At 42.7% G+C, this 115343-nt stretch carries 86 protein-coding genes (2 of these 86 cut by a window edge); 17 read left to right on the top strand and 69 right to left on the bottom strand.

The window, feature by feature from the left end:
• Both BO18_RS00750 and BO18_RS00745 read right to left on the bottom strand, forming a co-directional pair.
• On the bottom strand, positions 1-693 hold the 5' portion of the coding sequence (locus BO18_RS00750; RefSeq protein ID WP_185752304.1) for an endo alpha-1,4 polygalactosaminidase. Its footprint begins 120 nt before the window's first position; the window shows 693 of its 813 coding nt (coding positions 1-693); the start codon lies at positions 691-693; its stop codon lies off the left edge, out of view.
• A gap of 38 nt (positions 694-731) precedes the next feature.
• Positions 732-1871 carry a nucleotidyltransferase domain-containing protein gene (locus tag BO18_RS00745; protein ID WP_081860856.1) on the bottom strand — a complete coding sequence of 380 codons (1140 nt, stop codon included), beginning with the start codon at positions 1869-1871 and terminating at the stop codon, positions 732-734.
• A gap of 124 nt (positions 1872-1995) precedes the next feature.
• Between BO18_RS00745 and BO18_RS00740 the strand changes: the two genes are divergently transcribed.
• A complete protein-coding gene (locus BO18_RS00740) occupies positions 1996-3498 on the top strand; it encodes a nucleotide sugar dehydrogenase (protein WP_034442376.1) in 1503 nt (500 codons plus the stop codon).
• A 72-nt stretch (positions 3499-3570) separates the two neighbouring features.
• Here BO18_RS00740 and BO18_RS00735 read toward each other — a convergent pair whose 3' ends face one another.
• From BO18_RS00735 to loaP, 22 genes are all read right to left on the bottom strand, one after another.
• Positions 3571-4473 (bottom strand): SMODS-associated NUDIX domain-containing protein, encoded by a 903-nt coding sequence (locus BO18_RS00735; protein WP_034442375.1) that lies wholly within the window; start codon positions 4471-4473, stop codon positions 3571-3573.
• Between the two features lie 10 nt (positions 4474-4483).
• Positions 4484-5857 (bottom strand): nucleotide-binding domain-containing protein, encoded by a 1374-nt coding sequence (locus BO18_RS00730; protein WP_034442372.1) that lies wholly within the window; start codon positions 5855-5857, stop codon positions 4484-4486.
• Between the two features lie 263 nt (positions 5858-6120).
• On the bottom strand, positions 6121-6615 hold the full coding sequence (locus BO18_RS00725) for a hypothetical protein (RefSeq protein ID WP_034442369.1): 495 nt from the start codon (positions 6613-6615) through the stop codon (positions 6121-6123).
• 63 nt (positions 6616-6678) lie between these two features.
• On the bottom strand, positions 6679-7875 hold the full coding sequence (locus tag BO18_RS00720; protein ID WP_034442367.1) for a polysaccharide biosynthesis C-terminal domain-containing protein: 1197 nt from the start codon (positions 7873-7875) through the stop codon (positions 6679-6681).
• A gap of 49 nt (positions 7876-7924) precedes the next feature.
• Complete coding sequence (locus tag BO18_RS00715; RefSeq protein ID WP_034442366.1) at positions 7925-8800, bottom strand: hypothetical protein; 876 nt, start codon at positions 8798-8800, stop codon at positions 7925-7927.
• Positions 8797-9960: a non-hydrolyzing UDP-N-acetylglucosamine 2-epimerase gene (wecB, locus tag BO18_RS00710; RefSeq protein WP_034442364.1), complete on the bottom strand. Its 1164-nt coding sequence runs from the start codon at positions 9958-9960 to the stop codon at positions 8797-8799. Before wecB ends, BO18_RS00715 begins: the two co-directional genes overlap by 4 nt.
• Positions 9961-9970: 10 nt before the next feature.
• Positions 9971-11035, bottom strand: coding sequence for a polysaccharide biosynthesis protein (locus tag BO18_RS00705; protein WP_034442361.1), 1065 nt, complete (start codon positions 11033-11035; stop codon positions 9971-9973).
• Positions 11036-11272: 237 nt separating this feature from the next.
• Positions 11273-12703 carry a lipopolysaccharide biosynthesis protein gene (locus BO18_RS00700; RefSeq protein WP_034442358.1) on the bottom strand — a complete coding sequence of 477 codons (1431 nt, stop codon included), beginning with the start codon at positions 12701-12703 and terminating at the stop codon, positions 11273-11275.
• 344 nt (positions 12704-13047) lie between these two features.
• Positions 13048-13512, bottom strand: a complete 465-nt coding sequence (locus tag BO18_RS34645; RefSeq protein ID WP_185752302.1) for a hypothetical protein — start codon at positions 13510-13512, stop codon at positions 13048-13050.
• 323 nt (positions 13513-13835) lie between these two features.
• Positions 13836-14957, bottom strand: a complete 1122-nt coding sequence (locus BO18_RS00690; protein WP_034442353.1) for a hypothetical protein — start codon at positions 14955-14957, stop codon at positions 13836-13838.
• Between the two features lie 309 nt (positions 14958-15266).
• Positions 15267-16142: a glycosyltransferase gene (locus BO18_RS32200; RefSeq protein ID WP_051688386.1), complete on the bottom strand. Its 876-nt coding sequence runs from the start codon at positions 16140-16142 to the stop codon at positions 15267-15269.
• Positions 16143-16520: 378 nt separating this feature from the next.
• On the bottom strand, positions 16521-17798 hold the full coding sequence (locus tag BO18_RS00680) for an O-antigen ligase family protein (RefSeq protein WP_034442350.1): 1278 nt from the start codon (positions 17796-17798) through the stop codon (positions 16521-16523).
• Positions 17799-17845: 47 nt separating this feature from the next.
• Positions 17846-18352 (bottom strand): acyltransferase, encoded by a 507-nt coding sequence (locus tag BO18_RS00675; RefSeq protein WP_066738192.1) that lies wholly within the window; start codon positions 18350-18352, stop codon positions 17846-17848.
• Positions 18353-18400: 48 nt separating this feature from the next.
• Positions 18401-19450 (bottom strand): glycosyltransferase family 4 protein, encoded by a 1050-nt coding sequence (locus BO18_RS00670; protein ID WP_034442347.1) that lies wholly within the window; start codon positions 19448-19450, stop codon positions 18401-18403.
• A 12-nt stretch (positions 19451-19462) separates the two neighbouring features.
• A complete protein-coding gene (locus tag BO18_RS00665) occupies positions 19463-20266 on the bottom strand; it encodes a glycosyltransferase family 2 protein (protein WP_034442345.1) in 804 nt (267 codons plus the stop codon).
• A 13-nt stretch (positions 20267-20279) separates the two neighbouring features.
• A complete protein-coding gene (locus tag BO18_RS00660) occupies positions 20280-21503 on the bottom strand; it encodes a glycosyltransferase family 4 protein (RefSeq protein ID WP_242856496.1) in 1224 nt (407 codons plus the stop codon).
• A complete protein-coding gene (locus BO18_RS00655) occupies positions 21503-22390 on the bottom strand; it encodes an NAD-dependent epimerase/dehydratase family protein (protein WP_034442339.1) in 888 nt (295 codons plus the stop codon). The genes BO18_RS00660 and BO18_RS00655 overlap by 1 nt, the downstream gene beginning before the upstream one ends.
• A complete protein-coding gene (locus BO18_RS00650; protein ID WP_081860854.1) occupies positions 22387-23232 on the bottom strand; it encodes a sugar transferase in 846 nt (281 codons plus the stop codon). The genes BO18_RS00655 and BO18_RS00650 overlap by 4 nt, the downstream gene beginning before the upstream one ends.
• A 26-nt stretch (positions 23233-23258) precedes the next feature.
• Positions 23259-23618: a VOC family protein gene (locus tag BO18_RS00645; RefSeq protein WP_051688385.1), complete on the bottom strand. Its 360-nt coding sequence runs from the start codon at positions 23616-23618 to the stop codon at positions 23259-23261.
• 2 nt (positions 23619-23620) lie between these two features.
• Positions 23621-24961, bottom strand: coding sequence for a DegT/DnrJ/EryC1/StrS family aminotransferase (locus tag BO18_RS36420; RefSeq protein WP_242856501.1), 1341 nt, complete (start codon positions 24959-24961; stop codon positions 23621-23623).
• A 773-nt stretch (positions 24962-25734) separates the two neighbouring features.
• Entirely contained in the window at positions 25735-27666 is a 1932-nt protein-coding gene (locus tag BO18_RS00635; protein WP_185752300.1) for a polysaccharide biosynthesis protein, read from the bottom strand.
• An 18-nt stretch (positions 27667-27684) separates the two neighbouring features.
• Positions 27685-28197, bottom strand: coding sequence for an antiterminator LoaP (gene loaP / locus BO18_RS00630; RefSeq protein ID WP_034442334.1), 513 nt, complete (start codon positions 28195-28197; stop codon positions 27685-27687).
• A 377-nt stretch (positions 28198-28574) separates the two neighbouring features.
• Here loaP and BO18_RS00620 point away from each other — a divergent pair, with 377 nt between their 5' ends.
• The 14 genes from BO18_RS00620 (at position 28575) to BO18_RS00555 (ending at position 46938) form a co-directional block, all read left to right on the top strand.
• Positions 28575-29432 carry a YveK family protein gene (locus BO18_RS00620; protein ID WP_034442328.1) on the top strand — a complete coding sequence of 286 codons (858 nt, stop codon included), beginning with the start codon at positions 28575-28577 and terminating at the stop codon, positions 29430-29432.
• Positions 29425-30198, top strand: coding sequence for a CpsD/CapB family tyrosine-protein kinase (locus BO18_RS00615; protein ID WP_185752299.1), 774 nt, complete (start codon positions 29425-29427; stop codon positions 30196-30198). Before BO18_RS00620 ends, BO18_RS00615 begins: the two co-directional genes overlap by 8 nt.
• A 5-nt stretch (positions 30199-30203) precedes the next feature.
• Positions 30204-30923 (top strand): CpsB/CapC family capsule biosynthesis tyrosine phosphatase, encoded by a 720-nt coding sequence (locus BO18_RS00610; RefSeq protein WP_051688383.1) that lies wholly within the window; start codon positions 30204-30206, stop codon positions 30921-30923.
• Positions 30924-30938: 15 nt separating this feature from the next.
• Positions 30939-31766, top strand: coding sequence for a class B sortase (locus BO18_RS00605; protein ID WP_051688382.1), 828 nt, complete (start codon positions 30939-30941; stop codon positions 31764-31766).
• Between the two features lie 131 nt (positions 31767-31897).
• Positions 31898-32515 (top strand): hypothetical protein, encoded by a 618-nt coding sequence (locus tag BO18_RS00600; protein ID WP_034442325.1) that lies wholly within the window; start codon positions 31898-31900, stop codon positions 32513-32515.
• Positions 32516-32687: 172 nt separating this feature from the next.
• Complete coding sequence (locus BO18_RS00595; protein WP_034442322.1) at positions 32688-34034, top strand: hypothetical protein; 1347 nt, start codon at positions 32688-32690, stop codon at positions 34032-34034.
• A 119-nt stretch (positions 34035-34153) separates the two neighbouring features.
• Positions 34154-36052: a hypothetical protein gene (locus BO18_RS00590; protein ID WP_034442320.1), complete on the top strand. Its 1899-nt coding sequence runs from the start codon at positions 34154-34156 to the stop codon at positions 36050-36052.
• 149 nt (positions 36053-36201) lie between these two features.
• Positions 36202-37743, top strand: a complete 1542-nt coding sequence (locus BO18_RS00585; RefSeq protein WP_034442317.1) for a hypothetical protein — start codon at positions 36202-36204, stop codon at positions 37741-37743.
• A gap of 166 nt (positions 37744-37909) precedes the next feature.
• Entirely contained in the window at positions 37910-39448 is a 1539-nt protein-coding gene (locus BO18_RS00580) for a hypothetical protein (protein WP_034442314.1), read from the top strand.
• Positions 39449-39515: 67 nt separating this feature from the next.
• On the top strand, positions 39516-41078 hold the full coding sequence (locus BO18_RS00575) for a hypothetical protein (protein WP_034442312.1): 1563 nt from the start codon (positions 39516-39518) through the stop codon (positions 41076-41078).
• 74 nt (positions 41079-41152) lie between these two features.
• The gene (locus tag BO18_RS00570) at positions 41153-42697 is read left to right on the top strand and encodes a hypothetical protein (RefSeq protein ID WP_034442309.1); all 1545 of its coding nucleotides are present in this window, start codon (positions 41153-41155) and stop codon (positions 42695-42697) included.
• A gap of 165 nt (positions 42698-42862) precedes the next feature.
• Positions 42863-44572 carry a hypothetical protein gene (locus tag BO18_RS00565; protein ID WP_034442306.1) on the top strand — a complete coding sequence of 570 codons (1710 nt, stop codon included), beginning with the start codon at positions 42863-42865 and terminating at the stop codon, positions 44570-44572.
• Positions 44573-44948: 376 nt separating this feature from the next.
• On the top strand, positions 44949-45428 hold the full coding sequence (locus BO18_RS00560; protein WP_051688381.1) for a hypothetical protein: 480 nt from the start codon (positions 44949-44951) through the stop codon (positions 45426-45428).
• A 172-nt stretch (positions 45429-45600) separates the two neighbouring features.
• Positions 45601-46938, top strand: a complete 1338-nt coding sequence (locus BO18_RS00555; RefSeq protein ID WP_034442303.1) for a hypothetical protein — start codon at positions 45601-45603, stop codon at positions 46936-46938.
• Positions 46939-47147: 209 nt separating this feature from the next.
• On the opposite strand, the gene BO18_RS00550 is transcribed toward BO18_RS00555, so the two are convergent.
• Complete coding sequence (locus tag BO18_RS00550; protein ID WP_034442301.1) at positions 47148-47825, bottom strand: DUF3800 domain-containing protein; 678 nt, start codon at positions 47823-47825, stop codon at positions 47148-47150.
• A gap of 270 nt (positions 47826-48095) precedes the next feature.
• On the opposite strand from BO18_RS00550, the gene BO18_RS00545 reads away from it, so the two are divergent.
• Together BO18_RS00545 and BO18_RS36585 are read left to right on the top strand one after the other, a co-directional pair.
• Entirely contained in the window at positions 48096-49574 is a 1479-nt protein-coding gene (locus BO18_RS00545; RefSeq protein ID WP_034442297.1) for an N-acetylmuramoyl-L-alanine amidase family protein, read from the top strand.
• Positions 49575-49871: 297 nt separating this feature from the next.
• A complete protein-coding gene (locus tag BO18_RS36585) occupies positions 49872-49943 on the top strand; it encodes a putative holin-like toxin (RefSeq protein ID WP_442856551.1) in 72 nt (23 codons plus the stop codon).
• A gap of 120 nt (positions 49944-50063) precedes the next feature.
• Here the strand turns inward: BO18_RS36585 and BO18_RS00540 are convergent, their stop codons facing one another.
• The 44 genes from BO18_RS00540 to BO18_RS00325 form a co-directional block, all read right to left on the bottom strand.
• Complete coding sequence (locus BO18_RS00540; RefSeq protein ID WP_051688380.1) at positions 50064-51125, bottom strand: LCP family protein; 1062 nt, start codon at positions 51123-51125, stop codon at positions 50064-50066.
• Between the two features lie 30 nt (positions 51126-51155).
• Positions 51156-52295 carry a glycosyltransferase gene (locus BO18_RS00535; protein WP_034442295.1) on the bottom strand — a complete coding sequence of 380 codons (1140 nt, stop codon included), beginning with the start codon at positions 52293-52295 and terminating at the stop codon, positions 51156-51158.
• A gap of 21 nt (positions 52296-52316) precedes the next feature.
• Positions 52317-53309, bottom strand: a complete 993-nt coding sequence (locus BO18_RS00530) for a glycosyltransferase family 2 protein (protein WP_034442292.1) — start codon at positions 53307-53309, stop codon at positions 52317-52319.
• Between the two features lie 53 nt (positions 53310-53362).
• The gene (locus BO18_RS00525) at positions 53363-54799 is read right to left on the bottom strand and encodes a lipopolysaccharide biosynthesis protein (protein ID WP_034442288.1); all 1437 of its coding nucleotides are present in this window, start codon (positions 54797-54799) and stop codon (positions 53363-53365) included.
• A complete protein-coding gene (locus BO18_RS00520; RefSeq protein WP_034442286.1) occupies positions 54796-55767 on the bottom strand; it encodes a polysaccharide pyruvyl transferase family protein in 972 nt (323 codons plus the stop codon). Before BO18_RS00520 ends, BO18_RS00525 begins: the two co-directional genes overlap by 4 nt.
• Positions 55768-55807: 40 nt before the next feature.
• Positions 55808-56569, bottom strand: coding sequence for a DUF4422 domain-containing protein (locus tag BO18_RS00515; RefSeq protein WP_034442283.1), 762 nt, complete (start codon positions 56567-56569; stop codon positions 55808-55810).
• A gap of 4 nt (positions 56570-56573) precedes the next feature.
• Positions 56574-57992: an exopolysaccharide biosynthesis polyprenyl glycosylphosphotransferase gene (locus tag BO18_RS00510; RefSeq protein ID WP_034442281.1), complete on the bottom strand. Its 1419-nt coding sequence runs from the start codon at positions 57990-57992 to the stop codon at positions 56574-56576.
• Positions 57993-58027: 35 nt separating this feature from the next.
• Positions 58028-59569 carry a hypothetical protein gene (locus BO18_RS00505; RefSeq protein WP_034442278.1) on the bottom strand — a complete coding sequence of 514 codons (1542 nt, stop codon included), beginning with the start codon at positions 59567-59569 and terminating at the stop codon, positions 58028-58030.
• On the bottom strand, positions 59562-61394 hold the full coding sequence (locus tag BO18_RS00500) for a hypothetical protein (RefSeq protein ID WP_034442275.1): 1833 nt from the start codon (positions 61392-61394) through the stop codon (positions 59562-59564). The genes BO18_RS00505 and BO18_RS00500 overlap by 8 nt, the downstream gene beginning before the upstream one ends.
• A 35-nt stretch (positions 61395-61429) precedes the next feature.
• Positions 61430-63241, bottom strand: coding sequence for an aminotransferase class I/II-fold pyridoxal phosphate-dependent enzyme (locus BO18_RS00495; RefSeq protein WP_034442272.1), 1812 nt, complete (start codon positions 63239-63241; stop codon positions 61430-61432).
• A gap of 863 nt (positions 63242-64104) precedes the next feature.
• A complete protein-coding gene (locus tag BO18_RS32195) occupies positions 64105-65868 on the bottom strand; it encodes a hypothetical protein (protein WP_051688379.1) in 1764 nt (587 codons plus the stop codon).
• 128 nt (positions 65869-65996) lie between these two features.
• Complete coding sequence (locus BO18_RS35960; RefSeq protein WP_051688378.1) at positions 65997-67730, bottom strand: N-acetylmuramoyl-L-alanine amidase family protein; 1734 nt, start codon at positions 67728-67730, stop codon at positions 65997-65999.
• A gap of 70 nt (positions 67731-67800) precedes the next feature.
• Positions 67801-69393: a leucine-rich repeat protein gene (locus BO18_RS32185; protein ID WP_051688377.1), complete on the bottom strand. Its 1593-nt coding sequence runs from the start codon at positions 69391-69393 to the stop codon at positions 67801-67803.
• 77 nt (positions 69394-69470) lie between these two features.
• Positions 69471-74009, bottom strand: coding sequence for a leucine-rich repeat protein (locus tag BO18_RS32180; protein WP_051688376.1), 4539 nt, complete (start codon positions 74007-74009; stop codon positions 69471-69473).
• Between the two features lie 1052 nt (positions 74010-75061).
• A complete protein-coding gene (locus BO18_RS32175) occupies positions 75062-77647 on the bottom strand; it encodes a leucine-rich repeat protein (RefSeq protein WP_051688375.1) in 2586 nt (861 codons plus the stop codon).
• A gap of 106 nt (positions 77648-77753) precedes the next feature.
• Entirely contained in the window at positions 77754-78809 is a 1056-nt protein-coding gene (locus tag BO18_RS32170; RefSeq protein ID WP_051688374.1) for an N-acetylmuramoyl-L-alanine amidase family protein, read from the bottom strand.
• A gap of 309 nt (positions 78810-79118) precedes the next feature.
• Complete coding sequence (locus BO18_RS32165) at positions 79119-80831, bottom strand: leucine-rich repeat protein (protein ID WP_051688373.1); 1713 nt, start codon at positions 80829-80831, stop codon at positions 79119-79121.
• Between the two features lie 58 nt (positions 80832-80889).
• Positions 80890-81879 (bottom strand): N-acetylmuramoyl-L-alanine amidase family protein, encoded by a 990-nt coding sequence (locus BO18_RS32160; RefSeq protein ID WP_051688372.1) that lies wholly within the window; start codon positions 81877-81879, stop codon positions 80890-80892.
• A 46-nt stretch (positions 81880-81925) separates the two neighbouring features.
• Entirely contained in the window at positions 81926-82978 is a 1053-nt protein-coding gene (locus tag BO18_RS32155; protein WP_051688371.1) for an N-acetylmuramoyl-L-alanine amidase family protein, read from the bottom strand.
• On the bottom strand, positions 82971-84851 hold the full coding sequence (locus tag BO18_RS32150; RefSeq protein ID WP_051688370.1) for a leucine-rich repeat protein: 1881 nt from the start codon (positions 84849-84851) through the stop codon (positions 82971-82973). The genes BO18_RS32155 and BO18_RS32150 overlap by 8 nt, the downstream gene beginning before the upstream one ends.
• 142 nt (positions 84852-84993) lie before the next feature.
• The gene (locus BO18_RS00440; RefSeq protein WP_051688369.1) at positions 84994-86583 is read right to left on the bottom strand and encodes a BCCT family transporter; all 1590 of its coding nucleotides are present in this window, start codon (positions 86581-86583) and stop codon (positions 84994-84996) included.
• A gap of 18 nt (positions 86584-86601) precedes the next feature.
• Entirely contained in the window at positions 86602-87327 is a 726-nt protein-coding gene (locus BO18_RS00435) for an NTP transferase domain-containing protein (RefSeq protein ID WP_330379352.1), read from the bottom strand.
• 2 nt (positions 87328-87329) lie between these two features.
• Positions 87330-89093, bottom strand: coding sequence for an NTP transferase domain-containing protein (locus BO18_RS00430; protein WP_034442270.1), 1764 nt, complete (start codon positions 89091-89093; stop codon positions 87330-87332).
• A gap of 485 nt (positions 89094-89578) precedes the next feature.
• The gene (locus tag BO18_RS00425) at positions 89579-91330 is read right to left on the bottom strand and encodes an MBL fold metallo-hydrolase (protein ID WP_185752298.1); all 1752 of its coding nucleotides are present in this window, start codon (positions 91328-91330) and stop codon (positions 89579-89581) included.
• A 172-nt stretch (positions 91331-91502) separates the two neighbouring features.
• Positions 91503-92306 carry a hypothetical protein gene (locus BO18_RS00420; protein WP_034442264.1) on the bottom strand — a complete coding sequence of 268 codons (804 nt, stop codon included), beginning with the start codon at positions 92304-92306 and terminating at the stop codon, positions 91503-91505.
• Positions 92307-92601: 295 nt separating this feature from the next.
• Positions 92602-95085, bottom strand: a complete 2484-nt coding sequence (locus tag BO18_RS00415; RefSeq protein WP_034442261.1) for an MBL fold metallo-hydrolase — start codon at positions 95083-95085, stop codon at positions 92602-92604.
• Positions 95086-95170: 85 nt separating this feature from the next.
• Positions 95171-95974, bottom strand: coding sequence for a hypothetical protein (locus tag BO18_RS00410; protein WP_034442257.1), 804 nt, complete (start codon positions 95972-95974; stop codon positions 95171-95173).
• 466 nt (positions 95975-96440) lie between these two features.
• A complete protein-coding gene (rfbA, locus tag BO18_RS00405; protein WP_034442254.1) occupies positions 96441-97325 on the bottom strand; it encodes a glucose-1-phosphate thymidylyltransferase RfbA in 885 nt (294 codons plus the stop codon).
• 4 nt (positions 97326-97329) lie between these two features.
• A complete protein-coding gene (locus BO18_RS00400) occupies positions 97330-98358 on the bottom strand; it encodes a hypothetical protein (protein WP_034442251.1) in 1029 nt (342 codons plus the stop codon).
• A gap of 23 nt (positions 98359-98381) precedes the next feature.
• On the bottom strand, positions 98382-98948 hold the full coding sequence (rfbC, locus tag BO18_RS00395) for a dTDP-4-dehydrorhamnose 3,5-epimerase (RefSeq protein ID WP_034442248.1): 567 nt from the start codon (positions 98946-98948) through the stop codon (positions 98382-98384).
• The gene (rfbD, locus tag BO18_RS00390) at positions 98948-99862 is read right to left on the bottom strand and encodes a dTDP-4-dehydrorhamnose reductase (RefSeq protein WP_034442245.1); all 915 of its coding nucleotides are present in this window, start codon (positions 99860-99862) and stop codon (positions 98948-98950) included. Before rfbD ends, rfbC begins: the two co-directional genes overlap by 1 nt.
• Before the next feature lie 17 nt (positions 99863-99879).
• Positions 99880-100704, bottom strand: a complete 825-nt coding sequence (locus BO18_RS00385) for a LicD family protein (RefSeq protein WP_034442242.1) — start codon at positions 100702-100704, stop codon at positions 99880-99882.
• Positions 100701-102149 (bottom strand): flippase, encoded by a 1449-nt coding sequence (locus BO18_RS00380; protein ID WP_034442238.1) that lies wholly within the window; start codon positions 102147-102149, stop codon positions 100701-100703. Before BO18_RS00380 ends, BO18_RS00385 begins: the two co-directional genes overlap by 4 nt.
• 4 nt (positions 102150-102153) lie before the next feature.
• The gene (locus tag BO18_RS00375; protein ID WP_034442235.1) at positions 102154-103077 is read right to left on the bottom strand and encodes a GlcNAc-transferase family protein; all 924 of its coding nucleotides are present in this window, start codon (positions 103075-103077) and stop codon (positions 102154-102156) included.
• Complete coding sequence (locus BO18_RS00370; RefSeq protein WP_034442232.1) at positions 103055-104329, bottom strand: O-antigen ligase family protein; 1275 nt, start codon at positions 104327-104329, stop codon at positions 103055-103057. Before BO18_RS00370 ends, BO18_RS00375 begins: the two co-directional genes overlap by 23 nt.
• Positions 104330-104353: 24 nt before the next feature.
• A complete protein-coding gene (locus BO18_RS00365) occupies positions 104354-105337 on the bottom strand; it encodes a glycosyltransferase family 2 protein (protein WP_034442229.1) in 984 nt (327 codons plus the stop codon).
• A 12-nt stretch (positions 105338-105349) separates the two neighbouring features.
• Entirely contained in the window at positions 105350-106345 is a 996-nt protein-coding gene (locus BO18_RS00360) for a Stealth CR1 domain-containing protein (protein ID WP_034442226.1), read from the bottom strand.
• Positions 106346-106348: 3 nt separating this feature from the next.
• Positions 106349-107539 (bottom strand): glycosyltransferase family 4 protein, encoded by a 1191-nt coding sequence (locus BO18_RS00355; RefSeq protein ID WP_034442223.1) that lies wholly within the window; start codon positions 107537-107539, stop codon positions 106349-106351.
• A complete protein-coding gene (cps2T, locus tag BO18_RS00350) occupies positions 107536-108777 on the bottom strand; it encodes a beta 1-4 rhamnosyltransferase Cps2T (RefSeq protein ID WP_034442220.1) in 1242 nt (413 codons plus the stop codon). Before cps2T ends, BO18_RS00355 begins: the two co-directional genes overlap by 4 nt.
• Positions 108777-110219 (bottom strand): sugar transferase, encoded by a 1443-nt coding sequence (locus BO18_RS00345; RefSeq protein ID WP_034442218.1) that lies wholly within the window; start codon positions 110217-110219, stop codon positions 108777-108779. Before BO18_RS00345 ends, cps2T begins: the two co-directional genes overlap by 1 nt.
• Before the next feature lie 444 nt (positions 110220-110663).
• On the bottom strand, positions 110664-110963 hold the full coding sequence (locus tag BO18_RS00340; RefSeq protein ID WP_034442216.1) for a transposase: 300 nt from the start codon (positions 110961-110963) through the stop codon (positions 110664-110666).
• 471 nt (positions 110964-111434) lie between these two features.
• On the bottom strand, positions 111435-113270 hold the full coding sequence (locus BO18_RS00335; RefSeq protein WP_034442214.1) for a GGDEF domain-containing protein: 1836 nt from the start codon (positions 113268-113270) through the stop codon (positions 111435-111437).
• A gap of 92 nt (positions 113271-113362) precedes the next feature.
• Complete coding sequence (locus BO18_RS00330) at positions 113363-114085, bottom strand: sugar transferase (protein ID WP_051688368.1); 723 nt, start codon at positions 114083-114085, stop codon at positions 113363-113365.
• A gap of 17 nt (positions 114086-114102) precedes the next feature.
• Positions 114103-115343, bottom strand: the 3' portion of a protein-coding gene (locus BO18_RS00325) for a polysaccharide biosynthesis protein (protein ID WP_034442211.1). It continues 691 nt past the right edge of the window; only the last 1241 of its 1932 coding nucleotides appear in the window; the start codon falls outside the window, past its right edge; its stop codon occupies positions 114103-114105.

Here is a 115343-nt window from a genome sequence, read left to right as displayed (position 1 = left end):
TCCTTGTTTATGAACTTCAGAAAGATATTTCTGAAAGTATCTGCGTTCTTCGTCATCCTGAACATCAAATGTATCAGTTTCATCCCATATTATCTTAGAAAAAACTGTCTCCTGATTTACCGCATCGATCAGTTCATTTAAGGATCCGTTTCTGTCCATATACTCGGTAACGTATTCATCACCGCCATTAACAGAAACATAGAACTCAATAGATTTGAAAGATTTCAACATATAAGTTAATGAGTCAAACACTTCATCCGTATGATAATGGTAATAAACATCAACATTATCAACAAACAATCCGTCAAAACCTTTATTCTTAAGATCAGCAGCAAGATTATTAACTATGAATTCCTGCCATTCGGGAACGGTTACATCAATCCACTTCTCATCTTCCCAATCCTCATATACATCGAGAGTATATTGTTCAAAATCTGAATAATATGGCCTATACTCTTCTACAGAACCGACATTGATATAACTTATTATTGTGTGACCAGCAGCTTTAAGTTCCGATACTTCACGCTCTGAAAATGCCTGACCTTCAACGACTAATATCTCATAAGCCGCCATGCGTTCAACATCTTCGGGTTCAGCCCCGAGGAAGACACCGTATTTGTATTCAAAACCCTTGCCATTCAAAATACCGACATTATCACATCCAGCAAAAAGACAGGTAACAGCAATAAGCAAAACTGTAACACCAACGAAAATGCGTTTTATAAGAAGAATCAACTGATGTTCAGTTTCTTAAGCAATTCGTATCTTTCTTTACTTCTATCAAGATCTGACTTAAGCTGCTTCTTATTCCTTCCAGACTTAATCCCCTGCTTTGCATAACGGAATATCTGATAGAACCAACAGAATGGTTTAAGCCAATGATGCTTATGATAAGCTTTCCAATTATGTTCGCCGGCATACTGAAGCCATTTGAATAAACCTTCACGTTTAATGCTGGTACTTACTGTTTCAACAGAATTACCCTGTCCGTTCTTACGACCAAAATTGCCAGAAACAAGCAAACACTCCAGAAGTAGCTCACAAGTCTTTTCATCAGCGGACTTACACCAAGTTATAGTATCTGGAAGTCCAAGATAGATTTGACACATACGAGTAGCCGTAATGGCTAATGTATCCATACCCTTATCTTTTGCAATGGTTCTAAAACTACTATTCCAGAATTCATCATCCAGATTATGATAAACATACATCATCCAATCGATAACCTGACGAAGACCGAGACCGCTTTTAAGATGTCTTCTCATGTGATCTAATAGAACCAAGCCATTTGCCAATGGAGATAGCATCGGGAATTCATGTCCTTCAATTGAAGCTATTACCGGAGAAGATAACTCAGAGATAAGATATTCTTCAAAATCGATTTCATGACAATAGTTATGATGAGACTCAAATAAAATACCATCCTTACTAAATGCGGCATGTCTTCCGTTATCATGAGACTCAATATATCCTTTTTCTTTCAATACATTTTTGATTACAGAATATTGCTCCTGTGGAACAAGGAAATCTATATCACCCATTGAACGTTTATAAGGATCTTTATACGCAATAGCAGCAGCATTTCCTTTCAAGATAACAAAAGGGACAAAAGCATCATCCAATACTTTCTTTAATTCATCTTCGGCATGACAATATCGAATATATGAAGCTTTAGAACGGAAAATTACCTCCTGCCATTTATTATCCATATATTGAGGCGGGATTTCCGGCGCAACAAGTCCAAGCACAGATTGGATCGATGCCTCATTATATAAGACTTCCATATCTACATTGCCGAAATCAATATCCGAGAGCAATCCAAACTGGGACTTTTTTATCAGAGCCAACATAGCCATTTCTTCGTGTTTCATATTAATATATTACATTTTTGATTCTAGGATGCAAAATTTTGTTATCAATGTTAATATTAATAACAAAATCAGCAAATTCAAATGTAATTTACCAGCATGTGTTATCATCAACAGCAAGTAGTTTATGAAAGAATTGTCTTTAGAATCATTAGCTTCAATTGTTGCAGAGAAACGCAAAGAAAAGGGATTAACTCAGCTCGATGCAAGTCGTGCTACAGGAATAAATCGTGCTCTTTTATCCAGAATAGAAAATAAGCAATTCACACCATCTGTAAACCAACTTATGGCTCTTGCCACCACATTAGACTTCGATATTAATTCAGTATTTTCTGATCCTGACACGAAAAATGTCAATGTTGAAAAGAAGTATAATATAGTTGTTGCCGGGACCGGATATGTTGGTCTCTCTCTCGCAGTTTTATTAGCACAGCACAATAAGGTTACGGCTGTAGATATCATTCATGAGAAAGTAGATAAACTCAACAATTATGTCTCCCCGATTCAGGACGATTATATTGAAAAGTATCTTAATGAGGCAAAAATCGGAAAACGCAAACTTGATCTGACAGCTACTATTGATGGGTCAAAAACATATAAGGATGCTGATTTCATAATAGTTGCCACACCGACCAACTACGATCCCCAAAAGAACTTCTTTGATTGCTCAGCTGTTGAAAGCGTTCTTAAGTTAATCAAAGATACAACAAAAGGCTCCAAGAACAAGCCAACAATCGTTATAAAATCAACTATCCCCGTAGGTTATACACAATATATTAGAGAAAAACTCGGTATGGATAACATTATATTCTCACCAGAGTTCTTAAGAGAATCCAAAGCACTCTACGATAATCTCTATCCTAGTCGCATTATCGTCAGCTGTGACGATCGGACAAGCGAAAAGGCTCAGATTTTTGCCAATCTTCTCCAGCAAGGTGCGATTAAAGATGACATAGAAACACTCTATATGGGTTATACGGAAGCTGAAGCAACTAAACTCTTCGTTAATACTTATCTTGCACTCAGAATATCATACTTCAATGAACTAGATACTTACGCGGAGATAAAAGGTCTCAATACAGCTGACATAATCAAAGGTGTATGCCTTGATCCAAGAGTTGGCGATTACTACAACAACCCATCATTTGGTTATGGTGGTTACTGTTTGCCTAAAGATACTAAGCAGCTCCTAGCCAACTATCAGGATATACCTGGGAATCTTATAAAAGCAATTGTTGAGAGTAACAGTACACGCAAAGACTTTATCGCAGACAGAGTTCTTGAGATGGCAGGAATGAATAGCAACTATGAATTGTATTCAAAAAACAAAGGCAGTAAACAGAAAGAAGTCATCATCGGAGTTTTTAGATTAACTATGAAAAATAACTCCGATAACTTCCGTCAGAGTTCTATTCAAGGCATTATGAAACGCATCAAAGCAAAAGGTGCAACAGTAATCATATATGAGCCAACACTCGAAGACGGAAGCTCTTTCTTTGGTTCAAAAGTCATCAATGATATTAAGAAGTTCAAGAAAAAGTGTGGTTGTATAATTGCTAATAGATACGACCCTATCCTTGATGATGTTCAGGATAAGGTATACACAAGAGATATCTTTAAAAGAGACTAAGTCCTCAGGCGCAGAAAGGTGAAAGTGGAAAAAAAGTGGGGTAACACACTCCACTCTGTTAGTATAATAGAATCACAAATCCACATTATACAATTTACCAACGCAAGGCATCATAACAAGCTTTGATTCATTTTCTTGGAGAGTTAATATTGTGTGGTCACCAATCCATTCATTTAACTCTCCTTCCTCGGTATTTATACCCAAGCATGTAATTTGATTAGCCGTAGCGAAGCGATATTGCCCTCTTTTTCTTTCATGTTTAATCAACTCGCGTAAAGTCTGTTCTTGTTCAGAAGTTGGAATTAGTTCAACAATATCAAATAACTGAAGTTCGTATATTTGGAAATGCTCTTCAAATCTTAAATCTGTTATATATCGACCACAATAACGATAGGTGATTTTTTCCCAGTCTATTATTCCAGTTTCCAAAAGTTCCTCTTTGAATTCACGTCCTACATTATCAATACGTTCTCTATATGAAATACTTTTATTAAATCTCTGTACAAACTTTCGTAGGTATTTACTTTCAATTCGCAAACGATAATCATCACGAGAGGATTCGTCTAAAGCTATCTTATTGTCATCCTTTACATGAAATAAATTCTTCAGTTCCATCTTTTCTTTTTTTTGGAACTTATAAACGCCTCCAACTGGCTGATATTTACCAGTGTTCCGCTTATTCTTTACAAGGAGATACTTATCACCAACCTTTATTCGATAAAGATATGCAAAGGAAATACGGATAATTGTGCTATCTTTTATAAATCCTCCACGTTTTAGTTTTCTCAAAGAAGATTTCCAATTTGTATTGTCGGCTAAATCCTGAAAAGAGATAAACAAAGCCGGAACTGATATTCCAAGAATAATACCTGCAATGCTACTGCCAACAGGCCAACCCTGGATTTCAAAAACAATTATTATCACAATACATATTAACGAAAGACTTACAATACCAAGTAGTTTCAAAAATTTCATAAAAGCACTCTCACCGCCTATCTATAGGAATGCCAACTCTTGTTCTTGCAACACATACTTTATCTTTTATAATATAGCACTCAATATAGTGATAACCATAGAAACTTGTAGGCTCTTTAATAGACTTACCTCTTTCCTCAATTCTTCCTCGCAAACAATTTTTTCGTTCTGCCTCAACGCCAACGTTTTTTACTTTCCAATAAACACTGTATATACCAGGGCAATCAGTATACGTTAGTGAACACTTCACGGTAAAGTTATGAGGTATAAATCGCCTGAACTTACTAAAATAATCTCTTATCAATGTATCGGTCCATCCATCGCCACTAACTTTACAAGTGACCCTACATGAGTACTTAATGCAAACAGGAAATATATCCTCGATGAATTCTTCTGTATCATTGAAGGTGCGAACATTTGACTTCTTACCAGCAGACATGGATATATTTGAAAACACATCATTAATCTGTTCCCTCCAATAATCATGATTGAAAAATCCATACCATGCCTGAAAAGCATCTTCTTCAGAACAGCAATCTTCAAACAATATATCCAAATCCTCAATTTTACTTTTAAGTCGATTCTTCCAATTTGTAATTTTCTTAATATCAACCAACCTTGGTGTTAAATTTCTTCCATTATCAACAGGCGCAGAAACCGTTGATTCGAGATCTAGCCTTTCTATAACGGCTTTCATCGTATAATAAAAGAGTTCATCAATTCGCGAACAGTCTGCTTGCAAGTTTTCGTCACATAAAACTGTTTGAAGCAACCCACTAGGCATATTAACCCATGAATCTCTTGAATTACAAAACATCTTTGAAAGTCTGACAACCTGCCTCAGTTTTCCATCAGAATAATCATTCTGCATTTTGAACCAATCCGTAAGACCTCTTAATTCCCTCTCAGACCAATCTTTCCCAGCATGTTCATATTTCCAGCAGCAGTTATACTCATCCCATGATCTTCGATAAATAGCGAAGTCAATATGATATCCGGCAGCATATTTTACACGGACACAACTTGTCTTGACTTCTGGATCAGCATCGAACTGTTTTGTTCTTCTTCTAAGAGCATCAGCAACAATATTCCTAGCAGCTTGTGCACCAATTTCGCTAATATCAGAGAAATCAAAAACCACTGCGACATCAATATCGTAGTCATTTTCATCATTCTGTACGACTGTTGACATTGCAACACTACCTTGAACACAGGATTCAACTATGCAAAATGATGTGCCATTTTCATCGTTATATTCTTCTAGACCATCCTTTAATCGCTGTAGGTTAATATCCTTCAGTTCATATAGTTTATTCTGTTTATTTTGAGGAAGCACAACACAGGAAGAATAGAAAGCGATGAATCTACTTGACATATCATACATTCTTATTCCCCCCCTTCAAAATAGATAATCATAAGAATTATTCTCTTCTTATAATACATCATGTAACAATTATATTTTACGCACAACGCCTAAGAACACGCGGATTATTTATTATCATCTGCGGTACCTGACGACAAGGGACAACGGGAGCCTCGTATCCAGCACCATTGACTACTAAACCATGCAGATGCTGAGTAGTTCAATAGGAGCATTGACTCTTCTGGCTTCAAAAAGCCAGATAACAAAGAAAATAAACTGACACTTTATGCATTATTCTTCTCTGCCCTATACTTAGCGCAACGTATTGCATTGCTACTCTTGTGCTCAAGTTTATAGACAACACTCTCATAAGGAAGATTTACTGATACAGTAACAACACTGATTTTTAAATCTGATGCAATCTTATTAATGGCAGCGTCTCTTTGTAATCCAAGACCATGATCAGTTTTTGGTTGGATATAATTGTTAAACAGAGCTTCTATCTCACGGCTACGTTCAGTTGACCAGCACCCACCGGTAATTAGGATCTTACGGATCTTGGATGATGACAACTTAATCCCCTTGTCTTCCAATTCCTTCTGAAACGCAACAAGGCTCTTGTGATATGCTGTCTGACCCGGGACCCAATCTGCACCAGGCTCACGACATTCAATACCCGCCGTCGGCGGCTTACAGTCTTCGATACGATCATCGTAAACATCGCCATACAGACCACATATATACTCAATATATTCAACTGTCGGATCATTCTTATTCATATGAATATACTACAATGTCATTTAACACAAGTCAATTAACACAAGCGAAGACCTTTGAGCCGGTCACACCGGCTCAAAGAATGTATCAGGTCTATTAGGATTAAAAACCTCATTACAAGTCATAACAGTCACCAAATCCTCAGTCTCAGACAAATTAATTATGTTATGTGTCCATCCCGGAATCATATGAACTGCCTCGATCTTCTCCCCTGACACTTCAAACTCAACTGTCTCACCTGTATTGATATTCCTCTCCTGTATCAATCCATGACCATGAACAACAATGAACAATTCCCACTTCGAATTGTGCCAGTGCTGGCCTTTAGTTATTCCAGGACGACTAATATTAATCGATACCTGACCGCAGTCTTCCGTGTGAACAAGTTCAGTAAAGGAACCCCTGTCATCCACATTCATCTTCAATGTATACTTGAACTTCTCAGCAGGAAGATAGGACAAATACAGACTATACAGTTTCTTAGCAAAAGATCCAGCAGGCATCTTAGGCATCATCAAGGAAACAGGCTGAGCCTTAAACAACTCCAACAGATCTACGATCTCGCCCAATGTAACCTTATGAGTTACGGGTACGCAGCAGAAACGACCGTCATCTTTAAGGACAGTCTCAACACCGTCAAATTCGCAGTGCTGCTCTTTTCCTTCGAGAAGGTCATACATTCCTTCTACGAGATCATCGATATAAAGGAGCTCGAGTTCTGTCGAGCGGTCGTTTACAGTGAATTCCTCATCGTTTGCAACAGCCCAGCAGAATGTTGAAACAGCTGAATTGTACTTAGGTCTTGAGTGACCCATGAGATTAGGGAAACGGTATATCGCAACCTTAGCACCTGTCTCCTCAGAATATGAGAAGAAAAGGTCTTCTCCGGCTTTCTTGCTCCTGCCATATTCTGAATCTCCAAACCTGCCGGACAGCGTTGCCTGAATCGAAGAACTGAGCATTAATGTTGCTTTGTTATTGTTAGCCTTAAGGTTATTTAAAAGCTCACTCGCAAAACCGAAATTGCCCTTCATGAATTCTTCAGTGTCTTTGGGGCGGTTTACTCCTGCGAGGTTAAATACGAAATCGCAGTCAGCGCAGAACTTCTTAAGATCAGCAGGATCTGAATCTATATCGTATTCGTATATCTCATCGATCGTGATAGAAGGCCTGGTCTTGTTCTTGCCGTCTTTGATGTTCTTGAGATTATTAACGAGGGCAGTGCCTACCATACCCTTAGAACCTGTGATTAGAATCCTCACTTCAACTGCTCCTTTTTGCACTACATGATAATGACATAAGATTGATTTCTTATTTAATATCTCTGTATAATTCTGATTGACCTTCAAATAGTAATCCATTTGCATTGCAAATAGTCTTTATCAATTCAACATACCACGCTTCTGCTTGTGGATGAACTCTTACACCCAGAACATAATTAGCAATATTATCAATATCAACAAACAATTCTTTTGGAAATGACGATCTATAAAAATTGAATCCGTGCTTTTCCATTAAGTCCATAGCTGAATCAACGATTCCCTGAACATCATCACTTGTTTTAACGCGTTTGGCATTATTGCGTATAATCATTGAAGCAAGCTTATAGTATTCTTTACGTTCATTAGTTAGCTGGAGCATGACACGGTATTCTTTTTCATGTTGAAATTCTTTTCTTTTGTAAAAGAATGGGGCATCCGTCTTAGATCCGCTATATAAGATTTTGCTTAAATCTTTGTAATCATTACCATAATAAACTTTTCCTACTCTTACTGAAACTATATCTTTATGCTTTTCATTAATCATCTTTTTGATATCAAGAGAGGAAGAACGAATCTGTACAGCATGTCTATTATATGAGTAAATCCTCCACAATGCATCACTATCTTTTAATTGTGACCAACATTGTCCATAACAAGTAAACCTTGCACGCTGGAGCTTAACAAGATTTGAAACTGTTAAATCAATGTCATGATCAAAAAAGTCGTTGTAAAGTACTTTTGTTACTTCTTCGATTCCACTTCTGGTATCAAGTTTGTGAAGCATGTATCCTTCGTGAGTATCCTCCCAACAATCAATTGGATTAACAAATCTTTCCTTTTTTTGCATGCACAAATTTACAAATGATTCAAACGAAACAATTCTATATAGATCCACGAACTTGGCTCTAGTTACGAGGAGCTTCATGAATCCTTCCTCCAGACCATCTTATTTACTACGCCGACATAAGACTGGATGATCTTAACTACCTTGTAAGATACATTCTCGTCGACATAGTCAGGTACCGGGATACCGTTGTCACCGTTTTTAACCATCTCAACAGCTGTATCAACAGCCTGGAGAAGCCCTGTTGTATCGATGCCTGAAAGAATGAAGCAGCCTTTATCGAGCGCCTCAGGACGCTCTGTGGAAGTTCTGATGCATACTGCAGGGAAAGGATTTCCGACAGATGTAAAGAAGCTGCTCTCTTCAGGAAGCGTTCCGCTGTCAGATACAACAGCAAATGCATTCATTTGCAAACAGTTGTAATCATGGAATCCCAAAGGCTCATGCTGAATAACTCTCTTATCAAGTTCAAAACCTGATGCTTCAAGTCTCTTCTTTGATCTGGGATGGCAGGAATAAAGGATTGGCATATCGTATTTCTCAGCCATCTTATTTATTGCTGTAAACAAAGATAAGAAGTTCTTCTCTGTATCGATGTTTTCTTCTCTATGAGCAGATAAGAGAATATATCTTCCTTTCTCTAAACCAAGGCGACTATGTACATCAGAAGCCTGAATCTTTTCAAGATTCTTATGAAGAACCTCTGCCATAGGAGATCCTGTTACATAAGTTCTTTCCTTAGGAAGTCCGCAATCTGCAAGATAACGGCGTGCATGCTCTGAATAAGCAAGGTTAACGTCTGAGATGATATCAACAATACGACGGTTGGTCTCTTCCGGAAGGCACTCGTCCTTGCATCTATTGCCTGCTTCCATATGGAATATCGGGATGTGAAGTCTCTTAGCACCGATAACGGATAGGCAGGAATTCGTATCGCCAAGAACAAGCACAGCATCTGGCTTAAGGTCGACCATTGCCTTGTAGCTTTCAGCAATGATATTGCCCATCGTTTCACCGAGATCTGCACCTACCGCATTAAGATAGAGTTCAGGATCTTCAAGTTCCAAATCTTTGAAGAACACACCGTTCAAGTTATAGTCATAATTCTGACCAGTATGTACAAGAAGCGTGTCAAAATACTTTCTGCACTTCTTAATTACTGCAGCAAGTCTGATAATCTCAGGCCTTGTACCTACGATGATCATCAACTTGATCTTTCCGTTATTCTTCCATTCAGCCATATTTTCCACCTTAAGCCTCAACAATATGAGGTCTTCCCTCTAATTCTTCCTTCACATAATCAGTTGTCATAATCTTCTTAACAACTCCGTCAACATCTAAAAGATTGGTGTTATGTGATGTATAAGCCTCATCACACTCAGTTAAGACATTTCCTTCAACGTAGAACTTATCATAATTAAGGCTACGTCCATCAGGAGCAATACGGAAATAATTACCCATATCAGTAACTCTAAGCTTCTCTTCACGAGTCATAAGAGTCTCATATAACTTTTCGCCATGACGAGTACCAATAATCTTGGTTTCAGTCTCGCCAAAGATTTTCATTACACCCTTAGCAAGATCACCAATAGTTGAAGCATCAGCCTTCTGAATAAATAAATCGCCAGGTTCAGCATGTTCAAATGCAAATGCAACAAGATCAACTGCTTCATCAAGGTTCATAAGAAACCGAGTCATATTAGGATCTGTAATGGTGATAGGCGCTCCACGTTTAATTTGATCTATAAACAAAGGTATAACAGATCCGCGAGAACACATAACGTTACCATATCTTGTACAGGAAAGAACTGTTCCACCACGTTCATAGGCTTTCTGAGCACGTGCCTGTACAACCTTCTCAGCAACAGCTTTTGTCATACCCATAGTATTAATGGGGTATGCAGCCTTATCCGTAGACAAAAAAACGACACGTTCAACATTATTCTCAACTGCTGCTGTTATAACATTGTCAGTACCATTAATGTTTGTTCTGACAGCTTCCATAGGGAAAAATTCGCAAGAAGGTACTTCTTTTAATGCTGCCGCATGAAATACATAGTTTGCTCCATACATAACATCTCTAACCGAATCAATATTTCTTACATCTCCAACATAAAACTGAACTTTAGAACAATGCTCAGGATATTGAGCCTGTAATGCATGACGCATCCAGTCCTGCTTTTTCTCATCACGGCTAAAAATACGAATCTCACCAATGTCCGAAGTGAGGAAGTGCTTTAATACGGTACTTCCAAATGAACCAGTACCACCAGTAATTACTAATATTTTGTCTTGAAATGCTTCATTGATAATCATTGTTATTATCTCCTTATTTATTACATATTGTCCTAACAATTTTATATGCAATATTATAAAATAAAGTCAAATTTGTTCTTACATCATTAATTCAACAATCGAAAATTAATTCGCTGGATAACCCCATATTTATATACAATTTCATAATCATTATATAGTAAAATCGTCTTTTATTTCTAAGACTATCCTCTCATAATATTCTTCCTTATAAAAACGATTTATATGTTACTATAATTATTATTTTCTCTTTTTGACAAATCGAATCATGATAGCCCATATTCCATATATAGATTTTAGGTTATATATAATAATAAAAGTAGCAAAACAAACATCAACAAATATTGAATTAAAGATGATAGCACATGCTGACATAGCAGTAATCAATAAAATGTTAATAAGATATCTAATAATGCTAAACTTATACCAAATTGTCCTTGAAATAAACATTTTAATCAACATATATGCCATGCAACTCATTCCGGTAGAAATTGATGCTCCAACTCCTCCCATTCTTGGAACCAATATATAATTACCAATTAGATTAATTACACAAGCGGAGGCTGTTGCAACAAGATTAAAAATGGTCTTCTTCTTTAGATTTATGCCACATCCAACTACATAACTAATAGTCTCCATAGAAATAACAAATAATAAAAATGGTAAAATATTAGCAGCATGTGAATACTCTGGTTTATATATTTTGAATATGACATTTCTAAGCAATATAATCAGCGATGAAAGAACAATCAAAATAACTGTTATATAATCACCAACTTTTTCAAAATAACTAACATCTTCTCCCTCGTCATACCACTTATATGCCAATGGAGTCCAAAAAGAATTAAAAGCATTCCTTACAATAGCAAGTACTGAAACTATCGTAAATGCACTCGTATAAAACCCTATTTCATCATAAGTGCTCCAAATACGTAAGGCATACTTATCCATAGAGTTCAAAACCCATGAACAAATCAAAGCCGGCATATAGGGGACACCATATCTTAAAGCAGAAGTTATGATACTTTTATTTAACTTCCCAAAGAAACAATAATGCTCTCTTTCAAGAAATACAGCTACAATGCTTTTTGTTGCCATAGACAATGCTCTTGCAAAAATAATCGTTCTATATCCTCTTATACCCAAACAATAAAAGCCTACAATATATATAAGATATGACAGTTGTTGTATTATAGAAGCGATAGTATATTTTTTTACATTGCCATATAATCTACAAGTATAGATACTATATTCACCAATAATATCAATTGGTAATATAACGGCTAGTATCGCAATTGATAAATAGTCACTATTATCAAACAGAAGGCCGGCAATAGGCTGACGTAATAATATGATTAGTATGGATGCAACAATAGAAGTACATAATGAAACGCACAAACAATTGTACAATAATTCCTCTTTATTCTTCGAGGATGCAAATTCCCTCATGTAAGCTCTATCAAGGCCAAGATTTGAGACCAACGTAGTAAGTGTTATGGCCGTAGTGAATAATGAAACTCTTCCAAGTTCACCAGGGTCGATTAGCCATGCAGCTGTTATCGATGCAAGAAATGCAAAAAAAGCACCTCCAATCGGACCAAATGAGAAATAAATCATTTGTGATAAAAATTGAACACCGCCATATTTACGATTTGTTTCTTCCTGTTGCATAACAAAAAAAACTCCGCTTATTAATATCCTTAATTATAAAAATGAACGATTATATAACATTGATTCCATAAAAAACTGTACTTCAGAGGTCTATTACGTTTTGTCCTAGAAATCGAGCTTTAAAGCACAAACCTCACTTTAAATACGGTTACAACGAAAATACGAGATCTCCCAACTAATCAAATGCTTGCTATAAAGCATTGAACAAAACAATTATTTGATCTAACAGAACAATATTCCCAATTAATATCAATCTTATAACATATTAATTGCGCCATTCGAAAAATAACCGATGATATTATAAATCGTTCCATTTTCAACACTTCAGCTAAATAAAAATTTTGTCATAAATCTCCTATTCTCTGGTTTACTGATTCCCAAATAGATTTCTGATTAGACAATAAACTCGGATTAATATGTTTCATAACGTAGAACATAGAGAATGCATCATTATGCTTATCATACGATATTCTATTATATTCGTTTAATTGCTTTTTTTCTTCATTAGAAAGTGTACTAAGCATACTTACAATTTCATTCTTTTTGCAAGCATATCCAAAATCGAATAAAACGGGCCGGCCCTCTCTAAGCATAAAATTTTGTAATCGAATATCATTATGGGAATAATCAATCTCAATTAACCCATCTAATATTGAATTTAAAGCCTCACAAATACTCAATCTATCTTCTAATAATATATTATTTAAATCAATGTTATCGAAGCCTATTCCATCAATATATTCAAGAACAATGTAAACATAACCATCAATTTCCTTCGATACGATATACCTCGGAACATATAAACTCATTTTTGAATTTAAACTCTGTAAATAACTATAAAACTCAACTTCTCTATTCGCTAATTGTTTATTCGACAGCATTTTAATAAATAGTTTCTTATCTTTCGTTGAAGCACAAAAAAACTTGGTGCCAAAATGCCAATTTGATAGATGAATTGGGGTCAATGAGACAATATCAATAATTTGGCTTACTCGTTTAATATCACTCTTCCTTGAAAACAAAAACCATGAGATATACTTTTTACTCTTAATCAAACTAATATAGCAATTAACAAGTAGTTTACGAATATATCGAACAATCCTTTTAAGAAAATAACTCATTAATGAACACCTCACACCACAATTTTACTTATAAATCTATATATCATTTTTCTCACTCTGTAGCTTTTCGATAATTGCAAATTGGTGTTTTGAATGTTAAACCCCACAGATAAATCTTTCGGCTCAACAATTCTATAATTATTCTTAATTAAATACTCTCGAAGGAAACGGATCAAATGTTCTCTATCTTCATAATCGATAGAAAGATGAAGAAATTCTTTTCCATAAATCTCGAATTTATCAATATAATCCTCAGAGATTTTAATTTTATGAATAAGAGAATGATATAATAACGAATAAAAAAGATTAATTGAATCTGGAACATAAAAATTCCGATTATTGTATACCCGTTTACTCAATATCTCTTTTTCCCATTCTTTACAGTAATAATCATCTCCACAATTACGAATGTCACAGTAAATATTTCCTTCTACCGTCTTGATTATTTCTCGCACCCTAAATTTATAAACAGATACTGGTGTCGAATTTGCTATCAATTCAAATTGCTTTCGATCAACAGTAAGGAAATCAACATCTCCATGTTCACCAATTGTAATATTTTCTGGTAAGCCTTCAAAATTTCTTAAAACAACATATTCTATACAATTATTCAGTGTATAAAGCAATTCACCAAAAGAATTCCATGCCTTGGCTCCAATTAAATCTCTCTGCTCGACAATTCTCTTATTCTCAGAATTCACACATCTTAACTCGAAATCGCATGTATTATATCCAACCAATAATGTTAAATCATGGTTCGTCTCTAATTCTGAATTAGTAGCATGTACTTTATTTCCTCCACCAGTCCAATACCTATACATTTCTTTTCGATCAAATATATTGACATTTACGACTTTTACACCTTTTGTAGTCTTTCTTGGTCGATAAAGCGGTGAATTATCACGTACAACAATTAGTACAAATTCGCCTTTTCCGCATTCTTTGACCTTATCTGAAGAAGACGGTAAGTTTTGTCCATAAAAGCGAGTTAAGTTTTCAGAAAAAAAATCTTCACTCCAAGTAATATATCTAATAGATAATATTTCTAAATTCTTACCAATATCATCGATTATCTCTTTTTCCTGTGATCTTCCTTTTTCCCAAATAATAAAAAGATGAATTTCGCTTTTCATTTTAGCTTCACCTCACAATGCTAAATTATAATTATATGTATTTAATCCCAATTATCTATGTAGTTATCTACATTAAACTGATGTAGTGTAATCCAATATAGTAATTCACCAACAAATGATTTTTTAGCGACCAAGATAATACAAAACAATAGTTTAATTCAACAACAAGATGTCATTCGATACCGGCACAATGCGTGGAATAGACTAAACATTCACAAAACTTTACAAACATATAATAACTGTTTTTTCTATAATTCTATTGTAAATTCGATGTGCAAAATTAAACAGCTGTTAGTAACTATTATATTTTTAAAGTCTATTTAAAATAACTTTGATCTTATATTTTTTCTTAATATATTTGCTATTTAATAAATACTTTTTTGATTTTTTATCCTCTTTGTAATAAGCACACGCGGTTACAAGTCTCCTGTTTTCAGGTGTAAGAACATCAGAATAGAATTTTAAAATATACTTAGAATACTGTACTACTATACCTCTATCAACAAATAAAGCTTCTATTCTTTTTAACAAGAGAAGAATTGGTCTATATCTTGAAACGCTATTAGGCAATCTTCGATACTTAGCGACAACCATATTATTATCGTATGAAATGCTACCGAATAAGCTCGCAAGTGTAACAAGCCAAAAATCATGTGGTATATTGAATAAATCAACCGATAATCTAATTGCTAAATCTCTAAGTCTTTTATCAAAACAGAATAAAAAACCATGTGTATTAGAGGCTGTAAGTGATTCAGGAAAAGAAGGCACTCTAATCTCTGAATATAGTAAAGAATCACCTTCAAGTTTTTCATCAGTTACTATAGCATTTCCGAATGCCAAAGATGCCTGACTTTTCCTCAATAGACTTAAAGTATCAAATAATTTATTAGGATACCAATAATCATCTTGATCACAGAAACCATAATAATCACAATCTGGGGCATCCTTAAGTGCTTTCAAAAAGCTCTTTCGAAAACCTATATTATTTTCAATGCTTATCACTATATTATCATGTGATTCTGAATATTCTTTTAATATGCAAGGAGTGTTATCCGATGAACCATCATCCCTAATATATAAGAGCAAATTTACACCTTCTTGTTGAAGCAAAGAGTCAATTTGAGTAGCAAGATATTTTTCCCCATTATATGTAGACATAACGACACACACATTATATTGCATATATACCATCCCAATTTATAGTTTTGTCAATTCTCATATTTCATTTGATTATCCATGACATAATTGAGTCAACTGTCTGAAACATTGAGGATAACCATACTGGAAAAAGAAACTAATTCACCAGCAAGTTTATTTCTCGTTTATTAAGATATAAGATTCTATCAAACATAATTGCTTGTAATACGTCACATTAGATTTTACAGTTATATTACCGACGCAGAAAGACTCCACAATGCTACTCTTGTAAAACTTTTAAGATTTATAAGTCAATGAATCCTTAGCACTTGAATCACAGTTCTGACCATCCAGGATAAAAACTACGAAATTCAGAAAACGTTTCAATTAATACTAACTTAAGTCTGAACATAATAAAATTAATTACTGTTCTTTACTTTCAAGATACGAATTGCTAAACGAATTCACAACAGCAATCAGCACATAACAAGAATCAAGTGAATACAACGTATCATAACCCAAGGTTAACGCTAAAATAGACATTAATCCTACAAATGGTCCTAAAAACAATGAATAAAACATCTTCTCATTTTGTTTCTTTAAAACTCTAAAAATCGAAATGGGATATATAATGAGTATTATTATATTAAGAACAAATACGAATATTCCCTGTTGACCTAGTACTGTAAGAAGACTGGAGTGCGCAGATGAAAAGCCTCCATTTAATCTGAGAGAACCAAAGCCACCTCCGAAAAAAGGATTATCCAACCATACATTTAATGCATTCATTACATGCTCAGATCTACCATACATATTTGTCATAGTTTCACTACTAGTAGACATTTTAAATTTCAGTATGTAAATTAATTCTGAACCACTATTCATAAAATATATCACAAATCCTAGGGATAATAAGAGAACAACAGAAAATATTTTTGCAAATTTCTTGAATTCTTTCACATAAAAAAGAAAGAATAGCACTGTGCTTACCGCTAAACCCACAATCCCACTAACGCTAATCGACATAACCGTCTCGAGTATTACAAGTATAATAATACTAATATATATAACTTTATAAACTTTATCCTTAAATGTAATTAACGGTTCGGTTATTACTCGCTGTAAGGCAATAGAGAAAACACCAACAAAAAAAGTCGTCATATATGCAGGATCACCAAAACAAGAAGTAATTCTGGCATATATATTATATTTAAGTCCCAGTTTTCCTTCTGCTGAAACTAAAAATCCAAATGGTAATCCAGGAATTGAACCAGTTGATTTATATATTACCCATTGATACAGCCCTAAAAACAGTGGGAAAATAGACGATAAAATGATAGATTTAATTACACCGTCATAATCCTTTGTTTTCATAATAATCTGGCTTGCAAATAGCATCCAAATAAATCCATAGATTTGCGAAAGACAACTACTATATCCTCCTGAGATATATGGTGAATAAGAAATCTGTAACACAGAAATTAATAGAATAATGCCAATGTATTTCGTAATTGAGTAAATTTTAATTCTTCTATTAAACGCAAGCCAAGATATAATCATAAATAAGCCAGCTATTCTAAAAAGAGAAAAATTGAACCCTCCTAAAATCATGCCATAACAACGTAACGGTGAAAGGATAATTGATAGTTTTAGAAGTCTTAAAGCAGGTTCTTGCTTTATAATTCTCTTATTTGAATTCATATCTAATCACATATTTTCAAAAAATCCATTAACTGAATATGCCATATTCAATTAAATCTATTTTTAATTTTCCTAGCCGGGTTACCACCAACTATCGAATATTCTTCAACATCTCTTGTTACAACAGACCCAGCTGCAATAACGGACCCTTTTCCAATTTCGACTCCCTTTAGAATAATAGAATTTGCTCCAATCCATACATCTTCATTGATAACAATTGGACTATCATCTTCTGGCTTTTTTTCATTCTCTGAAATTGTAGACATTGGTTTTCCTTTAATATCTATTCTGTGATTTCCAGTAATAAAAACGACATTCGGTCCAGACATAAAATGATCATTTATTATAATAGGAGCTCTTGTGCATAAAAACTGATTTCCTGCACCAATATGGACATCATTTCCCATCTTTATATTATTTATACCAGCAAAAGTACAACCAACTCCAACAGATACATTTTTTCCATGGCTCTGAAAGGATGCTTTATATATAGGACTAACTATAATCATTTTAATTCTATTAAATGATTTTGAGATCAAATCGTAAATTGTCATTTTCCCCTCCATCATGTAATGAGCAAAAATACAAATACTCAGTATTACTCACAAGTTATCGTATATTCTAAACAACAAATCTAAAACAACTTTTTTTGAATACATTTCAATAACTCGATTATGATTCCACGATGACATGTTTTCCCTAGTCTTTGAATCACAGATTGTTGACAAGGCAGAAGAAACACATTTAGAATCATTATTATCTAATATAATTCCACCTTTTTCAGATATCATATCTTTATTAGCGCCAACATCTGATGCAATAATTGGTAAACCATAAAACATAGCTTCCAATAAAGAAATAGAAAAACCTTCAGAAAAACTTGGGAATAAAAAGACATCTGAATCTACCATATATTTTACAACCTCATCATGTTTTTTAGCGCCAAGCATTCTAATATTATTAGGAATCGATAAAGAAGAATAGTACTTATCTATAGGACCCACCAAAATAAAATCAATATTTGGATATTGTCGTGCGACTTCAATAATAATATCTATTCCCTTTTGCCTTATTACATGTCCAACATATAGTATCTTTTTAATTTCATGCCTTATTAATCTTTTATTACAATGTTGTCCTATATCAATAAAATTGGGCATTAGAAATAATTGCTTAGGAGCAAATCGCGCGACAAACTCTTTGGATTTATTATTTAAAACTATAACTGCATCAGAATCCCTACATATTTTTTTAAAAAAATATGATTGAAATCTATCATGAACTTGGTTTGGAACATGGCAATGACAGTGAAAAGCAACTTTAGAATTCCTCTTTTTAGCAACTCGTATAGAAATATAATCTCTAATAATTCCAAATCTCGAGCAAGATGAATTTATATGACATATTTTATAGTTGTTATTTTTATAATAATATTTTAGTTCCCTAAATATGTTTCTTGTTCGAAATAACTCATCTATATAATTCCTATTGTTATTAACCCCACTATCCCTTCTAGATCCTGTCATTGCTATATTGACCATATCAACTGAATAATTATGCGTTGAACAATAATCCAAGTATTCTAATGTCCATGTAGCTATGCCTCCCTCAGGTGGTGGACAAGCAGACAACAAAAGTAACTCTTTCTCCATATATAGTCCTTTTTACTTATTCTGCAAATTATACTCAAAAATTTTTGCATCTACTAAATAACGATACCAGTATGCCTGCATAAAACAAAAAATCTTTCCTTCTCTTCCATCTAAAAAACCCATTTGAATATAATATCTAAAAAAAAAGTAGAGGCGGGCTCTGAAAAAAGGAGGAAGTTTATAGTATATACTTCTTTTTCTTTTTTGTTTAACATTCCCCCCTGTCATATTCATCTGACTGTTATACATAGATAATTCAAGATTGCTATACCATATATGTTTTGAAAGCCATGCATCAATCCCTTTATAATCGTAATGAATTAGGTCACCTTCAAGTTTTTCAACTTTGCCATCAACAATAATATGCTCATCCATAAGCTTTTCTTCAACTTTTCCTCTTCCAAAACGAAAGAGTCTAAGAAAATAAGGTTTATGAGTTCCTCCATGTTTAATCCACTTATTCATAAAGTAAACTCTCCAGCGCATTTCAAAACCAACAACTTCAGTATTTTTAACCTTTATATTTATCTCTTGTGCCAATTCTTTTGATATTCTTTCATCTGCATCTAATCTAAATACCCAAGTTGTATTAATATCACAATTATCCAAAGCCCAATTAAACTGCTTTGCATGCCCCAACCATTCATGGAAGAACACCTCAGCACCATTTTTTTCAGCCAAAAAAGTTGTATTGTCTTCACTTCCACTATCAATAACTATAATGCGGTTAGAAATCTGTTTCGCAGAACTAATCGCAGCCTCAATATTCTTTTCTTCATTCTTAGTTAGTATAATAACCGTAATATCAGGAGTCATTCAAAACCACCCCTTAAAAAAAATATTTATCAATTTCATCCATCAATATCTTCTTATTAAAATGTTCTTCAAAGTAAATTCTAGCATTTTTCCCCATATCCGCTTTATTATAGGATATGATTTCTCTAATGCCTTTAGCAAGGGCCTTTTCATTACCTATTTCAGTACAGATTCCACATTTGGCTTCTTCTATTATCCTTTTAGTTTCTCCTGATGCCGATGCAATAATAACTTTTCCGCAAGCCATATATGATTGAAGTTTTGCCGGAATTGTGCTCTCCCAAAGAGGTGTTTTATTGAAACTAATAAAGCCTGCATCACAAACACTAAGTATCTCCGGCACCCGTTCAGCTGGAACACGAGGAATCATTATAAACATTTCTGCAACACCTAATACCTCAATCTGACGTTCAAACTCTACCTGATATCGACCGTCACCAACAATAACAAACTTGACCTTTTCATCCTTAAGCAGTTTAGCTGCTTTGGGTAGCACATCAAGACCTTGAGCGGTTCCAATATTGCCAGTAAATGCAATCTTAAAATAACCATCATTATCATCGATACCAACAATGATTTGAGGTTCCATTGGTTTATAAAAATCTTCTGCATACTGCGGCCAATAGTGAACCTTACTCTTGTCCACTGGCTTTTTTCTATTCACAATAGCATTTACAAAACTTGGACTCGTAGTAAATATAGTATCGGTCTCTCGATAAATCTTATCAACCATCTTATCAATTGGACCAATTATAACTTTGTTATGGATTCCTGTTACAGTTTCCACATTCTCAGGCCATAAATCTTGGACGTAAAGAAAAACTGGAACATTATATCGTTTGCCATACCATACTCCAATCATAGCTTGCGTCATTGGGCTAACTTCAAAAGTAAATACTATATCAGCATGAAGATCAGCTGCCTCCTTGCTTCTCACCCACTTCTTTCCGCTTTTAACAAAGCTGAAATAATTAGCTGCCATGCCAACAGCATTCATAAATTTATGACTGCTATTACCTCTAGCAATTAACGGAATTCTTATAATATTCACTCCGTTCCATATCTCTCTTGTTCTATGTTTTTTATCATAACCATCATAGAATTTCCCCATCGGATAATTCGGAATTCCAGTAAGTACAGTTACTTTATAACCCCTCTTAACCCACTCGCAAGCCATATCATTGACACGAAATGTTTCAGGATAAAAATACTGAGAAACAAGGAGAATGTGTTTCATTAACATTCAGTCCTCTCGATTGATGCTTTAAGATCAACAACATTATACGTGAATCCGTATCTACTCATATTCTGTTCATAAGACAAATTTCCAAAAGCTTTATTTGCTAGGCCTCTTGGTTTTCCAGGAATAACCCTAGCTAATCCAACAACCCAATTCCAACCTTTTGAAACATGGATCTTATGTCCAGAAGCATCAGCTATCATCTTTACCATATCAGATGTTATAGTATATTCAGCATTCTGAGGCCAAAATATACCGCCTTCTCCTCTAATCATAACCTGACATAAGAATTCACATAAATTCTCAATGTAAAGCATTGAGCGCTCATTAGGGACATTAGGAAACACTGGTAGTTTTTTAGCCATTTTAGCTAATGTAGGATAGTTACCTTTACTTCCCTTACCGTAAATCATTGGCGGTCTTAGGACTGTAACAATATAATTTTCATCCGCCAATGCTCTAACACCCTTGTCCGCCTGCCATTTACTATCACCATAAAAATTAGCAGGTTCCGGTTCTGTATCCTTAGTTATTCTCTTAGTCTTTCCATATGGGGCAGAATCACCATATACAATAGCTGAAGACATGAAAACAAATTGTTTTACACCTTCATTTTTTGCTTTTTTACATGTCTCAATAGCAAGATCTGTGTTTATAGCATAGTACTTGGCTTTTATTTCATCAGAAACATTACCAACATCAGCATGTGCAAGCCCCGCCACATGATAAACAATATCGTAAGAAGAGAAATCTTTCTGTTTCCATGTACCATCAATCATATCTACAGTATCAACAGACAATTCAGACGCGTAGTGTTCAGAAGAATACTTCTCAAAACTAGTCCCAATATAAGAATTTGCACCTGTGATTAAAACGCGTTTCATTTATTTTGCTCCTGTCGCTTCATTTCTCCGGTACCACCCTCAACTACACTCTTATCACCTTTAAAAACTCCAAGTGATCCAAAGAAGCATTTCAAATCCATACCCAAACCTAAATGATTGCAATAATATCCATCAAGTTCAGCCTTAACGGGGATCTCAAGTTCGTCCCTCCCGTTAATCTGTGCCCAACCAGTCAAACCAGGTTTAACATCATTGGCGCCATACTTATCACGTTCAGCAGTTAACAGATCCTGATTCCATAGTCCGGGTCTGGGACCTATAACAGACATATTTCCAATAAAAATATCCCAAATCTGAGGAAGCTCATCCAAACTATGTGATCGAATAAACTTACCTGATTTAGTAATATACTGTTCCGGATTTTCCAACATATGAGTTGGCTTATCATGAGGCGTAGACATCTTCATAGATCTGAACTTATGAAGCATAAAAAACTGTTTGTCTTTACCAATTCTCTTTTGAATAAAAAGAACAGGACCGGGATCATCAATCACTATCCAAAGTGATAAAAACAGAAATACCGGTGATAATATGACTAATCCAAAGAAAGAAAGGACTATATCAAAGAGTCTCTTAAACACTTTCTCATATGCTCCTGCTTTATGATTTGATTCCCCAATTGCTTCTAAATGTCCACGCACACCATCTGCATTTTGAGGCTCTGAATCAACATAAACAAACTTTACCATCTTGCCTTCCATAGGATTCTTTTCTGATGGTTTGTTTTTATAAATTGAAAAAGGCTTCTTAATGATTGCAATCAATCCTAGCACTAATCCAATAGTACAAAGAATAATCAAAATAACCAGTAATACTTTCATCTAGTCAATTTACTCCGAACCAAGAATTATTCATGTAACTCAACTGGCAGTCCATCTGGATCATAAATGAAACAAAAACGAGAACCTTGCCAATCAAATAACACTTGATCAGTCGCTGAACTTATTTCTGTAAGTGTTCGCTCGATATTATCTACTTTTAAAGCTAAATGCCTTAATCCATTGGCCTCTGGTTCAGTTTGTCTAATAGGATGATTGGGATCAATAAACAACTCTAATAAGATATCAAAATCATTATGTTTCAATAAAACAACGGTATCTGTATCTCTAACTTTACGATAGGTTTCTACAAAACCCAAATTCTGATAAAAACAAACAGTGGCTTCAGAGCTTACTATAATTGCAATATGATCTAATCCAATAATCATAATTACTTCGCTACAACACTTTCCAGTTTCTCAATAATATAAGAAACTTCTTCATCTGATAACTTAGTATGCAAAGGCAAAGTAATCAGATTATGATAGTAATCATATGTATTAGGAAAAGCCTTAATATCCCAACCATAGTTCTTATAAGCTGTCATCATAGGCAAAGGTTTATAGTGAACATTAGTAGATACACCTTGCTCAGCTAACGCGGTAATAAGCTCATTACGCTTCTCAATAGAAATATCTGGTATCCTAATAATATACAAATGGTTTGAACTATCCATATATTCAGTATGGTGAACCAAATGCTTGATTCCTAACCTATCACAGACCTCATCATATCTATTTATTATCTCTACTCTTCTGTCAAGCAGTTCAGAGTATCTGTCAAGCTGTCTTAATCCAATTGCAGCCATGATATCCGTCATATTACACTTATACCAAGGTCCGACAATATCATATTCCCAAGCACCGGCTTTAGTTTTCGCCAAAGCATCCTTGCTCTGACCGTGAAGTGACAATAACTGATACATCTTGTATATCTCAGCATTATCGACACCTTCTATAGGAGTCCACGTTGATGCTCCGCCTTCAGCTGTCGTAAAGTTCTTAACGGCATGGAAAGAGAATGATGTAAAGTCTGCAATAGCACCACAATACTTCTTCTCGCCTCTGAAGATTCTGCTTGCGCCAAGACTATGAGCACAATCGGCAATCACGATTATTCTTCCAATAGATTTTTGGATACGCGAAGAAAGAACGCCCAAAGGCTTTCCATCACTCTCCAAGGGTGTAAACAAAGATTTATTACGCTCAACTATATCAAAGATTTTATCGTAATCACAAACAACACCTGCAAGATCTACTGCAATGATTGCCTTTGTCTTACTAGTTAAGGCTTTCTCAAGAGCATCATAGTCCATCTCTGGCATATGTGTATCCGAAGCTCCATCCTTCTGAACATCAATAAATTTCACCGTTGCTCCACAATGAATAACAGCTGAAGCTGTTGCAGTATAAGTATAAGCAGGAACTATTACTTCATCCCCTTCACCTATTCCCAGAATTTTAAGATTTAATTCTTCAGCAGAAGTAGCCGAATTGAGACAGACTACTCTGTTGCTCCATCTGTCAACATCACCTTCTGTATCATAGGTGTTTTTGCCAGTCTCAATAAAAGCAGCTAAACGTCGCTCCAACAGTTTTACACGAGGTCCGGTCGTGATCCAACCGCTTTTCATTGCTTCAACAACTTCCGTTATCTCTGCATCACTAATATCCGGGGGGGAGAAAGGAATACTCTTTTTATCATCTAAATCTTGATTGCGTTGAGTAGAGATGTATTCATTGAATGAATCGTAATCGCCTTTATAGCTGAAGAATGCAGTATAATCCCTAAATTCAATTCCCTTTTCCTTACAGAATTTCATTATTTTCTTTCTGTGTTCTTTATCAATGCTCGAATCTGCAAGAAAAACAGCTTTTATACTATGCTTTGCAATTACTCTCTCAAATTCACTTCGACCATACACTGGTATACCATCAATCAGTTTACCAGCATCATTGTCATCAACACCAATAACAGCAACAGGTCTGTATCTAACACCTATATTAAGAAGCTTTATAGTCTGGCAACCATTCTCCTTAGTACCGATGACCATAGCGTTAATTGCTTTAGATTTTGTTATCTGTCGCTTTTCTAATACTGCCAATCTATAAGCAAATCGAATAAAAGCAACAGAAGCAAGTTGGATAGCAGCACCAATAACATAATAAGTTACAGGCATTCTTTGGTAGAAAAGCAATGTAGCAATTACGTGAATTGCAATAGTAATTGCATTGGCAAATAGTATCCTGTTTACATCTCCGATACCTGCATATCTCCACATTCCCCCATACAGTTTGAATAATGCAAAGACAACAATACAGATAATTGTATAGATAGGAGCAAAATAGATGACCGTATATAAATACTTGTCAATAAGAGGATCAAGCCGGTTGTTAATGGAGAATCTAAGTATAAGCGCAAGGAAATACGATGCATTAACAGCAAAAATATCTAAGAGGAATATTATAAAATCGTATTTAAAAAAACGCTTTATCTTATCCATTATCAATAATTTCCAACCTTATAGGTAGGAACGATTTCCTGAACATACTTCTTAATGTTCACATCGTCTTCTTTACTATCACGGTCAAGTTCTGCAAGTTTCTTTTTGAACCACTCATCGTCCATCTCAATAGGTTTGCCAATGAAGATCAACTTATTAGCAGTAGTCTGCATGCCTTCTTCAGCCATTAACTTTTCTTCGTAGAGTTTCTCACCTGGACGTAGACCCGTGTATTCTATCTTGATATCAACATCAGGTCTCAATCCTGAAAGTTTAATAAGGTTCCTTGCCATATCATCGATCTTTACAGGTTCTCCCATATCAAGAACAAAGATCTCTCCGCCATTGGCATAATATGAAGCTTGAAGAACAAGCGAAACAGCTTCCGGTATAGTCATAAAGAAACGGTTAATGTCTTTATGTGTAACAGTAACAGGGCCACCTTCTGCAATTTGCTTTTTGAAGAGTGGGATTACCGAACCATTCGAACCCAATACATTGCCAAATCTGACAGCAACAAAAGAAGTATTTGGAGTCTCTCTATCCATCATCTGGATTATCATCTCGCATATTCTCTTAGTTGCACCCATTATATTAGTAGGATTAACTGCCTTATCTGTTGAAATAAGCACAAACTTCTTAACACCAGCTTCAGCAGCTGCTTTAGCAGTCTTATAGGTACCCATAACGTTATTCTTTATTGCCTCGTTAGGGCTTTCTTCCATAAGAGGAACATGCTTATGAGCAGCGGCATGGAAAACGACATCCGGCTTATAAGTCTTCATAACGGACGTAATCCTGTGTGTGTTTCGTACGGAACCGATAAGAGTGACCAAGTTGAGGGTATCCTTGTATTTCCTTAAGAGTTCCTGCTGTATCTCATATGCATTATTCTCATAAATATCAAATATAATAAGTTGCTTTGGATTGTGGCTGGCTATCTGACGGCAGAGCTCAGAACCGATAGAACCACCGCCACCAGTTACTAAAATTGTCTTCCCTGACAGCATGTTAAATACTTCTTCATTATCAACGGTAATCGGATCTCTGCCCAGAAGGTCGGTCAGTTCAACGTTACGCACTCTGGACATGCTTACTTCACCATTGGCAAGCTGATAGATACCGGGGATTGTTCTTAGTTTGCATCCAGTTTCTTTTGCTATATTTAGTGTTTCTTTACGGTCATACCCCGATGCTGTCGGTATAGCATAAATGATCGTATCAATATCATATTCGGCAGCTTTAGTTATAATGTCATTTCTTCCGCCTACTACCGGAACACCGTAAAGTGATCTACCTATTTTATTGACATCGTCATCGATAACGCATACAGGAATAAGATGTGTGTGTGTAGATTGCTTTAACTCTTTAATAAGTACAGAACCAGCATCACCGCCGCCGATTATCATGGCATTCTCAACATGAGAGTTCTTTTCTTTAACTTCAGGACTTACGGCATTGGCGAACCTTCTTAAGAGTCTGTATGAGAATCTGATAGCAATATGTCCGACCGCAGAGCCAACAATACCGATAACATAAAAGGAAATTGGCATCCTTAGGTTCAATATAAGCGATGACGCAACCATCAAAGGAGCAATAAGGCAATAAGATCTGAGAACAAATAAACCTTCATCAATACTTACAAAACTCCAGATGCTGTGATAAAGACGTGCCACATAGAAAACTACGACACAGAACACGCACCATAAAGGCATCAAATAGAGATATGAATTAAAGTATCTTGAAGGGATACTTCCAAACGAAAAGTCAAATCTCAATAGCAGAGCAAGGAAAAACACAAAATATAGGCAGATGATATCTGCCAACATAACGATCAGAGCATTTCTGACCCACTTCTTATTAGTAAAACCAGCTCCGGATTCTTCCTTCTTAATGTTTTTTCCTAGTTTTTTTTGCTGTTCTTGTTTTTCCATGAAATTGCCCATTATTTCTTAAGTTTTTGATATTATCTCCAACCCGATATTAACTCTTGAAATTCTTCCGAACATATTAAGTTCGATCGTTGCTGTTCTTTTATGCCTGTTGATCATTTTTATTGCACCTTCAAGCCCCATAAGAGGACCAGACAGTATCTTAATCGTATCTCCTTCAATCATTCCGATAGAAGTACCAAGGATGCCTTCATTGTTATAAGCACTGTCAATAAGGTATGTTTCCTTCGCGTTGACTGGAGTAAAGCCAACATCTGTAGAAAGAATAGCAGTAAACACCCCTGATCTTTTAAGTCTGTCTGCAAATTCCCCTATCCTGCTCTCATCAGTCTTTACGAACATATAACCTGGGAATAACGGTTTCCTTATCGTCTTCCACTTGCCTTTTACCTTTCTGTTTTGGTCAACCATGGGCACAAAACAATCTTCATAAAGGCTGTGTTTCATATAATCGGCTATCCAGGTATTGAGCTTTCTCTCTGATCCTGTTGCCGTCCAGATTACATACCACATAGACAGGTTTCCTTTCTATACAGGCATAATTCTCTAATACCGCATATCCCGGCATCAGAGAATCCTTACGATCTTATATGTCCGGCTACGTTCACAACGCGCAAACTCAAGGCGACGATTGATCATGTGAACCTTCTTATCAGCGATATATTATATCAAAAGACTATTATATTTAACGCGATTTGGAATACAAGCAAAAAATCAGGGCAAATGTTTAATAATATGTATATATATAAAGATTTCTTTGGCATTATAGCCAAAATCCACTTATGGACAAAACAAAACATGTTTTGTATTATCAAGTTTGTTTAATTATAAGTAAGATACCGTTTGGTATCTCATCTATATAGATACACTATTTCTAAGGAGAATTGTCAATGAACGACAATAACGGTGAGACCGTCATTGATTTATTTGAACTGCTCGGTCTATTTATTAAGAAAATATGGCTTGTTGCCATTTTGACAGTTATAGGCGGTGTTATAGCATTCGGCTATTCTTTTTTCCTCATAACACCTCAATACAAGTCAAGCGCCATGCTCTACGTTAACAACTCCGATATATCAGTCGGTAATACAAGTTTCTCAATCTCAAATGCAGACCTGACCGCTGCTAAATCACTTGTAGCAACCTATACAGTTATCCTTGAATCAAGATCGGTTATTAATGAAGTTATAAGACTATCAGGCGTAAATTACTCATATGATAAGATGAAGTCTATGGTCTCCGCAGGAGCCGTTAATAATACCGAGGTGTTCAGCATTACAGTTACATCTTCTGACCCTCAAGAAGCCGAGATGCTCGCCAACCTCTATGCTGAGGTCCTTCCCAAAAAGATTACTGAGATAGTTAACGGAAGCGATGCCAAGATCGTTGACTACGCCGTTGTTGCATCTCACCGTTCTTCCCCGAGTTACACCAAAAACACAGCAATCGGAGCACTTTTAGGCTTTGTTATTGCAGCTGCAATCATTGTTATCGGTTATCTCCGTGATGATGTCATCCACTCCGAAGACTATATTACAAAGACATATCCTACTATCCCGCTCCTTACGGTTGTTCCAGACCTTATCAATTCAAGCACTGACGGATACGGATATTACAGTTCTTATGCCAAGAGGGGCAACACAAATGCTGCTAAGAGCTCTTCTGGCACATCAGCTCAGTCTGGCGAGCCTAACAGCCCGTTCGTGATCGAGCCTAAGAAAGAAACGGATGGTGAGAAGAATGGCTGATAAAAAGACAAAGAAAGCTATAAAGGCTGAAGAGAACCTTAAGAACGAGCGCCGCTATATGATAGGACCCCGCCTCAGTTTTGCTGCGGCAGAAGCATATAAGCTCTTAAGAACGAATATCATGTTCTCTTTCTCTGAAGATACTTCTGAAGATGGTAAGGTAATCGGTGTTACTTCTTCTGTTCCGGGCGAAGGTAAAAGCATGACACTTTTAAACCTTGCTTATACATTCGCAGAATCTCATAAGAAGGTTATTCTTATAGAGGGTGATATGCGTTTGCCTACTTTGGCAGGTCGTCTTAAGCTCAAGACTGCTCCTGGTCTTTCAAATCTTTTAGTAGGTCTTAACTCTATAAACGATGCTATTCAGCATTTTACAACAGGTAAGGATGCGGCTAATCCGGTAACCGTAGACGTTATCGTGGCAGGTACCATCCCCCCTAACCCTTCCGAGTTGTTGGGTTCTTCCAGACTTGAATCGCTCCTTGCAATTCTCCGCAAGAACTACGACTATATCTTTATCGACCAGCCCCCTGTCACAGTCGTTACAGATGCGCTTATTACATCAAGCAAGACAGACGGCACCATTATCGTTGTACGTAACAACCATACGAACCGCGGAGCTCTTGCAGAGACAATGAGACAGTTAAAGCTCGTTGATGCTCATGTTTTGGGCTTTGTTTACAACGGTGCTGATGATGACAGCAGGAAGTATTATAAAAAAGGTTATTATAAGAAGAAAGACTATTATTATAAGAAGAGTTAACTCTTATGATCGACTTTCACTCCCATTTTCTTCCAGGTATAGATGACGGTTCTGACAGCGTAGCCACATCTATGGCAATGTTAGATTGCTGGAAGGCTCAGGGAATATCCACTATTTGTGCTACTCCGCACTTTTATGCTGACCACAACACACCTGAAAGATTCTTATCCAGGCGTGATACTGCATTTGAGATGCTCCGTGAAGAGATGGCATTAAAGGAAATTCCCATTCCAGATATCAGATTAGGTGCCGAAGTTCGATTTTTTGACGGGATCAGCCGCTTTGACGGACTTTCAGAGCTCTGCCTTGAGGGAACTGACTTACTCCTTTTAGAGATGCCGTTCCGAACCTGGACATCCCGAATGATAGATGAAGTCGGTGTAATCGCAGCAACAACAGGACTTATGCCTGTTGCTGCACACATTGAAAGATACCTGGATCAGCCCCGTGGACTTCTAAAAGAATTCCTGAAGCTCAATATTTTTTTCCAAAGCAACGCCGAGTTCTTCCTTGAACAGGGGTTCTCCAGAAAAGGTCTTAAGATGCTGAAAAAAGGCGTTATCACCTTCTTAGGTTCAGACGCTCACAACATGGGGCACCGTCCCGTCAATCTTGGTCCGGCTTTGGAGGTAATCTCCCGTTCTTTGGGTGACCGCTTTATTACCGAACTTGAACAAAGACAGTATGATATACTTGACCAGTTCAGAACTGATGATTTCTTTTAACAGAAGGATAAAATAATGAAGAAAAAGACAGTATTAACGATTATAGGATGCGTTTTTGCATTGGGCGCGGTCGCCTGTATTGTAAGACTTGCTATGATCCTTTATCAGCCTAAAGCAGTTAAGACTGAGACAATGTCCACATCGAGCGAGACAACTGAAGAAACAGCATACACAGCTCCTGACGAAAGCCAGGCAGTCATACCTACCTATTCATCCATTGAGACCGAACCATATCAGGCAGAATACCACTGCCCTGTAGATTTTGATGCTCTTCAGGGTTTCAACGAAGATATCTATGCCTGGATAATTATCAAAGACACAAATATCAACTATCCGGTAGTACAGGCTCCTAATAATGACAAATTCTATCTGACACATAACAGCGACGAAGAATATTCTTCCGCCGGTGCTATCTTCTCAGAGCATGTGTACAATTCCAGGGATTTCAATGACCCTGTTACAATCCTTTACGGCCACCACATGCAGTCAGGCGCAATGTTCGGCAATCTTCAAAATTACTGTACAACGGATGAATTCTGGGACGGTGAGCCTGTTATAAAGATCTATCTTCCTGACAGGATGCTCAAGTATCAGGTGTTTGCAGCTGTACCCTACAGCAGATATCACATTCTGGTTTATAATGACTTCAGCAATGAAGAAGTCTATACTAAGTTTTTTGATGATATTATGTCTACGCACAGTATGGAAGCAAGGTTCCACGAAGAGTATGCTCCGGTCTTCGGAGATAAAGTAGTGATTTTGTCAACCTGCCTAATCGGAAACAACTCAAACCGATATATTGTACTCGGTAAACTGGTCTATGACAGCTCAGAACAGTGCTGATTTTGTGCAATCTGCTAAATTTTAAGTCAGTTCTTTTGTTTACAAAGCTGTTACAAATCTTAAAAAATTTGTATTTTTTTCATTGTTATTATAGAATCATTATATTCTTGAAGAAAGGAGGAGATTTGTAAGTGAAAAAGCTTTTAAGTACAGTTGCTGCTCTTGCTTTGGTTTTTACTATGGGAGCAACAGCATTCGCTGATGGACTTCCGAGCCCTACATCCGGAAAGAACATCACAGGTACAACTGAGGCTGACGGTATCGAAGTAGTTGTTGAGCAGACAACTCTTACATCTGATCAGGAGAAGACTCTTGAAGCTGCTGCTAAGGCTGCAGTAAAGGATGCAGAGATCGCTTCTGTTGAAGTAGCAGATGTTTGGATCAAGGATACTGTTACAGGTGACGATGTTTCTGACACATATGCAGGATATCCTTTGACTGTTACTTTCGCTTTTGATGGCGCAAACAACGTTGTTGGTGTTCTTTATTGGAACGAAGCTAACGGCGGTTGGGACAGTGCTGATTTCAAGATCGAGAATGGCAAGGCAGTCGTAACATTCGAGCACCTTTGTAACGTAGCTTTCCTTATCAAGCCTGTTAAGGGTGGAAATCAGGGTGGCGGTTCATCCTCAGCTCAGACTGGTTATGATGGCATTGTTTACATCGTTTCCGCTATTGCACTTGCTGCCGGAGCAGTTTTCTTCTTCAGCACAGCAAGCAAGCAGAAGACTGTAAAAGAAGTGATGTAATTTTTTGGCCAAAAAGTTATTTCAGTCTTGTGGGGTGTCCGATGAGGACACCCCATTTCTTTTGCTCCTTTACTCCCCACACTATTATTGAGCGCTTACGACGTTTATAGACAGTTATCTGTTAGTTTGTGCTAAAATCTATTAGTCATTTCTTTTTGGGGAGGTTTTTCATATGGGTATCAATAAGATCCTTGCTGCCGCTCTTACCGGCGGATTCATCATGTCCTTCTTCCCTGCTGCCGTCATGGCCGACGGAGGTTGGGAACAGGTCGGTGACACATGGTATTACCGCTTAGCCGACGGCGAATTGGTACAGGGCGATTGGGTAAACGACGGCGGCAAATGGTATTACTTCAGCCAGATGGGCGACATGATCGCAGATATGGAATATGATATCGGCAATGACACCTATCTTTTTGCCAAGAACGGAGCCATGGTACAGAACAAGTGGTACAGCTACTCCGACAACGAATGGGTATACTTCGGGTCAAACGGTGCCAAGGTCAAAGGCTGGAAGCAGATCGGTGGCAAATGGTATTACTTTGACAGCCGTACAGGCAGGATGTATATGGGCTCCGGAGAGATCGACGGCAAGACATATCTCTTCAAAGATAACGGACAACTGAAGACAGGATGGATCTTTGGCGAATTCGGAGATATTTACAATCTTTGGGTATATGCAGGTTCCGACGGAGCACTTTACTCCAATAAATGGCTGAACTACAAGGGTTCCTGGTATTATTTCGCACAGAATGGTTTTGGAATGATAGCGAAGAACGATGATCATCCTGACGGCAGATATTATATCGACGGTAAGGAATATACCTTCGATGAATCAGGCAAGTGCACGAACCCCAGCGGCAAGAAGATCTCAGGTTGGTATAAGAACCCTAATAAAACTTACATGGAAACCTGGTCTTATGTAGGTTCTGACGGTAAGCCTTACTGCGACAAGTGGCTTAAAGACGGCGGTACATGGTATTACTTCGACTATCAGGGAATTATGGTTTTCGATGATGATTTCTATCCGATCGGCGGAAAGGTATATTCATTTGACAAGAACGGCAAGTGCTTAAACCCTGACGGCAAACAGACGATAGGCTGGGTTAAAAAGTCTTTCTCCGGCGAAGATTACTGGTTCTACTTTGACAAGAACTATAATCTGTATACAGGCTGGAAACAGATAAGCGGCAAGTGGTATTATTTTGAACCCGATATCGGTTATCTTTACACAGGAATACAGGAGATCGGCGGCAAAGAATACTTCTTCGACAAAGACGGCGTCATGAAGACTGGCTGGATTTATTCTGTAGATACAAACGTCTGGTATTATGCTAACTCCAGCGGTGTTATCTTAAAGAGCAAATGGATCCAGAGCGGCGGAAGCTGGTACTATGTGGATGATTTTGGTCAAATGGTCACCGGTGTTGACGATTACATAATCAAGGGTGTTTGCTACGACTTTGATGAGAACGGCGTCTGCAAGAATCCTGACAGCGGCAGACCGGTTAGTGGATAATAAATTGATTCATTATCATATGATTTTTGAGAGGCGGGTTATCCCGCCTCTCTTTTTATGTATAATCTAAATATTCAAAATTCTTTTATTACGTACTTACCTGAACGGAGGTATTTCTTATGAGACTTAAGAAGATCCTGGCAGTCGCCATGACTTGCGGTATGCTCTTATCCTTTATCCCCTCCACTGCCATGGCCGCAACCGCAGGCTGGCAAGGCAGCGATGCATCCGGCTGGCAATACTGTACTTCCGACGGCTCATATGTAAAGAATGCATGGAAACAGATCGGCGGCAAGTGGTATTACTTCGGTGAAGACGGCTATGCTTTACTTGATACATGGGCTTTTGTTGACGGCAAGCTCTATCACTTCGGCAAGAGCGGAGCAATGGACAAAAACAAGTGGATCAGCTGCGGCGACTATAAGATATCCGAGGCACTTGAAGAATTAGCCACACGTTACGCCAAATTTGATGAAGTTCTTGATGAATTCAGAAACTTAAAGAACTGGCGCTATGTAGGATCCGACGGTGCCGCTTATACCGGTTGGAATAAAGTTGGCAACGACTGGTATTTCTTTGAAGATGGTAGATCAGACATCGACAAAGACGATCCTGAAGGCGGACTCGGCTTTATCCACTATGGAGTACTCGATTACTATGATCGTGTCACCCGTCAGGAGAACGTTTACATCTTTGACACCAGCGGCAGGATGCTGAAAAACGGCTGGCAACAGGGTTTAACCGAGGAAGATGGCATTAATTGGTATTACCTCGATTCCACAGGACGCGCACTGACAGGATGGCAGAAGATCAACGGTAAATGGTATTACCTTAATGAAAACTTCTCCAGTTTAGGTCAGATGTGTACCGGATTGCGTATTTTTAATACCGGTTCAAAATATGAAGTATATCTGTTCTCCCAAGACGGAGATATGTTAAATAACGGATGGAACAGTTATTCGGGACATTGGTATTATTGCAAATCCGATGGTCTTTGCTATAGCAACGAATGGCTTTATTCAGGTGGAAAATGGTATTACTTTAATTTCTGGGGCGAATCCATTGCCAATAAGACAGGTTATGTAATCGACGGTGTCGAATATAACTTCGATACTGACGGAGTCTGCACCGATCATGACAAGGGCAAGAATAAAGGCTGGTTCCAGGAAGAAAAATCTTCTGGCGAAACAGTTTGGTACTATGCCGGTGATGACGGTGTCACCTACAAGAACAAATGGCTCAAGAGCAACGGTTCCTGGTATTACTTTAATGAATCCGGAATCATGGTCACGGACCGTAAGTATTTTGAAATAGACCGCAGATTCTATTCCTTTGATAAGGACGGCAAGTGCACTAACCACGATTCGATGGAGACATTAAGAGGCTGGTTCAAACTTGATTATTCCTCAGGAACAGAATGGGTCTACCTGGGTTCAGACGGCAGATATGTAACGGGCTGGCAGAATATAAACAATAAATGGTATTATTTCAGTCCTGATTACGGAACTATGTATGATTACGGCCCCCTTGAGATCGACGGCAAATACTATTACTTCAAACCATCCGGGGAGATGGTAACAGGCTGGTATCAGAGAGATGGTTATTGGTGGTATTATGCCGGTTCCGACGGAGTCATATATCATGGTAAATGGCTGAATAAAGGCGGCAAATGGTATTACTTCTCTGCTGAAGACTCAGGACTCTTTGGCACGATGCTCATAAATGTCAAAGATTATGAGATAGACGGCAAGCTTTATGACTTTGATTCTTCCGGAGTCTGCCTCAATCCTTCCTCCTCCTCTGTCCGCAGGGGCTGGTTTTATGACTACGGTAATACCAGTTGGTACTACTATGATTCAGACGGAGTACAGTATAAGCAGAAATGGTTATCTTATAATGGTTATTGGTATTACTTTAATAAGAGCGGATTAATGTTAAGTGACGGCTGGTACAGTATCGGTAATAATGATTACTACTTTGACTCAGAAGGCCGCTGGATCAAGGACGCTGAGCAGTAATAATCCTCTCTTGCTTTTAATCTGTTGTTTCGCGGGATCGGCTATGCCGGTCCCGCTTCTTTCCGTACGGGCATGTTTTCACTTGTTCTTAAAATATTTTTTAGATGTGCTATCATCAAGATAACTATTCTTTATGGAGGTTCGATCTTATGAGCATTAAGAAATTCATAGCCTCTGCCCTCACCGCCGGTTTCATGCTGTCGTTCATTCCCGCAACGGCGATGGCTGATTCCACAGGCTGGCAGCAAGTTGAAAGCGGCTGGCGTTACTACACTTCAGCTTCGGATTATGTAAAGAATGCCTGGCAGGAGGATGCCGGCAAATGGTATTACTTTGACGAAGACGGATTTGCGGTAATCAATGATTGGAGGTTCATTGACGGCAAGCTTTATCATTTTAATAACAGCGGAGCCATGGAAACCAACAAATGGATTGACTGCGGTCCGTATGTTTTAAATGGGCCGACAGGTTTTGAAGATACTATTCAATACAAACAGTTTTCGAACAAGAGGAAATGGCGTTATGTAGGAAGTAACGGCGCTGCATATACAGGCTGGAAGACCATCGGCGGCAAATACTACTACTTTGATTATCAGTATTCCTCGAAGGAAGACGGAGAATATCAATATATCTCATATTACGGCGATATCAATCACTACGGCTATATGCATTATCAGTTCCTTTATGACAATGTGACCGGAGATGTTTATTATTTTGACAATAACGGTCAATATTGCCACGACTGTTTTATTGAATACGATTCATACGATGGCGATGGTATGTATCACAGAGACCGCTATTACTTCGGAAACGATGGTAAAGAATATGATGGGTGGAACAAGATAGACGGCAAATGGTACTTTTGCGGACCGGAGATATTTACAGGTGCACGTTTGGTTGAATATAAGAACGGCAATGGTGAATATGTTGCTGAAAGGTATTTCTTTGACAAAGACGGTGTGATGCAGACAGGCTGGTGCCAGAATGACAAGTTCAGTCTATGGTACTATGCCGGATCAAACGGTCTCCTGTTAAAAAATGAATGGCTGTATGACAATGGTAAATGGTATTACTTTGACAATAACAGCTGCTGGATGTTAGCTGATTGCGAGAATGTTGAGATCAACGGAAAATACTACTCCTTCGATAAGAACGGAGTATGCAAGAATCCTTCTGGAATAAGCCCAAATAAACTTAACGGCTGGTTTAAAGCCTGGGATCAAACTGAAATTAGTTATAATGAAGATAAAAATACATATTCAATCAATCAGATTTATTTCTGGTACTACTTTTTATCAGGAAATAAGGTAACTGGCTGGAAGCAGATTAGTGGAAAATGGTATTACTTTTCTAAGGATAACGGTAAGATGGCAGCTGCTCACGGCACATTAAAAAACGACAAGATCTATATAGACGGCAAGTACTACTGTTTTAATAAAAATGGTGAAATGCAGACCGGATGGAGCTTGGTTAACAGATTTGATCCCGGCCGCTGGGTTTATTCCAAATCCAACGGTGTCTGCTATCAGGAAAAATGGTTATATTCTTCCGGAGTATGGTATTACTTTGATAAATATGCCTATATGGTGTCTGATGTTTACAATGTGCTGATCGACGGAAAATACTATGACTTTGATCAGAATGGTGCCTGCATCAATCCTGAAGGAAGAGATTATCCGATAGCAAGCTGAGACCATAGTTAACAATGTCTATCGCGGGACCGGTAATGAACCGGTCCCGTTTTATTCCCTACTTCCCTGCTGAAGCAAATATTCAAAATATTTTTAGGCTTAAGGCTCAAACAATTCACCAGTAATGCTATTATTTTATTATTAAATTAAAGGAGGACTGTTTCTTATGGATATTCGAAAGACTATAGTCTGCGTTATGTCAGCCGGAATGATTATGACATGTATATCTGCAGCAGTTTTTGCGGATAACACACCCGGATGGTCAGGCAGTGATTCCGAAGGATGGCGTTATTACACCTCCGGCTCGACTTATGTAGCGAGTGACTGGCTGGAAGTCGGCGGAAAATGGTACTACTTTAATTCAGACGGATACGCAATAACAGATGACTGGTTATTTATCGACGGCAGCCTCTATCACTTCAGCAAGAGCGGTGCCATGGATACAAATAAATGGATCGACTGCGGTCCATACGGCTACGAGGACAAGATCGAGCTTAAAGATACTCCCCAATATAAGGAATATGCCAACAAGAGATTATGGCGTTATGTAGGAAACAACGGTAAGGCATATACGGGCTGGAAACAGGTCGGCGGCAAATGGTATTACTTCGACTTTGAATCAGAGAAATATGATACTCAGACCGGCAACTATTACTATTCATCTGATTATGAAGACATCGATAAATTCGCGCTGATGCATTATGGATGGCTCTACGACCGTAATAAAGGAGATTATTACTGCTTTGACGGCAACGGATTGTACTATCACGACAACTGGCTTGAGTGGCATGAATCCAGTGAGAGATCCTATACTTACTATTTCGGATCAGACGGTACCAGGGTCAGAGGCTGGAAGCAGATCGACGGGAAATGGCATTATTTCAGGCCTGAGCATATAACTGATATGATCAGAGGCTTTGAAATGGAAGATAAAGACGGAAATAGTTATATGGAGATCTATGCCTTTAATGAAAAGGGCGAGATGCAGACAGGCTGGATCCAGGATAAAAACACCAAATTCTGGTACTATGCCCGTTCGAACGGCAAATGCATCTCCAACGACTGGCTACAGCTTAACGGCAAATGGTATTTCTTCAATGATTACGGCTGGATGCTGGCAGGTATAGATAATGTGCTTATCGACGGCAAATACTACTCTTTTGATAGTAGCGGCGCATGCAAGAACCCTAACTCCGGTGTCGCCAAGCCGACAGGATGGCTCAAAGTCTGGGAATACACACATTATGACTCTGAATATAACATCTACCACGAATACTCCTGGCATTATTTTGACGATAACGGCAAGATGTGCAAGGGCTGGAAGCAGATCGATGGCAAATGGTATTTCTTTAACGAGGAAAACGGGGATATGCTCCAAGCCTTTAAAAATCAAAAATACAGGGTATCCTTCTTTGATGACGGCAACAGATATGCCTTCAACCGTAACGGCGAGATGGTAACCGGCTGGATCAATTACGATACTGTATATTTTGAGACTAGCGACAATGACTGGTGTTATGCCGGTAAGAACGGTGCCTTCTACCGTAATAAATGGCTCTACACAGGCGGAGTATGGTATTACTTCGACGATAACAACATGATGCTCCACGATACCTATAACGAATATATCAACGGCAGATACTATGACTTTGATTCGACCGGAGCTTGTATTGACCCTAACGGCAAAGACGAGTGGGAGCCTTGATCAGGAGCCCTGTCAGAGCTTTTAAACACTTATAATCCGGACTTTTCCGGTGCAGGAGGAATAACTTATGAAATTAAAAAAGCTTCTTGCAGCATTCATGGCTTGCGGTATGCTCATGTCCTTTGTACCCACTACAGCCCTGGCAGCTTCTGCAGGCTGGAAAGGCAGCGACTCAGCAGGCTGGCAATACTGCACTTCCGATGGTTCTTATGTAAAGAACGACTGGAAACAGATCAGCGGCAAATGGTATTACTTCGGCAATGACGGCTATGCCTTCCTTGATACCTGGGCTTTTATTGACGGTAAGCTCTATCACTTCGGTAAGAGCGGAGCGATGGACAAGAACAAGTGGATCATATGTGGTGACCACACAGGTTATACCGATGCTGAACAGGGGCTCAAAGATTACCGCTATGTCGGTTCAGACGGAGCTGCTTATACCGGCTGGAAGCAGATCGGCGGTAAATGGTACTACTTCTTCACCAATAAGAATTTCGATACGGCAAATAAGATCTACTATGGTCTGATGGCTTATGGAGAAGTTCAGTTCGATATGGATACCCAGTATTATTTCGACAGGTCGGGACAGATGGCAGTCAACAGCTGGTATGATACTGTTTACAGCACTAAATATGCCGGACCAGACGGCAAAGCATATTCCGGCTGGCACAAGATCGAAGACAAATGGTATTTCTTTGAGACTTTCGATACTATGCCAAACGTTCTCGTGCAAAGAGATGTTATCTTCGATCACGGCAAGGCCTATCACAAAGACGGCTCGCCTGTAACAGGATTATACGGCATGAGCAATAACCGCTATATCTACTGTGATAAGGACGGCACACAGTGGATAAACAAATGGCTGATCAAAGATGGCATCTGGTACTACTTTGACGGTCAGGGATTTATGGTAAGTAACAGAAATGACCTCTTTATAGAGGGAAAGTTCTACAACTTCGGATCAGACGGAAAGTGCACAAATTTCAACTCTTCACTATCCGCTACAGGCTGGTATCCGCAAAATAGTAATGAAGACAATCTCGGACCATACTATATTGGTTCTGACGGCAAGGCTTATTACAGTAAGTGGCTGACCTATAACGGCAGCAAATATTACTTTTCAAGCAACGGCAAGAAACTTACTGACATAGAAGACATAATCGGCGGAAAGCTCTACAGCTTTGACAGTACCGGAAAATGCATTACTCCAAACGGTGTTACTGAAAAGGGCTGGTATAACGGTGTGTACGACTGGTTCTACATCGGTTCCGACGGCAAACCCTGTTCAGGCTGGCAGAAGATAGGCGGCAAATGGTATTACTTCGATGAAAGCAACTTTGGAATGTACGCTAATAATGAGAAGCTCATCAACGGCAAGTACTACAGATTCACCTCTTCGGGAGCGATGAAGACAGGCTGGTACCAAGACGCATACACCTGGAGATACTATGGCTCCGACGGTGCCAGATACCAGAGTAAATGGGTATATTCAGGCGGTGCATGGTATTACTTCGATGAAAGTCACATGATAACGGATACTGATTTCTATATCATCGACGGCAGAGCCTATAACTTCGATGCTGAAGGCAAATGCCTTAATCCGTCCGGCAGTACATTCAAGTTCGATTGATCAGTTCGCATGACTCAGGCTGCCCCTAAATGAGGATAACCTGTCATCATATAAATAACATAACGGAGGCTTTTATGATTCTGAAAAAACTCGCAGCATCTGCCCTGACCGCAGGGATCATGCTGACTTTTGTTCCTGCAACGGCATTTGCAGACACCACAGGCTGGGTTCAGGTAGGAGATTACTGGCGCTACTACACTTCTGACAGCGAATACGTTATAAGTGACTGGGTCTCTGATGGCGGCAGATGGTACTATTTTAATGATATGGGCTACGCTCTTACCAACGAATGGGAATTCATCAACGGCGGTCTCTATCACTTCGGAAGCAGCGGAGCCATGGATACCAACAAGTGGATCGACTGCGGTGATTACAGCTATGAAACATCATATGCTCATCTTAAAGGAACTCCCCAGTATGAAGAGTTCTCCAATAAGAGATACTGGCGTTATGTAGGCAGCAACGGTAAAGCTTATACAGGCTGGAAGACCATTAACGGTCAGTGGTACTACTTCGATTACCGCGAACTTGGTGACACCTGGCTCGAAGACGAACTGCGTTATGAATATGTTTCCACATACGGTCAGGAATATTCTTACGGTATAATGCACTACGGCTGGTTGTATGAACAGGATACCGGTAAAAACTATTACTTCGACGGTAACGGTCACTATCTGAAGAATTCCTGGCTTTACTGGTCAAATGAAGCAATGACGAACACATACGAGCCGGAATACTACTATTTCGGCTCTGACGGCAATGCCTATAAAGGCTGGAAACAGATGAACGGCAAATGGCATTATTTTGATCTTGAGCAGTATGAAAACAGGAGACTCGTAACGGAACGCACTGAAAAAGACGGCAAATGGGTATGCTCCTCATACTGCTTTAACGATAAGGGCGAGATGATCACCGGCTGGTATTTTGACAAGAGCAATAACCACTGGGTCTACGGCAGGTCCAACGGACTGATCCTGAGCGGCGGCTGGTATGAGCTTAACGGAAAATGGTACTACTTCACTTACTGGGGAGACCTTTTGACTGACGTAAAGAACCTTTACATCAACGGCATCTATTATAACTTCGATAAGAATGGTGTATGCACGAACCCCAACGAGACCAAACAGAAACATACCGGCTGGCACGAAGTTTATTATGACGAACTATCAGGAGAGGACGGTTCTTCAGAATATGCCGAACACGCCTACACATGGCAGTATTACGATAATGACGGAAAACTTACTGTAGGCTGGAAAAAGATCAACGGCAAATGGTATTACTTCGACTTTGACGGCAAGATGTATCGTGCATTTTACGGTGATTCATACATGTTCGGTGTTGATGATCAGAAGTTCTGCGTCAACCGTGACGGTGCGATGATGACCGGCTGGATCAAGAGCCATGAATGGGAAGGTATCGTTTACTATTACTATGCAGGTTCCAATGGTGTCTTATATCATGACAGATGGCTTAATTCCGGCGGCAAATGGTATTACTTCGATTCTTACTGCGTTATGATACTCAATGAAAGGGATGTCGAGATCGACGGCAGATACTACGACTTTGACAAGACAGGCGCATGTACGAATCCCGAAGGAAGAGAAGCTCCCCGTTCCTGATACTTTTCGTTAAAACCGCTTACGATACTGATACATCCCTCAAACGGTCACGTTTGGGGGATAATTTTTTATGCTCTACCTCATGTATCAGCATATGACTGTTGTTTAAATATATTTTAGATGTGCTATCATCAAGATAACTATTCTTTATGGAGGTTCGATCTTATGAGCATTAAGAAATTCATTGCCTCTGCCCTCACCGCCGGTTTCATGCTGTCGTTCATTCCCGCAACTGCGATGGCTGATTCCACAGGCTGGCAGCAGGTTGAAAGCGGCTGGCGTTACTACATTTCAGCTTCGGATTATGTAAAGAATGCCTGGCAGGAAGATGCCGGCAAATGGTATTACCTTGATGAGGACGGCTATGCACTGACGGACACCTGGGCTTACATCGACGGCGGTCTCTATCACTTCAACAAGTCTGGCGCCATGGAAAAGAACAAGTGGATCGAATGCGGTGTCTACACGTTATCCGGTCAGGCTAAAGAATACATGGCAGCAAACTCCGATTATGCAAAAGTCATGGGAGAGTATGTCGGCAAAAAGCTCTGGCGATATGTCGGCTCCAACGGCAAAGCTTATACCGGGTGGAAACAGATCGGCGGGACATGGTATCACTTTAATGAAGATATAGGTTATGATTATTCCCGTCTCATCGATGTTTCCGAGCACTATCAGTATTCTTATGCGGTAATGACATATGGCTGGTTTACTGATAAAGACGGTTCTATGTACAACTTTGACGGGAACGGCAAGTACAGAACAGGCGGCTGGAAGACCGGCATTGACGAATGGGGCATTAATAACTGGTTCTACTTCGGTTCTGACGGCAGGGCTTATCAGGGCTGGAAGACGATCAACAACAAACAGTATTACTTCGGCTCCCGTTATGACGGCGGCGGAGCACCTGCAATGATCAAGGGTTATTTTGAGACCTATGACGACGGTTTTAAGCCTTATTATTTTGCTGATGACGGTCACTTGTTAACAACAGGTTGGTATGAGTTTAAATATGAAGAAGGCGGATCCAAATGGATCTATGTAGAGCCTGAAGGCACCATCTGCTTCAGTGAATGGCTCAATTACGGCGGCAAATGGTATTACTTCCGTTACGACACCATGATCTCCGACGTTGAGGACTTCGTTATCAACGGCAAGAAATACGACTTTGACAAGAACGGCGTATGTCTCAATTACGACGGCTCAAGCGACCAGGATCTTAAGGGCTGGCATTCAGTCAAGGAAGACTACGGCGAAGAGAATACCCTTTGGTACTATATAGGATCCGACGGAAAAAGACTTACCAAACAGTGGTTAAGTTACGGCGGTACCTGGTATTATTTCGATGAGCTTGGCTGGATGATCTCAGACTACGACTTCTACAGGATCGACGGAAAGCATTACTCTTTTAACAAAGACGGTAAATGCACAACACCCAACGGCATAGTCACCAAAGCAGGATGGTACTGCGATGACCAGGACGAAGCGTTTGTAAACTGGTACTACTACGGCTCTGACCTGAAGTTCTACACCGGCTGGCATCAGATAAACGGCAAATGGTATTTCTTTGAAATTGACGGAAAGATGGCAACCGGATTTGAAACGTTGTCCGACGGCAAGCGCTATTACTTCAAAGATTCAGGAGAGATGGTCACAGGCTGGTTTGTCAGATACGGTAACGAATGGTATTACGCTGACAAGAGCGGTGTGGTCTACAATAACAGATGGCTGAACTACAAAGGCGCATGGTACTATTTTGAGTACAGAATGATCTGCGACAAGACCGGTTACATGATCGACGGCAAGCTCTACGACTTCGACTCAGACGGTAAGTGCTTAAATCCCGACAGCGGAAGGATCATAGTAGCCAACTGATGCTGATTAACAAATAACCTGATATGTCCCTCAAACGTTGAAGTTTGAGGGACATATTTTTTTGTACAAAATACAGCGGTTTGAGTCCTCCCGCCCCCATTTTGATCCAGATATCCGGCCCCTATTTCCCTGTCGGTTTTTTCAGGTGTTTTGTCGATTATTTGTATGATTCCCTGACGTTCTACGTAATACTGTGTCGGTCTTGTAGTTTTTTGTATGGAATAGTTAGTGTTCTTCTGTCGATTCCTTGTCGGTCTTTGTCGCCCAGAAAAGGCAAAAACAGCCATTTGAAGAATAATAACACACTGAAAGAAACCCATTTTTCAAAACGGATTACAAGAAAATATAACTCAATCAATTAATGACGGCATCTTTGATGCATGAGGCGGGCAACGCCTCTTGCAATCCAATAAAGCACCTGCATAAGGCCGGGCAGTCAAGGCTGGCGCAAGCCAAGGCGTCAAGCCGTGCCTTTACTGACAGGCCTGCAGGTGCTACCTCAAAGTTCACTTTTGCGGCTGGTTTGCCTTTCAATGACGGAGAGCATATCATATATGTAAACGGTGCTATGAAAGGATCTGACACGGCACTTGCCAAGCTCATGAGCGACTTCTTCTGCACGGAAGCAAAAGACATGAACTATAAGGAATTATCTGAAAAAGTCAGATACTTTAAGGAGTCTGAGAAAGGAGTTGAGCGTATGTTTGATTCTTTGGAAGATATGAGAAACGAAGTAAGAATTGAGACTGCTCTTAAGATGATCGCAGGTGGAAAACTGTCTTTGGAGGACATTGCTTCTTATTCCGGTCTCCCTCTCGATAAAGTAAAAGAGCTCGCAGAAGCCAAGACCGCATAAGCCTAACTACAATTAAATGATTACATTCAAAGGATCTCGTCAGAGGTCCTTTATTTTTTACACCTGAAAAGTCAAAACACGTTTCTACGACGGATAGCGTTTTACTTGCCGTTTTAATATTTTCTGTATGTGCTATCATCAAAATAACTTTTCTTTATGGAGGTTCGATCTTATGAGCATTAAGAAACTTATAGCCTCTGCCCTCACCGCAGGATTCATACTCTCATTTATCCCCGCTGCGGCATTGGCTGATACCGCCGGCTGGCAAGGCAGCTACAGTGACGGCTGGAAATACTACACTTCCGCGGACGAATACGTTAAGAGCGACTGGAAGCAGATAGGCGGCAAATGGTACCACTTCAACGCTTCAGGCATCATGGAGACAGGCTGGATCCAGGACGGCGGCAAATGGTATTACTTAAAGAGCAACGGTCAGATGACTTCTGATTCCTGGGAGCTTTTGGGCGGCAAACTCTATCACTTCAACAAGAGCGGCGTCATGGAAACCAACAAGTGGATCGACTGCGGAGAATACTATATCTACGGTCAGGTCGCAGAAGATGCAGGCAGCAATCCGGAATTTGAAAAGATCCTTTCAGAATACCGCGGCAAGAGACTTTGGCGTTATGTCGGTTCTGACGGTGCCGCTTATGTCGGCTGGAAGAAAGTCGGCGGCGTATGGTATCACTTCAACGGATTACTGAACGGTGATTATTATATTGATACTGATGAAACCCATCAAAGTTCTTATGCCGTAATGACATACGGTATGTTTTACGACCGGGATGAAGATGCCTATTATAATTTCGACGGAAACGGAAAATACAGAAAGAACTGCTGGTTCAAATTCTTCGGTTATTATGGAGCTACTGACTGGTATTATTCAGGATCGGACGGAAAACTGTATTCCGGCTGGAAACAGATGAACGGCAAGTGGTATTACTTCGGCTCCGACGATTTTGGAACCAACTATATGTATACCGGTATCAGAGAATTCTATTCCAAGGACAAAAACGGCAAAACTGTTTATGAACAGTATTGCTTCCATAAAAACGGTTATATGATGACCGGCTGGATCCAGTTGGGCGACTACTGGTATTACGCAGGTTCCAACGGTTCCATATACATGAAGAAGTGGCTGAATCTCGGCGGTAAATGGTATTACTTCGATTACCAAGGCATAATGGCCGCCAACGCTGAAAACTTTGAGATAGACGGCAAGGGCTACGACTTCGATTCCAACGGAGTCTGCATCAATCCCAACAGCGGCAGAAAGATCACGGGATGGTATGAGAGAAAATACGACTCCCTTCACAGATACTCAGAATTAATCTGGGATTCAGATACGGAATATCACTATGATTTTAACGACTGGAACTACTTTGATTCCAACGGCAAGAAGGTCGTAAACGTTCAGAATTACCTTATCGGCGGCAAGTACTATGACTTTGATCCGTCAGGTGTTTGCAAGAATCCTTTCAGCGGAAGGGATTACGAAGCATTCAGCTGACAGAGAAATAATCTGACCTGTTCTAAGAGGGATCGGCTTCACACACATCCGGTCCCTCTAAAATTTATACGTTATCTCGATACTGTTCTGAATAATTATATCTAGGCATATAAAATGCAACAAATGCCAATTGGAATCCACAAAAAGACAAAATCAATATCAAACGAACTAAATGTTTTTCCTTCTTTTTCGCAGAAAAAATATAACCATCATAACTTCTTCTTTGCTATAAGCTTATATCGGTTTTTCATAAACTTAACAGGAGTATCAAAGAAAACTTTCTCAGACTCAGTAAACCCTCCGTGTTCAGCTTTAAGTGCTAGTAATTCCCATGTGCATATTAGATCTGCGACCTGGAAAAGCTTATAATCAGACGGTTGTACTTTACGAAACTCCACATTCGTAAACAAGATACTGAAAACAGATGTAATTATCTTATTTAGTTCATGTTGACCATTGTCATAATAGATAATCATCTTTTCAAAGGAATTAAGATATTCCTTGTTCTCATTTAATTTCTCAGATATCGCTCGCGATAATACCGAGTTCAAAGTTATAAAATCGGAACACTTGGCTTTATCAACATATGGGCAAATGTAGTGAATATCCAGTCTACGAGTGAAATGATACATTGCATTAAGCAATCTCGCACGAGCGTTTTCATCATAATTTATATAAATAGATTCCCTTCGGATAAGCGGTCCTATATGAACCGCATGTGGCGGAAATCCCAACTCCCTGATATGTCGGTCAAGAATAGAGACATCCTCAGAAATATCTGCATTTTGATCATGAAAAACCATGCTTACAATATAAAAAGGTGATATCTTGGAATAATCACCAAAGTCACCCGATTCGTCTATGAAGATACTTAATACTTTTTCCAATCACGATCCCCTATAAAGAAATGGCGGGGTATATCCCCGCCGCTTGGTGGACCAGGGTCTTACGACCAGCCCAAGAAGCATTTCTGCCTCTTTATTGAGTTTATTATAGCACAATATAAAAAAAATAAGCTGCTGTTTTCATCCGAATCTAAAAGAATAAGCATGAAGAGAAATCGGCTTGCCGGTCCCTCCTCTTTACACATCAATGATGAAATCCCCTCCCCTTTTTGCTAACATTGAAATATCAATACATTCAGGGAGGCCAAACTTATGAGCATGAAGAAGATATTGGCTGCCGTTATGTCTGCGGGCATGATCTTATCGTTCATTCCGGCTGCGGTAATGGCTGATGCGCCCGAGTGGCGCGAAGAAGACGGAGGATGGCGCTACTACACTTCCGAGACAGAATATGTTTACGGAGATTGGATGCAGATCGGCGGAAGCTGGTACTATTTCACGGATAACGGACTGGCACTCACAGACACATGGCAGTTCATCGAAGGAAAGCTATACCACTTCAAGTCGAGCGGTGCATTGGAACAGAACAAATGGATAAAGTATGAGTCCGGTGTTGATTTCGACAGAGCCTGGTGCAACAACGTCTACGAAGGAAAAGACTTCTGGAGATATGTCGGCTCTGACGGCGCTGTATGCACAGGCTGGAAGAAGATCGGCAGCGAGTGGTACTACTTCAACACAGCAAATGACGCGAAGTTCATCGATACGGAATATGCCGATGCCTATTACGGCGCGATGCGTTACGGGTGGCTTTATGGTGAAGCCGATGGTTCTGACGGCAGCTACTACTTTTTCGACGACAACGGTAAATACTTAAAGAATGCATGGCACAAATTCATCTACGACGGTGATGTAGAGCTTTGGTACTACTTTGGTTCTGACGGCCTTTTATGCACAGGCTGGAAGCAGATAAACGGTGCCTGGTACTATTTCGATAAAGAAGAAGGATACGCTACAGAAGGCGTCGTTCCGATCTATACGACTAAAGGTGATCTTGTCGTTTGCGAATACTACCTGTTCGATGAATATGGCAAGATGCTGACAGGCTGGCAGAAATCTGATGCAAACATGAATCACGTTGAATATTGGTACTATTCCGGATCTAACGGCAAACTCTTAAACGCACAGTGGAAGAATGTAGGCGGAAAATGGTATTACTTCGACGGCATGTGCAGAATGGTCAGCAACATGAAGAACTTTGAGATCGGCGGCAGGGGCTACGACTTTGACTCCAACGGCGTTTGTACAAATCCTGAGGGCCGCAAGATCACAGGCTGGTACCTTAAGCATTACCGCAGCGCAGATGAAGACATTACAGGCTGGTTCTATTACGACACTAACGGAAAGGTCTGCAAAGGCTGGAAGCAGATAAGCGGAAAGTGGTATTATTTCGACCCCGAGTTCGGATTCCTTTACACAGCCCAGATGTTCCCCACCGGCTTTGAATACAACGGTGCTTTGTACGGCATCAACAAGGATGGTCAGATGCTCACCGGCTGGTGGAAAGACATCCTTGCGGGAAACTGGCACTACTCTGCTCCCGACGGAAAGATGTACTGCAACAAGTGGCTCCACAGCGGCGGCAACTGGTATTATTTCGAGCAATACGGAGACATGATATATGGCACCTCATATGAGATAGACGGCCTGATCTATGACTTCGACGAAAACGGTGTATGCCTCAACCCTTACTCGCCATACGGGATACTCGTGCCGGTGCCTGAAGGCTGACAGCAAACTTAAAGGTCTAAACGATTAATGAATTATGGGGATCGGACTTAAAACATCCGGTTCCCTATTCTTTAATGCAACCGGCTTCAATAGTTCGGCAATAATGCGGCTATTCCGAATCGTTTGCCGTTTTTTTAAATCAAAAGACCAGAAAAATCTTGCAGAAATACGGCAGTGCCGTAACTCTGCCGGTTTTCAAAATGCTTATTCATCTGTTAATCACTTGGGGACTAAGAAAACTGTCCTAATAATCGAATGTATTTACTTCGTATATACGCTATTCTATGATTTGCTGATTTGATCCAATTTGGATTATTTGTAATCGCGTTGATTACCATCGTCACGAAAGTGATGCGAGATAAAGATTAAAGCCGCCCAGTCTGAAGCGAAGCGGCTTTAAGCTTAATCACCGAGGGCAACCGTCTATTCGGTAATGCCTCATTCTTAATTGAATTATAGTGCTTGACTGATACACCGTCAAACCGGCACTCAGTTCTGCTCAACGTAGAACAAGTCGATTACGAGAGTTCTTAACTTGGACTCGTCGACATAGAACTCCATGAACTGCTCACCTTCTACAGACTTTCCTTCGGGAGTAACGATCTTATCAAGCGTGTAGCCCGAGAACTGCTCGATATAGCTCGTGAGCTGGTCTACAGTGCAGTCGGTTACCATATAAGGAGATATCTTATCGAAGAGCTTCAGAGCGAAGTTGCTGTCATTTGCAGTCTTCTGGCCGAGCATCGGAAGGAGCGCTGACATGTATGTACGCTGTCTTCCCATTCTGTTGATGTTCGTAGGATCGTTAACTATCGACCTTCTGCTCCTGACATATGTCTCTGCCTGATCGCCGTGGAGCGTAATGGTCTCCCCTTTTACGAAATCGGGATCGATATTAGAGAAATCATCTTCAATCGTTACGGTGACACCGCCGACAGAATCGTTGATTATCGGGATCGCATCCATCGTAAGGCAGAAATAGTTGGAGATATTGATATCGTAGAGGAATCTTGAAACTGCAAACTCAGTATCCTCGCATGAATCTTCAAGACCTGACCTGTATGTGTGCGCAAGTGCGATCTGGCCGTTTATCAGGCCCTGGTAAGTGCCGAAGAAGTCGTACTTCATCATGTCCACCATGGTGTCACGGTTGATCTGCAGCAGCGAATATGTCTGGTTATCCTTATCGAAGATCGCAAGGAGGATCATGTCGGACTGTGCGGAATTGCGCGCAGGACCGCCTTCTGTCGTATAGTCAATGACTTCATCGTCATCTACGCCGATAAAGAGAAGGACCTCCAGATCGTTATTGTATGCATATGTTTTGCCGTTGTAATTGATCGTCTGAACGGCATTGGAACTGTCCAGCACAGAATTCCTGTCCTGGTTCGCCGCGTCGATCTCCGTGCGGCTCAGAGCGTTACCGGCCCCGTCAGGCCTGTCGGCATACTTGTTCTCGAGATAATTCGCGACAGCGATGCTTCCGCCTATCGCAGCAGCTATGCCGACAAGAACGGCAACCACTTTTACTGTAAATTTGTTTATCTTCATGTGTGTGATTATAACATAGTATTAACAAGATTATTTTGGTCCGTATAATTTCAGAATGTAATCTCTTGTACTGGATATATCAAAACCAGCGTCTATCATTTTACGGGCACCGTCAAGCCGTTGTTCTGCATTTTTCCGTTTAAATCCGGCCAGAGTATCCATCCATGGCTTTATTCCCTTATCAATAGGAATATGAATAACATCTGCTATATCAATATCATTGGATATGCAATCGGATAAAATGCAAGTTAAGCCATTTGCCTGAGCCTCTACAGCTCCGATCGGTAACCCTTCAGTCAAACTTGGCATTACATAAACATCCATAGCAGAGAGCCAATTTGATATTTCGGAACTTACACCATATAAAACTACACTATCAGTTATCCCTAATTCGGTTGCTATTTCATTAATCCTTTTTCGTTCTTCACCTTCACCAAAAACTACTAATTTGTAATTCAAACCAGTTGTTTTATTTAATTCATATATCAACGGTAATAAGAACGCATGATTTTTAATTTTAGTTAGCATTCCTGTTGCCCCTAATAAAATATCATCTTCTTTTAAACTCAGTTTTTGACGATATTCATCCCTGATATCAGGATCAAAGCCGTACTTATGAACATCAATGGTATTAGGTATAAAATGCCATTTATCGGAATTATTCACTTGATTTCCAAACAAATACTTTCCAGCTTCCAATGAACATCCGGCATAAACATTCGCGTCTCGACAAATGCATCTCTTCAAATACCATAAATACAGATTCTTGATTCCATTACCTAGATGCTTTCCATGTGAATGAGATATTCTTATCGGTACGTTTTCCTTTTTAGCTATCTTCAGCACCTGAGAAGAAAAGCCAATGGCAGAAGAATTTACATGAACAACGTCTATGTTATTGTTTCTGATTATGTTTTGAATATCACTAAAAATCTTTTTCCTGTTTTGGGATGAAAAATTCGTTCCATTCAGAGAAATCCCACCAAGTACAACATCAACATTTAACTCTTTATATTGATTAAAGATATCATTATCAATAATACTCTTTCGGAAATAGACAGTTATAAAACTATCACTATCGTATTTTCTTATTTCGCGCACCCAATTCAATATAAAAAGACATACACCGGAACGCTCAACACTAGCATCTGTCGCCAATAATAGATTCACGATATTTCTTCCTTTATAGATTTACGCAAGAGCTTTTCCCTTTATTCTTATACCAATATAATATGTAAAACTATAAAGTTTACGACTGATTCTAAAAAGCAAAATTCTTAGCCTTACATTAATAGGTGCTTTTTTGTTCGTAAAGGCTTTGCGCCAATTAAATTTAACCCATTTCAAAACAATAAGTTCTATCTTTAATAATTCTTCTGAAATCTCAGCACATCTGTGAATGCTTAAATATAATGACATATAATCTCGTGATTTCAAAACAGCTATATCATTCTCAAGATCCGGATAAGCATGTCCTATTTCATCAGCACACAAATTTATGGCTTCGTAATAATCCATGCACTGCTTTTCAGTAACATTAATACTTCCAGTAATAGAGCCTCCTCTCATCACATAATGATATATAGGAACATTCACAAATGCGACCAACGAAGATTTCAAATGCAATTTATATGAATTACTGAGATCTTCATATTTTTTTCCTTCAAGAAACGGAGACTCAATATACCAGTTTCTGGGAACTAATCGGTTACAAGGCCCAACGGTTATCTTTTTTCCGGTAAGCATCTCACTTAAGGCAGTTCTGCGGTCAAATAGTTCTGCTGAAAAAGCAGTTATTTCATCGTCAGGAGAGTAATTCTCCTTTACTCTGTCGGTTCTGCCACAAGACATATCAGCATTATTATCTTGTATAGCCTTTATAAGGTATTCCAAATAGTATTTTTCTATCCTATCGTCAGCGTCCACCAACGTTATATATTTGCCTCTGGCAATCTTGATACCATTATTTCTTGCATTAGATAATCCCCCGTTTTTTTGATGAAGCACTACAATTCTATTATCGATAGCTTTATACTCATCGCAAATTGCTCCGGTTTTGTCTTTCGAGCCATCATCTACTATAACGACTTCAAAATCGGTAAAACTCTGAGACAAAACATCAGATAACGTATTCTTTAGTGTGTCCTCTGCATTATATGCAGGGATAATGACACTAACCAACATTTACAATTCCTTCCTCTCTTTTGCATACTGTTGCAATCCATTTTTCCATAAAATCAGGATTTCCGAACATTACTCTTACTATTTCGCAAAAACAATTTCTGAGTCAACAATTCTTTTATGAAGTTAATGTTTATTAAAGCGCTGAATACGATTACAAAGATAAGATTTATTATATTGCCGACAAAAGCATTGAAATAATATAAAAATGTTGTAATAGAAAAAGCTATAATTAAAAAGATAACGCATAAAGTATTCAATCTTATTCTCACATGTTTTTGAATACCGAAAAATCTGAATATAAACAATACTAAAAAAGCTATCAAAGTGCTGATTGATGCTGCATGTAATCCCCAAGATTTAATACACAAAAGATTAACTGCAACATTAATTATGCCTGCCAGAATTGAAGTGAATGCAATCTCTTTTGTTTTCTTAAGAGCAACATAGATTGCACCCAACATCGAACTACCCATATTAAACACACAACTAATAACCAGCGCAGGGATAAAATCATAGGCATCTATGTATTCATCTTTGACTAATAATGAGAATACTAAAGGAACACATCCAATTACACCTAAACACAAACACGAAAAGAATCTAAGCATTTTACTGAATGTTTTAGTAATGAATGAATCTTTATCATCGTCTTTTAAATACAAAGAAGCAGATTCAGTCCAAGAAGTATTAAACACAAGGAAAGCAGTCATTATCGCAGAAGAAAATTTCTGTGAAACTGCATATACACCGTTGATCGATACGTTAAAAAAAATAGTGATTATAGTTCTGTCAGAAGCATTTATCACCCACCAGATAATACTATTAGGAACCATTGGAATCGAATAACGTAATAATTCAAATATACGGTTCTTGCTTATATCTTTGAAACCGATATAAGATACTAAACCACACCTGAAGAAAATAAACACAGAACATATAGCATTGGCTATTATTGATGACAAGAAGAATCCGGCTGGTCCTAAAGGAATAACTACTAGAAAAAGAATATTGAAAAGTATCGTACTGCCGCCGGCAAGGAAGCCTCCAATAGAATACCCTAAATTATCTCCGACCCCTCTTGCGATTTGCAGACAAATGCCAGAGACTATGGTCATAAAGATCAATACAAGAAGTAAATCTATGTATGGAATATGAATGAAGAGACTTACTATCTTGATGATAAGCAATGTTACGGCAGATAGAAAAAGAATTGCAGCAAAGATATTTGAAATGATCTCTTTTGTGCCCTTTTTGTCTTTACGAACATCGACCAAAAATCTGAACGCAGCCTGCTCTAATTGAAGAGTAATACAAGGAGCCAACAAAGTTACATATGTAGTTGCAAGGTCGACAATACCAAACTCGGATGTTTCCAATACAGACAAATATAAAGGCAAAAGAAAAAAGGAAAGAAACTGAGTACAAATCTTTCCCACAAGAATAATAAAAGTATTCTTTGCCAGTTCCTTACCTTTGGACGTTTTACTCATCTGAATTGGTCTTTCCACATATTAATATGTTCGAGATCAACATCTATATGTGTCTCAAATGACGAATTAATCCTTGATTCAAGTTCGTCGTTGATTATTTTCCGTTCTAAACACTTTAAGTTATAAGTTTTATCAATCTCCCTAGCTCTTTCATCAAGAGAAATGATTATTGATCTTTTTTTCTTAGATATAGCAAATAAACCTGCATGAAGCCTTGTACCTACATAATCTATGTCAGTTTGAAGCAGATCGATATACGATTGCAGATTAGTCTTGATAACCTTGATCGTATTAGTATTTTTCATAGCATTGAAGTATTCCAAATCATCCGAACCTTGAGGCCAGAAAAACACATTGTCATAGCATCTTAAAAGTATATCAATCATCTGCTGATCCAGAACATAGTCCTTATTATAATCAGTCAACGTAAAAACAACATTGTTCATCTTAGTTCGAGGTATAGATTCACAATGTTCTATTGTAAAACCCCACATTGTCGGACAGCCTGTATTTATCGCTTTAAAACCAAGGCTCTCAAGAAGTTCTTTTGTCTTCTCGTCTCTTGTTGAATGGATAATATCTTTTCTCAATATATGCTTATATAGATAGCGGGTATATGCATCAACGCCTTTCGATTCCAAATAAGAACCACATCCGACCGAAATACTGTTTCGGTAGAACTTTATATCAAAAAAGTTAATATTCCAATCAGGATTCGCATGAAGTAAAGAATGCTTGAAGATATTCGTACCGCCGATAAACTTATACTGAGTAGAATTCAAATACCTGAAATTGTATCCGGTCTTTATGCTTTGATATGATTTTGCTATAGGTGTATGTGTCCCGTATCTGACAACAAAACTATCCTTTAGTAAGAAATCCATCTCTTTATAAAAAGCATCCATGATGATCCAATCGCCAAGATTAAGCGTTCCCAAAGATGTATCAAAAACAGCAATATTACTCATAAATGCTAATACTCTCCTAAAAAAATATCCCTTTTTATCTTCAGTCCTTCTTACTCTTGCCGGAAGTCACTTTTCTCTTCAAAAAAGCTCCGCCCTTTTTTATCCAATTCTGCTTCTCCATGAAGACATACGGGATCTCTTTGTAAGCTATGCCGTTCTTATTTATCCATACGTCAAGGAGCCTTTCTCCGACAAACCCGAAGACTCTTGAGTCATTGGTGTTGTAAGATGAGATGTCGAGCCTCTTCTCTAATTCAAACAGGATATCGAACAGCCACTTGCAATACTCATTGAAGATCTCTTTCTTCATGATAAACATGTTGAACCTGTGGCCGGAAGTCTTTCCCATAACAGCATCAAAAGCATCAAGATAATCAGGATAAAGTTCTTCCAGTATCTTACGAGCAGTATCAAGGTCTTCTTTGTGGTGTGCGTGTATATACTGGTTGTACGTTGTCTCGATGTAGTAATATCTTTTGCGCGGAAGAATAACGTCGTGTTCTTTAAGCAGCGGTTCAAGTTCCTTGCCGGTAACGGGAAGAGTCTGCTTATCCCCGCCCTTCTTCACAGTGAAATGTCTTCTGTAATGAGCAAGGCCGATATAGTCAGCATCAAGGTTCTTCCAGGCCCAATACATCGCTGTAAGTTCGCAGTAATTACTGTTCTTGCTGCTTATGTTGTCACCGGTGTTATCTCTTTCAAATCCCAGTTCATCCGCAAACCCGACCTGAACAGGAAGATATATCTCATCTTCCGGCATCCAGTATGGCTTATGGGTCGCAACGAGGATCCTGATTTTCATGGCCTTACTCGGCTCCGTCCCTGTTTATAACCGCAAACAGGGTTCTGAAGATACAGAGGACATCAAGGTAGAAACTGCAGTTCTTTACGTAGTAGTACTCGAGTTCCAGCCTTTCACGGTACTCGATGTTGCTCCTGCCGTTGCAGCCCCACCAGCCGGTTATGCCCGGCTTTACCTTCTGATAGAGTCTCAAGCCTTCGTGAAGGGACAGTTCGTTGACGACCAGTGGACGGGGGCCTACAAAGCTCATTTCACCTTTAAGGACATTTATCATCTGCGGCATCTCATCAATGGAAGTCTTTCTTAAGAAACGTCCGATCTTAGTAATTCTCGGATCATTGGGAATCTTCTGATTCTCTTTCCACTGCCTGCGGTATTCTTCCTGCTTTAAGAGTTCCTTGAGCTTCTCGTCAGCGTTAGGCACCATGGTCCTGAACTTGTACATCTTGAACACTTTGCCGCTCTTGCCTACCCTGTTCTGGGTGAACATTATCTTTTCCTTATCGCCTGAAGCAAGATAACAGATCTTTACGATGCCGGCGATCGGAGCCAGGAATAACAGACCGATAAGAGCGAAGAACACATCCAGTATCCTTTTAATCTTTAAGTAGAGCATCTGTCCGTGCGTAAAAGAGAACCTCTTGATGCTCAGTACCGGATAAACGCCGATACTCTCAACGCTCTGATCCTCTGAAAGGAATCCGACAGATTCCTCAATCGCGAGATTTATCTCAACACCATTGACCGAAAGCCTCTCGTAGACGGCATCGGGCACTTCAGACGGTTTAACCGCAACGAGAACGCGGTCAATATCATTTTCGAGAATATAGTCGACATAATCTTCCTTTATGGTCGGGATCCCTTCAACTTCAATGTCCTTATCTACAAAATGAATGCCCTTTATCTCAAAGAGATTGAGGTCACCTGATTTGACGTTTTTCAGGGTGTTTTCAATGTGGGAAGCGCTTCCGATGATGAACAGCGGAATGACTTCGGTGCTGTAGAATATCGTCTTTCCGGTAAGCAGCAGGCTCTTCCACGCATACTTCAGGAGCAATGACAAAAGGAAGTAGAACGTGTACATCCAAACGGTCATCTCACGCGAGAAAGCGGCGCCCATCTTGAGCATGTAGAAGAATACGGCTGCAACGAGGAAGTTGAAGATCGCAAGGATCAAAGCTCTTATGACTTCCTGATAGTAGCTTCGCCGGAATATTCCTTCGTAAGGGTTCGTAAAGAAAGTGATCGTGATGTTTAGCAGGATGATGATGAGAACGTACAGGTGCCATTCCCTGTTCTGTATGAAGCTGAAATCACCGAACTTCATACGGTATGCCACAACAAAGCATACGACCAATGACAGTATGTCTACTATCATGAAGTCCAGGTGCTTAAACTGTGTATAATTCTCTTTGATCCTCATAATCTTTTATTATATAACAACCGCTCGGAAAACTCTTACCACGGCTTCATATCCCCGTTTACCATTACCTTATCCCACTCATTGAGCCTAATCCTGAAAAGAACGTATGCGCCCTGCATGCCGTATGTGTCGAACTCTTCCGTGTATACTTCTTCAAACCGTCCTTCAGGAGCGCTTATCACAGTGCACACAAAGTTCTTCGTCGAACCGGGATAAACCTTAGCAAAATCAGTGTCGGATTCCACATACTTGAAGAAATACGGTCCGTATCTGACGCACTTGTTTCCCCTTTGGACATATGTAACCTCAGATGCAGTTTTCAGAGCCTCCTCAGCTTCGGAAGCCACATCCGAGAGTGCACCCTGATATGTGATCGCATAACGGCTGTAGTCAAAGGGATCCTGAACTTCAAGGTTCTTAAGTTCATCAACATTTGTCTTATCAGAAATCCAGTTGAGATACACCAGACATGCCAGAGGATCTTCGCATGTCGACGGCAGATAGATCTTGTTGCCGCCTTCACCGAGATAATCCTCCTGCCAGTACGTGTATCCGCCGTACCTGTTCTCAAAAGTATTTACCGCGACGTAATCAGCATCCTCTCCCTGATTATCCTTAAGTGCCTGAATGTGGGAAATCCCGCCGTTTTTATACAGGTAGTCACCCTTGGCGCAGAAAGCACCGACAAAGCCGTTCTCGACGGGCTCATAGGATTCCTTCGTCCCGGGCCTTATAACCTGATAATCTGAAGGCAGCAGGCCTTCCAGATACCATCCGTTCAGTATCTCGAGCCCGTCCCTGTAGCCCTCCTGAGTCGCCCTGCAATAGCCGTGTGCGTAAAAATCCTTATCACCTATGGAAGTGTCGAGACAGGAGTCAAAAAGAGGCTTTGCGCTGACATTAGGCTCATTGTCTATAAAGAACGGGATCATATTATCTGCATCCTCACCCAGGAGGAGTTCCGCATTGTCCCTGAAGGAGATGAGACAGCTGTGGAGTTCTTCCCTGGTCGAAGGAGCTTCGAGCCCGAGCTTTTCGAGCCAGTCTGACCTGATAAATGTAACCCTGGCATCAGGAACGGCTTTCTTTGCTGTCAGATACCATATTTCGGAAGGATCGTCCGTGCAAGCATAGATATTCTCTTCGCCGAGCAGCCCTGTAAGCGATGTCAGCGAGGAAGCATACTGGTCGAGATAAGGCGCGATGTTGGTAATAGAACCCATCTTGTAGTATGTGTTGAGCGAACTGAAGTTTGTGGTAACGGAGATATCGGCTTCTGTCGACATATTGATGTTGAGTTTCTGCGACTCTATGAAGGTTACGTCGATATTGAGTTCTTTCAGGACTTCGTCGTGTATATAGCGGGCGACGCACGAAGAATCAACCGTCACATCCGTATTTACCGGAACGTAGGAATCCACAATGACTGATATGTGCCTTGTCTTAGCAAATCTGACTCCGTCAAAATCACTGTTGTCTTTTGTGCAGGAACAGAATGAGAATAAAAGAGCAGTCACAAGCAGGAGCGCCGTGAGATTTCTTAAAACCGGGATATGTCTGAAGTTCATCTTATCCATGTCTTGCACCCGAATAATATCCCTCAAGCATCAGAGCATTACGTCCGAGCCTTCCGGTCCGGTCAGACTTCCTGCCGTCATCTATGGCATAACAGCCTTCCGATTCCGCATACCAGAGGCCATAGACCTTACCCTTAACGACATCGTACTCGATGACGATGCTTCCTCCGCCTATAAGGCTCCTGACTTCATCTGTTATCATGACATCGAGCATTTTGTCTTCTACCTGATTTGAAGGTGAATAATAAAGCACATAGTAAGCGTGATCCTTCGGATCGTCGGTCATCTCATTCCAATGAGTGCCTGTTACCGCTTCAAAATCTGAAGGATGTGCCAGAAGATCGCCGTACTGATAAGAATCCAGCTCTTCCGTTACCTGCTGCCAGGTTCCGCTGCTGACTGCAGCATCGAGATTGCTCTGAACGGCCCTGCAGATCTCTCCTGCCCTGACGTCCAGCCGGTCAAGTTCTTTTACCGTCCTGTATCTTGGCAGGTTTAAGAAGACCGATACAACAAGGAATCCGGCGCATACCGCAAACGAACTGTAATTAAGTATCTTCCGCACGGGCTTCTTTGCATCGATAACGGGTGAAGTCTTCTTATCTGCTTCAAAATCGGCAAACAAAAGGAGCAGGAATAAGTTATAGCTGATCTCAGAAAGGTGATGCTCTTCTATGCACGACAAGGCGCATATGGAAAGGATCGCAACACCGTAGATATATTTCTTATGCTTTATCTGTACGGTCGTCATGATGGTCATAAAGAGCACGAACATCAGGATGCCGCCTGTGATAATTATGTCCACAAAAGAGCAATCCAGGAAATTAAAGAACCCGTCTGCAGAAGATGACATACCATAGAGGGTTACTTCTCCGGCTATCAGATGAATGCCGTTCTCCAAAAAGCCCCTGTGACCTAATCCGAGCCTCCAGTGTAGTATGTCGTTTAGTTTTCTGAATTTCGCGTTCTCGACATCATAAAACACTGTAAGAAGGATGCATGCCAGACCGATCGTGAGATAGGAAGTCTTTCCCAGAAAAGAAATGGTCTTGTCGAATACGTTGCCCTTCTTTATGCCTTCAGGCAACCTGATCTTCTTATCAAACAACTGCAAAAGCTTCAGCACAAATGCACAGATCAGTAAAAGACCGATGCAAAGGAAAGACGTATTGGAACCCGTAAGCGAATAAACGAGGACATCCAGAGCACCTAAAGCGAATATCTCGCCCCATGTGATCTTCTTTCCCCTCACCCACAGATAAGCCGCGATAACCCAGAAATAGTGAGCTGCGAAATCCGTCGATGAGCAGTTGTTCATCTTATCCAGATAGAATACGTTCGGTCCGAAATAGAATAACTTTCTGTCCTGATAGTCGTTAAATGTCAGCGTCTTGTTGTCGAACAGCGTCATGCAGATGTTGTATATGATCATGACGGCATTTCCGCCAATCCCGGCAAGCAGGACCTTATCGGCACAGACTCCGATACCGCCGACTATCGCAAAAGCAATGAATGTAAACGGCACGGTGTCTTCGTTAATACCGGAATAGACAAAACTGAAGACAATAAGAGCGATCGCCGCTACTGCTGTCTTCCAGTTCCTGAACAACGTAAAGATAATGCGGTATACGACGATCGGTAAAAGCATCATCTCAGCGATGATAAGTATCGTCGGAATAACATCCAGGATTATCCTGGATCGTGTGCATGCGACGGCGGAGATGAATACGAAAAGGGATACAAGATAGTAGATGTCGGCATACTTTTTCGTCTTATCGCCGGCATTGTTTATCTTAAGTGTTAATCCCTTTAAAGAACCTTCCATCAGCGCTTCTTATATCAGATAATTCCGCCTTCCCGTTATACCCCGAGTTCTTCCTTCATCGCAGCAAGGAGCTTGTTATTATCCTCAGTGTTGCGTACCGCAAGGCGCAGGTAGTTCTTTCCGCCTGTCTTGTTCATGAGTTCCTTTATAAGGATGTTGTGGTTTATCAGGATCTTCTTTAAGAGTTCCTTCGGATCGATACCTTCGTCGAGTTCGACCATGATGAAATTTGCCTGTGAAGGGATAACCCTTACACCCTTAATCCTGGAGAGCTCATCCTGGAATCTTGCACGCTCAGCCCTGATCTTAACTAAGGCAGCAGCATAATCCTTCTTGTACTTCTCTTCTATCTGCATGTAGAACTCGCCAAAGGAGTTGATGTTCCAGATAGCAACATCCTTCTTCATCTTTGCGATAATCTCTTCGTTGCCAGAAGCAAGGATACCAAGCCTCAAGCCAGGAACACCGTAGGACTTCGAGATGCTCTTCATTACGAAGAGGTGCGGGTTCTTTACGAGGAGCTCCTGCTCGATCAGAGTGTTGTTAAGCTCGTCAGAGAAATCGGCGAATGACTCGTCTATTACGATCGTGATGCCCTTTATTTCTGCCCAGTAAATGAGCGAGATGATGTCAGCCTTCTTGATGTAATTTCCGCTCGGATTGTCGGGATTGATGAGGATGAGGTTCTTTATTGCCTTATCCGCAAAGAACTTCATTATGTCGTCTGCCGTATAAGAGAAATCCTTATTGTCGGGAATGAAATAAACGGAATCTTCCGTATCGTAACGGTTCGGATACTCTTCGAAAGTAGGTCTGATAAATCCCGTCTTGCCGTCAAGATATCCCATGAGGCTCTTGATAAGCTCGGCAGCACCGTTTCCTACGAGTATGTTCTCCTGATGAACGCCGAAATTCTTTGCAGCTAAAAGGCTGTTAACTCTCATGCCGCTCGGATATTCCGTGAGCAGGATGTCAAAATTAGCTCTCATCTCGTCCTTCATCTTCTCGGGCGGGAAATAAGGATTTACGAGATAGCAGAAATCTAAGAGCTTCGGATATCTCCAGTATCCGCCGTATCTTCCCTGCATGAGCTTTACTCTCTCGTCGTCATCGGGCGAGAAGAGCGATTCTGCGATGTCCAGATCCTGGATGTCGTCGATCTCGTACCACTTCTGGCCTGAGAGCCTCTTTGCCCTGATCTCGGGATCTTCAAGCATCGTGATTACTCTCAATACCTGCTCGTAGTATTCGTTCTCTCCAAGAGCCGACTGATATGCCTCAAGGAAAGGAACATACTTGTTTACCGAGAAGCTCTTGCTGAACTTATAAAGGTTAACCGTCTTGTAGTATTCCTTTATCTCGTTGAACTTGAACTTCTTGCCGGGCACGAACGCCTCGATGGAATCGTCCGGACCGATCTTTACGCATGTGCCGTCCATCCAGGACTCATACTTGTCTACGAGTACCAGCGTGTTTCTGGGATCCGTGACGAGCGCGTCCAATACGGAATCCTCAAAGATCAGGTCGGACTCGAAAAGGAGCGTATCGTCCTTTACAAGCCAGTCCTTGGCGAGCGCCAGCGAATAGATATTGTTAGTCTTGTCGTAGATCGGGTTCTCGATAAATACGATAGGCGTCTTGATGTCTAATGTGCCGATGTAATCCATCAGCTTCTTGCCTTCGTATCCGACCACTATTACAATGCGGTCAAGCGAATACCTGTCTATCTGGTGGAGCATCCTGTCTATCAGGGACACGCCGTTTACCTTGACCATGCACTTGGTGTTGTTCTGAGTAAGTTCCTTAAGTCTTTTTCCCATTCCTGCTGCGAGTATTATTGCCTGCATATATCCTCCTAGAATTCAAAAATGAATTTCCATATTTATTAATTATATATTAGTTAAGCGGATTTTTATGAGGAAATTATCCGGAAATGGTTTTCGGGCGGATAGAGGCAAGAAAAGTTACTGCTCACGCGCTTTATTTTTCCCGCAATACTTCCCGCAATACTTCCCGCAATACTTCCCGCATTGCGGGAAAATGCGGGAATACGTGAATTATCCCACTGCGCCATTTTTCGGGACTTTGGGATAAATTTTGAACTCGAAATTATCCCAAGATGAGGTTTTCTTGCAGTTTGGGATAAAATCCCAGCTCAAAATTATCCCAAGTGAAGCATTTTTAAACTTTTGGGATAATTTCACCTCTGAAAATTATCCCGCGGAGGTAATAATCTAAGGTTTGGGATAAAATCGCCGCGATGGCCGTTGAGTGCAGAATATTTCTTCCGGTTGATATCGTTTTTAAAGACTTTTTCCCGAAAACGATATCTTGACCTTCCGGCTGATATCGTTTTTAAAGACTATTTCCCGAAAACGATATCTTAGCCTTCCGGCTGATATCGTTTTTGAAGACTATTTCCCGAAAACGATATCTTGACCTTCCGGTTGATATCGTTTTTAAAGACTATTTCCCGAAAACGATATCTTAACATTCTGGCTGATATCGTTTTTAAAGTTCTGGTGAAACTTCCACTATTGGGAACTAAGGGGGCTGTCTCGTTTGTTTTGAGACAGCCCCCTCTTTGGCACTTACCTTATCTTCCGGTCAGACCGCTTTGGGTCCGAACCGATTACCCGTTTTTTACTTTGGACACCAAATGCGGTCCGTCAATTATCTTAGAGCTCCGAAGGAGAATCCGTCAGTCAACTCAGATTCCCGAAGGAGGATTGGTGCAGGCACCGCCGTCGGCAAAAATACGTACAGTACCGTCAATCGTCATCTCGCCCGTAGCCATGTAACCTGCTCCCGGTACCAGATAGTAGACGCTGCCGCCTGTCCTTACCCAGCCTTCCTGCATAGCGCCGCTGCTGCCCATGTAGTACCACTTGCCGCCGGAGGCCTTCCAGCCTGTTGTCATCTCGCCGCTGCCATTGAAGATGTACCACTTGCCGGAGATCTGCTTCCAGCCTGTTGTCATCTCACCGCTGCTTCCGAAGTAATACCACTTGCCGGAGATGGACTTCCAACCTGTAGCCATGTCACCGTTTGTTGTGAAGAAATACCAGACGTTGCCGATCTTCTTCCAGCCGGTTACCATCGCACCGCCGTTGAAGTAATACCACTTGTTGCTGATCTTCTGCCAGCCTTTGGCCATATCGCCGTCTTTATTGAAGAAGTACCAATATCCGTCGATCTGCTTCCATCCTGTGACCATGTCGCCGTCAGGATTGAAGTAATACCATTTACCGCCGATCTGCTGCCATTCCGTCTTCAGGATGCCGTCAGAACCGAAGTAATACCACTTGCCGCCTATCTGCTGCCAGTTGCTGAGCATTGCGCCTGTGGTCTTGTCGAAATAGTACCAGCCTTCGCCTTCTATTTCGTACCAGCCCTTAACGAGCTTGCCTGCGTCGTTGTAGTAGACCCAGTTCTTGCCGGATCTTGCCCAGCCTGCTGCGGACATTACAGTGTATTCGACGTTATTGTAATTAACCTTTGCGGGAAGAGTTCCCGTTGCATCCTTGACAGCGATTACATTTTTCGCATCATCCATATCGCATACGATAAAGTATGTGACACCGTTGTCGACAAAATATCTGCTCGTATATTTTCTGCCGACTTCATCGTACTTGGGTACGGGGAGATATGCCTTAAGTCTTGAATCGACTGCGGAATACTTTGCATTGCCGATATCCTTACCGTCGTGATTGTAGTAACCGTAAGAGGTCATTTCTTCCTGGTTCATGTTCGTTACATCGACACAATACCAGTAGCCGTGGAGCTTTACGTAGTTCCATGCGTGAGGCTCGCTGTTTGCCGTTACGCACTCGATGCCGAGAGCATTCATTACGGCGCCGAAAAATAAAGCAAAACCTTTGCACTTTGTAGTACCCTTAACGGCACTGTAAATGCACTGGTAGTATTCCTTGTCGGCATCAGGATCAAGGTCTCTGGAAATCTCTTTACAGATCTTCAGTGCAACGATGTTTTCCTTCTCTTCAGGGAGAGTTGCGGAAGATGCCGCCTTGATGTAAGAGTCGATGCAGCTCTTGATCTCAGCCTTTACGGAAGCTCTCTTTGTTCCGTTAACGAGATCAGGATAAACATTGATCTCTATACCCTTATCGTTGTACTTATACTTGGGTTCAAGGAAGAAATACTGAGGATTGGAAACCGTGAACATCAGCTGGACCTTGTCGACCTGTTCTGCGGTAAGTCCCAGGTCTGAGCAATCAACAGAGATGCAATCACCTGGAATGTCCTCGTCGTTCAAGAGATATGCCATGCATGTCTCATCAAGTCTGTCGTAGAATATCTTCTCACCGGAAGTCATCTGCTTATAGTAGTAATCGTTCGACAAGCTCTTCCAGTAAGAACTGTCAGAAGAAGATGCGGAAACCATCATGGAAAATGCAGATATGACCAAAACAACTGTTATTAACGAACTGAATAATTTCAAACTTTTACGCATAGAGATCACCTCCATTCCGGTATCTATGCTTGGATTCTAACATCAAAAACACCGCCAGATGGCGGTGTTTCACGTATGTTAAATCAATGTTGATACTATTCGTTTTTTACTCACAGAATATTAACAAATCAGGCCTCGTTATAACGCGCGGCACGGCGTTCATCATAAAAATATAAGGATTCACCGGTTCTCGGATCTTCATAGAAAAACTCATATATATCCAGTCTTGAAGGATATATCAAAGGTCTTATATTCCCGTTGCGGTCATACATTATGATCCAATAATATGCATCCGGTGTGTAATCGACAGTATAGTATCCGTCAACTTCAGGATCACCATAGTCATCTATCTGGAGTTCTACGTGTATCTTGTCAGTCGTGAATTCATAATCATCCGGCCTGTTGAAGAAATCGTAGTAGTGAGGATTATAAGGACTCGGATACCTGTGACTTGAATAGGAATCATAATGGTAGAAAGCAACACCGGAGATTATTTTCATGGATTCCTTGTCCAATATCCATCTGCCGTTACTGTCCCTGTGGCACGGCAGCCTGTAGATGATACCTGATGTCTGTGGAGACTTGGTGCAGGTGTTCCCGTAGAACTCATCGGTATAGCAGCTGTCCCACGGCGAATTGACATGGGCATAGAGCTTTGTATCCGGCATAAAGCGGACGCTTATCTCAAGATCTTTGCTGATTATCTTCGAGGGATCGTATGCCTGTGAAAAACTCCAGCCCAAAAACTCGCTGTATTCAGCTGACGGAATAATCTTTACTTTGGCCTTCTGACCCGGAAGAACATAGAATGAGACTTCAGCATATTCTGTCTTCCCTGCTTTAAATGCCTCGAAATCAAAATCTTCGGCTTTTTCATATGTCGTTTTTCCTGCCTTATAATCATAGTGCCCGACATATGTCCACCCTGATGCTGACGAGGACACATAACTTTCATGATCAAAATCAGAGGCGGGATCAGGATAACCCAGAACATGGTATTGCTCGTAAACGCAGCCGCCCATTCGGCCGTCAAGGTTATAGCTCCCGATAAAGATCGGCGACGCATCGCCGACATTTTCGGGATCCGTAGGATCTATGTTTCCGTAAACACGTCCCGAACTCTCAAGATAAAGATGCCCGATGTATTTATCGTGCTGCATCTTATAGCCTTCAAAGTAATAGTAGCTGCCGCCGACCTTATACCAGCCTTCGACGCCTTCACCCGAACCGGGTTTGAAGTAATACCATTCCCCGCCGATATCTTTCCAGCCTGTAGCCATCGAGCCGTTCGGATTCAGATAATAAGTAACGTCACCCTCCGTGAGGAAGCCAGTCTTCATGACGCCAGAAGCATCAAGGTAATACCACTTACCGCCGTCCTGTATCCAGCCGGTCGCCATTGCGCCGCTGCTCTTTAAGAAATACCATTTGCCGCCGATCTGCTGCCAGCCGGTCTTCATGTCGCCGGAAGGACCGAGATAGTACCACTTACCGCCATCCTGCAGCCACCCCTTCTGCATAACGCCGCTCTTGTTAAAGTAGTACCACTTATTTCCTGCTTCCTTCCAGCCTGTCGCCATCGCACCCGAAGCTGTGAGATAGTACCACTTGCCGCCTTCTTCGAGCCAGCCTGTCTGCATTATCCCATCGGCATTGAAGTAATACCATCTGCTTCCAATCTGAGCCCACCCGGTCGTAAGAACGCCGTTTTCATCCGTATAGACCCAGTCGTTTCCGCTTTTGTTCCAGCCTGCGTTTTCGAAAAGCAAAGCGGGCCCTACCGAAGCCGATAGTTGCCCGCTTAAAAACTGTATAGTAGCCAGACCTGCCGCACATAAGATCTTTAACTTGCTGCTGAACATAGTATGCTCCTGAATAGAAATTGGTATCTAATAATCAGATTATACCCTCTTCTATTCTATATGTGACAGTTTAAGGATTTGTACACACTCCGTCAGATCTGAAATTATATGTCTTACCGTTGATGGTCCTTGAGCCCGTAACCATCTCGCCTGATGAAGGAACGAGATAATACCAGGATGAACCGATCTTGAGCCAGCCCGTCTTCATTGAGCCGTCAGTGTTGAAGTAATACCACTTGCCTCCAACAGCCTTCCAGCCTGTGACCATGGCGCCGGAAGATTCGAAATAATACCAGGTGCTGCCGATCTGCTTCCAGCTCGTTGCCATATCTCCGTCGGGATTAAAGTAATACCATTTGCCTGAGATAGCCTTCCAGCCTTTTACCATGTCGCCGCTTGTATTGAAGTAGTACCACTTGCCGCTTATCTGCTGCCAGCGCGTCTGCATGACGCCGCTCGTGTTGAAGTAATACCACTTGCCGTCAATCTGCTGCCAGCGTGTCTTCATGACGCCGTCAGTGCCGAGGTAATACCATGCCTTGGATATCTCCTGCCAGCCGGTAAGCATATCACCTGTGCTGTTGAAGTAATACCAGGACTTGGAGATCTCCTTCCATCCTGTAACAGCCTTGCCGTTCTCATAGTAACGCTTAACTCCGCCCTCGGTTACCCAGCCGTTCTTCGTCTGTGAACCGCCGTTGTAGTTGATCTTCGCGCTCCCGAGTCCGCTCGATGAGCTGACGCTGACTTTTTTCCACTGGGCTTCCGTACCTGCATAATTGACTGTCTTAAGCGCCGTGCAGTTCGTGAAAGCACCGGACTCGATTGTCTTGACGCTGGTAGGAATGTTTAATGTCGTAAGCGATGTGCAGTTCTCGAAAGCATCGTAAGGTATCTTATCCACATTGGATGCAAAATTGACCGTCTTGACTCCGGAACCCGTGATGCCCATCAGCTGAGCCTTAGGTACCGTGATCGTGGCGCATGCGCAGTCGACCCAATAGTATTCGAGTGTGCTCGTGGGAAGCGTGACATTCTTCAGATCTGCCATTCCCTTGAAATGGATCCTGTCCATCGTGCTGGGGAATACGACAGTCTCAAGACTGTTGCAGTTATAAGCCGCGAACTTGCTGTTAGCGGTCCTTATCGTTGCAGTCGTGATGTAATAGCAGTTGGAGAGCGTCAGGTTATTGACCGTAAGATTCTTCAGAAAGTCGATATTCTTTATCTTTACACCGTCGATCTGCAGTGTCTTGTATGTGATGTTTGAAGGAAGCGTAATGCTCTCAACATTAGGGTAAGCCGTGATCTGGAATGTCTCAACGGTTCCTGACTGAGCGCCATAGACATTGATCTTCGTTGCACCGCAGTCAAAACCTGCAAGCTTAAAGTCAAGATCGCTCATGCTAACGCCAGACATGTCGACATTGACTGTTTTTACGGACGAAAAATCCAGTTTCTCATCACCGCAGACAAAGCCGAGATTTATTGTCTTACCGTGGCATTTAAGATCCAGTGTTCCGTCGGAATATAAAGTGTAATTGAAATCCGAATCAGAACCCGAAGTGACGACACTGCCGCCGGCAGCCACTGCCATGGACAATGACGAGATGACCATCACGGCCATCAGGACTGAACATAAAAATTTGTAACGTGTACGCATCAGCATACCTCCTGAATTGAATACCCAAAGATTTTACCATCAAGAGCCTCCCGAAGGAGGCCCTTAAGTAATTTTATTTACGGATTCTGGCAGACGCCGCTCGAATTAAAGGTATAGCTCTTCCCTCCTATCGTCATGGTACCCGTTACCATCTCGCCCGATGACTTCAAGTAATACCAGGATGAACCGAGTTTGAGCCAGCCTGTCGCCATGTCGCCTGAACTGTTGAAGTAGTACCACTTTCCGCTCAATTGCTTCCAGCCGGTGACCATATCTCCGCCGCCGTTGAAGTAATACCACTTTTTGCTTATCTGCTGCCAGCCAGTGACCATGTCACCGCCGCCATTGAAGTAATACCACTTTCCGCCGATCTGCTTCCAGCCTGAGACCATATCGCCTGAGCCTGTAAAGTAATACCACTTGCTGCTTATCTGCTTCCAGCCAGTGACCATGTCACCGCCGCCATTGAAGTAATACCACTTGCCGCTTATCTGCTTCCAGCCGGTGACCATATCGCCTGAGCCGTTAAAGTAATACCACTTACCCTTGAGCTGGTTCCAGCCCTTGAGCATCGTACCTGTTGAGTCAAGATAGTACCACTTGCCGCCGTCCTTGATCCACTTGTCAACAGCCATCACGGAATCCTCGTAATAGTGCCAGACGCCGCCCTCCTGTATCCAGCCTTCAAGTCCGGTGAGCTTGGGGATGACTTCCTGGGCCACGATGACCTCGCCGCATACAGAGCAGTGCGAACCTGCCGTACGGCCTTCAGTATCCTTCGTAGGAGCGAGATAAGGATCTTCGACTATAGTATGTCTCGGTTCTATCGTTTTCTGCTCGGCGAAAACATGACCGCAAACGGAGCAGTGCCTGCCTTCGGTAAGACCTGGCTCCGTGCATGTCGGAGCATAGCCGGGATCTACGACTTCCGTATGACCGGTTGCAGCGATCTCCTGCTGTGCCTTAAGTGTTTCATGACAGACAGAGCATTCGCTTCCGTCGGAAAGACCTTTCTCGGTACATGTAGCAGCATGGCCTGCAATGACATACGGCTTATGGCCTGTCGCCTTTATCTCTTTTTGTGCCTGTATCGTTGCGTGACATACAGAGCATGCGGTGCCGTCTGTAAGGCCTTTCTCCGTGCATGTCGCAGCATGACCTGCAATGGTATATGTCTTGTGTCCGAGAGCCGCGATCTCCTGCTGGGCTTTAATGGTTACGTGACATACAGAACATTCTGTTCCGTCTGTAAGGCCCTTCTCGGTACACGTCGGTGACTTGCCTGCTATGGTGTACGGCTTATGACCCTGTGCCGCGATCTCTTTCTGAGGCGTAAGCACCTTGCTGCAGACAGAACACTTGACTCCGTCTGTAAGACCCTTTGCCGTACATGTAGCGGGAGTTCCCGGGATCAACGTCTCGGTATGGCCTTTGGCCGGTATCGTTTTTTGAGCCTTTATCTCAACATTGCATACTGAGCACTTGCTTCCGTCGGTAAGGCCTGATTTTTCGCATGTTGCATCGTAGCCTTTGACAGTAACCTCAGTATGTCCCTTGGCACGGATGACTTCCTGTTTGACTGTTATATCGCCACAGACCGTGCACTTCTTACCGTCCGTAAGGCCGTCCGTTGTACACGTGGCGGCGTAGCCTTTGACCGTAGTTTCCGTATGCCCCTTAGCAGGGATAACGGATGAAGCTGTAAATACAAAACCGCAGTTCGAGCATATTACGCCGTTTACGACACCCGGTTCGGTACATGTGGCTTCCTTGCCCTGGACAGTAACCTGGTGGTGACCCGTCTTGGGTATCACTGTCTGTTCGGTAAATACGGTATGACAGACGGAACATTCGTCTCCGTTGGTAAGTCCGTCTTCGGTACATGTGGCAGGATAGCCCTCAACCGTAACATGCTTGTGCCCGGGTGCCTTGATAGTTGTCTGGGCGACCAGAACCTCCTTGCACGTCGAACACTTAACACCGTCAGTAAGACCGTTTTTCGTGCATGTTGCCGCATAACCGGCCACCGTGACTTCTGTATGGCCCTTTGCATGTATCACCATCTGAGGTGTAAATACGGTACCGCATTTAGAGCACTTATCACCGTCAGTAAGACCGTCTTCTGTACATGTGGCTGCATAACCTTTGACCGTAACGTGATTATGGCCTGTTGCCTTTATTACTTCCTGCTGGACAGTGGTCGCGCCGCAGACCGTACACTTCTTGCCGTTCGTAAGACCGTCTTCAGTACATGTTGCGGCTCTGCCCTGTATCGTTGTCTCGGTATGACCCTTTGCGGGGATGACATCCTGCTGGACAGTGACCGTTCCGCAGACCGTGCACTTCCTGCCGTCCGTAAGGCCATCTTCAGTACATGTGGCAGCCCTACCGGAGATCTTTGTCTCTGTATGTCCCTTTGCAGGAATAACAGTCTGCGCTACAGTTATGTTTCCGCAAGTGGTGCACTTCTTACCTGCCGTAAGGCCGTCTTCGGTACATGTGGCAGCTCTGCCCGAGATCGTTGTCTCTGTATGTCCCTTTGCAGGGATAACAGTCTGCGCTACAGTAACGGTTCCGCAAGTGGTGCACTTCTTTCCGGCTGTAAGGCCTTCTTCGGTACAGGTTGCGGCCTTGCCCTGGAGCGTTGTCTCCGTGTGGCCCTTTGCAGGGATAACCGTCTGCTTTACGGTGACGGTTCCGCATGTGGTGCACTTCTTGCCTTCTGTCAGACCGTCCTCGGTACAAGTCGCTGCCTTGCCCTGGAGCGTTGTCTCCGTGTGGCCCGTTGCAGGGATCACGGTCTGCGCTACAGTGACGGTTCCGCAAACAGTGCACTTCTTTCCGCTCGTAAGGCCGTCGGCCGTACATGTTGCTGCTTTGCCCTGGAGCGTTGTCTCAGTATGCCCCTTAGCAGGGATTACCGTCTGCTGAACGGTGACCGTTCCGCATGTGGTACACTTCTTGCCTGCCGTAAGACCGTTTTCCGTGCATGTCGCTGCTTTGCCCTGGAGCGTTGTCTCAGTGTGGCCCGTTGCCGGTATTTCCGTAGCACCGAAAACCTGACCGCAAACCAGGCAGTGCGTTCCGCCGTGTCTGCCGGGCTGTGTGCAGGTGGGTTCGATATCCTCGTTCTCCAAAAGGAGGTGCTGAGCGGGAATTATCTGCTGAGCGACCAGAACCTCATTGCAGACCGAGCAGTGCTTTCCTTCGGTCTTGCCTTCGTGTGTGCAGTCAGCCGTAACGGCTTCATCGATAACTACAGTATGGCCTTTTGCGGGAACTGTCTGCTGAGCCTTGATGACTTCTTTGCAAACAGAGCAGTGGCTGCCCTGTGTAAGTCCGGTGTGGGTGCAGTCAGGCGCAACCGCATTATCGGTAACTTCCGTATGACCTGTTGCATAAACAGTCTTCTGAGGCGTAAGCACATCAAAGCACCTGGCGCAGTGGTAACCCTCGGAAAGGCCGTTCTCCGTGCATGTCGCAGGGACAGCGGGATCTAATGTCCTTATATGTCCTAAAGACGGTATGACTTCCTGCTCAACGATCCACTTGCCGCACAAAGAGCATTTGCTTCCGTCTGAAAGTCCCCAGGAGACACATGTCGGAGCATATCCTGCAACAGGAACTGCCACGTGATTGCAAGGGACCTCGTTATAGTGGATCTTGGCACTGCCCAGAGCACCTGAACCGATGCTTATCTTATTCCACTGGGTCTTTGTTCCGGGATAGTAGATATCCTTAAGTGATGTGCATCCCTCGAAAGCATATGAGTTGATCTCAGTAACGCTCACCGGGATTATGACCGTCGTAAGCGCGGTACAGTTCTCGAAAGCGTCGTAACCGATGGTAGTCGCTCCCGAAGAAATGGTAGCCGTCTTCAGTTTGCTTCCTGTAACGGCGAAAAGAGAACAGCTCGGGATCGTGATCTCTTCAAGTTCGTAATCCATGACATAGAATTCAAGACAGCTGTCAGGCCAGGTAATATCCGTCAGGTAAGACATACTTCCCTTAAGATGGACACGGTCCATGGAGCTTGGGAAAGATATCGACTCCACATAAGGGCAGTACGAGATCGCGAACTTGCTGTTTGGAGTCGTTATTGTAACGTCCTCCAGATCGTAACACATGGAAAGCGTCAGATTATTTACCGTACGATTCTTTATGAAATCAACATTCTTAATGCTTGCATAGTTTATCTGGAGCGTCTTATATGTGACTCCCTGAGGGAGGCTGATATTCTCGACCCTCGGGAAGTTCGTGATCTGGAAAGTATCGATGGAGCCGCTGCTGATGCCCGTAACATTGATAGTCGTCGCATAGCATTCGAAGCCGTCAAGCTTAAAATCGAGTTCGTTAAGGTTAACGCCCGACATATTAACGTTGACAGTCTTGATCGATCTGTAATTGAGATCTTCATTTCCGCAGGCATAGCCCAAAGCCACGGTCTTACCTGTACATGTAAGATCCAGTGTTCCGTCCGAATATAGAACGTAACGGAAATCATCCTCGGTTCCGGAGGTAACTACACTTCCTCCCGCAGAGACGGACAGGGAGAGTGCTGAGATAACCAGAAACGACATTAAGACAGTACAGAGAAGCTTCCATCGTGTACGCATACGCATACCTCCTCATTTTGATTACCATTTAATTTTATCAAATACCGCTCTGCCGAAATGCCGGATTAATTGAATTAAGTGTTTAATTATGATGAACAAAATCTGTTGGTTTTCCCTGTTGACCTCCGGGATCTTCCCAGCCCCTGACGAGGAATTCTCAATTTGCAAACAAAAAAAATCGTGGGATATCCCTCACACCTCAATACAAAGGAGTTGTATCAAAATGCCGGTATAGCCCCTTACTTTCGCTTTTTGGCTGGCATTTGCCCAATGCCTGCTTTTCTGCCGTATAAACGGCGAAAAACTGACCCCTTGAAGTGGATGTGCTAATGACCAGCCATGTCTGCCGGAAGGCCGAAGTATCGAAATGTTTAAGAAACTTCCGTTTCCGATACCTGTCGAGAGTTCAACGTATCGAAATCCGGGGAAATCCTTTGTTTTCGATACCTCGGCTGAACCGCAGATATCGTTATTGAGATTTTTCTTCCGAAAACGATACCTTTGATCTTCCACTGATATCGTTTTAGAAGTTTTTTTCCTGAAAACGATATCTTTGATCTCCCGCTGATATCGTTTTTGAAGACTTTTTCCCGAAAACGATATCTTTGATCTCCCGCTGATATCGTTTTTGAAGACTTTTTCCTGAAAACGATATCGTAGCTTTCCTTGCAGGCGATTTTATCCCAAACCGTGAATTATTGCCTCCGTGGGATAATTTTCAGAGGTGAATTTATCCCAAAAGATTAAATATGCTTCACTTGGGATAATTTGCGGTCCGAATTTTATCCCAAATCGCAAGAAACCCTCATCTTGGGATAATTTGCGGTCCAAATTTTATCCCAAATCACAAGAAAACCTCATCTTGGGATAATTTCGATCTCACCTTTCAAAAGTCGAGGTATCGAAACGCAGATAATCACTTCGATTTCGATACCTGTCGAAAAGACAGGTCAGAATTCTGCAATCAACTGCCACACTTGCTGAAACAATAAGGGCTGTCTCATTATGTTTTGAGACAGCCCTTTTGCAATTTTTTATACAAATTAAATCTATCAGGGATTGAGGCAGACACCGCTGTTATTGAAGTTGTATGTCTTGCCGCCGATTGTCTTCGTGCCGGTTACCATTTCGCCGGATGAAAGCATGTAATACCACTTGCCGCTCAGTAAGACCCAGCCGGTCTGCATTGCGCCGTCATCCTTGAAGTAATACCACTTGTTGCCGATCTGCTGCCAGCCGGTTACCATGTCGCCGCCTTTGTTGAAGTAATACCACTTGCTGCTTATCTGCTGCCAGCCGGTGACCATGTCGCCGCCATTGTTGAAGTAGTACCACTTGCCGCCTATCTCCTGCCAGCCGGTGACCATTACACCGTCAGCTTTGAAGTAGTACCACTTTCCGCCGATCTCCTGCCATGAGGTTACCATGACACCGTCGCCTCTGAAGTAATACCATTTGCCGCCGATCTGCTGCCATGAAGTAAGCATCTGGCCGCTGGTGTTGAAGTAATACCACTTATTTCCTATCTTCTGCCAGCCGGTGACCATATCGCCCGTGGTGCCGAAGTAATACCAGTTGTTGTCTATCTTCTGCCAGTCGGTCATGAGCATTCCGTTCTGATCGTAGTAATGCCACAAGCCCTTCTCCTGGACCCAGCCGCGGTTGTCGGTGAGCTTCGGGACGACCTGCTGAGCCACTATCGTGCATCCGCAAACGGAGCAGTGAGAGCCTTCAGTAAGACCTGTCGAAGTCTTTGTCGGTGCAACAGCCGGATCCTTTACTGCGGTGTGTCCTTTCGCTGCGATCGTCTTCTGGGCGACCGTCACGGTTCCGCAAACGGAGCACTTCTTTCCGTCAGTGAGACCAGTTGCCGTACAAGTCGCTGCTTTTCCTGCGACTGTCACTTCGGTATGTCCCTTCGCAGGGATCGTCTTCTGGGCGACCGTCACGGTGCCACATACAGAACACTTCTTTCCGTCAGTGAGACCAGTTGCCGTACAAGTCGCTGCTTTTCCTGCGACTGTCACTTCGGTATGTCCCTTCGCAGGGATCGTCGTCTGGGCGACGGTCACCTTGCCGCAGACAGAACACTTCTTTCCGTCAGTAAGTCCTGTCGCAGTACACGTAGCGGCTTTTCCCGCAACTTTCACTTCCGTATGTCCCTTCGCAGGGATCGTCGTCTGGGCGACGGTCACGGTGCCACATACAGAACACTTCTTTCCGTCAGTGAGACCGGTCGCAGTACACGTCGCGGCTTTTCCCGCAACTTTCACTTCCGTATGTCCCTTCGCAGGGATGGTCGTCTGGGCGACGGTCACCTTGCCGCAGACAGAACACTTCTTTCCGTCGGTAAGTCCCGAAGCGGTACATGTAGCGGCTTTTCCTGAAACGGTTACTTCAGTATGTCCCTTGGCGGGGATCGTCTGCTGGGCCTTTGTAATTACTCCGCAGACAGAGCACTTCTTTCCGTCCGTAAGTCCTGAAGCGGTACATGTAGCGGCTTTACCGGAAACGGTAACTTCAGTATGTCCCTTGGCAGGGATCGTCTGCTGGGCTTTTATTACGGCTCCGCATTTCGAGCAATGGCTGCCTTCGGTCTTACCGGCCTTTGTGCATGTGGCAGCGACTGCCGCATCGGTGACAACTGTGTGGTTGCATGTAGAACCGCCGCCATTGTAGTTTATGTTCACGTTGCCGAGACCGCTCGATGAGCTGATGCTGATCTTCTTCCACTGATCCTGTGTGCCGGCGTAGTTGACTGTCTTAAGAGCCTTGCAGTTCGTGAATGCACCCGATTCGATTTTCTTAACACTGGTCGGTATGTTTAATGTCGTAAGCGATGTGCAGTTCTCGAAAGCATCGTAAGGGATCGTTTCGACATTTGAAGCGAAATTAACCGTCTTTACTCCGGAACCGGTAATGCCCATCAGCTGTGACTTTGGTACTGTGATAGTGGAGCATGCGCAGTCTACCCAATAAAATTCAAGAGTGCTCGTCGGGAGCGTTACGTTCGTAAGGCTCGACATTCCCTTGAAATGTATCCTCTCCATCGAGCTCGGGAAAACAACAGTCTCAAGGCTGTTGCAGTTATAAGCCGCGAACTTGCTGTTTGAGGTCCTGACCGTGGCAGTCGTGATGTAATAGCAGTTTGAGAGCGCAAGGTTATAGATCGTAAGATTTTTAAGGAAATCAGTATTCTTTATCTTTGCGCCGTCGATCTGAAGCGTCTTATAAGTGATGTTTGAAGGGAGCGTGATGCTCTCGACATTAGGGTAAGCCGTTATCTGGAATGTCTCCACGGTTCCCGACTGGGCGCCATATATGTTGATCGTCTTTGCGGCACAGTCAAAACCTGCGAGCTTAAAGTCGAGTTCATTCAGGCTCACGCCGGACATGTCGACGTTGACCTTCGTTATTTTCGTGAAATCCAGTTTCTCATCGCCGCAAACGAAGCCGAGGTTTATCGTCTTGCCGTGGCATTTGAGATCCAGCGTTCCGTCGGAATAGAACGTGTAGTTGAAATCAGAATCAGATCCCGAAGTGACGACACTGCCGCCTGCATTTACGATCGCCGAGAAAGATGAGATGACAAAAAATGCTGCCAAAAGGGTTAAGAGTGTCTTGATCCGAGTACGCATCAGCATACCTCCATAAAATTATGCACTCCGTTGATATTAAAAAAAAGACGCGCCCCCTGTCAAGACAACCGGGGGTACGTCCGCTTAAAAACGACAAAAAACAAGATTAACTGATATATCCCTTCCAGACACCTGAATCGGAAAACAGGTTCATCTTTCCGTCGATCTTTACCTTTCCGGTGGCCATCTCGCCGGAAGGCTTTAAGTAATACCAGTCATTTCCCTGCTTAAGCCATCCGGTCTTCATGGCACCTGAAGACTCAAAGTAATACCACTTGCCGCCTGTCTGGAACCACCCGGTCACCATCTCGCCTGATGACTTAAAGTAATACCACTTATTGCTTATCTGCTTCCAGCCCGTGACCATACTGCCGTCAGTATTGAAGTAATACCATTTATTGCCGAGCTGCTTCCAGCCCGTGACCATGTCGCCCTTGGTGTTGAAGTAGTACCACTTGTTTGCGATCTTCTGCCAGCCTTTCTGCATAATGCCGCTGCTGTTAAAGAAATACCACTTCCCGCCGATCTTTTCCCAGCCTGTGATCATGGCGCCGTTGTCGGGATATAAATAATACCAGTTGCCGGAGAGCTCAAGCCAGCGCTTCTGCATGCGTCCCTCGCTGTCGAAATGATACCAGCCGCCCCTGAACTGCACCCAGCCGTTCTTAACGAACTCACCGTTATCATCGTGGAAATACCAGTTTCCGTCGATCTCCTTCCATCCCGAAACAAACGGATTGTCATCGCTCTTATAATTTACGAACCTGAACTTAAAGTCGCAGGATTTATACTGATCGGTAAAACCGGTAACAATATAGAGTTTCCCCGCTTCGAGCTCGATCGAGTCGTTTAAATTCTCCATTACCTTAAGCGAGTGGAAATAATTATCCTGGACATGAACAGAAGCTTTTCCCGTTCCACCCGTCTGGTATATCTGAAGATAGTATGTTCCGGTATACTCTGCCGTGAATGTGTAAGTATCGCACAGACGCTCGCCTTCCTTGAGCGATACACTAATGATCTGATTGCTGTGCAACTCCTCATCGAAGTCATATATCATTAAATCCGGGTCATCAGGATCGATCATCTTGGCTGACACCTGCCCGCCGATTGCCGCCACCGTCATGAGCGCTGCCGCGAATAATGCCTTGAACTTGTTCATTTCGAAATCCCCTTTTATTTAATGGGTAAATCTTACTATACCTTGGTAGCGAATAGCAAACAGGCACCGCAGATAAACAGCCGGCTGATATTTATATGTACACGTTAGAGCACGTTATTTTCAGAAAATCCGCACTTCGGAGTACACGTTAGAGCACGTTATTTTCAGAAAATCCGCACTTCGGTGCACGTTAGAGTACGATTTTTTTCCGAAAAACCGTACTCTGGAGTGCACATATATGCGAAAGTGTAAATTTGAGTACGGTTTTCGGCTATTTTCCGTACTCTGACAAGCACATGTCTGTTGCTGTTAAGGATTTGTGCAGTAACCCGACTTATCGAAGTTGTAGTTCTTCCCGTCGATCTTCCAGGTCTCGTTCTTTGCATACCAGCCGTTCGAGTCACCATACCACCAACCCTTGGAATCCTTCCTCCAGGTTGCTTTGTATTTGTAAGTCCACTTGCCGTCCGCATCGAGACGGTAACCGCCGCAGTATTCGTTAGCAGCCATCGCACCGTTTGACTTGAAGAAATAGTATACGCCGCCGATCTGTTTCCAGCCGGTTACCATCGCGCCTGAAGTTTCAAAATAATACCAAATGCCAGAGATCTGCTTCCATCCGGTTACCATCGCGCCTGAAGTTTCGAAATAATACCAAACGCCGGAGATCTGCTTCCAGCCTGTGACCATCGCTCCGTTGGACGCGAAATAGTACCACTTGCCGCCTACGGACTGCCAGCCGGTTGCCATCTCTCCTGACGTCTTGAAGTAATACCAGACGCCGCCGATCTGCTTCCAGCCCGTGGCCATCGATCCGTTGGATGCGAAATAATACCACTTGCCGCCGACCTGCAGCCAGCCTGTGGTCATCGCACCTGTAGAACCGAAGTAATACCATACGCCGTCTATCTGCTGCCAGCCGGTGAACGCGGTGCCGTTATCGTAGTAATACCAGATACCCGATTCCTGGACCCAGCCGGTCTTATAGTTAAAATGAATCGTGGCATTCCCGAAAATATCACTCAGAGTCTTGTCCGTAGGCTCATCTGTCGAACTGTCCAAAACCTTTATCTGCTTCCACTGTTCTTCAGAACCTGAATAGTAAACATCCTTCAGGCTATGCATCCACTGGAACGTGTCTTCATATACGGAAACGAGACTTTCCGGAATCGACATATCAGTCACACTCCGGCAGTTCATAAATGCCTTCTTTCCGAGAGTCTGAAGGCTGGAAGGAAGATCGAGTTTTTCAAGTTCTGTACAATCCTGGAATGCCGATTCACCGATCTCAACGACTGAATCCGGGATAGTGATCGACTCAAGTGAATAGCAGCCCATAAAAGAAAAATCCTTCAATTTTGTTACTCCGTCCGGCATATTGACATCTGTAAGTGCCCAACAGTAATAGAAAATGAATTCTGTTGACGGAGACTCAATGGTGACCTCCTTAAGGTTCTTGTCTATCGACCAGGTGAAATATTGAAGATCTGCGGGAGCAATAATGCCTGTAATGCCGTCAGAAATATAGTTTTCAGAACCTGTATAATTTAACCATGTCAGATCGACATCAGCGAGGAAATCCAGTGAATTAACCGGCATACAACGCAACTCAAGCTGTGTAAGCTTCATACCCTTAGGAAGCGTTAGTGAATCATTCTTCTCGAATTTTCTGATGCTCAAAGTATCAAATTCGCAGTTTTCTCCGCCGGTAATCTGAATTGATTCTATATTGCTTTCGCAATCACTCAGATAGAGCGAGTTGATTTTGTTCTCTAACAATCCGGAAATATCGACCGTCAGTTTTTTCGCTGCTTTCAGATTGTCTTCGCCGACATTTTTAAGTTCGACGTTTTCATATTTCGCGTTCACGAAAAGCTCTCCGTCTTCATAAAGGGTCCAGTCGTAATACGTCGTCGATCCCGAATCCGCGACCGCGCGGTCAGCTGACACAACGACGGGAAATGCCGAAAGGATAAACACCACAGATATTAACGAGACCAACATTTTCAACTTTGAACTCATACAAGCCCCCTAACCGCTTTATAAACTGACTCGAACCAGGTCGTGCCGGCAAACCGTATCAGGTCGCATAACCTTTCCATACACCGTTATTATCGAAGACATTCTTTCTTCCGTCGATAGTAACGGTACCGGTTGCCATCTCGCCGGATGCCTTCAGGTAATACCACTTGCCGGATAGCTTGAGCCAGCCGGTCTTCATGGCACCTGATGTCTCGAAATAGTACCATTTGCCTCCGATAGACTGCCAATCTGTTACCATCTCGCCTGAGGTCTTGAAGTAATACCACTTCTTACTTATCTGCTGCCAGCCCGTGACCATGGCACCCGAATTGTTGAAGAAATACCACTTGTTTCCGATCTTCTGCCAGCCGTTCTGCATTACACCGCTCTTATTGAAGTAATACCATTTGCCGCCGATCTTCTGCCAATCCGAGAACATGGCACCGTTGTCGGGATTTAAGTAATACCACTTGCCCGAGATGAGCTGCCAGCCGGTCATCATGCGGCCCTTGTCATCGAAATAATACCAGCCGCCCCTGTACTGCTCCCAGCTGCTGGCCACGTTGACACCCTGGTCGTTGCAGTAATGCCAGTATCCGTCGATCAAACGCCAGGTGGACTTGTAAGGATTTCCGTCACCGGAATAGCGGCCGATCTTGAAATAGAACTCGCATGCAGAATCATCGTCGTTTCCGGCACTGAAATAATAGACTTTGCCTTCGGTCAGATCATAATAATCATTTATGCGGTGAACCATAGAAAAATTTTCATCTAACACCATTACTCCGGTATCATAGCCCTGGTAACCGAGCATATCATAGACAATGTAATATAAGCCTGTCGCCTTCGGAACAAATTTATAAAGGTCCTGCGCTTTTTCGCCTTCACAGATCAAAACGTGGACCTGCTGATCATAAAGCACCGGTTCAGCCAGATTCGCATAGTCCAATTCGCTGTTATACGGATCCACATGTGTTGCGGATACCTGTCCGCCGATCATTGCCACCGACATTACTGCAGCAACTAAAAGAGCAGTTAACTTTTTCATAAAAATATCCCCCTTAATGATTTAGTCTGATTTTACTATATACAGATCACGGATTCTGGCAGACGCCGTTCGTACCGAATCTGTAAGTCTTGCCGTTTATCTTTTTCGAACCCGTAACCATCGCACCGTTTGTATCAAGGTAGTACCACTTGCCCGAGAGCGGAAGCCATCCGGTCTTCATGGCACCTGAAGATTCAAAGTAATACCACTTTCCGCCTATGGACTGCCAGCCTGTAAGCATCTCGCCTGATGTCTTGAAGTAATACCACTTCCCGCTTATCTGCTGCCAGCCGGTCAACATCTCGCCTGAAGACTTGAAGTAGTACCATTTCTTGCTTATCTGCTTCCATCCCGTGACCATGTCGCCGCTGGTGTTGAAGAAATACCACTTATTCCCTAACTGCTGCCAGCCTGTGACCATGACACCCGAAGACTTTAAGTAATACCACTTTCCGCCGATCTTCTGCCAGCCCGAGAACATGGCGCCGTTATCGGGATTCAGGTAATACCAATTACCGCCGATCTCCTGCCAGCCTTTCATCATGCGTCCCTGTTCGTCAAACCAGAACCAGCCGCCGCGGTACTCCGTCCAGCCAGTCATGAACTCAGCATTCTCATTACGGTAATACCAATAACCGTCTTTCTGCATCCATGTGGGTGTATAAGGATTTCCCTCGCCCTCAAACTTGATTATGGAGAGTGTATATTCGCACGAAGTATAATCCTCTACGGTCCAGGCGGAAATGTAATACTTCTTTCCCTTTTCGGCATTAAACATTCCGGTACGGTAATCGAAGTTCGGTATCACCACCTGATCGGAACCGAAGAGCTGAACTGCAGGTTTACCGGTGCCGCCGGTCTGTGTGACGGACATTTTGTACTTGCCTGTTGCGTTCGGAACAAACACATAGAGATCGACCAGATTATCCGAAGAACTCAGAGTTATCTGTCTCGGATCGTCAAAAGCTATGGGTGCCGCAGCATCAAAATCCACTTTGCCATACGGACTCATCATCGTGGCTGACACCTGTCCGCCGATAAGTGCGGCCGTCATTACCGCAGCGGCAAAAACAGCCTTGATCTTTTTCATATCAAACATATCCCTTCCACACTCCTGAACTGTCGAATTCATTTTTCCTGCCGTCGATAGTCACGGTACCGGTAGCCATCTCACCGGAAGACTTAAGGTAATACCATTTGCTTCCCTGCTGCAGCCATCCAGTAGCCATCTTACCTGACTGCCCGAAATAATACCATTTTCCGCCTATGGACTGCCAGCCGGTTGCCATCTCGCCTGACTGCTTGAAGTAATACCAAACATTACCAACCTGTTTCCAGCCAATAGCCATCGCGCCGGATGTTTCAAAGAAATACCACTTGCCGCCTATCTGGCTCCAGCCAGTTACCATATAACCGCTGATGTTGAAGTAATACCATTTACCGCCTGTCTGCTGCCAGCCGGTTGCCATCTCGCCCGAAGCCTTGAAGAAATACCACTTGCCCTCAAGCTGCTTCCAGCCTGCAGCCATCGAACCTGAAGTTTCGAAGTAATACCACTTTCCGCTGATCTGCTTCCAGCCTGTAACCATTGCGCCTTCGCCGTCGAAGTAATACCATCTGCCGCCGATCTTCTGCCAGTCAACAGACATGGCTCCATCGCTGCCAAAGTAATACCAGACGTTATCTATCTCAAGCCAGCCTTTCACAGGATCGCCGTCATCACCGCAGTAGTAACGTTTGTCTCCGTCCTGTACCCAGCCTGTCTGTTTCGCGAAATGGATCTCGGCATCACCGAAAACATCCTTCAGTGTCTTATTGGATTCAACGATCTCACCTCTGCCGAAGCGCACGACCTTTATCCTGTTCCACTGTACTTCAGTGCCTTCGAAATACACATCCTTCAGAGCGCCGCACCCGTTGAAAGCCGTTTCGAATATTTCCGTCACACCCGAAGGTATGGTGACGTTCTTCAGACTTCCGCAGCTTTCGAAAGTCTGGCCGTTGATGACCGTGATGCCTGAAGGGATCTTAAAAGACTCAAGTCCCGTCATTGAAAACGCGCCCTGGCCGATCTCAGTAACGGAATCGGGGATGTCCAGTTCTTTCAGGTCAGAGCATAAGAAAAACGCGAAATTGCCGATGCTCGTTACAGTATCCGGCAGAACGACTTCCGAGAGCTTACTGCAGGAGCTGAACATACTCTCGTTGATCCCTGTTCTTCCGGATGCAACAGTCACTTTCTTAAGTCCGCTTCCGCTGCTGATCTGGACCTTACATTCCGCAGGAAGCGTCAGTTCTTCAGCAGGACAGTTGTACCAGCGTATCTCCTTGATGTTATCCGGGAACTCAACATTAAGCTTTTCCATCCCGTTTAATTCAAGGCTGTTAAGTCCGCCTGCAAAAACTATCTCTTCCAGGTTGTCACACGACTCTATGGAAACATCTTCCGCAGATGAAGGAATCTCCAGTTTCTCCATGTTGTTGCATTCACTCAAATGGATTCGCGTAATATCCATATACTTAAGATATTTAAATGAACCCAGACCCACTTGAGTGAATCCTATGGACTGGTAATGTACGTCCCTCGGGATCGCAAGTCCGGACTCATTAAGTTCAGGGAAACCGTAAAAATATAATCCGATAAGATAATCGTTTTCGCCGGTAAAGATGGTAACTCCTGATATGTTGCTCCCGTAACCATAGAAATACAGATACTGCGTCGTGCAATCAAGTTCTGAAACATCAAACGTAACGCCGGTCGCATTCGCCAGCACTTCTTCACCGCAATCAGACAGATAAATGTATCCGCTCTTGCATTTTATTGTCAGGGATCCGTCAGAATAAAGATACCATTTGAAATTGGCATTTTCACCGCTGTCACACGCGCTGTCCGCTGATACGGGAAACATAAATAACCCCATCATCAAAACGGCTGCCAAAACAACACAGAAAAGTCTTCCCGTCTTGCGCATATCCCATATCCCCCTTTCGAAAACATACTTAAATAATATCTTTTCAAACCTTCACTTACAAGGAACATAAAACTAACGCAAAACAACATGCCGCTCCGGAAAGGAACGGCATGCTGTTTATTTTGGGGTTGTCAGTAACGACTTATTTTTTCTTCTTTGCCTTGGCAGGCTTGGGTGACTCTGTGTCTACGACTTTACCTTCAGCAAGGTAGTGCTTGGCATCCTTGATAAAGCTTCCGACGATGAGGATCATTACGATTCCGATCGGGAATGCTGCGATGATGGATACCGTCTGGAGGTTAGCCATAGTACCTTCGGAGAAGATGAGAGCGATAGGAAGCATGATGAGGAGGATTGCCCAGAAGAGCTTCATCTTCTTGCTTGCCATCTCGTCACCTTCGATGTTCTTGTAGCTGTAGTTGGAAGCTACCATCGTGATGCTGTCGAAAGATGTTGCATAGAAAGCGAACATTGCGAGAGCGAGAACAACGAGGAATACGGGAGCCAAAGGCAGCTGGTGGATGATGTCGATGATCGTCTGATAGAGGTCGTCGCCGTTAGCGTGATACTGTGCAACTGCATCGAACTTGCCGTGTACCTTCATGCCGAGGCCGAAGTTTCCGAGTACGATGAACGAGATGAGCGTGCTTGCCGTACCGAAGATGTAAGATCCCATGATGACCTGCTTGATCGTTCTGCCTCTTGAGATCATGCCCATAAAGAAAGGAGCTGCAACGCACCATACCATCCAGTATGCCCAGTAGAAGATCGTCCAGTTCTGTGCAAAGCCTGCTTCGGTTCTTGTTGCGTCTGTCCATGTGGAGAGCGTGAAGAAGTTCTGTGTCATGTTACCGAGAGAAGTAACACCTGTCTCAATGGAGAACCTAGCCTCACCGCCGAGGATGAATACGAAAGCGAGGAGGAAACCGAAGAGGATCATGCAGATCTTGGAGAGCATGTTTACGCCCTTAAGACCGTTCATTACTGATGTTGTGTAGATACCGCATACGACAACGAGGATGCCGATGGAAACATACTTTGAAGCGGCAAGACCGAAGAGGTCTGTAAGAACGCTTGAGAGCAGAGGTGTGGCGATGGAGAATGTGGTAGCAGTACCTGCAATGAGAGCGATAACTGCAAGGATGTCGATGACCTTGCCCAAAGGACCGTCAGTGTGCTTGCCGAGCAAAGGTCTGCAGGACTCTGAATACTTCTGCTTGTGGCAGCCTCTAACGTGGAGCATGAAACCGAAAGCAGCTGCGAGAACAGCATAGAAGCTCCACGGGATCAGTGACCAGTGATAAAGAGGATATGTGGGAGCCCACTCGTTGATGTCGCCCAAACCGATAACGTGAGCCTCTTCATAGTAGTAGATCCATTCGCAGAACGAATAGAAAAGGATATCTGATGCAAGACCGCATGTGAACACCATCGCACCCCATGAGAAGAAACCGTACTTCGGCTTCTCACCGGGCTTACCGATCGTGATGTTTCCGATCTTGGAGAAAGAAAGCCATAAAGAAACGAGGAAGAATCCCAGACCGATAATGAGGTAATAAACACCGCACTTATCGCCGAGGAAGCTTCTGATCACCTCGAGAGCAGCAGTCGAATTCTCAGGTGCGAGGATAAAGTACGCACAGAGAATCAGGATGCACCCGAAAGGCACAAATGTTGTAAAAGGGTCTATCTTCCTTTTACTTACCGTCTTACTTACGTCGTTAGTTGCCATAACAACACTCCTTTAATTTCAATTATTTATTTTCAAATAATTTGAATCGATCTTCTGCAGTTCTTCCAAACTGTCTATTTCCATGATGTCCTCGCTGTTCATTATCCTTATTCCAAGCTTGAACCTGTCAGGATGAAGGAACATCGGGATATCGTCCCAGTAAACATCTTTTCTTTGATTCTTCTCGAACTCCAGTTCCAGAAGTTCTTTCAGCGTGCGGCCGTCTTCACTGCTCCATCTCGAAACGCTGAAGAGCTGCCATCCGTGCGATCCTCCTGTTCTTGAGCACGACTTGACGATCCCGTCTTCGACCTGCATCAGCCATTCATCGGTCTCCCCTTCACACCAGATAGCGTTGTATCCGGAAAGCGTGAAATGAGGATCCAGGATCTTTGTCTTGTTGATTATCTGGTCGCCGTCCAATATGATGCTGTCCTCTAAATGCTCTCTGGCGGCATATAAAGAACTGATGTTGTTGCATGTATCGAAATAAGGATTCTCGATGACCGTTACGCCATCCTTATCCTTTGCCCAGTCGTAGAACTGCTCCTTGAGATAACCTACGACCACATATATCTCGTTGATGCCGTTGGCCTTAAGACCGTTAACAACCGAATCGATCATGCGGATACCGTTCACCTTTACGAGCGGCTTGGGCGTGGTAAGCGTCAGGGGGTGCATCCTGTTGCCCATACCGGCTGCCATTATTACGGCGCGTCTTACTGTATGCGTTACTTCTGACACCTTCAGGCCTCCCCCTCAATGAGTTCTTTTGCGAACCTGTAGTAATCCTTCGCAAATCTGTACTGGCGGAGGCTGTATTCGCCAAACTCCACGCCGAGCTTGCGCTTGAACTCACACCAGTTCGACCATAAGAAACCGCACATCGAGATGTAGCAGTATATCTTTGCTCTTGTGGTGTTGTCGCACTTGTTATCGAAATAGATGTCGATCAGGTGATCGCACTGCTGCTTGCTGTAAAGGCTGTATATGCAAAACATCGCGATGTCGACATGCGGATCCTGCATACCGGAATATTCCCAGTCAGTAAGCTGGAGCTTTTCTTCCGTTTCACCTTCAGGTGTATAGAAAAGGAAATTATCCGGCACAGCATCTATATGAGTAAGGCACCAATCCTTATCCAGGCCGTCAACGAATTCCCTTAATGAAAGAACGTGCTTCTTTGTCTCCTCGTAATCGTGGAAAACTGAAGGTGTTCCTTCCCACAAAGATTCATAGAAATCCATCTGACCGAAGATGTCGAATGTGTGCGACACCTGAATGTTCATCTCGTGGAACTCACGGAGCTTTGCCATGCAGAGCTTGAGATCGTCGTCATTCTCACAGTCGCATACGCGTACGTTATCGAGGAACTTCGTGATCTTATATCCGTTCTCGGGATTGATATATACCGGATCGTCGCAAAGACCCAGTCCGGAGATCTTGGCAAAAACCTCAGCCTCCTGCTTGCGGTTGATGAGCTGGTCCGTGCCCTCACCCGGTATTCTCATTATGTACTTATTGCCCTTAACGGTGAACAGGAATGACCTGTTTGTCATGCCCTTCTTAAGCACATTGATATCAACGATATCTTTCTCTTTGCATCCGAAGATCTCAGTGATAACGCTTATAGCATCGGACTTGAGATGATTGGAATTTGAATCGAAATCCCTGAGCTGCTCATATGTGTTGATCTCGATCACTTCTTCGCAGCTTACGACTCTGGACTGAACGATCATGCGATCCTTCTTGATGAGAGTAGTTTCCCAGAAATCATCAGCGTGATCCTCGTCATCGATAGTCTTGAGGCCTTCTCTTACGATGCCTGACTCAGGTTCGAGAAGATAAGAGATACCGACCATCTGGTTGCCCTCTTCCTTCTTTCCAACGGAAACGAGCTCCATCTTCCTGTTGACTCTTACGCTGCTTTCTTCCTCGATAAGGTCGCTTACCATATACCAGGAATAGAGCTCAACACTGTCAAACGGATTATCCCTGCACCAAAGATCGCTGGGAACAATGTATGTGTTATGGATCCTGTCAGCAACAAGGTTCAGTGTATGAAGATTGTTCCTGGCAGCATAATCTCTGTTTATAACGAGATCTACGCCGAAATCATCGATAAGGTATTCGAAGCTTTCCTTCATGAATCCGACGACTACGGTGATATCCTTTATCCCTGCCTCATGAAGCTGTCTGATAAGACGCTCGATGAGCTTCTCGCCGTTTACCTCGAGTAACCCCTTAGGTGTCGAAAGGTTAATGGGAACCATACGCATACCGAATCCGGCAGCAAGGATGATGGCATTCTTGGGAGATCTGTCGAAGATCTCAGCTTCAGCCTTCTTTGTTAATCTTACATTATTATCTAAATAGCCCTCAGCCGTGAGGTTCTTGATCGATCTGTTTATGACACCGAGTGAATGTCCTGTAACATCAGACAATACACGCTGGTTTACGAAAGGCTTTTTGAACAATGTTCGCAAAACATCTGCTTCCTGTATGTTCATAAACATCACCCCTTTCCGTTTTCGTGAACGCCACTAACAAAAAATTAGGTCTTTTCAGACCTGCACATATAAAAACACTAAATGTAAATACTGTCAAGCATGAAATTTGACAAAATCAAACGGGTACACGTCACAATTAAGAAGAGATAATTCGGCAAAGATTCGGCTATACCGCATTTTTGCAAGATTTTTCCAATTTATAGCTCGAAAAATACGGCAAACATATCGGCACAGCCGCATTATTGCCGAATAAAACAAAGCCAGATTGCACCTGCAGGCTCTCCGTCAAGGCACCGGCTCTGCCTTGCCTTCGGCAGCCTTGACTGATCGCCTTTTCAGGTGCAGTTTTGTGGTCATGAGTTGGGTTGCCCCAACTCTCATCTTACGATGAGTTAGTAATTATATTATTGAATTAAATATATAATTCTTACATGAACACTAAATGTAAGAGGCCTGAGTTGTTCAATAACTCAGGCCCCTACTAATTATTCTACTAAATATCCTTTTTTATCAAATGCATAATCCTTACCATCTATCCTCACCGTCTCATTCTTTGCATACCAGCCGGAATCGTCTCCGAACCACCACTGACCATTTGTCTTTCTCCAGGTACCCTTATGAGGATATGTCCATGTACCGTCTGCATTGAGCCAGTATCCTTCACAGTATTCACGGGCTGCCATGGAACCATCCGGTTTTAAGTAATACCATTCACCTTTTATTTCTTTCCAACCGGTTACCATATCACCGTTTTCATTGAAGTAATACCATTTACCTTTAATCGCTTTCCAACCGGTTACCATATCACCGTCTTCTTTGAAGTAATACCATTTACCTTTAATCTCTTTCCAACCGGTTACCATATCACCGCTTTCATTGAAGTAATACCATTTATCTTTAATCTCTTTCCAACCGGTTACCATATCACCGTCTTTTTCTTTGAAGTAATACCATTTACCATCAATCTTCTTCCAACCGGTAACCATAATACCGTCTTCACCCAGGTAGTACCATTTTCCTTTTACCTTATACCATCCATATACAAATTCGCCCTTAGAATTAATAAAATACCAATCAATCTCCACTTTATTCTCATCTTTTTCGTCTTGATCAGTTACCCATTTTGCCCAACCATTACGACCGCTATCAAGACTTAGAGGAGCCGCTTCGTCAGTGAAAGTCATTTTTCCATTTGCATCCTGCTTCGCATCAACAAATGAAATTTTATCTTCCATTACCTGAACAACCGCTTTTCCGTTCATAAATTTGGTATAAAAAACCGAAGCCTTTTTCTCTTTCATATAAATACAAAAGGGTGCATCACAATTATTGGGATACTTCTTGGTGTCAAAACTAGCAGCTGTTATTACAAGATATTTAGGCTCTAATAAATCAAGCAGTCTCCTACTGGTAGAATTTGCGGAACCGTGATGTCCGACTTTAATAACTTGTATATTATTGTGTAAATCTTTAATAACTTTTCCGATCCTGCATTCTGCATCATTAACAACACCGATATCACCTAGCAATATCGTTCCCTGACCATTCTTTTCCAAATAAGTTACTATAGAATTTGAGTTCTCATTATAGATCGATTGATAATGCAGATTGAACAGTTCCATTTTAAAATCACCGAAATCGAAAGACAATCTGTGCTGATCCTTATTAGAAGTTGATGCGTCTAAATTAAAGTTCCTTATAATATTATTGGTTGAATTCTTAAAGTAACTGTTCAAATTCTCCAAAACGTTTGAAGATCCGGAATCGACATTAACCATCTGAGCTCTAGCAGCTAACATAGCATCAAAAGCAGCAGTAAAATAATCTCCGTTATTCCAACCTTCCATTTCGTCTTCAACTGGATTGGGTACATACGGTTTGTAAAAATACACTGTGTTTTCATCTACTATTTTGTAACCATCCTCATAATCTGCAATTTTAGGCATTCCACCGATATGATCAGAATGGGAATGAGTTGCGATTACAAAATCCAGGTGTTTGACACCCAAATCCAACAGATATTGTTTTACTCCTTCTCCGGATTCACTTCCATGAGCAGATTCCTTATCCCATGCGGCATCGACCAAACCGAAATGGCCGTTACTCTCGATAACGATTGCATCGCAATTTTTTGTATATTCATCATCATACAGTTTTATATAATGGATCCTGTCATCCGTCGCGGTGGTCTTTCCGCCGATCTCCGGAGTTTCATAGTCATCTTTATCCTTCAGCATCCCGGGAACACCCATCGTAAAGATATTGCCGAGAGGGATTAAAACAGTAAGCAAGAGTGCAACGAACTTAAGCATATAATTACCTCAACACTCAAATAAATTTAATAACAAAATTATAAGGAATTGACTTTCAACAAGCAACCACATATCCGATTGCCATTACAAGCACAGCTCACACAGCCTGCGATTCGCTGTCCCAGATCAATGCACTATCAGGGATCATATCATCAAACGCAGACAATATCTGACTTATGAAGTAATCAGCATCGAAGTTCTGTTTATCATATAGGATTATATATATTACTTCACGGCCAGGTCTGTATCGTTCTTTAGAGAACCCGAGTATCTTGGTTGCGGTCTTTATCGAATAATCGATCTTCTCGGTCATCCCAAGTATCTCAACATAAGAACATCTGTCGATCTCATAGAAGTTTACGAGATAATCCGGATCTATAGTTTCCTCAATCGACGTAAGATATAACTCAGTCTCGTATTTAAACGGAATACCCATATACTTCAACAAGTCAGCAGCCATCTGTTCATTCTTCGACTTCAGATCACCATGTTCACTGACTGTCGGTGTCTTTGGAACATAGGATCCGCATTTGTCCTGACGGCTTTGAAAATATGCATTATTCATTTTATGCGGATCAAAGAACTGTACTATAGGAAAGTTTACTTTAGGCGGAGCAAATTTATATTTGGAGTTCCATTCTTGCAGAAGCATGTCATATTCAGCTTTGAGTTTTAAATAACTGTTAATGCCATCTACATACTTCTGTCCGCGCTTAGAAGAAACACTTAGTATTCGTGGACGTCTGGATGTGTACCTTTCCTCATCAGGATCATAAGTAATGACGACCTTATTTGTTCCTTTCTTTACACAGAAATACCCATGAGGCAGTTCCTGAAGTTTAAGTCTTCTATATTCAAGTTTTACTGCATGAACCTTCATAGGAAAAACAATATCTTTCATGTAAATACTCCTTTCCTAAGATTGGGATTTCATTATACGAACCTGATTATTGTTTGTGTGGACTATTTGCTCAAGATGAAGAAAAAGGGCGGAAAATTGAGACTATACGAAGGTCGTGAGACTAGTCTCAATTTTCTTGCAACATACATCGTAAGATGAGAGTTAGGGTAACCCAACTCTCATCTTGAGATGGGGCATCTGATTATTTAATGATTGATAAGGAAACCGTGATAATGGTATTACTCACCATAAAGCAAGAGGCCTGAGTCGTTACCATAACTCAGGCCTCAATTAATTATTCAACTAAATATCCGGCTTTATCGAATGTATAATCCTTGCCGTCTATCTTAAGCGTCTGGTTCTTTGCATACCAGCCAGTAGTATCCTGATAGTACCATCCATTCGAATCCTGCTTCCAGCTTGCTTTTGCTGTATAGGTCCATGTACCGTCACTGTTGAGCCAGTATCCGTTGCAATACTCTTTGGAAGCCATGGAGCCGTCAGATTTCAAGAAATAAGTACTACCTTTTGACTTAATCCATCCAGTGTTCATAACACAATCTTCAGAGAAGTAATACCATTTTTCACTGATTTTCTTCCAACCAGTTACTGCTTTTCCATCAGATTCGAAGTAGTACCAATTTCCATCTACCTGTTTCCATCCTGAATCTACATATCCGGAAGCCGAAAAATGATAAAGATTACCATCGATCCACAAGACCTGATTCTTAGGATACCAGCCTATCTGATTTATATAATAACTGCCTTTGCTATTGCTTTCCCATTTCGATATAGGTTTGTAAGTCAATCTGCCATTAGGATCTACCCAATAACCTTCACAGAATTCTTCGGAAGCCATAGTTCCATCTTTCTTGAAGAAATACCAGTTATTATCAACCTTTTTCCAACCGGTAACCATATAACCGTTTTCGTTAAAATAATAACGATTATTATCTATGTTGCAGAATTCATTCTTTGGATACTTACCTGCAGAATCCTCATACCACCATCCGGTATCATTCTGCTTCCATCTGGATCTTACAGTATCAGTCCAAATTCCGTCTGAATCAAGCTTATAACCATCAACATATTCTTCTATCGTATAACCATCAACATTTTCTTCTAATGCCATAGTTCCATCGGCATAGAAATAATGCCATTTTCCATCGATTTCCTGCCAGCCAGTTACTCTATATCCATCTTCATTAAAATAATATTGCTTGTCATCGATTTTCAAGATTTCTGACTTAGCATACCATCCTGTTGTATCCTGATAAGACCAGCCATACGAATCTTGCTTCCAACTGGCTCTTGCTTCATAAGTCCATGCACCGTTTGAATCAAGCCAATAACCGTCGCAATATTCTTTAGCTGCCATGTCTCCCTTCGGCTTAAAGTAATACCATTTGCCGTTAATCTTATTCCAGGAAGTAACCATGAGATAGTCTTGTCCCATGTAATACCATTTTCCGTGCCATTGATGCCAACCTGTCGCTAATTGTCCATTCTGATCTAAATATACATAGTAATAACTATTCAATCTGTTATCAGGAGCAAAAAGGTCTAGAGCATCAACCCAGGAGACAAAACAATTTGGCTTTTTCTTGATCTCCATTGGTGAAGCAGCATCATTAAAAGATAACTTATTCCCATTGAGTTTGGCATCAACAAACGATATGCCTTTACTGTTTACTACTTCAACAATCGCTTTACCCTTAGAATCCTGGGTATAGTAGACTGTCTTTCCCAATTTCTCAAGATATAAACAGAATGCGGCAGAATGCTCAGGGTATACTGCCGCAAGAAAATTAACACCCTGAATTACAGCATAATCCGGTTCCAGAGTATCGATCAACCTCTTGCTTGTTGCATTAGATAAACCGTGATGTGCTATCTTAACAGCCTTTAATTTGTCTTTATATATATCTTTAATAACTTTTCCTATCTTATTCTCAATATCATAGCAGGCATCCAGGTCAGCTAAAAGAACTGTTCCATTATTATTTGTTTCTAAATAAGTAACTATAGAATTTGCATTCTCATCAATCCCGGAAGGGTAATACAGATTGAAAAGGGAGATATCAGCCGAACCGAATTTGAAACTAATATAATCTTTAATTTCATTATTTGAGTCAGCCTTATGAAATTCAATACTTTTAATATCATTGTTCTCTAAATCTACTATTTTCTTCAAATCGTCTGAAGTAGTGGAACTGACATCAACAAGATGCGCATTGGCACCTTTAGTTCCCATTGCAGCCATGGCTTTGTCAAAATACGCTTTGTTATCCCAATCCGAATCTTTATTCCATTCTTTTTCGACTATTTCTTCCATCGGAATGGTTTTATATTCTTTATAAAAATACACGGTTTTTTCATCAACTATCTTATTGCCATTAGGATCATTAACGATCAAAGGCATTCCGCCGATGTGATCAGAATGAGAATGAGTAGCAATAACAAAATCAAGATGTTTGACACCTAATGCAGAAAGATAATTTCTTACGGCAATTCCGGATTCTCCTTCAGGCTTTTTATCATCCCAAGCTGCATCTACCAGACCATAATGTCCGTTACTCTCAATAACAATTGCATCACAATTATATGTATCCTTATCATTCAGTTTAAGATAATGGATCCTTAAATCTCCATTGGCTGTTTCACCGATCTCCGGAGTTTCATAATCGTCATTGTCTTTGACTACTTCAGGAACATGAAGAGAAAACATATTACTGATCGGAATCAGAAGAGCGAATAAAATTGCAACGAACTTTAACATACAGCCACCTCATCTCTCAAAGTAATTTTAACATTGATATTATAAGAAACCTGTACGCTACAAACAAGCCTGAAAAGTCTGCCGCTCAAACAGCCTGTGATGTGTTTTCCCAGATCAGTGCATTGTCAGGGATCATGTCATCAAACGCAGACAATATCTGACTTATGACGTAATCAGCATCGAAGTTTTGTTTATCATATAAGATAATATATATTACTTCCCGGCCTGGTCTGTATCGATCTTTAGAGAACCCGATTATCTTGGTTGCGGTCTTTATCGAATAATCAATCTTCTCACTCATCCCCAATATCTCGACATAAGAACATCTGTCGATCTCATAGAAATTTACGAGATAATCAGGATCGATAGTTTCCTCAATCGACGTAAGAAATAACTCAGTCTCGTATTTAAACGGAATACCCAAATACTTCAACAAGTCAGCAGTCATCTGTTCATTCTTCGATTTCAGATCACCATGTTCACTGACCGTCGGGGTCTTTGGAACATAGGATCCACATTTGTCCTGCTGACTTTGAAAATATGCATTATTCATTTTATGAGGATCTGAAAACTGTACTATAGGGAAGTTTACTCTAGGAGGAGCAAAGTTGTATCTGGAATTCCAGCTGTGTCGAAGATCATCATATTCTTTCTTTATCTTCAGGTAAGAATTAACTGCTTCTGAAAGTTGTTTACCAAGTCTTGTGTCAACATGTATTATTCTCGGGTGTCTAACACTTATCTTTGGTTTTTCAGGATCGTAAGTTACTACAACACATTTAACTCCATTAACCGTCCTGAAGTTTCCTCTCATCATATTTTCAAGTCTTAGTCTTCTATATTCCAATTTAACAGCATGCACTTTCATCGGGAATACAATCTCTTTCATACCGTTCTTCCCCCTTCTGTTAGTGTGAACACCATTATACGAACCTGATTATTGTTTGTGTGGACTATTTGCTCAAGATGAAGAAAAAGGGCCGAAAATTGAGACTATACGAAGGTCGTGAGACTAGTCTCAATTTTCTTGCAACATGCATCGTAAGATGAGAGTAGGGGTAACCCAACTCTTGACCACAAAACTGCACCTGCAAAGGCGATCGGTCAAGGCTGCCGGAGGCAAGGCGAAGCCGATGCCTTGACGGAGAAGCCTGCAGGTGCTATCTGCCTTCATTTATTCGGCAAAGATAAGGCCGTGCCGAATCATTTGCCGTATTTTTCGAGCACCAACTTATAAAAATTTTGCAAAAATGCGGCATAGCCGAATCTTTGCCGAATTTTTATTCATATCTGTCTATTAACAAAAGAGTTGCGACAATGCCGCAACTCTTTTGCAATAACTTGTTCTGTTTATATCAATACTTAACTTTACCTTCAGCCACCGCTCTGAGGTGCTCGCCGTACGGGCTCTTGCCGTATGCCTTTGCTGATTCCATTAGCTTGTCCTTGTCGATAAAGCCGTTGATGTATGCGATCTCTTCGGGTGCACTGATCGTGATGCCCTGACGGTTCTGGACCATCTCGACAAACTCTGCTGCCTGGAGAAGACTCTGCATAGTGCCGGTGTCGAGCCATGCGAATCCTCTGCCCAAGAGCTGGACGTCTAAAAGGCCGTCACTGAGATACATGTCGTTAAGTGTCGTAATCTCGTATTCGCCTCTTGCAGAAGGCTTAACCTGCTTTGCCATATCGCTTACGCCTGCAGGATAGAAATAAAGGCCCGTGACAGCATAGTTTGACTTGGGAACTGCGGGCTTTTCCTCAATACTCAGAGCCTTGCCGTTCTCATCGAACTCAACAACACCGAATCTCTCCGGATCGGGAACATAGTAGCCGAATACTGTAGCTCTGCCCTCTTCGGCATTCTTTACAGCAGCCTTGAGCATAGTCCTGAAGCCGTTGCCGTAGAAGATGTTGTCACCCAAAACCATTGCGCCTGCTTCGCCTGCAAGGAACTCCTCGCCTAATGTGAAAGCCTGTGCAAGTCCGTCAGGACTGGGCTGAACCTTATAAGATAACGAGATGCCGAACTGTGATCCGTCGCCAAGGAGCGCTTCGAATCTGGGAGTATCGACGGGTGTGCTTATTATGAGGATCTCCTTTATCCCCGCCAGCATGAGTGTCGACAAGGGATAGTAGATCATGGGCTTGTCGTAGATTGGAAGGAGCTGTTTGGATGTTACCTTCGTGAGCGGATAGAGTCTTGTGCCTGAACCGCCTGCCAAAATGATTCCCTTCATTTGATTAACCTCCGTTCTTTGCAAATGCGTCAAAATCGTATAAGTATTCTTTCAGTTCAGATTCTATGTATCTGATGTCTTCTTCGCAGCCCGGATAACGGCTGACGAGATTTGTGTTTTTGATCGATCTGGAAGGATCGAAGATCGTCTTCGGATTTACGTGATGAGATGCATCTATTCCTGCAAAGTCGCAAAGTATCTGCTTGGTCTCATCGTACTTGTAGATCATGTCCTCGAAATTGATCCTCAATACCCTGCTGTGGTCTTCATCGACAGGATGACTGTACTTTCTCGTTATCTTAAACCACTCGACGTATTCCTTTACATCCTTGACGGGAAGCACGCCCCACTTCCACTCGTATTTCTCGAGAAGGAAGATGTCCCTGGGATCTCTTTCCGTAGCGATTATCTTGCAGTCGTCGAAATATCTTAAGAAACGCTTCGTATTAGTCGGCGGGACCATCTGGTCGACCATGACATAAGGAAGCTGATTCTTATTAGCGAAAGAAAGGAGCCTGTCGACGTATTTTCTTACGGCCTTGAGGAAGGTTTCTTCGTCAACTGCGGAATAGTAAGCAAGTTCGCGGTCTGTAAGAAGCGAATATCGGATCTCTGTCTTGAGCTCGTTCTTAAAGAGTCTCTTGAAGAACGAATAGACACGGTCGATAAAGCAGAACAACTGGCCGCGGTCTAAACGGTCCTTGTTCCACCATGTCTTTGCCTTAAGCTCGGTTATGTCATCGATGAAATCCTCAGTTGCCTTTTCGAATTCGTCTTCGAAGATGTCGTATCCGCCGTAGCCAAGCTTCTTCTGTGTGGCTGCGAACCTGATATATCTTTTTATCGCATCACTCGTGTTATGTCTGTTGTTATTCTCTACTACGTTGTATTCCAGATCCGCGATGCCGTCAGGATCGTGCAGGAAACGGTATTCGTATTCACCGAGTGAAAAGACGTTATCGAACTCCGAGAAGAAGTTCGTAACGGCTGAAGATCCGGTGCCGTAATAACTTGTGCAAGAAATAACCCTCATTTATTCCCACTCCTAAACGATCGTCAGAGCCACTTGGCAGCCCAGGAGAAATCCTGATCCTTGAACGATTCGTGCTTCTCGTCTTTTTCGCTCGTCTTGTATTCACAGTCGAGTTTCGGCCATTCTACATTAATCGACGCATCATTCCAAGGAATGCCGCCCTCTGACTTCGGATCGTATACGTCAGTGCACTTATAGACGAACTCCGCAGTGTCCGAAAGCACGAGGAATCCGTGCGCGAAACCTTCAGGAATATAGAACATGTTCTTCTTCTCGGAACTGAGCGTTACGCCAACCCACTGGCCGAAAGTCTCGGAACCCGGTCTTACGTCGACAGCGACGTCAAAGACCTCACCGTGAGTCACTCTTACGAGCTTGCCCTGCGTGTGGTCCTTCTGGAAATGAAGTCCTCTCAAAACACCCTTTGTGGAAGAGCTCTCGTTATCCTGGACAAACTCCTTGTCGATGCCTGCAGCGGCATAATCGCCCTTCTTGTATGTCTCCATGAAGTATCCCCTGCTGTCGCCGAAGACCTGGGGCTGGATGATTATTACTCCCGGAAGTTTTGTTTTCTCGAATGTGAATGCCATTATAGTTCTGCCTCCTGCAAATATCTCTTTACCGCGTCTTTCCAGTCCGGCAAAGGTGTGAAGCCGCTTTCAGCGAGCTTTGATTTATCGAGTCTTGAATTGAACGGTCTTGCCGCCTTGGACAGACCATACTCTGCAGTAGTCACGGGGATTACATTTGTGGCAAGCCCGTACTGCTTATAGAACTCAACACAGAAATCGTACCATGAGATGTAGCCGCCCTCATTTGTCGCGTGATAGTAACCGTACTTGTCTGTCTCTATCATGTCCACAAGGAGCCTTGAAAGGTCGAGCGTGTATGTGGGCGTGCCGATCTGGTCGTTTACGACTCTTACCGTGTCGTGAGTCTTGCCGACGTTGATCATGGTCTTTATGAAGTTCTTGCCGTTAAGACCGAAAACCCAGGCTATACGGACGATGAAAAACTTTTCCAGAGTCGTTGATACCGCAAGTTCTCCGTCGAGTTTGCTCTGACCGTATACGTTGAGCGGAGCATAGCACTTATCGTCGGGCTCCCAGGGACGTTCGCCCTGCCCGTCGAAAACATAGTCCGTGGAGATATAGAGCATCTTGCAGTCGATCTCTTTGGCAGCTTCCGCAATATAGCGGGTTCCCTCAGCATTGATCTTGTGGACCTTTTCCCTGTTCTCCTCATCTTCAGCTGCATCAACGGCAGTCCAGGCTGCGCAGTGGATTACTGCGTCAGGCCTGATCTCTTCTATTGCGGCTTTTACCGCATCTTTATCTGTTATGTCGAGCTGGACATAAGGCGCCGCGGTTACCGCACTGCCGTCCGCAACGCCTGAATAAACGGGCTGGATATCTGATCCGACTGCTTCTATTCCTCTTGCAACTGCGTTGTTTACGACATCGTGTCCCAGTTGTCCGCATACGCCTGTAACGAAAATCTTCATGTTATCTCTCCTGTTAATCAAGCTCTTCTCTCGTCGTAATAAGCTATCTTTTCAATAGAATGCTGGTCTCTCTTATCCTTAGGCGGGAGATCGGTGTAATTGCCGTATATGGCCTTACATACTTCTTCCGGATTGTTCGGACCCATAACTGTAAGGCCTTCGAATTGAATGCTCTTCAAAGGGAAAACGCAATCTGAAGGGATCTCATGATGCCACCAGCAGGCTTCGTAACCTTCGGTAAGCACTTTCTTTCCTTTGAAAAGGCTTATGAACTTAAATAACGGAATAAGGAAATACCGGCACAATCCGTAAGTGAACGAAGACATGAAATTATTCTTTCCGAGATACATATTCTCGTTGCGCCAGGTGATCTTATGGATAATGTGCTTTAAGCTCTTGCTGACACCAAATCCGTATTGGAAAAGATCTATCTGAAGGCCTCTGTATTTTCTCTGATTGTGGACATATTCATCCTTGATATATTCGGACTTAAGATCACGTAATACTGCACACTGTCTGACAAAGCCCTTGTCATTCTTGTGTGTCTGGACAACAAAATCGTAATCGCCCGCATTAACGATCTTGGCAAGTCTGTTGATGTCACGTGCCGAGAGGAAAACATCGATATCGTCATCCCAGGGGATGTATCCTCCGTGCCTTACGGCACCTAAGATAGTACCGTCGCCGATGAAATACTCTATCTTGTTTTCCCTGCATATCCTGTCAAGGAACTCGAGCATTTCGAGCATCCTGAGCTGTGCCCTGCGAAGGTCGCTGCCTTCAGGATTATATTCAGCCTTTAAGCTTTCGTCTGTCTCGCCTGTGTTATAAACCCGACTCATTTTTTCTTTCCTTTGTTCTTAATTATTTCAATAACTTCTTTTCTGTAAAATGCAAACAAGATCAACAGGTAATATACGATACAGAGTGCCACGGAAATTATCAACCCGAGCACTGCACCGCTTATTGCGTTGTTGATCCAATAGCAGATCCCGAAAATACCTGCACCGCCCAATGCACTGACACCGATCGGTTTCAATATTCCTTTGTAGTGTTTGTCTCTCGTCCAGAACCAGCCGAGTGCCACCATCAGAGCTTCTGCAATAAGTGTCGTAACAGCAGCGGCATTCTCTGCGAAAAACGGGATAAATATGATGTTCAGGATAAGGTTTACCGCCGCACTTATGATCGTTGCGATCATGACCTGCTTTTCCATACGGAGCGGGATCATGACTATGTTGATGAAGAAATTCGCGAGGAGCGCCGGAATAAGAGCAAACGCCAGTATCATGAGCGATGACTCCGCCCTCATGTATTCAGGCTTTGAGAAAACAAGGATAAGATTCTTTCTAATCATGACAAGACCTATGGCAGCAGGAACTGCGGCAATTATCGTAAAGTGCAGCACTTTCTCAAGATGCGCCTGTGACTTTTTTCCGTCCTTTGCGATCTCATGGGAAATCCTGGGTATGAGCACGAGGAAAGCTGCAGCCACAACCTGCTTTATGAGCATATAGAACTTGACCGAAACTCCGTAGTATCCGACTACATCATTATCAAAGAAAATACCCAGAACCGTTACGTCCGAGTTGATATAGATGAACGTGCCGATAGTGCATGCGAAAAGATATGCGATCGACTTGATGTGCTTTTTCAGTTCGTCGTTGATGACTATCCTTGGTGAGATACCATAGCTCTTTTTGATGTGGAATCTGTTTATGATGTTCGGAACGATGAATCCGAATGACGATACGAACGCATAAGCGACAACATCGTCAGGATCCCTGACTATAATGAACAGTAGAACGACTGCCAAAGACTGGCAGACGATGTATCTTATCGTAACGAAAAGATAATCCTCAAAAGCTGTGTTGATCCAGTCCGCACCGAAGGTCGTAAAGATGACCTGCAGGCTCAGCATGAAGATTACCGGCGCATAGAAATGGAGTTTAGTCCAAAAGAGGACTAACAGCGCAAGTACCACAAACGCAAAAACGGTCGTGATCACATTGATCGTGAAGAGTTCGTTTACGAGCTTCTGGCACTTGAGCTTGTCATCCCTTACCCTGGCGCTCTCCCTTACCGCATAGCGGAGAATGCCCGCTGCGGCAAGATACGAGATATAACTTATGATCGATGCGCTGAAAGTATAGATACCGTAATTATCAACGCCCAATGTCTTTAAAGCATAAGGAAAAGTGATCATGGGGAAAAGTATCGCCATGACTTCCTTGATGCCGTTTAACACGGCGTTGAGCTTTACCGACTTTACAGTCTTACCTTCCATTTATTCAGCCTTTCTTTAACAGTTTCACTTTAATAAGATCGTGGAAGATGTAATATCCGAATTCCGTGATGCCGAATGATACGTCGGACAGTCCCAGAAGGAAAAAGTTGGTCTTCTCGTATCTTTTGTAGTAATACTTCATGGATTTATGAAGTATCTTTCGCATCTTCCTGTTATCGACGCCCTGGTGATTGTGGACGACCGTCGTCTGAGGCAGATAGTACGTCGTATATCCCTTGGCGAGCATCCTCTTGCTTATGATCATCTCTTCGGCATAAAGGAACGTATTCTCGTCGAAACATCCGACTTCATGGAACTTATCAGCCGCCGCGATCAGGAAGCATCCCGTAACCCAATCCGTATTGCCTTCCTTCGGATCGGGATCAAGGCAGTTGAGCTTATCGTTGAATTTGCAGTGGAACCATCTCGAGTTGAAATCGCCGGCGATCATCTGAGACCATATCCCTCTGAACTTTCTGGGGTTCTGCCTCTTCTGCCCCATATAAAGAACATTGGGTCCGATAATGCCGATCTCGGGATGCTCATGTATCGCACCGGAAACAAGACCCAGATCGATCTCTTCGGGGAAATCCAGATCGCTGTTTGAAAAGATATAAAACTCGCTCTTAAACTTCTCTCTGGCATATGACGCACCGACGTTATTTCCGATCGCATAACCCGCATTTGCGGCATTATCGATAAGAACAAAATCAATGCCTTCATAAGTGAATGTGTATACCAGTTTGCTGCCGAACGCACCGGGCGTATATTCGATGGAATTGTCGTAAAGATACTTTCTTCCGAATTCTTCCGCGCTGTTATCGACAATGATATATGCTATCGGTTCATTGATCTTATTATTGAACCTTACGCACATATCAAGTGTTCTGGCTATGTTCTTATAATCAGTTAGTATTATCGAGTTCATTTTCTTTCCACCGTTGGCATCTGTTTATATCGCATACAATAGCGGTAAGTACCAATGCCAGTAATCTTGTTCTGTCGAAATATGTGGTGATGATGGATGACATTATCATTGAGATGACCAGTCCGAAAAGAAGAGCCTGGTCCTGCTTTGCGTAAAGGAAGCACTTGATGACCCTTACCATAATGACGACATATACGATAAGACCCGCTATTCCGAGCAGCGCGAAAAGTCCGATGAGTCCGACATCGTCAGGATAATAGATGCCTGAAATACCGCGTACGTAATTTGCGACCTCGCGGTTTGATTCATGGTCAGCCATGCCTATACCGAAAAAGAAGTGGTCCAGACCGACATCGATATAGTGGCTTGCTGCGTTAACTCTCGCCATCCAGGAACCGGCTTTCTCCGCAATCGAAACAAATATCGAAGACATCTTTACGATTATCGCCACAACGCCGACTGCTATCGCGCCTGTTCCGATGAGAAGCTTTGCAACAGTCACTTTCTTTATTGAACGGTATATCAGTATTGCGATCGAAGAGAACATCAACGTTACGAGATATGCTCTGGACTGATCGATCATGAGAACCGCAAGAACGATAGCAAAATACGAAATGATGTCGAGCCAGCATCCTCTGAACCTCTTTACGATTATCCTGTCGGCAATGATGAGTCCGAACACACGGAATAATCCGTCAAATACGTTCCTTACTCGAAGACCCCACTCAGGATGTCTGATGCTGACATCGGAGATCATGCCGGGAAGTTTTAAGAATGTGGATTCAGAACCCGTATACAGGATATACTGCAGGATAAAGATCGCAGACATGAGAATCGCAAGGATCTCACCGATCACGATAAAACATTCCATAGTATCCTTGTCAGCCAGGTATTTGCGTCCCGGGAAATATAACAGAAGGATCAGGTAAGGGATTATTCCCCAAAGCACCTGGGTTATCGAGAAACCGAACTCAAACTTAGAAAGGACCGTCGATACAGCAACCGACAGGAACGCAAAGATAATAGGCCATCCGAAGTATCCCAATCCAAGCTTTTTGTTCTTGAGAAGGAACAGTATAAAGAATCCGAAGCTGAACATGGCCAGCATCATCTTATTGGTACTTCCCGCGAAGATCTTATCGGGTAATGGCAGTAAGAAGAAAAACCTGAACTCGCAAAGATAGAACAACGTGATGATTATCACCGCTGCCCACATCTCAGGTCTTATCTTTTTTATTATTCCGCTTGTCATCTGTTTTATTTCCGTCCGGTTATTTTATAATTTCGACTTAACCTTATATTCCAATCCCGGAGAGATGGAGCATAAGAATGCCTGCATCGTCCATTTCACGTCGCCTTCAGATGAGAACATCGCCGGCCCGAGATTTTTTCTTATCTTGCTTACAAGGTCTTTTTGCAGCTGCTTATCTTCGTAATTACACTCAAACATACGGTTGATGTAAAAAGAAGACGAAAGAGCGATCCTTGCACGGACTCTCTTTCTTGCATCCTTTGAATCACCCACTACGGAAAGAAGTTTCTCAAGTGAATAGACTTCCGTGATCCAGATCCTGTTGAATTCCTTTGCATGTACGGAAGCATATCTGCTTCCGGTGGGATGAAGGATGTAATGGTAGTCAGCATACTTGGTGTTTATGCTGATCTTTCTGCATTTCTTCGTATATTCGCAGCAAAAGAGCAGATCTTCAAAAATGGCTATATCCTTATCAAAAACGATCCCGTTTTCTCTTAACAGAGATGTGCGGAAAATTTTCGAGATCGGATATCCCTGAACGCCACCGAGCGAGACGAGAACTTCAAGGCATCTGTCGACACCGCAGGTCTCCTCCATGTCGACGCATCTGCCCTTGGTCTCCCCTTTCTCGGATTCCTTTACCCAGCCGCAGATGCCCAGGTCTATGCCTTCCTTCATGAGCGTTACGAGGTGCTCGACATAACCGCTTACGACATAGTCGTCGCAGTCGATAAATACGATGAATTCGCCCATCGCTTTGCTCATGCCGAGATTCCTTGTGTCAGATACACCAGTGTTTTCCTTTGTCTCTACATAGATGCGGTTGTCTTTTGAAGCATAGTTCATGCAGACATTGAGCGACCCGTCTTTCGAGCCGTCGTCAACAAGGATTATCTCGATATGTGAGTACGTCTGGGCGATGACCGAATCGAGGCATCTGCTCAGATATTTTTCGCCGTTATATACCGGGATCACTATGCTCACAAGACCTTTCTGATAATCCATCTTCTTTACGCCCTACTTCTCGAAAATGGACTTCTCAGGAAGAAGTTCATCCAAAGCCTTGTTTACCAGTTCCTTGCATCTGTCGTAATCTTCGACGAGGGTCGAATCGTTGATGCATACCAGGCGCGTCTTTCCCGGATTCTTCAGGATGTTAGAAACGCCTTCCGTGTCGGAGCCGCGCATGTACAGTCCGAAGTCCCAGCGTCTGGGTTCGAACTTTCCGGACATCAGCTGCCACTGGCGCATGAGCCACTCGCTGACGTCGTCCCTCGTCCTGAACTTGTTCTTTGAAGTGTTGTCCAGAACCTCAAATTCCTTTTCCCATACTTCCTCAAAAACAGACTTATTGTAAGAGAAAGGAATATGGGGTTCAAACAGTCCGAGGATGCTCGAGAACCTGCTGAAGAGCATTGTCCTAACCATGAACTTGCCGTACTTTAACGTGTACCATTTCTTCTTGTTCTTCTTGACGTCCCCGACCGTGAAATAGTCGTTGATTATTCCGATGTTGTTGGTCTCGACATCACAGATAACGTCCCTGAATATAGGCGCCGGTGATAAGACCGCCATATCTTTCGGGAGCCCGTTCTCGAAAAAGTCCTCAGGCACTGTCTTCTGGATGACGAACATGTCGTCGTTGAAGTTGATGAAGTGCTCGGAAAGGCCCGGGATCCTGTGGATATTGATCTCAATAGCGCTTGAGTTGAATGTCGGAAGATATTCTTCAGGCATGAACTCAGTGTGCTTTACGACGTGAAGCTTCGGGCAATCCGTGTTGAGCCATGAAGGAAGATGTCCCACGGTTACGAAATGGACCTTGTCGACCCACGGCATGAACTTGTCTATTCCGCGGAAAACATACTGGAGATTATCCCAGTCACGGTAATGCGTCGACCTGTTGCTCGACGTGTCGATGCCTTTTATCTTTCTCTCCCACTCGGCTTTTGAAGCGACCCATTCAGGATCGTTTCCGTCTACCCAGGTAAGTACAACATCTATCTTTTCCATTCTTTATTTCCCTATCGTGCTCTCATATATTGCCATCAGCTGTCTGTAATTGTCTTCAGGCATATATTTGGTCTCATATTCTTTCCTTGCGTTAAGCCCCATGCTGCCGCATTTGTCAGGATCGTTCCAAAGGGCGTTTATCTTTCCGATGAACCCTTCGACGGATCCGAGCTTGAACTTGCTGCCGTTATAGTCTTCGGTTACTGCTTCTTCCGAAAAGCCCAGGTCTGTAGCGACCAGAGCCTTTCCCAAAGACATGGTCTCGATCTCGACCATGGAGCATCCCTCATACCAGATGGAAGGAAATACGACGAACTCCGCACCCTTAACGATCGACAGGCACTTGTTATGCTCCGTGTAACCGAGATAGTAAACGTTATTCTTCGTTTCCGCCCATTTCGAGAACTCGTCCTCAAGAGGTCCTCCGCCCATAACTACGAGCGGAATGTCAGTGATCTTATCCCATGCCTTCATGAGGATCCTGACACCCTTCTCCTCACCAATACGGCCATAGAAGACGACATATCTGTCAGGTATCCCCTCGACTTTGACAGGCGTTGCGTTCGCCTCCGCGTCGGGCACGAAATTATACTTCTTCGTGATCTTGTTCTTATCGAATCCAATCTCTTCGAGGAGCCTTATCTGGTTGTCGTTCAGGCAGATATATCTGTCGATCTGATCGTAGAAGCTCCTCTTCTTTCTGTGATAGTTGAAGATATTTGCCACTATAAGGCTCTGAGCCTTTGAGCCCTTAAAGCAGCCGTACTTGCACATACGCATATAGTGTCCGTCGCCGCACTCGTTGCAGAGCTCCGTGCCTCTAAGTGATGTAGCGCAGGGACAGACGAATCTCGTGTCGTGGAGCGTTGCCACAACGGGAACGTCCAGTCTCTTAGCCGCGTAGAGCACGGAGGGCGAGAGCAGCGGGAAGAATGTGTGAACATGCACGACATCAGGCTTTGTCTCCTTTATCTTCTCCTGCACCGCATTGTAGTTCTTCTTTGACCAGAGCATGCCGAAGACTGCCTTGATCTTTCCTGCAGCGCCCGCGTTATCGAACTCATCGTTTGATACAGAATATCTGATCACCGTATTGCCGTGGGATTCCAGGAGCGCAGTCTCGGACTTGAAGACCTGATCGTCTCCGCTGGCTGATCCTTTTCTATGGAAATTGTGAACCGCCAGTATCTTCATGCCAGGAACACTCTCTTATATTCGTCGCCGATGAACTGCCAGCTGTAGGCAGTCCTGATGCGCTCTTTGGCCTTGCTGCCGAAGTCTTCTCTTGTCTTAACGTCCATCAGGTCAGCCTCGTCTATAAGCCTTGCGAGCTCGCCTTCGCCGCTTCCCCAATAAAGGGCTGCATCCTGACCGACTTCGCGGTTGAATCCGACATCGATCAGGAGGTTTAAGTCTGTTGCTCCCAATGCCTCCAAAAGGCTGGGATTCGTGCCGCCGACTGTATGGCCGTGGAAGTTTGCATATGCGTTCTCCCTGATCTTCTTCAGGAGCTCGGGATCGTATACAGTGCCGACGAACTTGATGCGGCTGTCCGATCTCCAGTGGAGCTTCTGCTCGAGCTCTTCAAGGAGAGAATCGTTCTTGGTCGTGATGATGGCGAAATCCTTCGTGGATTTCGATCTCATGAACTCACGGATCATGATCTCAAAGCTGTTCTCCGGAACGAACCTTCCGCAGCACATGTAGTAGTTGTCTTTGGAAAGGCCGTGAGATGCGAGCCACTCCGTAAACTTCCGGTCGTCGTCAGAGAGCGTGCTCTTCTTAAGGTCAGCGCCGTATGCGATGAATGTCGTTTTCGGGCTGTAGCCTGAGTATTCTTCCCTGATGTATTTTTCGATATTGACAGAATCGCAGACCATGAGATCGGCGTGCTTTGTCATGAGACGCTCGGATTCCTTCCAGTACTTGCGAACGGGGCCGGACCATTTCGCCCTCTTCCACTCGTGTCCGTCAGGATTTACGAAAACCTTTGCACCGAGCTTGTGAGCCTTCTTTACGAGTCCGCCGAAAAAAGGTCCGATGCGGCATGCGAGCACATAAACGATCGCATCCCTGATATTGTTTTCGCTAATGTATCTGAGGCACCACTTGAATGCCTTTATGTCATATGCGATCGCCTGTGCCGCACCTATCTGCGGAACCTTGATCTTAACCACGTTTGCGTTGTGATATACGAAAGACTTTACGCTTCCGTCTTCTGCTTTTTCGATGCCGCTGACACCATTCAATTTTGTCTCGTCCATCGCGCCGTCACCGTTGGCTTTGGTGACGATGAAATACTTTATGGAAGTCTCATTCTGATGGGTCTCCGTGAGCTTATCGAGGAATGTCTCATAGCCGCCGTACTGACCGATGCACTTTGCACCGATGATAAAAACGGCTTTCGCATTTCCCGGTAAGTTTCCGCTCATCACATAGCTCCTTTATGAGTAAAGAGCACGCCTATGGTCTTAAAGATGATCTTCAGGTCGAGCGTAAGGCTCCAGTTGGCGATATATTCGGTATCGAGCTTAACGACTTCCTCGAAATCCGTGATCTCGGATCTTCCCGATACCTGCCACATTCCCGTAATGCCGGGCTTGACGGCCATTCTCGCACGGTGGTGGAAGTGATATTTCTCATATTCGTCGAGCGTCGGAGGTCTTGTTCCGACAGTCGACATCGTACCCATGAGAACGTTAAAGAACTGAGGGAACTCGTCTAGGCTCGTCTTTCTGATGAACTCTCCGATACCTGTCTTTTTCGTACCGTCAGGAAGGATCCTGTTGCCGATGATCCTCGGGTCGAAATCCATCTTGAACATCATGCCGTCCTTGACGCGGTTCTCTTCCATGAGTTCCTTCTTCAGGTCCTCCGCGTCCATTCTCATGGAACGGATCTTATAGATCTTGATGTGTCTGCCGTTCTTACCGATTCTCTCCTGCTTGAAAAGGATCGGGCCGGGAGACTGCTTCTTTATGATGGGGCCGACAATAGCCATTATCAGAAGAGCCGCGATGCTGCCGATGATGCCGGCGAAAATATCGAAGATCCTCTTGATAAGGGTCTGTACGGGAGTAGCATAATTGATCGCCGTCGTGAGCACCGTCGTTCCGCCGATCTTCTCGGAGAATCTCTTGACTCCGGAACGTGTCATGTAAGGAACGTGATAGTGCGTGGGAACAGCCATGACCGCACATGCATCCATGAGCTTTACGACCTTCTTGTCGTTGATCGGAGCATCGATGTAGACTGAATCTATCCACTCCTCGGCGATGTACTTTGCAGCATTTCTCATCTCGGCTACAACGGGAAGACCGTGTATGCTCTTATGGTTTGTCGTCTCGAGAAGGACAACGCCTACGATGGAATATCCTGCCTGCTTGTCGCTAAGAAGTCTGCTGAGGATCATGTCGGCATTGGCTTCGGAAACCACAACGAGCATGTTGTTCCTGTCTCTTCTGAAGCTCGTATGGCGAAGGATCCACTTCCAGGTAATCCTCGCGCAGTAACCGAAGAGCAGATAGAAAACGAAAGTGATACCGAGTACGTATCTTGAATAGACCTCACCCAACTGGGACGAGAAGAAATAGACAAGTACGATGGCGAGCACATATACGCTGTGCCTGAGATGCTCGAAGATCTCCCTCAAATATCCGCGCTTGATAACGTCATGCAGAGAATTGTTTACGACTATGACCAGAACATCCGCGATAAAGAGCAAAAGACCCAAGGTCTTATACTCGTGCATGGAATAGACCCATCCCTGCAAACGCAGATAGAAAGCAACCATATAGCAGAGCTGAAGCACAATAATATCAAGCACCATAAAGTCCAAGTGCTTTGACCACCCCTGTGCATTTCTCTTGTACACTTCTTATTCCCCCAGTGTCATGTACTTACTTATGCCGGTGATATGCTGTAAGCCTTTGCGGCAGCATTCCGATTTGGCAGCATGCCGCTTCAGCAGTAATGCCCATCGGAACGTTCAAGTCCGTTGTGCAGCCGGTATTCCATCCACACGGACTTATGGAGCATATCACAGACTACATTTTACCATTATTCCTTAAAATATAATAAATAATAAATATGACATGCTCATTACGGCTTTTGGTGAAAGTGATAATTGAACGGGATGATTGGGGACTTCCGGTCGAATGATAAGGAATTATCCCAAAGTTGTTGAAAACAGCTTAGCGGGATATTGAGAATTATCCCGGAAGCGTGAAAAACCATTGTTTGGGATAACCGCTGACAGAGAAGCGGTGCCCGACTTCTTTCTTGGATGTCTCATCGACTTCCTTATACAGAGTTTCTGTCAGTCGTTCAGAATGCCGATAGCTTTTTTTAATATTTCAAGCGCATCCTCTTTGTCTCTTAATTCTCTTCTGAGCCTTGCGTTTTCACGTTCCAGTTCTTCGGCAGAGCGCGGTTCAGCTTCGGCTTTTTCTGCTGAAGATAACCTTTGTATCCTGCGTTCATCCTTTATCCAACCATAAAGAGTGTGGTAAGGAACTCCTAAATTATCTGCGATAGTGTGCAGGTCAATGCTGCCCTTATGCTCTTTGACATATCTCAGGGCATCTTTCTTGAATTCAGGCGTATAAGATCGAGACATAGGCTTCTTCCTCCATGTATTTATTATAGATTGGATTTTGGAAAATCGCTGTCCGTTTCTTAGTCTACCTTCAAGATTTTTTCCCGAAAACGATACCTTGCAAAGTCAGCAAAATGCGAAAGAGTTCAGTAGTACGTAAAACAGTACCGTTTCAAGGTAGTTTTGGTACCAGATCACGTACTTTATCGAATATTTACGCAAAACAGTACCGTTTCACGGCACTTTTGGTACCAGATCACGTACTTTATTGAATATTTACGAAAACGATACCTTGCAAAGTCGGCAAATATCGTTTTTCAAAACTTTTCCCCAAAAACGATATCGTGGCTCTTCAGCCGGTACCGGCGGACCGCCCCGTAACTAAAAAAACGGACCAGAGACAAAATAAAGCAGCCCCCATCAAAAAAGCTGCAGCAGAGCCACAGCCTTTTTGAAGTAATGATGAGCAAAATTACTTTATGTACTGTCCATTTAAGTCCGGTTCTTTTTCTTGGCCTTCTTCTCAAGATACATGGCCTTGTCGGCTTTACTCATGCTCTCCATGAGATCTTTCCAGTTTGTAAGTTCACAGGTGCCGATGCTCGAGCTCAGCTCGAATTCGTACTTGCCTTTCTTGTTGACCTCTTTGAGATTGTTCCTGACATTTCTGATGAACTGGCCTACCCTGCCGACATCCGTCATGATGAGGACTGCCACAAACTCGTCACCGCCCATTCTGGCGACGAACTCCTTTGATTTCAGGGCGTTGTAGATACACTTGGAAGTCTCCTTGATCGCTTCATCGCCAATGTTGTGGCCGAATGTATCGTTGATATACTTGAGGCCGTCCATGTCGACGGAGACGATGGCAAGATCGGTAACTGCCTTGCCGTTATCGTCGAAGAGCTTGGATATTTCTTTTTCAAAGCCGCGCCTGTTGAGTATGCCCGTCAGCGAGTCCTTAGTATAAAGGCTCATGATGTCGGCGATACCGAAATATTTCTGATAGAGTTCGAGTTTGTTTATTACCTGGCCGATCTCCATGAGGATAAACTCGATCTTCTCGTTGATGAAGCCGTTTTCCTTAGTATCGACTATCAGCACCGCATAACCGTAAACAACGTTTTTATTTGCGATCGGGAGGAAAATTATCGTGCCGGTCTTATCTTTCAGGAAACCTTCAGGAAGAAGCCTGTTGCTCGGGAACTCCCGGGATTCGATAAATGTGTTGCCCGAAGCATCGAAGTATCCGCTCAGGACTCTGTCATTTTCGCGATATCTGCAGATGTAGCATTCCTTGATGCTGGACGCTTTCTTAAGTGAGTCGAGAGTAACCTGGAGTGCGGCTTCACGCGTCAGCGCCTCCTCGAAATCAGTACTTACGAGAACGTATTCTCTCATGGCTTCGATGGAATTCGATTTGGCGACCTTGAGAGCTCTCAATGCCTTGAAGACATCTCTGCCGGGATCATCGTCGCCGGTACTCTCGCGGATTACGATATTGCCTGAGACGTTAACGTAAAGGTCGGGATTTTCCTTGGCGTATATCTTTTCGAGCAGTTCCATCGCAGCATTGACAAGTGTCTCTTCCGAGATCTCGATCGTGGTAAGCGAAGGAATGTGATCTCCTGCTTCCGAAATGTTATCGATGCCGCTGATGATGGTATCACCCGGAACGCTGAAGCCCCGCTGGATCAGTTCATCGATAAGGGTGATGGCTTCGTAGTCGTTCGAACAGATTATCGCTTCAGGAAGCGTGCCGTCAGGCTTAGTAAAGAAATCAGCCTGCTCGGGGCCCTGGGTTATCCAGTAATTGCCGTGGAAGACCATGTCTTCAGTAACTTCGTATCCTGCTTCGCGCATGGCATCTTCGAAGCCTGCTCTTCTCTCAGCAGAGTCGAGAAGGTCGTCTCTGCCGGTGACAAAACCTATGTCGCCGGACTTGCACTTGGAGATGACATATTTAGCAACGTCGTGCATTATCGCCCTGTTGTCTGGAACGACGTTAAAGAAACCGTTGATCTCGGCTCTGATGCATACTACGGGTGGAACATCGGGATTAGACAGGAGTTCTTCTATAAGGTCCTTCGAAAGGCCGGCCTGATCGACCGTGTCGGCGCAAAGGATTATGCCGTCGTAATCACTAAGATTAGGCAACGAAAGGATGCTCTTGTATCCGATAACCTGGAGAGGGTTATTGCTGGGTACAGAACAGTTGCCGTAAACATCAACCCTGTGTCCTTTCTCGCGGGCACGGGAATCGATACTTCTGATGATGGACGCGGAGTAGTCCCTGTACATGTCTCCGATAAAAGCACATATCTTCATACCCCGATTATAGAAAACTAATGTTAGTCATCGAAGACGATTTCATAAACAAAGTATGAAATCTTATGAATAAAAAACTTTAAGGAGAAATATCACCCGCGGAAAACAGCTCCTACCGTCTTGAAAAGAACGCCTATATCCTTGAAGAAACCGAAATTCCTGACCGAATCCAGATTGTATTTCATCTTGTCGGGAAGGATCTCGTTAACATAGACTTCATCGGCATCTTCGGCCTTTTCCAGGAGCTCAGCCTCGTCCTTGTATTCAATACTCGCGATCGATGTGATGCCGGCCGGCATGAGGAGCGTGGCCTTCATCTCGTCGGTATATCTGTTGACGTATTTCATGACCTCGGGTCTGGTGCCGACAAAACTCATGTTGCCCGCAAGAACGTCGAAGACCTGAGGGAATTCGTCGAGTCTGTGATTTCTTAATTTCGAGCCCGCCTTCGTGATCCTCACGTCGTTATCAACGGTGACGCTGGTCCCCTGCTTTTCGGCATTGTTGACCATGGTCCTGAACTTATGGATCCTGAATACCACGCCGTAAGCGGCTGCCCTTTCCTGTCTGAAGAAGACCGGACCTTTGGAATCGCACTTGATGATGATGGCGATAATGAGCATCGGAATGCCGAGAAGGATTATCAGCAAAAGCGAAGCGATGACATCAAAAACACGCTTGAAGAAAAGACCTGCCTTGTGCTTTGAAAGCGCATCGTAGTAAGGCTTTACGGCATCAGTCCGCATATCGGAAGGAAGCTCCTCCCACTTAGGAAGGATGAACCATCTTTTCGGATTCAGTCGCTTTTCCTGCATATTACGGACCTTGCTCTTTACTCGGGTTTCTTGTCGGGATCGTATGTCTTTACGATCTTCGCAACGATGTATCTTATGTCTTCACGTTCGGATTTTGCGGCAGCGTCAAGTTCGATGAGTGCTTTCTCGAATTCCGCGTCATCCATCGGGATAGGCTGGGCTATCGAAATATCTTTGTTCTCATCGGTCTCCCTTAAGCCTTCCTCGTCCATAAGGCGCTCCTCATAGAGCTTCTCGCCGGGTCTTAAACCAGTATAGACGATCTTTATGTCGACGTCGGGAGTCAGGCCTGAGAGCTGTATCATCTTGCGCGCGACATCGTCGATCTTGACAGGCTCGCCCATGTTGAGAACGAAGATCTCGCCGCCTCTTGCATACGCGCCTGATTCCATGACGAGCATGACGGCTTCGGGGATCGTCATGAAGTAACGGATGATGCGCTTATCCGTAACCGTTACGGGACCGCCCGCTGCGATCTGCTTTTCGAAAATCTTTAATACGGAGCCGTTCGATCCCAGTACGTTACCGAACCTGACCGCTGAGAACGTGGTCCTGACTTCGATGTCGCCGTTTTCGAACATCGCCTGTGCCTTACGGTCCATCATCTGGATGACCATCTCGCAGATCCTCTTGGAAGCGCCCATTATGTTCGTGGGGTTGACCGCCTTGTCCGTAGATATGAGCACGAAACGCTTAACGCCGTATTTTATAGCCGCCTGGGCCATCTTGTACGTGCCGCCGACGTTGTTCTTTATCGCTTCGTTGGGCGAGCCTTCCATGAGCGGGACGTGCTTGTGTGCAGCCGCGTGGAAGATTATCTCGGGGCGGTATTTTTCGAGCACCCAGTGTACCCTGTTGGTATTCCTTACAGAGCCTATCAACGCGACCAGATTAAGGTTGTCGCCGTATTTCTCCCTGAGTTCCTTCTCGATCCAGAATGTGTTGTTCTCGTAGATGTCGAAAATGATGAGCAGCTTTGGCTTTGCCATGGCGATCTGCCTGCAGAGCTCGGAACCTATGGATCCGCCGCCGCCCGTGACCATGACGGTCTTGCCGGTGATGTACTGTCTGATGCTGTCGATATTCGCCTTTACGGGGTCTCTGCCGAGAAGGTCTTCGATCTGGACGCTCCTGATAGTATTTACAGTGACAGAACCGTCGATCATCTGGTACATTCCCGGGATGATCCTGACCTCGCATTCGGTCGTCGAGCAGATAGCGAGGATGTCCTTGCGGTCGATTCCGCGGGCATCCGGGA

The organism is Butyrivibrio sp. AE2032 (assembly GCF_000702965.1).
Note: the sequence above shows the minus strand (reverse complement) of the source record. Positions and strands in the feature narration are given on the sequence as shown.

Coding starts and splice junctions, on each gene's coding strand:
- BO18_RS00745 (WP_081860856.1), bottom strand. CDS start 1,871: ATGAAACACGAAGAAATGGCTATGTTGGCTCTGATAAAAAAGTCCCAG.
- BO18_RS00740 (WP_034442376.1), top strand. CDS start 1,996: ATGAAAGAATTGTCTTTAGAATCATTAGCTTCAATTGTTGCAGAGAAA.
- BO18_RS00735 (WP_034442375.1), bottom strand. CDS start 4,473: ATGAAATTTTTGAAACTACTTGGTATTGTAAGTCTTTCGTTAATATGT.
- BO18_RS00730 (WP_034442372.1), bottom strand. CDS start 5,857: ATGTATGATATGTCAAGTAGATTCATCGCTTTCTATTCTTCCTGTGTT.
- BO18_RS00725 (WP_034442369.1), bottom strand. CDS start 6,615: ATGAATAAGAATGATCCGACAGTTGAATATATTGAGTATATATGTGGT.
- BO18_RS00715 (WP_034442366.1), bottom strand. CDS start 8,800: ATGAAGCTCCTCGTAACTAGAGCCAAGTTCGTGGATCTATATAGAATT.
- wecB (WP_034442364.1), bottom strand. CDS start 9,960: ATGGCTGAATGGAAGAATAACGGAAAGATCAAGTTGATGATCATCGTA.
- BO18_RS00705 (WP_034442361.1), bottom strand. CDS start 11,035: ATGATTATCAATGAAGCATTTCAAGACAAAATATTAGTAATTACTGGT.
- BO18_RS00700 (WP_034442358.1), bottom strand. CDS start 12,703: ATGCAACAGGAAGAAACAAATCGTAAATATGGCGGTGTTCAATTTTTA.
- BO18_RS34645 (WP_185752302.1), bottom strand. CDS start 13,512: ATGAGTTTATATGTTCCGAGGTATATCGTATCGAAGGAAATTGATGGT.
- BO18_RS00690 (WP_034442353.1), bottom strand. CDS start 14,957: ATGAAAAGCGAAATTCATCTTTTTATTATTTGGGAAAAAGGAAGATCA.
- BO18_RS32200 (WP_051688386.1), bottom strand. CDS start 16,142: ATGCAATATAATGTGTGTGTCGTTATGTCTACATATAATGGGGAAAAA.
- BO18_RS00680 (WP_034442350.1), bottom strand. CDS start 17,798: ATGAATTCAAATAAGAGAATTATAAAGCAAGAACCTGCTTTAAGACTT.
- BO18_RS00675 (WP_066738192.1), bottom strand. CDS start 18,352: ATGACAATTTACGATTTGATCTCAAAATCATTTAATAGAATTAAAATG.
- BO18_RS00670 (WP_034442347.1), bottom strand. CDS start 19,450: ATGGAGAAAGAGTTACTTTTGTTGTCTGCTTGTCCACCACCTGAGGGA.
- BO18_RS00665 (WP_034442345.1), bottom strand. CDS start 20,266: ATGACTCCTGATATTACGGTTATTATACTAACTAAGAATGAAGAAAAG.
- BO18_RS00660 (WP_242856496.1), bottom strand. CDS start 21,503: ATGAAACACATTCTCCTTGTTTCTCAGTATTTTTATCCTGAAACATTT.
- BO18_RS00655 (WP_034442339.1), bottom strand. CDS start 22,390: ATGAAACGCGTTTTAATCACAGGTGCAAATTCTTATATTGGGACTAGT.
- BO18_RS00650 (WP_081860854.1), bottom strand. CDS start 23,232: ATGAAAGTATTACTGGTTATTTTGATTATTCTTTGTACTATTGGATTA.
- BO18_RS00645 (WP_051688385.1), bottom strand. CDS start 23,618: ATGATTATTGGATTAGATCATATTGCAATTATAGTAAGCTCTGAAGCC.
- BO18_RS00635 (WP_185752300.1), bottom strand. CDS start 27,666: ATGGAAAAACAAGAACAGCAAAAAAAACTAGGAAAAAACATTAAGAAG.
- loaP (WP_034442334.1), bottom strand. CDS start 28,197: ATGTGGTATGTAATCTGGACGGCAACAGGATCAGAGAGAAAGCTCAAT.
- BO18_RS00620 (WP_034442328.1), top strand. CDS start 28,575: ATGAACGACAATAACGGTGAGACCGTCATTGATTTATTTGAACTGCTC.
- BO18_RS00615 (WP_185752299.1), top strand. CDS start 29,425: ATGGCTGATAAAAAGACAAAGAAAGCTATAAAGGCTGAAGAGAACCTT.
- BO18_RS00610 (WP_051688383.1), top strand. CDS start 30,204: ATGATCGACTTTCACTCCCATTTTCTTCCAGGTATAGATGACGGTTCT.
- BO18_RS00605 (WP_051688382.1), top strand. CDS start 30,939: ATGAAGAAAAAGACAGTATTAACGATTATAGGATGCGTTTTTGCATTG.
- BO18_RS00595 (WP_034442322.1), top strand. CDS start 32,688: ATGGGTATCAATAAGATCCTTGCTGCCGCTCTTACCGGCGGATTCATC.
- BO18_RS00590 (WP_034442320.1), top strand. CDS start 34,154: ATGAGACTTAAGAAGATCCTGGCAGTCGCCATGACTTGCGGTATGCTC.
- BO18_RS00585 (WP_034442317.1), top strand. CDS start 36,202: ATGAGCATTAAGAAATTCATAGCCTCTGCCCTCACCGCCGGTTTCATG.
- BO18_RS00580 (WP_034442314.1), top strand. CDS start 37,910: ATGGATATTCGAAAGACTATAGTCTGCGTTATGTCAGCCGGAATGATT.
- BO18_RS00575 (WP_034442312.1), top strand. CDS start 39,516: ATGAAATTAAAAAAGCTTCTTGCAGCATTCATGGCTTGCGGTATGCTC.
- BO18_RS00570 (WP_034442309.1), top strand. CDS start 41,153: ATGATTCTGAAAAAACTCGCAGCATCTGCCCTGACCGCAGGGATCATG.
- BO18_RS00565 (WP_034442306.1), top strand. CDS start 42,863: ATGAGCATTAAGAAATTCATTGCCTCTGCCCTCACCGCCGGTTTCATG.
- BO18_RS00560 (WP_051688381.1), top strand. CDS start 44,949: ATGCATGAGGCGGGCAACGCCTCTTGCAATCCAATAAAGCACCTGCAT.
- BO18_RS00555 (WP_034442303.1), top strand. CDS start 45,601: ATGAGCATTAAGAAACTTATAGCCTCTGCCCTCACCGCAGGATTCATA.
- BO18_RS00545 (WP_034442297.1), top strand. CDS start 48,096: ATGAGCATGAAGAAGATATTGGCTGCCGTTATGTCTGCGGGCATGATC.
- BO18_RS00540 (WP_051688380.1), bottom strand. CDS start 51,125: ATGAAGATAAACAAATTTACAGTAAAAGTGGTTGCCGTTCTTGTCGGC.
- BO18_RS00530 (WP_034442292.1), bottom strand. CDS start 53,309: ATGTTGGTTAGTGTCATTATCCCTGCATATAATGCAGAGGACACACTA.
- BO18_RS00525 (WP_034442288.1), bottom strand. CDS start 54,799: ATGAGTAAAACGTCCAAAGGTAAGGAACTGGCAAAGAATACTTTTATT.
- BO18_RS00520 (WP_034442286.1), bottom strand. CDS start 55,767: ATGAGTAATATTGCTGTTTTTGATACATCTTTGGGAACGCTTAATCTT.
- BO18_RS00515 (WP_034442283.1), bottom strand. CDS start 56,569: ATGAAAATCAGGATCCTCGTTGCGACCCATAAGCCATACTGGATGCCG.
- BO18_RS00510 (WP_034442281.1), bottom strand. CDS start 57,992: ATGAGGATCAAAGAGAATTATACACAGTTTAAGCACCTGGACTTCATG.
- BO18_RS00505 (WP_034442278.1), bottom strand. CDS start 59,569: ATGGATAAGATGAACTTCAGACATATCCCGGTTTTAAGAAATCTCACG.
- BO18_RS00500 (WP_034442275.1), bottom strand. CDS start 61,394: ATGGAAGGTTCTTTAAAGGGATTAACACTTAAGATAAACAATGCCGGC.
- BO18_RS00495 (WP_034442272.1), bottom strand. CDS start 63,241: ATGCAGGCAATAATACTCGCAGCAGGAATGGGAAAAAGACTTAAGGAA.
- BO18_RS32195 (WP_051688379.1), bottom strand. CDS start 65,868: ATGCGTAAAAGTTTGAAATTATTCAGTTCGTTAATAACAGTTGTTTTG.
- BO18_RS35960 (WP_051688378.1), bottom strand. CDS start 67,730: ATGTTCAGCAGCAAGTTAAAGATCTTATGTGCGGCAGGTCTGGCTACT.
- BO18_RS32185 (WP_051688377.1), bottom strand. CDS start 69,393: ATGCGTACACGTTACAAATTTTTATGTTCAGTCCTGATGGCCGTGATG.
- BO18_RS32180 (WP_051688376.1), bottom strand. CDS start 74,009: ATGCGTACACGATGGAAGCTTCTCTGTACTGTCTTAATGTCGTTTCTG.
- BO18_RS32175 (WP_051688375.1), bottom strand. CDS start 77,647: ATGCGTACTCGGATCAAGACACTCTTAACCCTTTTGGCAGCATTTTTT.
- BO18_RS32170 (WP_051688374.1), bottom strand. CDS start 78,809: ATGAACAAGTTCAAGGCATTATTCGCGGCAGCGCTCATGACGGTGGCG.
- BO18_RS32165 (WP_051688373.1), bottom strand. CDS start 80,831: ATGAGTTCAAAGTTGAAAATGTTGGTCTCGTTAATATCTGTGGTGTTT.
- BO18_RS32160 (WP_051688372.1), bottom strand. CDS start 81,879: ATGAAAAAGTTAACTGCTCTTTTAGTTGCTGCAGTAATGTCGGTGGCA.
- BO18_RS32155 (WP_051688371.1), bottom strand. CDS start 82,978: ATGTTTGATATGAAAAAGATCAAGGCTGTTTTTGCCGCTGCGGTAATG.
- BO18_RS32150 (WP_051688370.1), bottom strand. CDS start 84,851: ATGCGCAAGACGGGAAGACTTTTCTGTGTTGTTTTGGCAGCCGTTTTG.
- BO18_RS00440 (WP_051688369.1), bottom strand. CDS start 86,583: ATGGCAACTAACGACGTAAGTAAGACGGTAAGTAAAAGGAAGATAGAC.
- BO18_RS00430 (WP_034442270.1), bottom strand. CDS start 89,093: ATGAACATACAGGAAGCAGATGTTTTGCGAACATTGTTCAAAAAGCCT.
- BO18_RS00425 (WP_185752298.1), bottom strand. CDS start 91,330: ATGCTGAAGGATAAAGATGACTATGAAACTCCGGAGATCGGCGGAAAG.
- BO18_RS00420 (WP_034442264.1), bottom strand. CDS start 92,306: ATGAAAGATATTGTTTTTCCTATGAAGGTTCATGCAGTAAAACTTGAA.
- BO18_RS00415 (WP_034442261.1), bottom strand. CDS start 95,085: ATGTTAAAGTTCGTTGCAATTTTATTCGCTCTTCTGATTCCGATCAGT.
- BO18_RS00410 (WP_034442257.1), bottom strand. CDS start 95,974: ATGAAAGAGATTGTATTCCCGATGAAAGTGCATGCTGTTAAATTGGAA.
- rfbA (WP_034442254.1), bottom strand. CDS start 97,325: ATGAAGGGAATCATTTTGGCAGGCGGTTCAGGCACAAGACTCTATCCG.
- BO18_RS00400 (WP_034442251.1), bottom strand. CDS start 98,358: ATGAGGGTTATTTCTTGCACAAGTTATTACGGCACCGGATCTTCAGCC.
- rfbC (WP_034442248.1), bottom strand. CDS start 98,948: ATGGCATTCACATTCGAGAAAACAAAACTTCCGGGAGTAATAATCATC.
- rfbD (WP_034442245.1), bottom strand. CDS start 99,862: ATGAAGATTTTCGTTACAGGCGTATGCGGACAACTGGGACACGATGTC.
- BO18_RS00385 (WP_034442242.1), bottom strand. CDS start 100,704: ATGAGTCGGGTTTATAACACAGGCGAGACAGACGAAAGCTTAAAGGCT.
- BO18_RS00380 (WP_034442238.1), bottom strand. CDS start 102,149: ATGGAAGGTAAGACTGTAAAGTCGGTAAAGCTCAACGCCGTGTTAAAC.
- BO18_RS00375 (WP_034442235.1), bottom strand. CDS start 103,077: ATGAACTCGATAATACTAACTGATTATAAGAACATAGCCAGAACACTT.
- BO18_RS00370 (WP_034442232.1), bottom strand. CDS start 104,329: ATGACAAGCGGAATAATAAAAAAGATAAGACCTGAGATGTGGGCAGCG.
- BO18_RS00365 (WP_034442229.1), bottom strand. CDS start 105,337: ATGGATTATCAGAAAGGTCTTGTGAGCATAGTGATCCCGGTATATAAC.
- BO18_RS00360 (WP_034442226.1), bottom strand. CDS start 106,345: ATGGAAAAGATAGATGTTGTACTTACCTGGGTAGACGGAAACGATCCT.
- BO18_RS00355 (WP_034442223.1), bottom strand. CDS start 107,539: ATGAAGATACTGGCGGTTCACAATTTCCATAGAAAAGGATCAGCCAGC.
- cps2T (WP_034442220.1), bottom strand. CDS start 108,777: ATGAGCGGAAACTTACCGGGAAATGCGAAAGCCGTTTTTATCATCGGT.
- BO18_RS00340 (WP_034442216.1), bottom strand. CDS start 110,963: ATGTCTCGATCTTATACGCCTGAATTCAAGAAAGATGCCCTGAGATAT.
- BO18_RS00335 (WP_034442214.1), bottom strand. CDS start 113,270: ATGAAGATATGTGCTTTTATCGGAGACATGTACAGGGACTACTCCGCG.
- BO18_RS00330 (WP_051688368.1), bottom strand. CDS start 114,085: ATGCAGGAAAAGCGACTGAATCCGAAAAGATGGTTCATCCTTCCTAAG.